This window comes from Rhizobium binae (genome assembly GCF_017357225.1).
Taxonomy (GTDB): Bacteria; Pseudomonadota; Alphaproteobacteria; order Rhizobiales; family Rhizobiaceae; genus Rhizobium; species Rhizobium binae.
Window position 1 is genome coordinate 1,751,901 of record NZ_CP071604.1, and the last position, 110,589, is coordinate 1,862,489.

Genomic DNA, 110,589 nt, shown 5'->3' on the forward strand with positions numbered 1-110,589 from the left:
CTGAACAGCTACGCGCCGCCGGTGACGACCCGCGTCCATGCCGGCAACGGCGCTCTGATGGCTGAATATGCCAAGGAAAAGCGTCTCTTCCTGCCGATCCAGGCCATCCCCGACCGCGTCAAGGCTGCTTTTCTGTCGGCCGAAGACAAGAATTTCTACAACCATCCGGGCGTCGACCTGACCGGCCTCGGCCGGGCAATCCTCGTCAATCTGCAGAATTTCGGTTCCGGCCGCCGCCCGGTCGGCGCCTCCACCATCACCCAGCAGGTGGCCAAGAACTTCCTTTTGAGCTCGGATCAGACGATCGACCGCAAGATCAAGGAAGCAATTCTCTCCTTCCGCATCGAGCAGGCCTACAGCAAAGACAAGATTCTCGAGCTCTACCTGAACGAGATTTTTTTCGGCATGAATTCCTACGGCATCGCTGGCGCCGCGCTCACCTATTTCAACAAGTCCGTTACCGAATTGACCGTTGCCGAAGCCGCCTATCTGGCTTCACTGCCGAAAGGTCCGGCCAATTACCATCCTTTCCGCCATCCGGAAGCAGCGCTCGAGCGCCGCAACTGGGTAATCGACCGCATGGTCGAGAACGGCTATGTCAGCCAGAGCGACGGCGCCGAAGCCAAGAAGCAGCCGCTCGGCGTGACCGCCCGCAGCACGGGTCCGTCGCTCTTTGCTTCCGACTATTTCGCCGAAGCCGTGCGCCGCCAGCTGATCGATCAATATGGCGAGAAGGTCCTCTATGAGGGTGGCCTTTCGGTACGCACCTCGCTCGATCCGCAGCTGCAGCTTGCTGCCCGCAAGGCGCTGCAGGATGGTCTCGTGACTTATGATGAACGCCGCGGTTTCCATGGGCCCATCAAGCAGATCGATGCAGGCGGTGACTGGGGCAAGGCGCTTGCCGATATTCCCGCCATGTCCGACGTGCCGGAATGGCGCCTCGCCGTCGTGCTCGCCGCATCGGATAGCAATGTCGACATCGGGCTGCAGCCGGCCAAGGACGGCAGCGGCAAGGTCGCGACCGACCGCCAACGCGGCACGATAGACGCCAAAAACATGCAATGGGCCTATCGCTCGGCGGACGGCTCCCGCAAGACCGCAAAGTCGCCGGCGGGCGTCCTGAGCCCGGGCGACGTTGTCTATGTCGAGAAGCTTGGCGACGAGGCATCGACTTCGTACCGCCTGCGACAGCCGCCGAAGGTGCAGGGCGGTCTGGTCGCCATGGATCCGAAGACCGGCCGTGTGCTCGCCATGGTTGGCGGCTTCTCCTATTCACAGTCCGAATTCAACCGCGCCACCCAGGCGATGCGCCAGCCGGGCTCCTCCTTCAAGCCCTTCGTCTACGCAGCGGCGATGGACAATGGCTATACGCCCGCCTCCGTCATCATGGACGCGCCGATCGAGATCGTCTCGGGCGGCCAGGTCTGGAAGCCGGAGAACTACGGCGGCGAAGTCGGCGGCCCGTCGACGCTGCGCTCGGGCATCGAGCATTCGCGCAACCTGATGACGGTGCGTCTGGCCAATGATCTCGGCATGAACATCGTTGCGGAATATGCCGAACGCTTCGGCATCTACGATCACATGCTGCCGGTGCTCTCCATGTCGCTCGGCGCCGGCGATACGACGGTGCTGCGCATGGTCTCGGCCTATTCGGTCATCGCCAATGGCGGCAAGCAGATCAAGCCGACCCTGATCGACCGTATCCAGGACCGTTACGGCAAGACGATCTTCAAGCATGAGGAGCGCCTGTGCGAGGGCTGCAATGCCGGCGACTGGCAGAACCAGGAAGAGCCGACTATCGTCGATAACCGCGAAACCGTTCTCGATCCAATGACCGCCTATCAGATCACTTCGATGATGCAGGGCGTCATCCAGCGCGGCACCGCCGCCGGCAAGATCGATCTCGGCGGTCGCGACGTCGCCGGAAAGACCGGCACGACCAATGACGAAAAGGATGCCTGGTTCGTCGGTTTCACGCCGGATCTGGTTGCCGGCCTCTATATGGGCTTCGATACGCCGGCCCCGCTCGGCCGTGGCGGTACGGGCGGCGGTCTCTCCGCTCCGATCTTCAACGAGTTCATGCAGGCCGCCGTCAAGGACACGCCGGAATCGAAATTCGTCATTCCCCCGGGCATGAACCTGATCCCGATCGATCGCAAGACCGGCATGGCCGCCGTCGACGGCGATCCGAACACCATCATCGAGGCCTTCAAGCCCGGCACCGGCCCGGCCGACAGCTTCTCCGTCATAGGCATGGACAGCACCATGGCGCCGGAGGAGATCCTGAAAACCTCGCCGCAGGCCAACCAGGCCGTCCAGACCGGCACACCCGGCCTGTTCTGACCGTCGTCGAATATTGAACGTCCGCCGCGGCTCTTTACATCCGCGGCGGGCGTCTCTATTCACCAGAATCTGAAGAAGACCGTTATAGAAAAGCAGGAAAATGCGAGCCGAAATCGAAAACGTGGTCGATGAAACCAAGCAGGCTATCACCCTGCTGAGGAGGCATCTTTGACTGGGACCAGGCGATAAGACGACTGGACTGGTTGAACAACAAGGCAGAGGATCCCAACCTCTGGAATGACGCCGCCGAAGCGCAGAAGCTGATGCGCGAGCGCCAGCAGCTCGATGATGGCATCAACGGCGTCCGGCAGCTCGAACAGCAGCTGAAAGACAATATCGAGCTGATCGAACTCGGCGAGGAAGAAGGCGACGGAGGAGTCGTCAAAGAGGCCGAGGACGCCTTGAAGGCCTTGAAGGCCGAGGCCTCGCGCCGCCAGGTGGAAGCGATGCTCTCCGGCGAGGCCGACGGCAACGACACCTATCTCGAAGTCCATTCCGGCGCCGGCGGCACCGAAAGCCAGGACTGGGCAAACATGCTGTTGCGCATGTACACCCGCTGGGCCGAACGCCAGCGCTTCAAGGTCGAGCTTCTCGAAGTTCACGACGGCGAAGAGGCGGGCATCAAATCCGCAACCCTGCTCATCAAGGGACACAATGCCTATGGCTGGCTGAAGACGGAATCGGGCGTGCATCGTCTGGTGCGCATCTCGCCTTACGACAGCAATGCGCGTCGCCATACGTCCTTCTCGTCGATCTGGGTCTATCCTGTCGTCGACGACTCGATCAATATCGAGATCAATGAAAGCGATTGCCGCATCGACACCTATCGGTCGTCGGGCGCTGGCGGTCAGCACGTCAACACGACCGACTCGGCCGTGCGCATCACCCATATACCGACCGGGATTGTCGTTGCCTGCCAGCAGGAGCGTTCGCAGCACAAGAACCGCGCCAAGGCCTGGGAAATGCTGCGTGCCCGCATGTACGAAGCCGAGTTGAAGAAGCGGGAAGAGGCTGCCAATGCCGAAGCCGCCTCCAAGACGGACATCGGCTGGGGCCATCAGATTCGCTCCTACGTGCTGCAGCCTTACCAGCTGGTCAAGGACCTGCGCACCGGCGTCGCCAGCACCGCTCCTGATGATGTGCTCGACGGCGACCTGAACGAATTCATGGAAGCAGCCCTGGCCCACCGCATCAGCGGCGCCGCCGACGCCGTCGTCGAGGATGTCGACTGACGGGCAGCTGCGAGATCGAATGACGAGAAAGCCCCGGAGACGGGGCTTTCTTCGTTTAGGCGATGGCGCGGATGTCGCCGTCCTGAAACAGCGCCGCCGACAGATCGGCTGCCTCGTCATGAATGGCTGCGCGCTCGATGTCAGGGGGATCGGTGAAAAGCTCGGCCGCAAAGGCAAAGCCCAATCCCGTGCCCTCCGGTACGAAGACATAATGCCCGAGGCCGCCGCCGAAGATCTTCAGCGCGCTGCGCGCCAGCCGTGCATGCAGCCATGCAGAACATTCTTCGGCCGGTGCCGCCCTGTCGGCATCGCCGACCAGGATAAGAGCGGGTGCCACGACGGTTTTCAGACTTTCATCGCTGAAACCGAAAATGGAGCGACCCGGCGCGCAGAGGAGCGCGGCCTTGATCCTGTCGTCTCGATAGGATCGCGACATGCGGGCCCATGACTGGCGAAACACATCGCTCTCACGCAGCAGCGAGGGGATATGATCGGCAAGGTCGGGAAATTCCATTGGGCCACGCGGACGACCCGGCTTCACCCTTGATGGTTCGAACTGCGAGAACTGGGCGACGGCGCCGAGAAGCAGCGTGACGCCATAGGCTCCGGCCGAAAATCCGGCCGCAAACGCACGGGCAGTATCGATCCGGCCGGCGAGATCGCCGAGCCAGTCGCGACTGCGGTCAAGCATCAGGCTTAGGTCCGGCGCCCGTTCCCAGAGACAGGCAAATCCTTCTGCTCGGTAGGGCTGGATGCCGGTATTGCCGTGATGGTTGGCGCCGAGCGCCACAAATCCGCGCTCGACCAGGCGCCGCGCCAGCCATTCCAGCCCCGCCGCGGATCCGCCGGTGCCGTGCGACAACAGGACGAGGGGATAAGGCCTGCTTGCCGGCCGAATCGGCGCGTCGCGGGCGATTGCTGCCTTGCGAAACCAGCTTCGTTCCTGAATAGGGCTTACTCGCGCGTCATCGGCGGCCGGATACCACAGCGACCAACTGACCGGCCTCGGGCCGGATGCGTCCCAGTCCGGTCTCTGGTCGTCGTAAAGAACGCCGTCGCGAAAGCCGAGTTTCATCTTCTACGCCTGTGCAAACAGCGCTCGGCTGTTCAATTGGTCGCTTTCTCGATGGTGATGTCACCGAATTCGTCGATTAGCACTGTCCAGCCATCCGGCTCGGCCGCCGGGTCGATTTTCAGATAGATGGTGGCGAAAAGGCCGGGCTGCTTGCTGATGCCGCTCGAATTCTCCGGGCGTATATCGGTCACGTAGGGCTTCAGGTCGCTGATCTCCTGCAGCTCGACGGTCGAGGCGATCGCCGGGCCGGTCTCCGTCTGGGCAACCTGCTGAAGATAGACTTTCGAGGTCCGATCCGGCTGACGCACGGCAAAAAGCTTATAATAGCCATGGCGCTTTCCCTGAGGGACGGAAACGCTCCCGGCAGCGGTGGGCGCCCGCTCGATATCAGGTGCGTTGCCGTCGTTCTCCCAGTAGCCGGTGCTGGTCGCGAAAATCACCGAAGCCGGCAGGATGGCGTCCTGAGCGGGAGCGGCGATGGCGGCCGAGCATCCGACGAGGAAAATCGTGGTCATAAATGTCAGGCGCATTGCCATCGTCTCAATCCTTGAACTGCTCGGCGAGAATACGGTCGGACCAGGAGCGGTCGGGATCGGAGAGGATGCGCGCCGTCATATGCTCCGACTGGGCGATGCGGACATGCAGCACCGATTTGACCTCGGTATTGTCGGCCACCGCATTCACCGGCCGCTTCACCGGCTCGAGCACGTCGATATCCACGGTCACCTTGTTCGGAAGCAGAGCCCCCCTCCAGCGCCGCGGCCTGAAAGCGCTGACCGGCGTCATGGCGAGCAGCGGCGCCTCGAGCGGCAGGATCGGGCCATGGGCGGAAAGATTATAGGCCGTCGATCCGGCTGGGGTGGCCACCATCAGCCCGTCGCAGATCAACTCCTCCAGTCGCACGTGCCCGTCGACCACGACTCTGAGATTGGCGGCCTGATAAGACTGGCGGAACAGATAGACCTCATTGATGGCAAGAGCCGTCGAATTGGTGCCGTCGGCATTGGCCGTCGTCATCTTCAGCGGCCGGAAGGCGTTTTCGACGGCGACGCAGATGCGCTCCTGAAGCCGCTCAGTGCTGTAATCGTTCATCAGGAAGCCGACAGATCCGCGATTCATCCCGTAGACCAGCTTGCCGGAGTTCATGGTGCTGTGCAGCGTCTGCAGCATAAACCCGTCGCCGCCGAGCGCGACGATAACGTCCGCCTTGTCCTGCGGCACGTCGCCATAGATGCGAATCAGCTCTTCGCGCGCGGCGAGCGCCTCCATCGACGGCGAGGCGATAAACGAAAGCGTCTGAAATGAACGGCCCATGCAATGCCCTTTGTGAAGCTGCTCTAGCTAAAGGATAAAAGGCCGTTGCGACAAGGCCGTTTTGTACGGCCCGGCGTTTTGGCGCCAAGCCGGACTGTCCGCAGGGATCGGATTTTCCTTTACAGGATCGCAGAATCTGTTAGTTGGGCAGCTATTGCCCTTGTAGCTCAGTTGGTAGAGCACCTGATTTGTAATCAGGGGGTCGCGGGTTCGAACCCTGCCGGGGGCACCATCCCTATTCTCCGCTATGCTGTCGCTCGATGAACCCTGCCTGAAGGGCCGCTTCAGCGGCAGTTCAGCCGCTCTGGGACATTGTCTCCTCATCATCAATGAGGACGCAGCCATGAAGCTCGCACACATTATTCTCACCGCAATAATTGCCGCCGGTGCGGCTTTCGCCGCCGTCGCACCTGCATCCGCCATGCCGGCCGACCGGCCGGCGATGACGGCACAGGGAGATATGGTCCAAATTCGCGACGGCTGGCGAGATAATCGTTGGCTTGATGACGGCGACTGGCATGCCGATCGTGGCTGGCGCGATGGGCGCGATTGGGGCCGCGCCGACTGGCGCGATGATGACCGCCGCTGGCGGCGGTGGCGTGCCGAGCGGTGGCAGGAACGCCGCGAGTGGCGCCGCGATCGCGATATTCCCTTCTGGCTTTATCGCGGCTGAGCGCGATCGCGCATCGCGCCGGCGGTCAACTCAATGAGCGGGCGGTTCCTTGACGCTTGCCTCGATCTTGTCGCCGTTGCCGGTCTGGCCTGCGCCGGACGGCGACAGGACTGCGATGCTGAGGACGGAGGCGACCATGAAGGCGACGACGGCGATCATTATGCGCATGAGCGTTCAATCCTCGTTCGGTTGGGGATTAACGCGCAATCGCCGTCCGCGTTCCTCTCGGCCTATTGCGGCCCCGGCGTCGCGGGGCCTGGCGCGGTCGGCGACAGAGGGTCAGGCTGGTGGACGGGATGCGAGGTATCCACCCAGATGATGCTGAGGATGATTCCCACAAAGGCCGCGATGAACAGCACACCGAAAATAAGCGGTCGAATGGCCATGATGGGATCGCTCCTTCTTGCTTGTGACCGGCCACGACGATCGATCGCCGCCCGATCATAGTGCTCCAGAAGGTCATTCTAAGGCAAAAGTGGATTTCTGCTATTCTAATGCATGTCGCCCGGAACTGTGCAGCAGTTCCGAGATATCGACATAAGACATAGAGCTAATGCGGGTCGCGGCGTATGAGTGAAAGCGGCTTGCCGCCTTCTTCCCGGGACTTGTCGAAATTGCCGTCGGCGCGCATCCGGAAGCCAACTGACGACCCGTCATGACTCATCAGCGTCAGACCGAAACCGTCGATACGCCAGATGGCGAGTTTCAGTCGGGCGACATTGGCGGTGCAGTCTCCGGAGGGTGACAACGGCGCATTGCCGTCCGCATTCGCAGTTCCTTCGAATGTCATGCTGCAAAGCTTTTCGCCCTCCGGTCTTTGCATCACCCATGTCCCGGCAAGGCTGCTGAAAGTCGGCAGGCGATCGATTCCGTCGGGAGCCGAGACCAGCAGGAGCGGCGTTTTGTCTTCGGTCTTCATCGGCGAGCCCTCATTCTCGACGAAACGGGCGATGACCCTGCGCGTTGGATCCATCATGATGAGGCCGCCATTGCCGTCGAAATTCCAGGAAGCGGCTTCGGCAAGCGCCGGCAGCGGCTTGGAACAGCTATCTTGGCCCGAGAGCGAATAACCGCCGATCGCCAGATCGGTTTCGAGCGTCAGCCGGCATCCGGCGCGTCCGTCTTCGGGCGCGACCAGAAAGGTTCCCGCTTGCGCCGTGAGAATATCGGGATCGATGTCCTGCGCGCCGGCCGGACCGCAGGCCAGCAGCGCGGCTGCCGGAATTGTGAGCCGAAGCATGAAACGAATCATGGCAATCCCCCTTTGCCGCGGCCCGTAAGCCGGCCTATGTCTTTAAGTCCAGCCTATGCCTTTAAGTAAAGCCGCGCCGCATAAAGCGCGATCGCCGCCGCGTTCGAAACGTTCAGCGATTTGATCGCGCCCGGCATGTCGAGGCGGGCAAGCGCGGTCACGGTCTCGCGTGTTTTCTGCCGGAGTCCCTTGCCCTCCGAGCCGAGCACCAGTGCCACCTTGTCGCCCGAAAACGTGCCTTCGAGCGGCGCCGGCCCTTCCGAATCGAGGCCGATGGTGGCGAAGCCGAGCTTGTGCAATTCGCCGAGCGCATCGGCGAGATTGGTGAGCTGTATATAAGGGATCAGTTCCAGAGCGCCGGAGGCGGATTTGGCCAGCACGCCGGATTCGGTTGGGCTATGTCTCTGGGTGGTAATCACCGCCCCGGCATTGAAGGCGACCGCCGAGCGCATGATCGCGCCGACATTGTGTGGATCGGTGACCTGGTCGAGCACCAGCAGGAGAGGGCTGTCCTTCAGCGCTTCGAGCCGGCGCATCGGCAGCGGTCGCGTCTCCAGCATGACCCCCTGATGGATCGCCTCGGGGCCGAGCACCTTGTCGATCTCGTGCGGCGAGACGATCTCGAAGGGAATGCTGAGCGTCTCGACGTCGATTTCAAGCCGCGCGAGCGCGTTCTGCGTCACGGAGAGTTTGATCTTCTTGCGCTCGGGATTGTCGAGCGCTGCGCGCACCGTATGCAGGCCATAGAGATAGACCTGGTCGGGCGCCAGCGCCGGCGGCTTCCAATCCTCGGCCCCACGCTTGCGCTTCTGCGGCTGAGGTGTCGGGATCTCGCCGCGTTCGCGCTTGGCGTCACGGTGCGCACGCCTGAGATTGGCGTAATGCGTATCCTTTGCGGATGGGTCTGCTGCGGATTTGCCGCCGGATTTCTTGTCTTTGCTCATGCGGCTTTATATCTATGGCGTTGGCCGCCGCATAGGCTTTCTTTCATATGCCGGCTTTCGGCGGCGAATGAAATTTTTTCGTGTTTTTTCCGTTGTCATCGTGTTGACAGACGGAAATGCTCCGGTCATATACGCGGCGCAGACGACGGGCGGCAACGCTTCGAAGTCTGACGAACTTGGTCTAACGATCCGGACGAAAACTGGAGAGATGCCCGAGTGGTTAAAGGGGACGGACTGTAAATCCGTTGGCTCAGCCTACGTTGGTTCAAATCCAACTCTCTCCACCATTCGTCATTGGATCGGACCATCCCGCGGGTATAGCTCAATGGTAGAGCAGCAGCCTTCCAAGCTGAATACGCGGGTTCGATTCCCGCTACCCGCTCCAGTCTCCCGTACAGTCAGCTGATACCATCGCGGCCACGATCGTTGCGAACCATGTTTGAGGCTCGGCTGGAAGCCCGCCGCTTATTGCCGTTGACGAGGGTGTCGATACCGCCGACTGCGCCTCATCCTCGATGAATCCGTCCGATTTTTCTCTTGGATTCTAGTGATTTTTGGAAGGGCTACGGCGAATCGCCTTGCTGGCGGCGAATTGTCTCCCATATGCGCTGTCACGCCAAGAATGGCGTCTGCAATTAAGTCTTGCGCAATTTCGCTGAAAGCCTTAAACGGCGGCACTAAACCGGTTCGCCGGGGCCACCATTTCGTTCACAGGAAGCATTCAAATGGCAAAGAGTAAGTTTGAGCGCAACAAGCCGCACGTCAACATTGGCACGATCGGCCACGTTGACCACGGCAAGACGTCTCTGACGGCAGCGATCACGAAGTACTTCGGTGAGTTCAAGGCGTACGACCAGATCGACGCGGCTCCGGAAGAGAAGGCGCGCGGCATCACGATCTCGACGGCGCACGTCGAATATGAGACGGCGAACCGCCACTACGCGCACGTCGACTGCCCCGGCCATGCCGACTACGTGAAGAACATGATCACCGGTGCTGCGCAGATGGACGGCGCGATCCTGGTTTGCTCGGCGGCCGACGGCCCGATGCCGCAGACGCGCGAGCATATCCTGCTGGCCCGCCAGGTCGGCGTTCCGGCGATCGTGGTGTTCCTGAACAAGGTCGACCAGGTTGACGACGCCGAACTGCTCGAGCTGGTTGAGCTCGAAGTTCGCGAACTGCTGTCGTCCTACGACTTCCCGGGCGATGACATTCCGGTCATCAAGGGTTCGGCGCTTGCTGCTCTTGAAGATAGCGACAAGAAGATCGGCGAAGACGCGATCCGCGAGCTGATGGCAGCGGTCGACTCCTACATCCCGACGCCTGAGCGTCCGATCGACCAGCCGTTCCTGATGCCGATCGAAGACGTGTTCTCGATCTCCGGCCGCGGCACGGTCGTGACCGGCCGCGTCGAGCGTGGCATTGTCAAGGTTGGCGAAGAAGTCGAGATCGTCGGCATCCGTCCGACCTCGAAGACGACGGTGACCGGCGTTGAAATGTTCCGCAAGCTGCTCGACCAGGGCCAGGCCGGCGACAACATCGGCGCACTGGTTCGCGGTGTGAACCGTGACGGCGTCGAGCGTGGCCAGATCCTGTGCAAGCCGGGTTCGGTCAAGCCGCACAAGAAGTTCATGGCAGAAGCCTACATCCTGACGAAGGAAGAGGGCGGCCGTCATACGCCGTTCTTCACCAACTATCGTCCGCAGTTCTACTTCCGCACGACGGACGTGACCGGCATCGTCACGCTGCCGGAAGGCACGGAAATGGTCATGCCGGGCGACAACGTCACGGTTGCCGTCGAGCTGATCGTTCCGATCGCGATGGAAGAAAAGCTGCGCTTCGCCATCCGCGAAGGCGGCCGCACCGTCGGCGCCGGTATCGTCGCCTCGATCGTCGAGTAATCCTGGGATTACCTGCAATTCAGGAAAAACCCCGCTGGCGACAGCGGGGTTTTTTCGTTTTGATGCCTGATCGACCGATTAACAGGTGTTGTAAAAATATCGTTAAACCGGCCCGTCACAGTATTTTGTTCATCTCACGTTCAGAAACCGGTTTGTGATTGGCTCATTTTAGTTCAGACTCCTCCTTGTAGAGAGGAGAGTTCGCATGATTCCAAAGGCCACATTTGTTGCGACGATATTCGCAATGTATGTTTTCACGATGTTTTTCATCGCTGCGATCCCGCAAGAAGTTGTTCAATCGGCCGGCGTGCAGGTCGACGAGGTCAGCGTCGTCAAGTGACGGCCCTGCAAATCATCGCCAGATTCGGCGGCGATTGGAAAGGAATGATCAGGCGCCTGACGCAGGCGGCCTGATGCGGCGGGGGTAAACTCTCGCACGACGCTCGCTTGCTCTTCGCGCGGAAGCGTCTAACTATGCCTCCGATCTCATGACGCGGAGGATATTCCATGAAAAAGCGGATCCTGTTCACAGGTGGTTCGGGCAAGGCGGGGCGTCATGCCGTGCCATGGCTTGTCAAATCAGGTTACGAAGTGCACAACCTCGATCTCGTGCCCTTGGACAGCCCCGGCGTCACCAATCTCATCGCCGATATCACCGATAGCGGCCAGGTCTTCAACGCCTTGTCGATGCATCGCGATTTGCCTGATCTCGATGCAGGCAGGGGCGTTCAGCCATTCGATGCGGTTGTGCATTTCGCTGCCATCCCCCGCATCTTGATCAAGCCCGACAACGAGACCTTTCGCATCAACACGATGGGCACCTACAATGTCATCGAGGCGGCGGTGAAGCTCGGCATCCGCAAGATCATCGTCGCTTCGAGCGAGACGACCTACGGTGTCTGTTTCGCCGAAGGCCATCGCGACTTCCACCAGTTCCCGCTGGAAGAGGATTACGACGTCAATCCGATGGATTCCTACGGCCTTTCCAAGGTAGTCAACGAAAAGACCGCGCGCGCCTTTGCCGAGCGTTCGGGCTTCGACATCTATGCGCTGCGCATCGGCAACGTCATTGAGCCGCACGAATATGAGAGGTTCCCGACTTATTTCGCCAATCCCGAGATGCGCAAGCGAATCGCCTGGAGTTATATCGACGCCCGCGACCTCGGCCAGATCTGCCATCTCTGCATCGAGAAGGACGGTCTCGGCTATCAGGTCTTCAATGCCGCCAACGATACGGTTTCGGCCAATACGCCGTCGAGGGAGCTGGCGAAGCAATTCTTCCCGAACGTACCCTTCACCCGCGAAATCGGCGAGTTTGAGGGGCTGCTTTCCAACCGCAAGATTCGCGAAGTGCTGGGCTTCAAGGAGGAGCACGACTGGCGGAAATATGTGAAGGTCTGAACGCTCGCAGGCTGCACGATGGAAAGGCCGGTTGCTCGCAAATGAGCAGAACGACTTTGAAAATCGAAAATCGTGCTTGCCAATCCGCCGCTGCCGTCTTAAAGGGAGCGCCATGCATTTCGGCAGCGATTTGCGGGCCTTGGCCCGAGCGCTGAAGGAGAGGCATGAAGGGGTATAGCTCAGTTGGTAGAGCGGCGGTCTCCAAAACCGCAGGTCGGGGGTTCGAGCCCCTCTGCCCCTGCCATCTTTCTCAAAACGGACAGCGCGGCCATGCTCGCGGCATTCCGGCCGGGGATTGATCGGTGGCAACTTATTTCGTTAAACTTCGGTTTCCCTCTTGTGTATTCGGAAATCGGTGTTTATTTAGGGTTCAACAGACACGCGGTGCGTGGGGCTGATAGTTTCAGCTTTACGCGCCGTAATTGCGTGGGCAGTCGATGGCATCCAAATCCAATCCATTCGCGTTTCTGCAGCAGGTTCGCTCCGAGACGTCCAAGGTCACATGGCCGTCGCGCCGCGAGACGATGATCTCGACGGTCATGGTGCTGGTGATGGTGGTTTTCGCCGCGCTGTTTTTCTTCGCCGCTGACCAGCTGATCGGCTGGGTTCTGAGCTTCGTGCTCAATACCGGCAACTGATACGGGTGGAGATGAAAATGGCGGCACGTTGGTACATCGTCCACGCGTATTCCAATTTTGAAAAGAAGGTGGCTGAGGACATCGAGAACAAAGCTCGCCAGAAGGGGCTTGAGCACCTGTTCGAAAAGATCCTCGTGCCGACCGAAAAGGTGGTAGAAGTGCGTCGCGGCCGCAAGGTCGACAGCGAGCGCAAGTTCTTCCCGGGTTATGTGCTTGTCCGCGCCAATCTGACGGATGAAGCCTACCACCTGATCAAGAATACGCCGAAGGTCACCGGCTTCCTCGGCTCCGACAATAAGCCCGTTCCGATTCCTGATTATGAAGCCGAGCGCATTCTCGGTCAGGTCCAGGAAGGCGTCGAGCGGCCGAAGGCGTCGATCACCTTCGAGATCGGCGAACAGGTCCGCGTTTCCGACGGCCCGTTCGCTTCGTTCAATGGCACGGTTCAGGATGTGGACGAAGAGCGTTCGCGCCTGAAGGTTGAAGTGTCGATCTTCGGTCGCGCAACGCCGGTCGAACTGGAATACGCTCAGGTCGAGAAGGTCTGATTGCAAGAGATTGGAAGCTGGTCCTTGCGGCCTGTTTCCCGCGGACCTTGTCCGCATCCGCGTGGAAGGTGAGGGGTCTTAGCCAGACCCTAATGATCCGCACCACGCAACCGCAGCCGCCGGAGAGATCCGGCATTACGGGCCGGGTGACCGGTCGTTCATGAAAGGCAGAGAGATATGGCTAAGAAAGTTGCAGGCCAGCTCAAGCTTCAGGTCAAGGCAGGATCGGCAAACCCGTCCCCGCCGATTGGTCCGGCGCTTGGTCAGCGTGGCATTAACATCATGGAATTCTGCAAGGCGTTCAATGCCGCCACGCAGGAAATGGAAAAGGGTATGCCGATTCCGGTCGTCATCACCTATTACCAGGACAAGTCCTTCACCTTCGCTATGAAGCAGCCTCCGGTCAGCTACTGGCTGAAGAAGGAAGCGAAGATCACGTCCGGTTCCAAGACGCCCGGCAAGGGCGCCAAGGCGGGCTCCCTCACTAAGGCTCAGATCAAGTCGATCGCAGAAGCCAAGATGAAGGATCTGAATGCAGCGGATATCGAAGGTGCAATGGCGATGATCGAGGGCTCTGCCCGCGCCATGGGCCTGGAAGTGGTGGGTTAAGATCATGGCTGGCAAGCGCACTCGCAAGATCAACGAAGGTGTTGATCCCACCAAGCTCTACGCTCTGACCCAGGCCATTGGCATGGTCAAGGAACGGGCTGTCGCCAAGTTCGACGAAACCATCGAAGTCTCGATGAACCTCGGCGTCGACCCGCGTCATGCGGACCAGATGGTTCGCGGCGTCGTCAACCTGCCGAACGGCACGGGCCGCACGGTTCGCGTCGCAGTCTTTGCTCGTGGCGCCAAGGCTGATGAAGCCAAGGCCGCCGGTGCCGATATCGTCGGCGCCGAAGACCTCGTCGAAATCGTCCAGGGCGGCAAGATCGAATTCGATCGCTGCATCGCCACCCCCGACATGATGCCGCTCGTCGGCCGTCTCGGTAAGGTTCTCGGCCCGCGCGGCATGATGCCGAACCCGAAGGTCGGCACCGTCACCATGGACGTCGCCGGAGCCGTCAAGGCTTCCAAGGGCGGCGCTGTCGAGTTCCGCGTCGAGAAGGCTGGTATCGTCCATGCCGGTATCGGCAAGGCCTCTTTCGACGCCAAGGCTCTGGAAGAAAACATCCGCGCCTTCGCCGACGCCGTCATCAAGGCAAAGCCGGCAGGCGCCAAGGGCAACTACGTCAAGCGCGTGGCGATTTCCTCGACCATGGGCCCGGGCGTCAAGATCGAAGTCGGCTCGGTCACCGCAGCACCGACTGCATAAGTTGATTGCCGGACCTCGGTCCGGTCACTGATTTTCCGGCCTCGCAAGAGGCCGGGATATTCCGGAGAAATCCGGAATCCTGTCCGAGATTGCAGGTGGTTTTCCCTTAATCACTTTGCCTGCATGAGACGGGTAAGACCCGAATTCATGAAGTTCGCTTCTAGAAACTCGGTTCGAGCCTTGGATGCCTTGTGCCTTCTCAGCCTTGATTGGCGCGGAAGCGCGGGGGGACAGGATCCTCAAGCGTCGCTTGGGATCTCGCATGATCCCGGGAGGCAAAAGGCAACCCGGCGGGCCCGGTTTCGGTCCCGCCAACTGGAGATAGGCAGTGGAAAGAGCGGAAAAACGCGAATTCGTCACGGAACTGAACGAAGTCTTCAAGGCTTCGGGCTCGGTTGTCGTGGCCCACTATGCTGGTGCCACAGTCGCACAGATGAACGATTTTCGTTCGAAGATGCGTGCAGCTGGCGGTACCGTCAAAGTCGCGAAGAACCGCCTGGCCAAAATTGCCCTTCAGGGTACGGAAGCGGAAGGGATGTCGAATCTCTTCAAGGGTCAGACGCTGATTGCATACAGCAACGATCCGATCACCGCTCCGAAGGTCGTCATGGATTTCGCCAAGACCAACGACAAGATCGTGGTCCTCGGCGGCGCCATGGGAACAACCACGCTCAACGCCGAAGCAGTCAAGTCGCTTGCGACCCTGCCTTCGCTTGATGAGCTGCGTGCGAAGCTGCTGGGCATGATCCAGACACCGGCTACCCGCATCGCTGGGGTTGTTGCCGCACCGGCAAGCCAGCTTGCCCGCGTGTTTTCGGCCTACGCCAAGAAGGACGAAGCCGCTTAAGGCGGTTTTTCGCTGTTTATAATCAACCGGTTCGAACCGAACAAAAGGAACTAGTAAAATGGCTGATCTCGCAAAGATCGTTGAAGACCTCTCCTCGCTGACCGTTCTGGAAGCTGCAGAACTGTCTAAGCTCCTCGAAGAAAAGTGGGGCGTTTCCGCTGCTGCTCCGGTAGCCGTTGCTGCCGCTGCCGGTGGTGCAGGTGCTGCTGCTCCGGTCGAGGAAGAAAAGACCGAGTTCGACGTCATCCTCACGGATGCCGGCGCCAACAAGATCAACGTCATCAAGGAAGTCCGCGCCATCACCGGCCTCGGCCTCAAGGAAGCCAAGGACCTCGTCGAAGGCGCTCCGAAGGCTGTCAAGGAAGGCGTTTCCAAGGCTGAAGCCGCTGACATCAAGAAGAAGCTCGAAGACGCTGGCGCCAAGGCCGACGTTAAGTAAGCTTGAACTGCTTTTGGGAGGTGGCGTTTGCTGCCTCCCATTTGCCGTTTTTCTGAACGAATTACCCAAAAGCCGCGTCAAAACGGCTTTTGGGTAATGGGTTCTTCAAAAGGATAGTCTCGCACCGAGGGCAGCACAGCAATCCGAGCTGGGCGTTTTCGGGAGTCGGACGAGATTGAACTACCCATTGATTGACGGGGTCGACTGGCCATCGGTTCCCGTCCGTTGCAGGCCCGGGTGCAAGATTTTGAAGGAGCGACGATGGCTCAGACCCTTTCGTTCAACGGTCGCAGGCGCGTACGCAAGTTTTTTGGTAAGATCCCCGAAGTCGCAGAAATGCCGAACCTCATCGAGGTCCAGAAGGCGTCCTACGACCAGTTTCTGATGGTGGAAGAGCCGAAGGGCGGGCGGCCCGACGAGGGTCTTCAGGCCGTCTTCAAGTCGGTTTTCCCGATCACAGATTTCTCCGGCGCCTCGATGCTGGAATTCGTATCCTACGAGTTCGAGCCGCCGAAGTTCGACGTCGACGAATGCCGCCAGCGCGACCTGACCTATGCCGCGCCGCTGAAGGTGACGCTGCGCCTCATCGTATTCGATATCGACGAGGATACCGGCGCAAAGTCGATCAAGGACATCAAGGAACAGTCCGTCTACATGGGCGACATGCCGCTCATGACCAACAACGGCACGTTCATCGTCAACGGCACCGAACGCGTCATCGTCTCCCAGATGCACCGTTCGCCGGGCGTCTTTTTCGACCATGACAAGGGCAAGAGCCATTCATCCGGCAAGCTGCTCTTTGCTGCCCGTGTCATTCCCTATCGCGGCTCCTGGCTCGATATCGAATTCGACGCCAAGGACATCGTCTACGCCCGCATCGACCGCCGCCGCAAGATTCCGGTGACGTCGCTGCTGATGGCGCTCGGCATGGACGGCGAGGAAATCCTCGACACCTTCTACACGAAGTCGCTCTACAAGCGCGACGGCGAAGGCTGGCGCATTCCCTTCAAGCCGGAAACGCTGAAGGGCGCCAAGGCGATCACCGAGATGGTCGACGCCGATACCGGCGAAGTCGTCGTCGAAGCCGGCAAGAAGCTCACCCCGCGTCTGCTGCGCCAGCTTTCCGACAAGGGCCTGAAGGCGCTGAAGGCTGGCGACGACGATCTTTACGGCAATTACCTCGCCGAAGACATCGTCAACTACTCGACGGGTGAAATCTATCTCGAGGCCGGCGACGAAATCGACGAGAAGACGCTCGGCATCATCCTGTCGAACGGTTTCGACGAGATCCCGGTTCTCGGCATCGACCACATCAATGTCGGCGCCTACATCCGCAACACGCTGGCGGCTGATAAGAACGAGAACCGTCAGGACGCTCTGTTCGACATCTACCGCGTCATGCGTCCGGGTGAACCGCCGACCATGGAATCGGCCGAAGCGATGTTCAATTCGCTGTTCTTCGATGCGGAGCGTTACGACCTCTCCGCCGTCGGCCGCGTCAAGATGAACATGCGTCTCGACCTGACCGTCGAAGACACCGTCCGCATCCTGCGCAAGGACGACATCCTGGCCGTGGTCAAGATGCTGGTCGAACTGCGCGACGGCAAGGGCGAGATCGACGACATCGACAACCTCGGTAACCGCCGCGTCCGCTCGGTCGGCGAACTGATGGAGAACCAGTACCGTCTCGGCCTGCTGCGCATGGAGCGCGCGATCAAGGAACGCATGTCCTCGATCGAAATCGACACGGTCATGCCGCAGGATCTGATCAACGCCAAGCCCGCTGCCGCAGCCGTGCGTGAATTCTTCGGTTCCTCGCAGCTCTCGCAGTTCATGGACCAGGTCAACCCGCTCTCGGAAATCACCCACAAGCGCCGTCTCTCGGCTCTTGGCCCGGGTGGTCTGACCCGCGAGCGCGCCGGCTTCGAAGTCCGCGACGTCCATCCGACCCACTACGGGCGCATCTGCCCGATTGAAACGCCGGAAGGCCCGAACATCGGTCTGATCAACTCGCTTGCGACCTTTGCCCGCGTCAACAAGTACGGCTTCATCGAAAGCCCGTACCGCCGCATCGTCGACGGCAAGGTGACGAATGACGTGCTCTACCTCTCTGCCATGGAAGAGGCGAAGTACTACGTCGCCCAGGCCAACGCCGAGATGAACCCTGATGGTTCCTTCGTCGACGAATTCGTCGTCTGCCGTCATGCCGGCGAAGTCATGCTTGCGCCGCGCGACAGCATGAACCTGATGGACGTCTCGCCGAAGCAGGTCGTTTCGGTCGCTGCGGCACTCATCCCGTTCCTGGAAAACGACGACGCCAACCGCGCCCTCATGGGCTCGAACATGCAGCGTCAGGCCGTGCCGCTGCTGCGTGCCGAAGCCCCGTTCGTCGGCACCGGCATGGAGCCGATCGTCGCCCGTGACTCCGGTGCCGCCATCGGCGCCCGCCGCGGCGGCGTGGTCGACCAGGTCGACGCGACCCGTATCGTTATCCGCGCCACGGAAGACCTCGAAGCCGGCAAATCCGGCGTCGATATCTACCGTCTGCAGAAGTTCCAGCGTTCGAACCAGAACACCTGCGTCAACCAGCGTCCGCTGGTCACCGTCGGTGACGTCGTCAACCGCGGCGACATTCTCGCCGACGGTCCGTCGACCGATCTCGGCGACCTGGCGCTCGGCCGCAACGCGCTCGTCGCGTTCATGCCCTGGAACGGTTACAACTACGAAGACTCGATCCTGCTCTCCGAGCGCATCGTCGCCGACGACGTGTTCACTTCCATCCACATCGAAGAATTCGAAGTGATGGCGCGCGACACCAAGCTTGGTCCTGAGGAAATCACCCGCGATATTCCGAACGTTTCGGAAGAAGCGCTGAAGAACCTCGACGAAGCCGGCATCGTCTATATCGGCGCCGAAGTTCAGCCGGGCGATATCCTCGTCGGCAAGATCACGCCGAAGGGCGAAAGCCCAATGACGCCGGAAGAAAAGCTTCTGCGCGCCATCTTCGGCGAAAAGGCCTCCGACGTGCGCGACACCTCCATGCGCATGCCGCCCGGCACCTACGGCACGATCGTCGAAGTTCGCGTCTTCAACCGCCATGGCGTCGAGAAGGACGAGCGCGCGATGGCGATCGAGCGCGAAGAGATCGAGCGTCTTGCCAAGGACCGCGACGATGAGCAGGCGATCCTCGACCGTAACGTCTACGGCCGTCTGATCGACATGCTGCGCGGCCAGATCTCGATTGCCGGCCCGAAGGGCTTCAAGAAGGGCACCGAGCTTTCGAACGCCGTCGTATCCGAATACCCCCGCTCGCAGTGGTGGATGTTCGCCGTCGAGGACGAGAAGGTCCAAAGCGAGCTCGAAGCGCTCCGCGGCCAGTACGATGAGTCCAAGTCGCGCCTTGAGCAGCGCTTCATGGACAAGGTCGAAAAGGTCCAGCGCGGCGATGAAATGCCTCCTGGCGTCATGAAGATGGTCAAGGTCTTCGTCGCTGTGAAGCGCAAGATCCAGCCGGGCGACAAGATGGCCGGCCGTCACGGGAACAAGGGCGTGGTCTCGCGCATTGTGCCTGTCGAGGACATGCCGTTCCTTGAAGACGGCACGCATGTCGACGTCGTTCTGAACCCGCTGGGCGTGCCTTCGCGCATGAACGTCGGCCAGATCCTGGAAACGCATCTGGGCTGGGCTTGCGCCGGCATGGGTCGCCAGATCGGCGAATTGATTGAAGTCTACAAGGCGAACGGCAATATCGAGCCGCTACGCAAGACCATCGGCGATGTCGTCGGTGCCGGCCCGAAGGCCGAGCAGGTCCATGAATTCGATGATGAGTCGGTTCTGCGTCTTGCCGACCAGTGGAAGCGCGGCGTCTCGATCGCAACGCCTGTTTTCGACGGTGCCCACGAAGGCGACGTCAACGACATGCTGCGTCTGGCGGGTCTCAAGGACACCGGCCAGTCGACGCTCTATGACGGTCGTACCGGCGAGCAGTTCGACCGCCAGGTCACGGTGGGCTACATCTACATGCTGAAGCTCAACCACCTGGTCGACGACAAGATCCACGCCCGCTCGATCGGTCCTTACTCGCTCGTCACCCAGCAGCCGCTGGGCGGCAAGGCGCAGTTCGGCGGTCAGCGCTTCGGCGAAATGGAAGTCTGGGCGCTCGAAGCCTACGGCGCGGCCTATACGCTGCAGGAAATGCTGACGGTGAAGTCGGATGACGTCGCCGGCCGCACCAAGGTTTACGAAGCCATCGTCCGCGGAGACGATACGTTCGAAGCCGGTATTCCGGAAAGCTTCAACGTTCTCGTCAAGGAAATGCGCTCGCTAGGCCTCAGCGTCGAGCTTGAGAACACCAAGCTTGACGAGGCGCAGGCAACTCAGCTGCCCGACGCGGCCGAGTAAGCATTGATAGGGCGTGCGCTGCCATACGGCGCACGCCGGTCCCGCCGGACGCCGCATCCATGTCGGCCCGGAAGGGAAGTTTCGCCGCATCTTGCGGTTATTCTCGTTTAAGCGAGGGAGGCGGCTCCCGGGAAATTGCCGCTGACCATCGCATTTTGAGGGCGCTTTAGCCCATGAAGGAGACAGGCATGAACCAAGAGGTCATGAATCTTTTCAATCCGCAGGTGCCTGCACAGAATTTCGATTCCATTCGGATTTCGATCGCGTCTCCGGAGAAGATCCTCTCCTGGTCCTACGGTGAGATCAAGAAGCCGGAAACCATCAACTACCGCACGTTCAAGCCGGAACGCGACGGTCTGTTCTGCGCGCGCATCTTCGGGCCGATCAAGGACTACGAATGCCTGTGCGGCAAGTACAAGCGCATGAAATACAAGGGCATCATCTGCGAAAAGTGCGGCGTCGAAGTCACGCTATCGCGCGTTCGCCGTGAGCGCATGGGCCATATCGAGCTCGCCGCTCCCGTCGCCCACATCTGGTTCTTGAAATCGCTGCCGTCACGCATCTCGACGCTGCTCGACATGACGCTGAAGGATGTCGAGCGCGTCCTCTATTTCGAAAACTATATCGTCACCGAGCCGGGCCTGACGGCACTCAAGGAGCACCAGCTTCTCTCGGAAGAAGAGTACATGCTCGCCGTCGACGAATACGGCGAAGACCAGTTCACCGCGATGATCGGCGCCGAGGCGATCTACGAGATGCTGGCCTCGATGAACCTTGAGAAGATCGCCGGCGACCTGCGCTCCGAGCTTGCCGACACGACGTCGGATCTCAAGCAGAAAAAGCTGATGAAGCGCCTGAAGATCGTCGAGAACTTCATGGAGTCCGGCAACCGCCCGGAATGGATGATCATGAAGGTCGTCCCGGTCATTCCGCCGGATCTGCGTCCGCTGGTTCCGCTCGACGGCGGCCGTTTCGCGACGTCGGATCTGAACGATCTCTATCGCCGCGTCATCAACCGTAACAATCGTCTGAAGCGCCTGATCGAGCTTCGCGCGCCGGGCATCATCATCCGCAACGAAAAGCGCATGCTGCAGGAATCGGTTGACGCGCTGTTCGACAACGGCCGCCGCGGCCGTGTTATCACCGGCGCCAACAAGCGTCCGCTGAAGTCGCTCTCCGACATGCTGAAGGGCAAGCAGGGCCGCTTCCGCCAGAACCTGCTCGGCAAGCGCGTCGATTATTCCGGCCGTTCGGTCATCGTCACCGGTCCGGAACTGAAGCTGCACCAGTGCGGTCTGCCGAAGAAGATGGCGCTCGAGCTCTTCAAGCCGTTCATCTATGCCCGTCTCGACGCCAAGGGTTACTCCTCGACCGTCAAGCAGGCCAAGAAGCTGGTCGAAAAGGAAAAGCCAGAAGTCTGGGATATCCTCGACGAGGTCATCCGCGAGCATCCGGTTCTCCTGAACCGCGCGCCGACGCTGCACCGCCTGGGCATCCAGGCCTTCGAACCCACCCTGGTCGAAGGCAAGGCGATCCAGCTGCACCCGCTCGTCTGCACGGCCTTCAACGCCGACTTCGACGGCGACCAGATGGCCGTTCACGTGCCGCTGTCGCTCGAAGCCCAGCTCGAAGCCCGCGTGCTGATGATGTCGACCAACAACATCCTGCACCCGGCCAACGGCGCGCCGATCATCGTTCCCTCGCAGGACATGGTTCTCGGCCTCTATTACCTGTCGATCCTCAACCAGAACGAGCCGGGCGAAGGCATGGCCTTCTCCGATCTCGGCGAGCTGCATCACGCGCTTGAAAACAAGGTCGTGACGCTGCACACCAAGATCCGCGGCCGTTTCAAGTCGATCGGCGAGGACGGCAAGCCCTACTCGAAGATCTATGAGACGACGCCCGGCCGTCTGCTCATCGGCGAACTGCTGCCGAAGAACGGCAAGGTTCCCTTCGATATCTGCAACCAGGAAATGACCAAGAAGAACATCTCCAAGATGATCGACACGGTCTACCGCCATTGCGGCCAGAAGGACACGGTCATCTTCTGCGACCGCATCATGCAGCTCGGCTTCGCCCATGCCTGCCGCGCCGGCATTTCGTTCGGCAAGGACGACATGGTCATTCCGGCCACCAAGGCGAAGATCGTTGCCGACACCGAAAACCTGGTGAAGGAATACGAGCAGCAGTACAATGACGGCCTGATCACCCAGGGCGAGAAGTACAACAAGGTTGTCGACGCCTGGGGCAAGGCGACCGAAAAGGTCGCCGAAGAGATGATGGCCCGCATTAAGGCTGTCGAATTCGATGAGAACACCGGCCGTCAGAAGCCGATGAACTCGATCTACATGATGTCCCACTCCGGCGCCCGCGGTTCTCCGAACCAGATGCGCCAGCTGGGCGGCATGCGCGGCCTCATGGCCAAGCCGTCGGGTGAAATCATCGAGACGCCGATCATCTCGAACTTCAAGGAAGGCCTGACCGTCAACGAGTACTTCAACTCGACGCACGGCGCCCGCAAGGGCCTGGCAGATACGGCTCTGAAGACCGCCAACTCCGGTTACCTGACCCGCCGTCTCGTCGACGTCGCGCAGGATTGCATCGTCACGCATGTCGATTGCGGAACCGAAACCGGTCTGACGATGACGGCGATCGTCGACGCCGGCCAGGTCGTCGCCTCGCTCGGCGCTCGTATCCTCGGTCGCACGGCGCTCGACGACATCGATCATCCGGTCACCGGCGAGCGTATCGTCGATGCCGGCAAGATGATCCTCGAGCCCGATGTCATCGAGATCGAGAAGGCCGGTATCCAGTCGATCCGCATCCGCTCGGCGCTGACCTGCGAAATCCAGACGGGTGTCTGCTCGGTCTGCTACGGCCGCGATCTTGCGCGCGGTACGCCGGTCAACATGGGCGAAGCCGTCGGCGTCATCGCCGCGCAGTCGATCGGTGAGCCGGGAACCCAGCTCACCATGCGTACCTTCCACCTTGGCGGTACGGCAACCGTGGTCGACCAGTCGTTCCTCGAAGCCTCGTACGAAGGTACGGTGCAGATCAAGAACCGTAACGTCCTGCGCAACTCGGAAGGCAGCCTCGTTGCCATGGGCCGCAACATGACCGTCCAGATACTGGACGAGCGTGGCGTCGAGCGCTCCTCGCAGCGTGTCGCCTACGGTTCGAAGCTGCATGTCGACGAAGGCGACAAGGTCAAGCGCGGCCAGCGTCTGGCCGAGTGGGATCCTTACACCCGTCCGATGATGACCGAAGTGGCCGGTACCGTTCAGTTCGAAGACCTCGTCGACGGTCTCTCCGTTCTCGAAGCGACCGACGAATCCACGGGTATCACCAAGCGTCAGGTCATCGACTGGCGTTCGACCCCGCGCGGTTCGGACCTCAAGCCGGCGATCGTCATCAAGGACGCCAGCGGCAATGTCGCCAAGCTGTCGCGTGGCGGTGATGCACGCTTCCTGCTCTCGGTCGACGCCATTCTGTCGGTCGAGCCGGGCACGAAGGTCTCCCAGGGTGACGTTCTCGCCCGTTCGCCTCTCGAAAGCGCCAAGACCAAGGACATCACCGGTGGTCTGCCGCGTGTTGCCGAGCTTTTCGAAGCGCGCCGTCCGAAGGACCACGCCATCATCGCAGAGATCGATGGTACGATCCGCCTCGGCCGCGACTACAAGAACAAGCGTCGCGTCATCATCGAGCCGGCGGAAGACGGTGTCGAACCGGTCGAATATCTGATCCCGAAGGGCAAGCCCTTCCACCTTCAGGACGGCGACTATATCGAAAAGGGTGATTACATCCTCGACGGTAACCCGGCTCCGCACGACATCCTGGCGATCAAGGGCGTAGAGGCACTTGCTTCCTACCTCGTCAACGAAATCCAGGAGGTCTACCGTCTGCAGGGCGTTGTCATCAATGACAAGCACATCGAGGTGATTGTCCGTCAGATGCTGCAGAAGGTGGAAATCACCGATGCGGGTGACTCGACCTATATCGTCGGCGACAATGTCGACCGGATCGAGCTCGAGGACGTCAACGACCACCTGATCGAACAGGGCAAGAAGCCCGCCCATGGCGATCCGGTTCTGCTCGGCATCACCAAGGCGTCTCTGCAGACCCCGTCCTTCATCTCGGCCGCATCCTTCCAGGAGACGACCAAGGTGCTGACGGAAGCGGCGATTGCCGGCAAGACGGACGGCCTGCAGGGTCTGAAGGAAAACGTCATCGTCGGCCGTCTCATCCCGGCCGGTACCGGTGGCACAATGACCCAAATCCGCCGTATCGCCACCTCGCGCGACGAGCTGATCCTCGAAGAGCGTCGCAAGGGCACCGGTGCAGCCGTTGCCACTCCGATGCTGCAGGACATGGCTGAAAAGGCCCCGGCTGCGGAATAATCCGCAGCCGTCGACCACCAACCTGGTGGCACGCGAATTGAAAAAACCGCCCGGAGCGATCCGGGCGGTTTTTCGTCTTTTACCTGCATTCGTAGGTTGGGGAAGGGAAGGTGCTGCTTCCGCTTTATGCTGCCTTTGCGACCCGCAGCGTCAGCGGCGACTCCCTTCAGTTGAAACGGATGATGGCGACCTCGCCGTCGACGGCGCCCTGATAGGCAGAGGCGTGCGGCTCTTCGGCGGGCACCTCGGTCAGCATGCCGATCTGGTCCAGATCGGCCTCGATGAAGCCTTCCTCGGCGAGGGCGTTCAGGGCCTCGCGGACGGCTGTGTCGTCGTCGGGCGCCTTCAGCATGATGTGCAGGTCGATGCCTTCGCTGTCGTCGGACTCGTAGCCTTTGCCGATGATGATGAAGACCATTGGTCCGTCGAAATTATTGTCGTTATCAGGTGTCGTAATCATCGCCTGTCCTTCGGCTCTTTGACGATTCGGTCGCTCGAATCCTGTTGTGAGGGCCGTACGCCGCAATTACTGATTCCTTAACTGCTTTTGCCGCAATGCCCAAGTTTTTATCTTGGTGCACGGCCGTGATTTCGTCTAGAAGGATGAAATCAGGGCGTTAGGCCCGCAGATCAAGGCGATGCGGCGAGTTTATTTCTTAACCGCCCTTGACGGGAGGGGTGGAAACCAGTAGTACCCCGCCCATCAGATCCCATGTGAGGCTTGGCTGTTCGGGGCGACGCGCCCTGAAGTTCACCTCAAACAAGGTTCTAAACGCACGTTGAAGTCATGATGCTGCACGCATGACGCATAATTTCATGCGTCCTCTGCTCTTTGTGGTCCATCTGCGGAAGCGGATCGGGCCATATTTTGCGCATTGAGCCGAAAACATGCGCCATTGCCGGAGACGGCGCGAGTTCAAGCCCGCAAGGGTACTGAGATAAACGTAAGGGATGGTTGAATGCCTACCGTAAACCAGCTGATCCGCAAGCCTCGCCAGGCGAACGTAAAGCGTAATAAGGTTCCCGCTCTCCAGGAGAACCCGCAGAAGCGCGGCGTTTGCACGCGCGTCTACACGACGACGCCGAAGAAGCCGAACTCGGCGCTGCGTAAGGTCGCCAAGATCCGCCTGACCAACGGCTTCGAAGTCATTGGTTACATCCCCGGTGAAGGTCACAACCTTCAGGAACACTCCGTCGTGATGATCCGCGGCGGCCGCGTCAAGGACCTTCCGGGTGTCCGTTACCACATCATCCGCGGCGTTCTCGATACCCAGGGTGTCAAGAACCGCAAGCAGCGCCGCTCCAAGTACGGCGCGAAGCGTCCGAAGTAATTCGGTTTCGAATAGTCCGGCGCTGCGCGAGGTCCTCCGCGTGATGAAGCGCCTTAACGGTTGAAGAGACGAAAAGTATGTCCAGACGTCATAAAGCAGAAAAGCGCGAGATCAATCCGGATCCGAAGTTCGGCGATCTCGTTGTCACCAAGTTCATGAATGCCATCATGCTCGATGGCAAGAAGTCCGTTGCTGAAAACATCGTCTATGGCGCGTTCGACGCCGTTCAGGGTAAGTCCAAGCAGGAGCCGCTTTCGGTTTTCCATTCTGCTCTCGACAATATTGCCCCGCACGTTGAAGTTCGCTCGCGCCGCGTCGGTGGTGCGACCTATCAGGTTCCGGTCGACGTTCGTCCGGAGCGCCGCCAGGCCCTCGCCATTCGCTGGCTGATCGCCGCCGCCCGCAAGCGCAACGAAACGACCATGATCGATCGTCTTTCCGGCGAACTGCTCGATGCGTCCAACAACCGCGGCTCCGCCGTCAAGAAGCGCGAAGACACGCACAAGATGGCTGACGCCAACCGCGCGTTCTCGCACTATCGCTGGTAATTCCGAACGGTATCGAAAGGCAGTCCACAATGGCTCGCGAATATAAGATCGAAGACTACCGCAATTTCGGTATCATGGCGCATATCGACGCCGGCAAGACCACGACCACCGAGCGTATCCTTTACTACACCGGCAAGTCGCACAAGATCGGCGAAGTCCACGACGGCGCAGCCACCATGGACTGGATGGAGCAGGAGCAGGAGCGTGGCATCACGATCACCTCTGCTGCCACCACGACCTTCTGGAAGGGCCGTGACGGCAAGATGCGCCGCTTCAACATCATCGACACTCCCGGCCACGTCGACTTCACCATCGAAGTCGAGCGTTCGCTGCGCGTCCTCGACGGTGCGATTGCTCTTCTCGACGCCAACGCCGGCGTAGAGCCGCAGACGGAAACCGTCTGGCGTCAGGCTGAGAAGTACAATGTTCCGCGCATGATCTTCTGCAACAAGATGGATAAGACCGGCGCCGACTTCTACCGCTCCGTCGAGATGATCAAGACCCGTCTCGGTGCGACTGCTGTCGTCATGCAGCTGCCGATCGGCGCCGAAAGCGATTTCAAGGGCGTTGTCGACCTGGTCGAGATGAACGCTCTGATCTGGCGCGACGAATCGCTCGGCGCCCAGTGGGACGTCGTCGAAATCCCGGAAGACCTGAAGGCCAAGGCTGAAGAATATCGCGAAAAGCTGATCGAGACGGTTGTCGAGATCGACGAAGCTGCGATGGAAGCTTACCTCGAAGGCAACATGCCCGACAACGACAAGATCCGCGAGCTCGTTCGCCGCGGCACGATCGACGTCAAGTTCCATCCGATGTTCTGCGGCACCGCCTTCAAGAACAAGGGCGTTCAGCCGCTGCTCGACGCCGTTGTCGACTACCTGCCGTCGCCGCTCGACATTCCGGCCATCAAGGGCATCGACTTCAAGACCGAAGCCGACATCGAGCGTCATGCAGATGACGCCGAGCCGCTTTCCATGCTGGCGTTCAAGATCATGAACGACCCCTTCGTCGGTTCGCTGACCTTCGCCCGCATCTATTCCGGCAAGCTCGAAAAAGGCTCCTCGGTTCTGAACACGGTCAAGGACAAGCGTGAGCGCGTCGGCCGCATGCTGCAGATGCACTCCAACTCGCGTGAAGACATCGAAGAAGCCTTTGCAGGCGACATCGTTGCTCTCGCCGGCCTCAAGGAAACCACCACTGGCGATACGCTCTGCGATCCGCTGAAGCCGGTTATCCTCGAGCGCATGGAATTCCCTGAGCCGGTTATTCAGATCGCCATCGAGCCGAAGTCCAAGGGCGACCAGGAAAAGATGGGCCTCGCGCTCAATCGCCTGGCTGCCGAAGACCCGTCCTTCCGCGTGAAGACGGATCAGGAATCCGGTCAGACGATCATTGCCGGCATGGGCGAACTGCACCTCGACATCATCGTCGACCGCATGCGCCGCGAGTTCAAGGTTGAAGCAAACGTCGGCGCGCCGCAGGTTGCTTACCGCGAAACCATCACGCGCCAGACCGAAGAAGACTACACGCACAAGAAGCAGACCGGTGGTACCGGCCAGTTCGCGCGCGTCAAGATCATCTTCGAACCGAACCCGGAAGGCGAAGATTTCAAGTTCGAGTCCAAGATCGTCGGTGGTTCTGTTCCGAAGGAATACATCCCGGGCGTTCAAAAGGGCATCGAAAGCGTGCTGTCTTCGGGTCCGCTCGCTGGCTTCCCGATGCTCGGTGTCAAGGCGACGCTCATCGACGGCGCCTTCCACGACGTCGACTCGTCGGTTCTGGCGTTCGAAATCGCTTCCCGCGCCTGTTTCCGTGAAGCAGCGAAGAAGGCTGGCGCTCAGCTCCTCGAGCCGATGATGAAGGTCGAAGTCGTCACTCCGGAAGATTACGTCGGCGACGTTATCGGCGACCTCAACTCCCGCCGTGGCCAGATCCAGGGTCAGGAAAGCCGCGGTATCGCTGTCGTCATCAGCGCCAACGTTCCGCTGGCGAACATGTTCAAGTACGTCGACAACCTGCGCTCCATGTCGCAGGGCCGTGCTCAGTACACGATGACCTTCGATCACTATGCGCCGGTCCCGTCGAACGTCGCAACCGAAATCCAGGCAAAGTATTCCGGTCAGAAGTGACCGGAATACCAATTGACCGATAACAAGAATTAGATCCCCTCGGGGACTAGCAAAACGGAGAGCCGAAAATGGCAAAGAGTAAGTTTGAGCGCAACAAGCCGCACGTCAACATTGGCACGATCGGCCACGTTGACCATGGCAAGACGTCTCTGACGGCAGCGATCACGAAGTACTTCGGTGAGTTCAAGGCGTACGACCAGATCGACGCGGCTCCGGAAGAGAAGGCGCGCGGCATCACGATCTCGACGGCGCACGTCGAATATGAGACGGCGAACCGCCACTACGCGCACGTCGACTGCCCCGGCCATGCCGACTACGTGAAGAACATGATCACCGGTGCTGCGCAGATGGACGGCGCGATCCTGGTTTGCTCGGCGGCCGACGGCCCGATGCCGCAGACGCGCGAGCATATCCTGCTGGCCCGCCAGGTCGGCGTTCCGGCGATCGTGGTATTCCTGAACAAGGTCGACCAGGTTGACGACGCCGAACTGCTCGAGCTGGTTGAGCTCGAAGTTCGCGAACTGCTGTCGTCCTACGACTTCCCGGGCGATGACATTCCGGTCATCAAGGGTTCGGCGCTTGCTGCTCTTGAAGATAGCGACAAGAAGATCGGCGAAGACGCGATCCGCGAACTGATGGCAGCGGTCGACTCCTACATCCCGACGCCTGAGCGTCCGATCGACCAGCCGTTCCTGATGCCGATCGAAGACGTGTTCTCGATCTCCGGCCGCGGCACGGTCGTGACCGGCCGCGTCGAGCGTGGCATTGTCAAGGTTGGCGAAGAAGTCGAGATCGTCGGCATCCGTCCGACCTCGAAGACGACGGTGACCGGCGTTGAAATGTTCCGCAAGCTGCTCGACCAGGGCCAGGCCGGCGACAACATCGGCGCACTGGTTCGCGGTGTGAACCGTGACGGCGTCGAGCGTGGCCAGATCCTGTGCAAGCCGGGTTCGGTCAAGCCGCACAAGAAGTTCATGGCAGAAGCCTACATCCTGACGAAGGAAGAGGGCGGCCGTCATACGCCGTTCTTCACCAACTATCGTCCGCAGTTCTACTTCCGCACGACGGACGTGACCGGCATCGTGACGCTGCCGGAAGGCACGGAAATGGTCATGCCGGGCGACAACGTCACGGTTGCCGTCGAGCTGATCGTTCCGATCGCGATGGAAGAAAAGCTGCGCTTCGCCATCCGCGAAGGCGGCCGCACCGTCGGCGCCGGTATCGTCGCCTCGATCGTCGAGTAATTCCTTCGGCCGCTCCGGCGGAGTGGCCGATTCGATGACATTATTATGAAGCAGGCGGCGCAAGTCGCTTGCTTATTACACAGAAATATAGCAAATGGCGCGCGAGCGCGATTTGCGTACTGCTTCGGATGACGAAGTGGTGACTAAACAACCAATTAAGGTGGGCGAGAAGGCCCTGAAGACTAGATAGGGTTCCGCTTCGGCGCCCTCTCGATCTTTGAAACCGGTGGTCCGCCTTAGGAAGAAAGAACAACCCGTGTCTTGTTCACAGACATGTGGAAAACAAACACAAGGATAACGTCGAATGAACGGCCAAAATATCCGCATTCGCCTGAAGGCGTTCGATCACCGGATTCTCGATGCTTCTACGCGCGAGATCGTGTCGACGGCGAAGCGCACCGGTGCAAGCGTCCGGGGCCCCGTTCCGCTTCCGACCCGCATCGAGAAGTTTACGGTCAACCGGTCCCCGCACATCGACAAGAAGAGCCGCGAACAGTTCGAGATGCGCACGCATAAGCGCCTTCTCGACATCGTAGACCCGACCCCGCAGACGGTGGACGCGCTGATGAAGCTCGATCTCGCCGCCGGTGTCGATGTTGAGATCAAGCTCTGAGCTTGCTCGAGCTGAGTTGGAAGGATTGAACCGATGCGTTCAGGTGTGATTGCACAGAAGGTGGGAATGACCCGCGTCTACAACGACGCCGGCGAGCATGTCCCGGTAACGGTACTGCGTATGGACGGCTGCCAGGTCGTTGCCACGCGCACTGTCGAAAAGAATGGCTATACCGCAGTTCAGCTCGGTGCAGGCCAGGCGAAGGTGAAGAACACGTCGAAGGCGATGCGCGGCAACTTTGCCGTCGCCAACGTCGAGCCGAAGGCCAAGCTCGCAGAATTCCGCGTCTCGGAAGACAATCTGCTCGAGATCGGCACCGAGCTTAAGGCAGGTCACTTTGCAGCCGGTCAGCTCGTCGACGTGACGGGCACGACGATCGGTAAGGGTTTTGCCGGCGCCATGAAGCGCCACGGTTTCGGCGGTCTGCGCGCCACGCACGGTGTGTCGGTTTCGCACCGCTCGCACGGTTCGACCGGCTCGCGCCAGGATCCGGGCAAGGTTTTCAAGAACAAGAAGATGGCTGGTCACATGGGCCAGACGCGCGTCACGACACAGAACCTGGAAGTGGTTTCGACCGACGAAGATCGCGGTCTGATCCTGATCAAAGGTGCTGTTCCCGGTTCCAAGGGTGCCTGGATCATCGTGCGCGACGCCGTCAAGTCGGCCGCGAAGTAAGGGAGCCAGATCAATGGAATTGAACGTCAAGACCCTCGAGGGAAAAGACGCCGGGAAGGTTTCCCTTTCGGACGAAATTTTCGGCCTCGAGCCCCGTGAAGACATTCTCGCCCGCGTCATACGTTGGCAGCTTGCCAAGAAGCAGCAGGGCACGCACAAGGCAAAGGGCCGCGCTGAAGTTTCGCGCACCGGCGCCAAGATGTACAAGCAGAAGGGTACGGGCCGCGCTCGTCACCATTCGGCTCGTGCTCCGCAGTTCCGCGGCGGCGGCAAGGCCCACGGCCCTGTAGTCCGCAGCCACGAGCACGACCTTCCGAAGAAGGTTCGCGCGCTTGGCCTTCGCCACGCCCTTTCGGCCAAGATCAAGGCCGATGACGTCATCGTCATCGATAACCTGGTTGCTGCCGAAGCCAAGACCAAGGTTCTCGCGTCCGCTTTCGAGACGCTCGGCCTGACCAACGCCCTCTTCATCGGCGGCGCAGAGCTTGACGGCAACTTCAAGCTCGCAGCTCAGAACATCCCGAACATCGATGTTCTGCCGATCCAGGGCATCAACGTTTACGACATCGTGCGCCGCGGCAAGCTCGTGCTTTCCAAGGCTGCGGTTGAAGCGCTAGAGGAGCGATTCAAGTGACCGATCTCCGCCACTACGATGTGATCGTCTCCCCGGCGATCACCGAAAAGTCCACGCTGGTATCCGAGAACAACCAGGTTGTTTTCAATGTCGCCAAGCAGGCGACGAAGCCGGAAATCAAGGCTGCGGTCGAGGCGCTGTTCGGCGTCAAGGTCACGGCCGTCAACACTCTGCTGCGCAAGGGCAAGACCAAGCGGTTCCGCGGTTTTGTCGGCAAGCAGAAGGACGTGAAGAAGGCTGTCGTGACGCTGGCTGAAGGCCAGACGATCGACGTCTCCACCGGTCTCTGAGGAATAAGAAAATGGCATTGAAAACATTCAATCCGACGACCCCGAGCCAGCGTCAGCTGGTCATCGTGGACCGCTCCTCGCTCTACAAGGGCAAGCCGGTCAAGGCGCTGACGGAAGGTCTGACCAAGAGCGGCGGTCGTAACAACCTCGGCCGTATCACTGCCCGCTTCATCGGCGGCGGTCACAAGCGCAGCTACCGTCTGGTCGACTTCAAGCGTCGCAAGTTCGATGTCGAAGGCACGGTCGAGCGTATCGAATACGACCCAAACCGCACGGCTTTCATCGCGCTGGTGAGCTATGCCGACGGCGAACAGGCCTACATCATCGCTCCGCAGCGTCTTGCTGCCGGCGACAAGATCATCGCTTCGGAAAAGGCTGTCGACGTCAAGCCCGGCAACACCATGCCGCTGCAGTACATCCCGGTCGGCTCTATCATCCACAACGTGGAAATGAAGCCGGGCAAGGGCGGTCAGATCGCCCGTTCCGCCGGTTCCTACGCGCAGCTCGTCGGTCGTGACCAGGGCATGGCGATCCTTCGCCTTAACTCCGGCGAACAGCGTCTGGTCAGCGGCATCTGCCTCGCTTCGATCGGCGCCGTCTCCAACCCGGACCACGCCAACATCAACGACGGCAAAGCCGGTCGTACCGTCTGGCGCGGGAAGCGTCCGCATAACCGCGGTGTTGTCATGAACCCGGTCGACCATCCGCACGGCGGTGGTGAAGGCCGCACCTCCGGGGGTCGCCATCCGGTGACACCGTGGGGCAAGCCGACCAAGGGCAAGCGCACCCGGTCGAACAAGTCGACCGACAAGATGATCATGCGCTCGCGTCATCAGCGTAAGAAGTAAGAGAGGAAGTCTCCAATGGCTCGTTCAGTATGGAAAGGTCCGTTCGTTGACGGCTATCTTCTCAAGAAGGCTGAGAAGGTTCGTGAAGGCGGACGTGCAGAAGTGATCAAGATCTGGAGCCGTCGCTCCACGATCCTGCCGCAGTTTGTCGGTCTTACCTTCGGCGTCTACAACGGCAGCAAGCATATCCCGGTCAGCGTCAATGAAGACATGGTCGGCCACAAATTCGGTGAATTCTCTCCGACCCGCACCTACTACGGTCACGGCGCGGACAAGAAGGCGAAGAGGAAGTAACAATGGGCAAGGCAAAAGCCGAACGCCGGCTGAAGGACAACGAGGCGCAAGCAGTCGCCCGCACGCTCCGCGTCAGCCCCCAGAAGCTCAACCTGGTTGCTGCGGCTATCCGCGGCAAGAAGGTCGAGCGAGCACTCGCTGAGCTGGAGTTCTCCCGCAAGCGCATCGCGGGCGCCGTCAGGAAGACGCTCGAATCCGCGATCGCCAACGCCGAGAACAACCACGATCTCGACGTCGACGCTCTCGTCGTCGCCGAGGCCTATGTGGGCAAGTCGATCGTCATGAAGCGCTTCCACGCTCGTGGCCGCGGTCGCGCGTCGCGCATCGAAAAGCCCTTCGCGCACCTGACGATTGTCGTTCGTGAAGTGCAGGCAGCAGAGGAGGCCGCATAATGGGTCAGAAAATCAATCCGATCGGTTTCCGTCTCGGCATCAATCGTACCTGGGATAGCCGCTGGTTCGCGGACAATGCCGAGTATGGCCAGCTGCTGCACGAAGACCTGAAAATGCGCAAGTTCGTCATGAGCGAACTGAAGCAGGCCGGGATCTCCAAGGTGGTCATCGAGCGTCCGCACAAGAAGTGCCGCGTCACGATCCACTCGGCTCGTCCGGGCCTGATCATCGGCCGCAAGGGCGCCGACATCGACAAGCTCCGCAAGAAGCTGTCCGATATGACCAACTCGGAAACGCACCTCAACATCGTCGAAGTGCGTAAGCCCGAAGTCGACGCAACGCTGGTCGCTCAGTCGATCGCCCAGCAGCTCGAGCGCCGCGTGGCTTTCCGCCGCGCCATGAAGCGCGCCGTTCAATCCGCGATGCGTCTTGGCGCCGAAGGCATCAAGATCACCTGCGCCGGCCGTCTCGGCGGTGCGGAAATCGCCCGTACGGAATGGTACCGTGAAGGTCGCGTGCCGCTGCACACGCTGCGCGCTGACATCGACTACGGCACGGCAGAAGCAGAAACCGCATTCGGTATCTGCGGCATCAAGGTCTGGATCTTCAAGGGCGAAATCCTTGAGCACGATCCGATGGCTTCCGAACGTCGCGCGCTGGAAGGCGACGCACAGGGTCCGGCAAGCCGCGAACGCGACCGTGGCGATCGTCGCCGCGAACGCGACAACGCGTAATTAGCGCTGGCGAAAGATAAGCTCGGAGAAGTAAGAAAATGTTGCAGCCAAAGCGTACTAAGTACCGCAAGCAGTTCAAGGGCCGCATCAAGGGCGTCGCCAAGGGCGGTTCTGACCTGGCATTCGGCGAATTCGGCCTGAAGGCTCAGGAGCCCAACCGCGTCAACGCACGCGAGATCGAAGCGGCTCGCCGCGCGATCACGCGTTACATGAAGCGCGCCGGCCGTGTATGGATCCGCGTGTTCCCGGACGTTCCGGTAACCGCAAAGCCCACCGAAGTCCGCATGGGTAAGGGTAAGGGCTCCGTTGAGTACTGGGCATGCAAGGTCAAGCCCGGTCGTATGATGTTCGAGATCGACGGCGTCAGCGAAGAGATCGCCCGTGAGGCGCTTCGTCTCGGCTCTGCCAAGCTCTCGGTCAAGACGCGCTTCGTACAGCGCATTGCAGAGTAAGGATTGAGCTCATGAAAGCCTCAGATGTTCGCGCGTTGACCGCCGACCAACTCAAGGACGAGCTTGCCAAGCTGAAGAAGGAGCAGTTCAACCTGCGCTTCCAGAAGGCGACCGGCCAGCTCGAAAAGTCCTCGCGCATCAACGAAGTCCGCAAGGACATCGCCCGCGTGAAAACCATTGCCCGCCAGAAGGCGGCAGAAGTTAAGGCCTAAAGGAAGAAAAATATGCCGAAGCGCATCCTGCAGGGCGTCGTCGTTGGCGACAAGAACGAGAAGACGGTAGTGGTTCGTGTCGAACGTCGTTTTGCTCACCCGCTGCTCCAGAAGACCGTTCGTCGTTCCAAGAAGTACAAGGCCCACGACGAAAACAACCAGTACAAGATCGGCGATACCGTATCCATCGAGGAATGCGCGCCAATCTCCAAGGACAAGCGCTGGACGGTGATCGCCGCCCAGGGCAAGTAAACAGAATTTTGCGCGAGGCCTTGCGTCTCGCCGAAATATCTGTATGAAGCAGCGTCGGAACGCTCGAATGCCGGGCGTTCTTTTGCTTTGAGCGCACGGAAGGTCCCGTTCGGGAAACCACCCTGGCACGATCGATCCCGCGCTATTCAGCTATTGCCGTGTCTGTGCTGCCGTTCGGCAGGTCGGCCGGCAGAAAATTTTCATAAGCCGGAGTAGGGGGCTAGCCCAACCATTCCGGTAAACCAAGAAGGCGACCTGATATGATTCAGATGCAAACAAACCTCGACGTCGCGGATAATTCCGGCGCACGTCGTGTCATGTGCATCAAGGTGCTGGGCGGCTCGAAGCGCAAGTATGCCTCGATCGGCGACGTCATCGTCGTTTCGATCAAGGAAGCGATCCCGCGCGGCCGCGTGAAGAAGGGTGACGTGATGAAGGCGGTTGTCGTTCGCACCGCCAAGGACATCCGTCGTCCGGATGGCTCGGTCATCCGCTTCGACACCAACGCAGCAGTCCTCATCGACAACAAGAAAGAGCCGATCGGCACCCGTATCTTCGGACCGGTTCCGCGCGAACTTCGCGCCAAGAACCACATGAAGATCATCTCGCTGGCTCCCGAAGTACTGTAAGGAGCGGAAGCGATGCAGAAGATTCGTAAAGGCGACAAGGTCGTCATGCTCGCTGGCAAGGACAAGGGCCGCACCGGCGAAGTCGTTCAGGTTATGCCGAAGGAAGATCGTGCGGTCGTCCGTGGCGTCAACGTCGTGAAGCGCCACCAGCGCCAGACGCAGACCCAGGAAGCCGGCATTATCAACAAGGAAGCCCCGGTTCACCTGTCCAACATTGCAATCGTCGACAAGGACGGCAAGCCGACCCGCGTCGGTTTCAAGGTCGTTGACGGCAAGAAGGTCCGCGTGGCCAAGCGTTCTGGAGAAGTGATCGATGGCTGAGGCAAAGTACGAGCCGCGGCTCAAGAAGGAATATGTCGAGCGCATCCGCAAGGCGATGCAGGAGAAGTTCTCCTACGCCAACGAGATGATGATTCCGAAGCTCGACAAGATCGTCATCAACATGGGCGTCGGTGAAGCGACCGCTGACTCTAAGAAGCCGACGGTTGCTGCCGCCGACCTCGCAGCGATCGCCGGTCAGAAGCCGGTCATCACCCGCGCACGCAACTCTATCGCAGGCTTCAAGGTCCGCGAAAACATGCCGATCGGCGCAAAGGTCACCCTGCGCGGCGCCCGCATGTACGAGTTCCTGGATCGTCTGGTCAACATCGCGCTCCCGCGCGTTCGCGACTTCCGCGGCCTGAACCCGAAGAGCTTTGACGGCCGTGGCAACTTCGCCATGGGCATCAAGGAGCACATTGTGTTCCCTGAGATCAACTACGACAAGGTTGATCAGATGTGGGGCATGGACATCATCGTTTGCACGACGGCGACGACCGACGACGAAGCACGGGCTCTCCTGAAGGAGTTCAGCTTCCCGTTCCGTCAATAACCGTAACGACGAGCGTAGAAAAGGAACCTGACATGGCGAAGACAAGCGCAGTTGAAAAGAACAAGCGCCGCCGTACTACGGTCGCCAACCAGGCCGCTAAGCGGGCTGCGTTGAAGGCGATCATCATGAACCAGGCTCTTCCGATCGAAGAGCGGTTCAAGGCCTCGATCAAGCTGGCATCCCTGCCGCGCGATGGATCGAAGACCCGCATTCGCAACCGTTGCGAAGTGTCGGGCCGTCCGCGCGCATATTACCGCAAACTGCGCATGTCGCGTATTGCGCTGCGTGAACTCGGCAATCTCGGCAAGGTGCCGGGCATCGTCAAGTCGAGCTGGTAAGGAGCAGGTTAGATGACAATGACTGATCCGTTGGGCGATATGCTCACCCGTATCCGTAACGGCGCTTCCCGCCGCAAGTCGTCGGTCTCGACGCCTGCGTCCAAGCTCCGTGCACGTGTTCTCGATGTCCTGCAGTCCGAAGGCTACATCCGTGGCTATTCCGTCGTCGATTTCGGCAACGGCAAGTCGGAGCTCAACATCGAGCTGAAGTACTATGAAGGCGCATCGGTGATCCGCGAGATCGGCCGTGTGTCCAAGCCGGGCCGCCGGGTTTATGTCTCGGTCAAGTCCATTCCGCAGGTCGCGAACGGCCTCGGCATCACCATCCTTTCGACTCCGAAGGGCGTGATGGCCGATCACCAGGCTCGCGAACAGAACGTTGGTGGCGAGGTTCTCTGCTCGGTCTTCTAAGATCGGGCAGGGTCTCCATAGCGAACAGACAGGATTGAAACATGTCTCGTATCGGTAAGAAGCCCGTTCAGGTGCCTGCTGGGATCACGGCTACGGTCGAAGGCCAGAAGGTTACTGCAAAGGGCCCGAAGGGCGAGCTGTTCTTCGTCGCGAATGACGAAATCAGCCTCAAGCTCGAAAACAACGCGGTCGTCGTGACGCCGCTGAACCAGTCCAAGAATGCACGGTCGAAGTGGGGCATGTCCCGCACGATGATCGAAGGCATCTTCAAGGGCGTCAAGGAAGGTTTCGAGCGCAAGCTTGAAATCAACGGCGTCGGTTACCGCGCCGCCATGCAGGGCAAGAACCTGCAGCTGGCCCTCGGTTTCAGCCACGACGTGGTCTACGAACCGCCGGTCGGTATCTCGATCGCTGTGCCGAAGCCGACGGAAATCGTCGTCAGCGGCATCAACAAGCAGCAGGTCGGCCAGGTTGCCGCCGAAATCCGCGAATATCGCGGTCCCGAGCCCTACAAGGGCAAGGGCGTTAAGTATGCCGACGAGCGGATCGTCCGCAAAGAAGGCAAGAAGAAGTAAGGATCACGCGAAATGGCTAGCAGGAAAGAAGCACTTGCACGTCGTGCCAACCGCGTGCGCCGTCATATCAAGTCGGTGGCCAATGGCCGTCCGCGCCTGTCGGTTCATCGCTCATCGAAGAACATCTATGCCCAGATCATCGACGATGTGGCCGGCAAGACGCTTGCGTCCGCCTCCACCCTCGATAAGGATCTGCGCGGTTCTCTGAAGACCGGTGCCGATACCGCCGCCGCTGCTGCAGTGGGCAAGCTCGTCGCCGAGCGCGCCTCCAAGGCCGGCGTGTCGGAGGTCGTGTTCGACCGTGGCGCCTTCATTTATCATGGTCGCATCAAGGCTCTCGCCGAAGCGGCCCGCGAAGGCGGTCTCACCTTCTGATCAGTTTCCGGCCGGACGCTTTTGCGCCGGCCGGATTTTCGCCGGACCGCAAGGCACTCCTCGAGAAAGGGAAGGCTGATGCGGTCCTCATTTGTTTGCCGATTGCACCCGGAAAAGAAAAAGGAAGAGGACAATGGCACAGGAAAGAAGGCCGCAGCGGGAAGACCGCCAGAGCCGTGAAGAGCGCGATAGCGAATTCGTCGACAAGCTTGTCGCGATCAACCGCGTCGCCAAGGTCGTCAAGGGCGGCCGTCGTTTTGGTTTCGCAGCACTCGTCGTCGTCGGCGACCAGAAGGGCCGCGTCGGCTTCGGCCATGGCAAGGCACGCGAAGTGCCGGAAGCCATCCGCAAGGCAACCGAAGCTGCCAAGCGCGAACTGATCTTCGTACCGCTGCGTGACGGCCGTACGCTGCATCACGACGTTCATGGCCGCCACGGCGCCGGCAAGGTTCTGCTGCGCTCGGCCAAGGTCGGTACCGGCATCATCGCCGGCGGTCCGATGCGCGCCGTTTTCGAAACGCTCGGCATGCACGACGTCGTCGCCAAGTCGACCGGTTCGTCGAACCCCTACAACATGGTTCGCGCCACCTTCGACGCTCTGAAGCACCAGGTTCACCCGAAGGACATCGCAGCTCAGCGCGGCATCAAGTATGCAACGCTGCAGGCTCGTCGTAGCGCCTCCGGCAACGCCTCTGAAGAATAAGAGGAGCTGACCAATGGCCAAGGCTACCAAGAAGGCTGAAGCGAAGACTGTCACGATCGAACAGATCGGCAGCCCGATTCGCCGTCCGGACGTCCAGCAGCGCACGCTGATCGGTCTCGGACTGAACAAGATGCACCGTCGCCGCACGCTGGAGGATACTCCTTCGGTTCGTGGCATGATCCGTGCTGTCCAGCATCTCGTTCGCGTCGTCGACGAGAAGTGAGACGGAGGAAACGCTCATGAAACTCAATGAAATCAAGGACAACGAAGGCTCGACCCACAGCCGCAAGCGCCTCGGCCGCGGCATCGGCTCGGGCTCGGGCAAGACCGGTGGTCGCGGTGTGAAGGGTCAGAAGTCCCGTTCCGGCGTCGCCATCAACGGCTTCGAAGGCGGCCAGATGCCGATCTACCGTCGCCTGCCGAAGCGCGGCTTCAATAACATCTTCGCTTCCGACTTCGTCGTCGTGTCGCTCGCCCGTATCCAGGCCGCGATCGACGCCGGCAAGCTCGATGCGAAGGCCACGGTTGACGCAGCCTCCCTCAAGGCTGCCGGCGTCATCCGCCGTGCCAAGGACGGTGTGCGCGTTCTCGCCGACGGCGAACTCAAGGCCAAGATCACCATCGTCGTCGCGGGCGCTTCCAAGCCTGCCGTCGAGAAGATCGAAAAGGCCGGCGGCAGCGTGACGCTGCTCTCGGCTCCTGTTGCAGCCGAATAATAATCTGATGATATGTCGCCCGGGGTGCTTCACACCGGGCGATTTTGCTCCCATATGTGGGCCTCACAAAATGTTGGCTGGCGCGCTCGCGTCACGCCGGTAAGACTGGAAAACAAGGGTGAGGCATGGGGTTGCACTGCAATCCGTTCCAAGCCCGGTTTTGAATAATTTTCATACTGATTCCGGGGCCGGCCTGTCCCCCAGAGACGGCCGGAATTGGTAGCGCGGAGAATCGCATGGCTTCTGCAGCGGAACAATTGGCATCCAACCTCAATTTTTCGACCTTTGCCAAAGCCGAGGATTTGAAGAAGCGCCTGTGGTTCACACTGGCAGCTCTCCTCGTCTACAGGCTCGGCACCCATATTCCGCTCCCGGGTCTCAATCCCGAAGCCTATGCCCAGGCTTTCCGCGGCCAGGCAGGCGGCATTCTCGGCCTTTTCAACATGTTCTCGGGCGGCGCCGTTCAGCGCATGGCGATTTTCGCGCTCGGCATCATGCCCTATATCTCCGCTTCGATCATCGTGCAGCTGATGACCTCGGTCGTGCCGGCGCTCGAAAACCTGAAGAAGGAAGGCGAGCAGGGCCGCAAGATCATCAACCAGTATACCCGCTACGGCACGGTGATTCTCGGTGCGCTGCAGGCCTACGGCATTGCCGCCGGTCTTGAGAGCGGCCAGGGCCTCGTCGTCGAGCCGGGCTGGTTCTTCCGTGTATCCACCGTCCTGACGCTGCTGGGCGGCACGATGTTCCTGATGTGGCTCGGCGAGCAGATCACCTCGCGCGGCATCGGCAACGGCATTTCGCTGATCATCTTCGCCGGCATCGCCGCCGGACTCCCCACGGCGCTTGCAGGCACGCTGGAACTCGGCCGCACCGGTGCGCTGTCGACTCCGCTCATCCTGCTCGTCATTATCGTTGCGATCGGCGTCATCGGCGTCATCGTCTTCGTGGAGCGTGCGCAGCGCCGGCTGCTGATTCAATATCCGAAGCGCCAGGTCGGCAACCGCATGTTCCAGGGCGACACCTCGCATCTGCCGCTCAAGCTCAACACCTCGGGCGTTATCCCGGCGATTTTCGCGTCGTCGCTGTTGCTGCTGCCGGCAACGATTGCCGGCTTTGCCAGAACCACTGCAATGCCGGCCTGGGCGACGTCGATCGTTGCGGCGCTCGGCCATGGCCAGCCGCTCTACATGGTGCTCTATGCGGCACTGATCGCCTTCTTCGCCTTCTTCTACACGGCCATCGTCTTCAATCCGAAGGACACGGCCGACAATCTGAAGAAGCATGGCGGCTTCATTCCCGGCATCCGTCCGGGTGAGCGCACCGCCGAATATATCGACTACGTGCTGACCCGCATCACGATGATCGGCGCGATCTATCTCGTCTTCGTCTGCATCCTTCCGGAGATTTTGGTGTCGCAAACCGGCATTCCATTATCCCTTGGTGGGACTTCGCTTTTGATCGTGGTTAGCGTAACTCTTGATACGGTTGCACAGATCCAGGGTCACCTGATCGCGCAGCAATACGAAGGCCTGATCAAGAAATCGAAGTTGCGTGGAGGAAAGAGGGGGCGATGAGACTTATCCTTTTGGGGCCGCCGGGCGCGGGCAAGGGAACCCAGGCCCAGCGGATCGTGGAAAAGCACGGCATTCCGCAGCTTTCCACGGGAGAAATGCTGCGTGCAGCGGTCAATGCCGGCACGGAAGTCGGCAAGCGCGCCAAGGCGGTGATGGACGCCGGCAAGCTGGTCTCGGATGAGATCGTCATTGCCATCGTCTCGGAGCGAATCGATCAGCCCGATTGCGCCAACGGCTTCATTCTCGACGGCTTCCCCCGGACGCTGGTCCAGGCGGACGCCACCGAGGCGATGCTGAAGGCCAAGGGTCTCGATCTTTCCGTCGTAGTGGAATTCCGAGTCGATGATGCAGAACTGGTCCGTCGTGTTGCCGGTCGCTACTCCTGTGCACAGTGCGGCAGCGTCTATCACGACACCGACAAGGTTCCGGCCAGTGAAGGCGTTTGCGACAAGTGCGGTTCAACCCACTTCAAGCGCCGTCCGGACGACACTCCGGAAACCATGACGGCGCGGTTGCAGGTCTATTACAAGGAAACCTCACCGCTGATCGGCTACTACCATGCCAAGGGCAAGCTCAAGTCCGTCGACGGCATGGCGGAGATCGATCAGGTGACAGCCGAGGTCGAAGCCATTCTTTGCAAGCTTTAAGGCTTTGAAAATAAAACTTGGCGGAACGGTTGCTTTTCAGCAGTGATTCCGCTAAACACCGCGCCAACTCGCGACATTCCATGCGATCGGCGCGGATTTCCCAGGGAAGTCCGGGTTCGGTCGTTTTGACATGTTGCGGACCTAAATTTGAACGGGCGGTTCCAAAGACCGCATAACGAAGCCCACTTGCCGGATGGCAACTGGAATGCAAGGAGAACAGGCGTGGCACGTATCGCTGGCGTCAACATCCCGACTGCAAAGCGCGTTGTCATCGCGCTGACCTACATTCACGGGATCGGTCCGAAATTCGCACAGGAAATCGTCGAGAAGGTCGGTATCCCGGCTGAACGCCGAGTGCATCAGCTGACGGACGCCGAAGTCCTTCAGATCCGCGAAGCCATCGACCGCGACTATCAGGTCGAGGGCGATCTTCGTCGCGATACCGCGATGAACATCAAGCGTCTGATGGATCTCGGCTGCTACCGCGGCCTGCGTCATCGTCGCGGCCTTCCGGTCCGTGGTCAGCGTACGCACACCAATGCCCGCACCCGCAAGGGTCCGGCAAAGGCAATCGCTGGCAAGAAGAAGTAATCTCCGGGAAACCGGGACGAGGGGGCTGGCGGTCTGCGCCGGCCTCTTTTGAGTTTGGAGCGGGACCATATAGGCGCCGTTCCGGTGTAGCCGCTGGCATTACGGCGGTGAAGAGATCAACGAAAGGAATAACATGGCTAAGGAAGCCGTCCGCGTTCGCCGTCGCGAGCGCAAGAATATCTCGTCGGGTGTCGCTCACGTCAACTCGACCTTCAACAACACGATGATCACCATCACCGATGCGCAGGGCAATGCGATCGCCTGGTCGTCGGCTGGCGCCAAGGGCTTCAAGGGCTCGCGCAAGTCGACCCCGTTCGCTGCCCAGATCGCTGCCGAAGACTGCGCCAAGAAGGCCCAGGAGCACGGCATGAAGTCGCTGGAAGTCGAAGTCTGCGGTCCGGGTTCGGGTCGTGAATCGGCTCTGCGCGCGCTCCAGGCTGCGGGTTTCATGATCACGTCCATCCGCGACGTGACCCCGATCCCGCACAATGGCTGCCGTCCGCGCAAGAAGCGCCGCGTCTGATCATCGCTCTCGTCACCGGTGAGCGCCTTCGCGCTCCCGGTGGTTTTCAAGCTCGGTTGCCACGATTGGATGGTGGCAACGAACGGAAGGCAAACTCATGATTCAGAAGAACTGGCAGGAACTGATCAAGCCGAACAAGGTGGAGTTCTCCTCGAGCTCGCGCACCAGGGCGACGCTCGTTGCCGAACCGTTGGAGCGCGGTTTCGGCCTCACCCTCGGCAACGCACTGCGCCGCGTTCTGCTCTCCTCGCTGCGCGGTGCCGCCGTCACGGCGGTGCAGATCGACGGCGTGCTGCATGAATTCTCCTCGATTCCGGGCGTTCGCGAAGACGTCACGGACATCGTGCTCAACATCAAGGAAATCGCCATCAAGATGGATGGCGACGACGCGAAGCGCATGGTCGTGCGTAAGCAGGGCCCGGGCGTTGTCACGGCTGGCGACATCCAGACGGTCGGAGATATCGAAATCCTCAACCCCGAGCATGTGATCTGCACGCTCGACGAGGGCGCCGAAATCCGCATGGAATTCACCGTCAACAACGGCAAGGGCTACGTTCCGGCCGAGCGCAATCGTGCGGAAGATGCTCCGATCGGTCTCATCCCGGTCGACAGCCTTTATTCGCCGGTCAAGAAGGTGTCCTACAAGGTTGAGAATACCCGCGAAGGACAGGTTCTCGACTACGACAAGCTGAACATGACCATCGAAACCGATGGCTCGATCACCGGCGAAGACGCCGTCGCATTCGCGGCGCGCATCCTCCAGGATCAGCTTGGCGTCTTCGTCAACTTTGACGAGCCGCAGAAGGAAACCGAAGAAGAAGCAGTCACCGAACTCGCTTTCAACCCGGCTCTCCTCAAGAAGGTGGACGAACTCGAGCTGTCGGTCCGTTCGGCAAACTGCCTGAAGAACGACAATATCGTCTACATCGGCGACCTCATTCAGAAGACCGAAGCAGAAATGCTCCGCACACCGAATTTTGGTCGCAAGTCGCTGAACGAAATCAAGGAAGTTCTCGCTTCCATGGGCCTGCACCTCGGCATGGAAGTGCCGGCCTGGCCGCCCGAGAACATCGAAGATCTCGCCAAGCGTTACGAAGACCAATACTGAGAAAACAAAAGGCAGGCTCTATCGGCTGCCTTTCCCCGTCAAACAGCAGGCATATCGCCTGCATGTGCCAGGAAACGGCAGGCCCGGTAACGAAGTAAGGGCCCTGCATTAAAGGAGAATAGCAATGCGCCACGCAAAGGCCGGCCGCAAGCTGAACAGAACCGCAAGCCACCGCAAGGCGATGTTCGCCAACATGGCGGCTTCGCTGATCACCCACGAGCAGATCGTCACGACTCTGCCGAAGGCCAAGGAAATCCGTCCGATCGTCGAAAAGCTCGTGACGCTCGGCAAGCGCGGCGACCTGCACGCCCGCCGTCAGGCGATCTCGCAGATCCGCGATGCCGCCGTCGTTTCGAAGCTGTTCGACACGATCGCAACGCGTTACGCCACCCGCAACGGCGGCTACCTGCGCATCATGAAGGCCGGCTTCCGCCAGGGCGACAATGCCGCCATGGCCGTTGTCGAATTTGTCGACCGCGACACCTACGCCAAGGGCGCAGCCGACAAGGCCCGCGTTGCTGCCGAAGAGCAGGCCGTCGCCGCTTAATCTTCCGCTCCGTCGGAAATGGAACAGCCGGGCTGCGAAGCCCGGCTGTTTTTGTTTGTGCATCGGCTGGCGACGGAGGAGGGGCGGCACTTGGCAACGGCTGGCAACGTTTGGATGTGAAAGGACAGGTTCAATTGCCCGAAATCGTCCGGTCTCACTCTCGTGCGCAGTTCCGGCGTCTCGCGGCTCTGCTTCTCGTCATCGCCCTCGGTCTGGCGATCCGGCGGTTTGGTTATGCGCTCGATCTACCCTTCGTCATCGTCAAATACGGTGGCTCGGCGCTCTGGGGCGCGATGGTCTACCTGCTGTTGGCGCTGGGGATCGCAAGACTGCAGCCGGTGGCAACCGCCGTCATGGCCCTGATCGTTGCGGTCTGCGTGGAACTGTTCCGCCTGTATCACACGCCTTGGCTCGACGCGTTTCGGCTGACTGCCGCAGGCGCGCTGCTGCTCGGCCGCATCTTCTCGCTGTGGAACATTCTCGCCTACGCAATGGGAATAGCCGCGGCCTGCCTGTTCGATCCCGCGCGCCGGTGATCCCTTACGAAGCCGACGCCATCGCGCGATTGCGCATCCTGCCTTGGGCCTTTTTCCGGCTGCGGGCGATTGGTCGCCAGGAGCGGTAGAGGATGAGGGCGATGATCAGCCCGACGTAAATATATTGTTCGAGATCGAGGATCTTGGTCGAGAGGGCAAAATGCAGCGCTCCGCTGGCTGCGATGATGTAAACGAGGCGGTGCAACCAGTTCCAGTTCGAGCCGAGGCGGCGGATCGAGAAATTATTGGATGTCCCTGCCAGCGGAATGAGCATCGCCAAGGCCGCCATGCCGAACATGATGAACGGGCGCTTCAGCACGTCGTTGACGACCGCTTGGATATCCATCGCCTGGTCGAGCACCATATAGACGGTGAAATGCATCAGCGCGTAGTAGAATGTCAAAAGGCCGAGCGCACGGCGGTAGCGCAGGTAATTCCAGCCGAACAGCTCGCGGGCGGGCGAGACGGCAAGGGTCGCGATCAGGAAGCGGATCGTCCAGATGCCGAGGAAGAGCTCGAAGGTCTTGACCGGATCGGCGCCGAGCTGATCGGTCGCGCCGAGATAGAAAGTCCAGGCGGCCGGCAGAAGGCCTGCCACATACAGCAGCCAGACGGAAGCGGGCTGCCAGCGTTTCGGGATGGCGAGGGAGAGTTCCGCCATCAGAAATTCGCCTTCAGATCCATGCCGGCATAAAGGCTCGCCACCTCGTCGGCATAACCGTTGAAGGGCAGGGTGGGATGCCGGCTGGCACCGAAGAAGCCGCTTTCGCCGATGCGCCTCTCGCTTGCCTGGCTCCAGCGCGGGTGGTCGACGGCAGGGTTGACATTGGCGTAGAAGCCGTATTCCTGCGGATTGGTCACCTGCCAGGTATTCTTCGGCTGCTGGTCGGTGAGGGTGATCCTGACGATCGACTTGATGCCCTTGAAGCCGTATTTCCACGGCACGACGAGGCGGATCGGCGCGCCGTTCTGGTTCGGCAGCGTTTCGCCATAGAGCCCGACGGCAAGCAGCGTCAGCGGATGGCGTGCTTCGTCGAGCCGCAGACCCTCGACATAAGGCCAGTCGAGCGACTGGAAGAAACCCTTCTGCCCCGGCATTTCCTCCGGGCGCACGACGGTTTCGAAGGCGACATATTTGGCGCTGCCGAGCGGCTCGACCTTGTCGAGCAGCGATGCCAGCGGAAAGCCGTCCCAAGGAATGACCATCGACCAGGCCTCGACGCAGCGCATCCGATAGGTGCGTTCCTCGATCGGGAATTCCTTGACTAGCGCCTCGAGGTCGAAGGTGCCCGGTTTGTTGACCATGCCGTCGACCTTGATCGTCCAGGGCAGCGGCTTGAAAGCGCCGGAATTTGCCGCGGGATCGCCTTTGTCGAGGCCGAATTCATAGAAATTGTTGTAGGTGGTGACGTCCTTGAGCGGCGTCGGCTTCTCATCGACCTTATACTTGCTTTCGGCGGCGGAGAGGGCGGCCGCGCCCGCCTTGTCGGCGCCGTAAAGCGCCATGGCGCCGAGAGCCGCCGCGCCCAGGAATTCACGCCGGCGCAGATAGACTTGGCGCGGCGTGATCTCCGACGACGCGATCTTCGGGGGGCGATAGCTTGGCATGTCGAAAACCTCCAGGGCGGATTTCTTCAATATAAGTCTTAAACGAACCGCCCGCATGTTCGGATCAATGTCTATGCCTTGAATCTCGCCGAGGGGAAGCCAATTTTTTGTGTTCGGCTGTGATGGAAATAGTCTGTAACCAAACCTCGTGCCGAACCGTATATCATCGATGGTGCTCAAGGCGCTGTTCCCGGCAGCGTACCGGATTTGACCTTGCCGGTAGTGACAGCCCCCGTCGATTGGATTAGGACAATTCCAAAAGGCAGCGTTCGCCCGGCCCGCAGGCTTCATGCCGCTTCGCTTTGCCTGATCATTTCCGACACGTCGAGGAAGACACCGATGCCAGCTTACCGTTCCAGAACCACGACCCACGGCCGCAACATGGCAGGCGCGCGCGGCCTTTGGCGCGCCACGGGCATGAAGGATTCGGATTTCGGCAAGCCGATCATTGCGGTGGTGAATTCCTTCACCCAGTTCGTGCCCGGCCACGTGCATCTGAAGGATCTCGGCCAGCTCGTCGCCCGCGAAATCGAGGCGGCCGGCGGTGTCGCCAAGGAATTCAACACCATCGCTGTCGATGACGGCATCGCCATGGGCCATGACGGCATGCTCTATTCGCTGCCCTCGCGCGAGCTCATTGCCGACAGCGTCGAATACATGGTCAATGCCCATTGCGCCGACGCGATGGTCTGCATTTCCAACTGCGATAAAATCACCCCCGGCATGCTGATGGCGTCGCTGCGCCTCAATATCCCGACAGTCTTCGTCTCCGGCGGCCCGATGGAAGCCGGCAAGGTTGTCCTGCACGGCAAGACCCATGCGCTCGATCTCGTCGACGCCATGGTCGCGGCTGCCGACGACAAGATCTCCGATGAAGACGTCAAGGTCATCGAGCGTTCCGCCTGTCCGACCTGTGGTTCCTGCTCCGGCATGTTCACCGCAAACTCCATGAACTGCCTCACCGAGGCGCTCGGCCTGTCGCTGCCCGGCAATGGCTCGACGCTCGCCACTCACGCCGACCGCAAGCGCCTCTTTGTCGAGGCCGGTCACCTGATCGTCGATCTCGCCCGCCGCTATTATGAGCAGGACGACGTCAAGGCGCTGCCGCGTACCATCGCCTCCAAGCAGGCCTTCGAAAACGCCATGGCGCTCGATATCGCCATGGGCGGTTCGACCAACACCGTCCTGCACATCCTGGCTGCCGCCCATGAAGGTGAGGTCGATTTCACCATGGCCGATATCGATGCGCTGTCGCGCCGCGTGCCGTGCCTGTCGAAGGTCGCACCCGCCAAGAGCGACGTGCATATGGAAGACGTCCACCGCGCCGGCGGCATCATGTCGATCCTCGGCGAGCTCGACAAGGGCGGGCTGCTGAACCGCGATTGCCCGACTGTCCACGCCGAGACGCTGGGCGACGCAATAGAGCGTTGGGACATTACCCGCACCAACAGCGACACTGTGCGCAATTTCTATCGCGCTGCTCCCGGCGGCATCCCGACCCAGGTCGCCTTCAGCCAGGAAGCCCGCTGGGACGAGCTCGACACCGATCGCCAGAACGGCGTCATTCGCTCGGCCGAACATCCTTTCTCCAAGGACGGCGGCCTTGCCGTGCTCAAGGGAAATCTTGCAATCGACGGCTGCATCGTCAAAACCGCCGGCGTCGATGAATCGATCCTGAAATTCTCCGGTCCGGCTCGCGTGTTCGAAAGCCAGGACGCATCGGTCAAGGCGATCCTCGCCAATGAAATCAAGGCCGGCGACGTCGTCGTCATCCGCTATGAAGGCCCGAAGGGCGGCCCCGGCATGCAGGAGATGCTCTATCCGACGAGCTATCTAAAGTCGAAGGGCCTCGGCAAGGCCTGTGCGCTGATCACCGACGGCCGCTTCTCCGGCGGCACATCAGGCCTCTCGATCGGCCATGTTTCGCCGGAAGCGGCCAATGGCGGCACGATCGGCCTAGTGCGCGAAGGCGACATGATTGACATCGACATCCCGAACCGCACCATCAGCCTGCGCGTCAGCGAAACCGAACTTGCCGACCGCCGCGCCGAGCAGGATGGCAAGGGCTGGCACCCGACGGAAGTGCGCAAGCGCAACGTCACCACGGCGCTGAAGGCCTATGCTGCCTTCGCGACGAGCGCCGACCGCGGCGCTGTGCGCGATCTGAACGCCCGCTAACTGGTCGAACCCGCTGATTAACAGTCAGCTGCTCTACTGACTGGTCGCTTTCAAAGCGGCCGGTTGATGTTTTTGTAGGTCTCGCCGAGCTGCGTCAACCGCTCCTCATAGGCGGCCTTGAGGCAGTCGGCATCGGCCCCGCATTCCTGCCGCTTCTTCAGCCAAGCCGTCTGTTCGTCCTGCAATGTTCCGCGCGAGCCCATGGCCAGCAGCCCGGAGAGCAGCTCGAAAGTCGTGACCATCCGGACATCGGCGTCGTTGAGTGCGCGGTTGTCGCAAATTGCTTTTTCATCCGGCTTCAATTCTTTCGCATCGCAATCGAAGCTTGCCGCCTTCGCCATCCCCGATACGAGGAAAAGGATCATAAGGCCAAGGACCGTCGTCGTCGCTTTTTTCGTCATCATTTCTCTGTTCCTGTTGCCGCCCATCAAGCGAGCTTGCGCAATGCCAGAGCCAGGAAGATGATGCAGGCGAGCCAGACGGCAAGGATGAAGATCAATCCGCCTCGCCCCGAGGGACGCTCGATGCGTCTTGCGGCTTCCTCGCGAAGCTCGCTCATGACAGCTGCCGGAATGAGCCGTATTGCCAGCAGAATGCCGAGCGGCACGATGACGAGATCATCGAGATAGCCGAGTACGGGAATGAAATCGGGAATGAGATCGACCGGCGAGAGTGCATAGGCCGCAACGGTGCCAGCCACCACCTTCGCATACCACGGCACACGGGTGTCACGTGCGGCGAGCCACAGCGCGACGATGTCACGCTTCAGTGACTTCGCCCAGATTTTGGCTTTTGATATCAGTCGCATGGCCGGTCTTCCTGAATCGAATTGGCAAAGGCTTCAAGCGAAATCTCTTGGGCGCCGGCTGGCTCGTTCTTCCATCCTTCCGCCCTCTTTCCTTTCTAGCGTCGGGCGCTAAAACGTTGCTCAAGAGGATTCAAAAAGGGATACCCATGCAAGGCCTGTTCAAGCACGCCTCCGTCTCGCTGCTCGCTGTGACGCTCCTTCTGCCGGCTGCCGCCCATGCGCAGACCACGAAAACCGTGCCCGAGAGCCAGATGCAGATGCAGCTCTCCTTCGCGCCGCTGGTGAAGCAGACATCTGGCGCCGTCGTCAATGTCTATGCGGAAAAGATCGTTCAGCGTCAGTCGCCTTTTGCTGGCGATCCCTTCTTTGAGCAGTTTTTTGGCCAGCAGATGCCGAACCGGTCGGAGAAGCAGACTTCGCTCGGCTCGGGCGTCATCGTCGAGGCAAACGGCACTGTCGTGACCAATAATCACGTCGTCGAGGGCGCTGACGACATCAAGGTGGCGCTGCCGGATGGCCGTGAATTCCCCTGCAAGGTGGTGCTGCGCGATGACCGCGTCGACCTCGCCGTGCTGAAAATAAACAGCGAAGCGAACTTTCCGACACTGCCGATCGGCAATTCCGATTCCGTCGAAGTTGGCGATCTCGTGCTGGCGATCGGCAACCCGTTCGGTGTCGGCCAGACGGTGACGAGCGGCATAGTTTCGGCGCTTGCGCGTAATCAGGTCGTCAGGAACGAGTTCGGATTCTTCATCCAGACCGACGCCTCGATCAACCCGGGCAATTCGGGTGGCGCGCTGATGAACCTGAAAGGCGAGCTGATCGGTATCAACACGGCGATCTTCTCGCGCGGCGGCGGTTCGAACGGCATCGGCTTTGCCATTCCCGCCAACCTCGTCAAGGTCTTCCTCGCTTCGGCCGATGCGGGTGTCAAATCCTTCGAACGGCCCTATGTCGGCGCGAGCTTCGATGCCGTGACCTCCGAAGTCGCAGAGGCCCTCGGGCTCGACAGGGTCCGCGGCGCGCTCGTCGTCAAGGTTTCGGAGGGCGGGCCGGCCGCCAAGGCCGGACTGAAGGCGGGCCAAATCGTCACCGCTGTCAACGGTATTTCTGTTGAACATCCGGATGCATTGCTCTATCGCCTGACGACGGCTGGCCTCGGCAAGTCGGTCAATCTGACAGTCATCGAAAACGGGCGCGAGGAGCAGCTGTCGCTGGCACTCGACCGTGCGCCGGAAACCTCGCCGCGCGACCAGCGCGTGATCGGCGGACGCACCCCCTTTACCGGCGCCGTTGTCGAAAACCTGTCGCCGCGTGTCGCCGACGAACTTCGCATGCCCTCGGAATCGACCGGCGTCGTTGTCGCGAATGTCAAGGAGGACTCGCCGGCCGCCCGTCTCGGCTTCGAGCCCAAGGATATCATCGTCTCGATCAACGGCACGGAAGTGAAATCCACCAAAGAACTGGCCGAAATTGCCAGCAGCGAGCCCGGCCTTTGGCGGGTGGAGATCGAGCGCGACGGGCAGCGCATCCGGCAGTTCTTTCGATGAGCAATGATCTCTTCGCGCCGCGTGTTCCGGAAGAGGTCGCCGCCAGGCGGCCGCTTGCCGACCGGCTGCGGCCGAAGACGCTTGCCGAGGTCACCGGGCAGGAACATCTGACCGGTGAGAATGGCGTCCTGAAGCGGATGATCGAAAGCGGTTCGCTCGGCTCGATGATCTTCTGGGGTCCGCCCGGCACCGGCAAGACGACGGTGGCGCGGCTGCTGTCCGGCGAGGCGGGGCTGGCTTTTGAGCAGATATCGGCGATCTTTTCCGGCGTGGCCGACCTCAAGAAGGTATTCGAGACAGCCCGCCTGCGCCGCATGGACGGCCGTCAGACGCTGCTCTTCGTCGACGAGATCCATCGTTTCAACCGCGCCCAGCAGGACAGTTTCCTGCCTGTCATGGAGGATGGCACCGTCATCCTCGTCGGCGCCACCACCGAAAACCCGTCCTTCGAGCTCAACGCCGCTCTTCTATCGCGCGCTCGCGTGCTGACCTTCAAGGCGCATGACGAGCAGAGCCTGGAGGAGTTGCTGAAGCGCGCCGAAGCCAGCGAGCAGAAGCCGCTGCCGCTGACGGAGGAAGCCCGCGCCAGCTTGATCCGCATGGCCGACGGCGACGGCCGCGCGGTGCTGACACTTGCCGAAGAGGTCTGGCGCGCCGCGCGCGAGGGCGAGAGCTTCGACACCGAAGGCCTGACCCGCATCGTCCAGCGCCGCGCCCCCGTCTACGACAAGGCGCAGGATGGCCACTACAATCTGATTTCGGCACTGCATAAATCCGTGCGCGGCTCGGATCCCGATGCCGCCCTCTATTATCTCGCCCGTATGTTCGATGCCGGCGAGGATCCGCTCTATCTCGGCCGGCGGCTGGTGCGCATGGCGGTGGAGGATATCGGCCTTGCCGATCCGCAGGCGCTGGTGATCTGCAACGCCGCCAAGGACGCCTATGATTATCTCGGCTCGCCGGAAGGGGAACTGGCGCTAGCCCAGGCCTGCGTCTATCTCGCCACCGCGCCGAAATCCAATGCCGTCTACACCGCCTTCAAAGCTGCAAGCCAGGCCGCCAAGCAGAACGGCTCACTGCTGCCGCCGAAGCATATCCTCAACGCGCCGACCAAGCTGATGAAAGGCGAGGGGTATGGCGAAGGTTATCGCTATGACCATGACGAGCCGGACGCCTTTTCCGGCCAAGACTATTTCCCGGAGAAAATGGGCCGCCAGACCTTCTATGACCCGCCGGAGCGTGGCTTCGAGCGCGACATCCGCAAGCGGCTAGAATGGTGGGCGAAGCTTCGCAAGGAACGCAATCCGCGCTGACGCCGCTGTGGTTGTTCGGTTGGCGAACGTTGCTCAGCCGCCAAGAGCGATGGCGATTGCGACCAGTAGCAATCCGAGACAGGTCATCGTCATGCCTGCCTGAATAGGTCTGCCACCGGAAGATTTCGCCCACGCATATCCCGTCACAAACAGCAGCATGATCAGAAACAGATTGCTGACCCTCAAGGCAAGGTGCGCATCCTCGATAAGAAAGAATGGGATAACTGCCGGAATGGCGGTAGCCGAGACCAGGAGGAAGACGGCAATTGCTGCGGACAGATCGCCTTTCGATAACGATACCTTCACTGGATCGGCCCGGCGTGCGAGCGTCAACAATGATCGATAGAGCGCGTCCGTGTCGGCGGACCTCGCAGAGAACGGCGCTTCATTGATCGGGAATTCGTTCGCGAGCACCGTGAGCGCCTCAGACTCGTTTTCGGCGGCTTTGACTTGCCGAAAAAGGCGCAGCCGCCTGCTCTTATAAAACGTGGTCCCTAGAATGAACAACATGGCGTCAATGATTCCCCAGGCGACATTGCATCCGATCGTCGCCACGATCAACTCGTGGACATTTAAACCTTCTTCTTCAAAAACAAGCCTGGAACCGACCGTCCAGGTCAGCGCCATGATCAATCCGAAAAGGACTTCGCCGAGCGCATCACCTGGATCAATGATTTTGGTGATGCGACCGATCGGGTTCGAAGTCATGGGCTACTCCCACGTGATGAAAATCCTGCAGCGCCGCGCGTCCTCGAGCCGATTTGCAGCTTGGCCTGAAAAATTGTGATCGACGCAGCCGCCTAAATCATTGATCGCGATCAAGAGTAGGATGATTGGCCATATTCTGACCGGCCCTTTTCCGATAGGGCGCTGTCTGCGCCTGCGCGACGTTTCCGCGAGAGAAGGCCCGGTGCTACCGCGGCGTCTTCTGGTTGGCCGGCGCGGCGATTACCTTTACGGCGGATTCCGCCAGCCCGTGATGACCTTCCATGTCGACGACGACGTGCCAGTGACCGCTTTCGGGAACGGCGAGCTTGACCGGCGATTTGCGCGCCACGCCGCCGATATATTTGAAGTCGAGAACTTCGGTGAAGCGCTGGAAATTCGGCGCGGTCATCAGGCGCACATTGTTCACCGCATTCAACGACACCTCGACGATCGTTCCGGCGCGTTGTTCCTTAAGGTCGTAATGGGTGAAGCGGAAATTCGGTTTCGGCATTGGTCTCGTGGCGTCTTAAGTCTATGCGCCAGAATTTTACCAGCATGCCAGTTAAAGAAGGGTTGGAAATAGCCCATGAACGCATGTCTTCCTGCTCCCGCCGGGTGAAGTGGCGGGAGCTCGGCAGAATCTAGTGGATTTTCGCGTTGCCACGCGCAAAGGGCGTGAATTCCAGCGCCAAGCCCTCGGCCGCCCTGTGGATGTCGGCCGAGGGGCAGTTGCATTCCCCTGCGGCGAAATGAAGGGCGGCCGCCTCATTGATGAAAAAGCCGCCGACGAGGCCATCGCGGTCGTGGACGATCCACCGGCCGCTTCTGTCACGCCCGACAGTAAAGCGAGCGGAAGGCGAGGGCGTTGCGGCGGGAAGAATGCGGCGTTGCTGTGCGTTTGCCATTTTGGTGATCCTTGGGTCCTGATGCTTCAGCGGGAGATGAAGTTGAAGGTCATCTGCACCAGTCCGGCAAAGGCCATCGCCGTTAAAAGGCGGGGCGCGACGGCGGCAAGACCGGAGAATATCGGATGGGAGGGATCGGCGGCGACTGCTCTGATGCGGCTCCGTTGCAGCGGGTCGATTTTGGCACTCGGTTCAGTCAGGCGTGACATCGGTTTTGTCCTTTCGAAGCCTCGCTCAACCGCCGCTTGATGGTGCGGCGGTGTCACGCTTCTGAAGATAAGGCCGGGCGGATAGGGTTTCCATTTGGCGCTGGAGAAGAAAATATTAAAATCTGATAGGGATAACGCCAAACCAGTGCTGCTTTCGTCGAGGAAAGGCGCAAGCGCCTGGCCGATTGCGAACCGCACCTCCGGCTCGGCAGCGACAAGCGGAGGCGAAGCTCGGCCTCTGTTCCGCGGATCAGCCGTAGCCCATGTTTTATCCTGGCTGGATCGGATTCCGGCCCAAGCGCGGCAAACATTGGCAGCAGCCGGTGGTGCAGCGAAAGTGCCGCTGAAAGGTTTCCGGCCCGAGCGGCCTGCTGCATCGATGTGAAGCGCCGCGGCATCACGTTGGCGCCCGGCGAGATCATGCCGTCGCCACCCGCGACGGTGAAAGCTAGCGCGGAAGGATCGTGACCGGAAAAGAATCGAAAGCGTTGGCGCAGGAACGGCGAGAGGCAGGCGAAGCGGGCGATATCGCCCGTGGCGTCGAGGATGCCGAGAATCCCTGGGATGGCCGCCAGCTTGCCGAGCGTTTCCACCGAAAGATCGCTCGCAGTCCGCGCCGGCGCATTGTCGACGAGAACAGGCAGTCCGCCTGCTTCAGCCACTTGCTCGAAGTGATGGAGGATGCCGTTTTGCCCCGGCTTGGAATAATAAGGCACAGTCACGAGCGCCGCGGCGGCGCCGAGCGTTTCCGCCAGCCGGATAAGCATGATCGTGCTTTCGGTGGAATTGGTGCCGGTGGCGGCGATGACGGGCACGCGGCCGGCCGCGCGGACGCTGAGATCGATCACCTCTGCGCGCTCCGGCGGCGAAAGCGTCGGGCCTTCTCCCGTTACGGAGCAGACGGCAAGCCCGTCGACACCGCTGAGGATTTGCCATTCCACAAGCGCCCGAAGCGCCGGTCTGTCGAGGTCGCCATTGCAGAACGGCGTGACGAGGGCGGCGATCGCACCGGCAAGGCGCGGCATTCTCGCCGTTTCCATAGCCAGCCTCAGAGCGCGCCGAGAACGACGTAAAGTTCGACACAGGCGAGCACGACGCCGAAGACCATCAGCGCCTGAGCGGTACGCCTCTCGCGCACCTGCCGACTGCCGCGCTTGATCTTGTACGGGCGAAGAGGTTGGAAGCCGGAGGACATGACATTTCTCATGGCATTTTGACCTTTGCAGTGATGGCAATAGCGTACTGCCGTCTGCGATAGGAAATCCATTCGGGCCAAGGAGCGAAGATATAGGAATGGCATAAAGGCCGACGCAGGAAATTTCGGAGCGTGGTGTCGGAAAGGGATAGCCGCCGCCGTCCTTGCGGTATCGAACCCGAAAAGGAGCACGGAAAATGTCAAAGATGACGCTGATTTCGATGATCGCAACGGCTGCCGCATTCCTTGCCGCGTCCGATATATCAGGCGCCGGAAGTGCCGCGCCGATGATCGAGGAGAAGAAGGCCGCGCCGGTTGTCAGGAAGGGAAGTCTGCCGGTCAACGGCATCGACTATTATTACGAGATCCGCGGCGAGGGCGAGCCGCTGCTGCTGCTCCACGGCGGCCTCGGGCAGATCGAGATGTTCGCGCCCGTCATGCCGATCTTTTCCGATCACCGACAGATCATCGCTGTTGATCTGCAGGGCCATGGCCGTACTCCGCTCGGCAAGCGGCCGATCGAACTGCCGGCGATCGGCGCCGACCTTGCGATCCTGGTAAAGGAGCTCGGCTACGACAAGGTCGACGTCTTCGGTTATTCCTTCGGCGGCGGGGTGGCGCTGAACATGGCGGCGAATGCGCCCGACCGCGTGCGCCGCCTGGTGATACTCTCGGCGCCCTATGCGCAAAACGGTTTCTTTCCCGAGATGCTGCCGCAGCAGGCGGCCGTCGGCGCTGGGATGGCCGAGATGATGAAGGCCACGCCGATGTTCCTCTCCTACAAGGCGGTGGCGCCCGACGTTTCGGAGTTTCCCAAGCTGCTCGATGCCATGGGCGCACTGATGCGCGAACCCATCGACTATAGCGACGCGGTCGCGAAGCTCACCATGCCTGTTATGTTGATCTATGGTGATGCCGACATGATCCGCCCCGAGCACATGATCGACTTCTACCACAAGCATGGCGGCGGCCTGCGCGATGCGGGCTGGATGCGTGAGAACATGTCGAAGAACCGGCTGGCGATCCTGCCTGATCTGACCCACTACGAAACCTTCGCTTCGCCCGTCATGGCGACTATGGCGATGACCTTCCTCGACGGCGGCGATAAGCCACCGAACTGGGCCGAGCAGGTTGGAAAATAGGCGAGGTGCCGAGCTCCCGGCCACGATTCCCTCTGCCGCATCAGGGTCGAATCCTGATGTGGCGGAGTATCGTTGCAAGATCAGCGGCCGCGCTGATTTTCCCTGTCGAGCTGTTTCACCAACGCCAGGATCGTTTCAGAAACCGGGGTCGGAACCGCGGTCAGGCGTCCAAGTGCCACCACCATGCCAACCAGCGGCGTGATTTCAAGCGCTTTGCCGCCGATCAAATCCTGCAGCATCGATGTCCGAACGCCGCCGATGTGACGCGATTGTTCCAGCCGCTGCTCGACGGTCATGCTGAAATGCGCGCCGAGCGCATCGCCGACATCGCGCACCTCCTTCATGACTTTGCTGACCATGTCCATCAGCGCCGGGTCCGCCATGATGTCCGTCATCACTGCCCGCGTCAGGGCGCTGATCGGGTTGAAGGCGGCGTTGCCCATCAACTTGCTCCAGATTTCGTTGCGGATCTCCGGCGTGGTTGTGATGCTGAGACCGGCGTCGGTCAGCGCGGCCGCTATGGCCGCAAGATCGACGGACATTTCGCCGGACGGCTCGCCAAGCACGAAGCGGCCTTTGTGGGAAAGCTGGATCTCACCCGGCCTGATCACTTCCGCGCCCTGATAGGCAACGCAGCCAATCACGCGCTCCGGCCCGATCAACCGCCAAAGCCTGCCGCCGGAATCGAGTTCGTCGAATTGCAGCTCCGCACGGCCGCCCCTGGCATCGCGATGAAAATACCACCAGGGAATGCCGTTGAGGATCATGACGACGCGGGTGCCCTGTTTGAGAAGGCCCGCAATACCCTCGGCGGCGGGCGCCAGTTGATGCCCCTTGAGGCCCGTGATGATGAGATCCTGCGGCGGCAGCGTCTTCGCATCGTCGGTTGCCGTCAGTTGGACGTTAAGCGGCGTCTCCGCATCGGCTTCGTGCAGCCTCAGTCCGTTGCTGCGAATGGCATCGAGATGCGCCCCACGCGCGACGACGGAGACGTCGATACCGTTGTCGGCCCCGCTGGCGAGCTTCGCAGCGATGGTGCCCCCAAGGGCGCCGGCGCCATAAATGCATATGGTCTTGATGGACATGCTTTGCCTCTCACGGGTCACGGTCTCACCTACATCTAGGCTATCCGCGGCCGGAGGCGAATGCCAATTTGCCGCAAGGCATTCTTTCCCGCGTCAAGATGTGCCGCCGCCGCATTCGGAAATGTGGATGCGTCGTCGGCATCGGTTTTGGCGCCTCAGGACACAGCCGTCGTTTCGCTTGCAAAATCCGTAGAGAGGGCGAGCTCCCGCCAGGCGGCCAGTTCCTTTTCGACGCTCGCATGCTGCGCCTCGATCATCGCTACCGTATCGCTGCCGAACGGCATGCGCAGCGGCGGGTTGGCCGAGCTGACCATCGTCATGATGCCGGCAGCGAGCTTGGCAGGGTTGCCGGGCTGGGCATGGTTGGCGTCGGCGGCGAAATTGCGCATGTTGCCGGCCGGCGTGCCTTCGTAGTCGGCAATGGAGGCCGGGCTTACCGCCAGCGACGTGTCGGAAAGAAAGTCCGTCCGGAAGAAGCCGGGTTCGATAATTGTCACCTTGATGCCGAAGGGCTCGAGCTCGGCGGCCAGCGATTCCGAGAGCCCTTCGACGGCGAATTTCGTCGAGCCGTAGACACCCCAGCCGGGATAGCCGAAATAACCGCCGATCGAGGAGAAGTTCAGGACATGGCCGGAGCGCTGGCGGCGCATATGGGGCAGCACGGCGCGTGTCACCTTCAGGAGACCAAAGACGTTCGTGGCATAGAGTTTTTCGATCTCTTCGGCGGTGGCCTCCTCGACAGCACCGAGCAGCCCGTAGCCGGCATTGTTGGCGAGAACATCGATGCGGCCGAAGCGGGCGATGCCGGCAGCCGCAGCCTCTTTCGCCTGCGCCTCATTGGAAACGTCGAGGGCGACCGCAAACAGGTTGGGATGATTGCCGAACTGCTCGGTCACCGTCTTCGGGTTGCGGGCGGTGGCAATGACGGCATCGCCAGCTGCCAGCGCTTCCTTGGTCATCAGCGCGCCGAAGCCACGGGATGCACCCGTGATGAACCAGATTTTCATGACGAATTCCTTTGTGACTAATGGATCGTGTTGGCGTCGCATCTCTGTGCTGACGGGGATGAATTTGACCGAAAAACTGCTGATGTATAAGATTTATTATTCTTGAATCTATGATGAGTACAATTCAGCAATGCGCGCCACCGAACTCTCCGAACTTGCGGCCTTCGCGGCGTTGGCGCGCCACAAGAGCTTCCGCAAGGCGGGGGAGGAACGGGGCGTTACCGCCTCTGCCGTCAGCCATGCCGTGCTCAATCTCGAGGACCGGATCGGCGTCCGGCTGCTCAACCGCACGACACGCAGTGTCTCGCTGACCGAAGCCGGCGAACTCCTGGTCTCCCATCTCGATCCGGCCTTCGGGGAAATGGCGGCGGCGCTCGATGCGTTGAACCGTTACCGCGACACGCCCTTCGGCAAGGTGAGGATCAACGTGCCGAATTCGATCGGCACCTTCGTCATCGGCCGCATCATTGCGCCGTTGCTCCAGCGCAATCCGAACTTGCAGCTGGAAATCAACGCGACCGACAGGCTCGTCGATATCGTCGAGGAGGGCTTCGATGCCGGCATCCGTTTCGGCGAGCGTGTCACCGAGGGCATGATCGCGCTACGCATCAAGCCGCGCATTCGCCTGGTCGTAGTCGGTTCGCCTGCCTATTTCGAGACCCGGCCCAAACCGGCGACGCCGCACGAGCTCAAGCGCCATCTCTGCATCCAGAACATGTTTCCATCGGGCGCGCGTTATGCCTGGGAATTCGAGAAGGATGGCCAGACCGTCAGCTTTCAGCCGACCGGACCGCTGTCGCTCGACGATCACGAGCTCATGACGCAGGCAGCGCTCGGCGGTGTCGGTCTTGCCTATATCTGGGAGCCCCGCGTCGAAAAGGCCATTGCTGGCGGCGAGCTGATCCAGGTACTCGACGACTGGTGCCAGCCGGAGGAGCCGCTTTATCTCTATTATCCCAGCCGCCGCCACATGTCGGCTGGCTTCAGGGCGGTCATCGACGCTATCAGGGCCGAGTAAGGATGCCTTATTCCTATCCGCGCATGCTGGCGATCGTCTGAAGCGCCTCGAAATAAATCGTCAGGTCGCGGGCGGGATCCGCCGGCAGCGCGATCGCACGGCACACCTTGCCTCCCGCCGCCTCGATCCCTCCGTCGATCATCAGGTTGTCGGCCATGCCGTGATTTTCAATTGCGATGCCGTCCGGTCCGCGCGGGCGTCCGCTCGTCTCATCGATCGGCTGTCCCGCATACCAGGTCGAGCGAACACGCAAGCCGTAGTCGTCGGGATGATTGGTATAGGCGAAGACCGATTTGCCGAGTGCAATCATGAAGCCGATCTCGTAGACCGTACCCGGATCGGCGCTGACACCTCGAAACGGCGTGATATTGGCCAGGCAGATCTCGGCTTGGCGCATGGCGACATCGTTGCGCGCGTAGATCTCTGCGGACGTCCGCTTCACCGGCGTCTGGTTTTCGTCGCTGCCGGGACCGGTTGGTTCGAAACCGAACTGGCGCGCCAATCGGCGTTTTTCGGCCATGATGGGCATGGCGTCGGGAAGAAAGACTTCCGGGCCGGCAAGATAAATCGTGGTCATCGGTATCCTTGATGCCGGCGCGAGTGAGGCGCCGGGGTTGGGCAGGGCACCTTATTTCCGACGGAAGCGCGGCAATTGGCAAGCCGCGCCGGCCGGAATGGTCGTTTTTCTTTTCGGCCATCGGCTGATGCGGGCGCATGAAAAAGCGCGAGATTCATGCCCGACACCCTTTTGACTCCGGTAGGCGAAGCGGCCAAAGATACGACCATCGCCAGCATCATCGGGAGAGGTTTGATGAAGGGTCGGACTTTGCCAAATCAAAGAGCGCCCAAGCGGCTCGGCTACCTTTTTCCCGCCTTGGCGGCGCTGCTGCTATCGGTGTCGGCAGCGCCGGCACAGGACATCGGGCCGCAAAGCCAGGGCTCGCATGCGCAGGTCGAAAAACTGCTCGGTCTCTGGAAACAGCATTTTGCCGGCGCCGACAGCCTGCAGGAGCGTCGGACGGCTTTCGAGCGGCTGATGCAGACGATGCCTGGACCGACGCGCATCCAGGTCCGGCAGGTCGATGCCGATGGCGTCGATGCCGAGCTGATGTGGCCCGCCCGACTTCATCACCCGATCGGCGAGAGGGTGATCCTCTATATCCATGGCGGCGGCTTTTCCGGCGGCTCTATCCGCACGCACGGCCTGTTCGCCGGCTCGCTCGCCAAGGCCGCATCGAGCGACGTGCTGCTGATCAATTATCGTTTGATGCCGGAAAATGGCTATCCCGCCCAGATCAACGACGCTGTGACGGCTTACCGCTGGCTTCTCGACAACGGCTATCGCAACGACAATGTCGTCGTGGCAGGCGATGGTGCCGGCGGCAACATCGCGCTCGAGACGGTGCTGCGGGAAATACAGGCAGGAAAGGCGCTGCCGGCGGCCGTCATTGCGCTCAGCCCCATCACCGATCTTGCCGCGACGGGCGGATCGATGACATCGAATGCCGACAGCGATCCGCTGGTAGGCAAAGACGGGATGGAGACTTTGCGCAAGGCCTATCTCGGCCGAAAGTCCCCCACCGATCCCCAGGTATCGCCGCTCTATGCCGATCTGACCGGTTTTCCGCCGCTATTGCTGCAGGTGGGCTCCGGCGAGGCCCTGCTGGACGATACGCTGCGTCTTGCCGACAAGGCGCGTCAGGCGGGTGTGAACGTCACCACCGAAGTGTGGCCGGGCATGCCGCATCAGTGGCAGTTGTTTCCCGCTCTGCTCGACGACGCCGACCGCTCCAGCCAGACTATCGCCGAGTTTGCAATCCGGCATTTTGCGGACAAGCCGCAGGAGTAGGGGTCCACGCCCTCATTGCGATGTGCCGCGCGATGGGGAAGGCGCAAGGGGCCTCTCGACCTCCCGGCCGACGCTCAGCGCCTTTCGCACATTTGGCTCCAGCCGTTCCATATAGGCGTGGTCGGGTGCAGCGCCGAGCGCATCGAGCATTTTCGAGAAGAAACAGCGGGCCGCTGCCGCGGCCGTGACGTCGAAGATTTCGGCATCGCTCAGCCCGTGTTTCTTCAACCCGTCGACATCCTGCTGCGTGACCGATGTCGCATCGCGCGCCACCTTGGCGGCAAAAGTCATGATCGCGCGTTCGCCGGCGTCGATCGGTGCCTTTTCCGTCTCGTTGACGACGGCCGTCAGCCCGTCGCTGGTAAACCCCTCGCGCAGCAGCACAGAGCCGTGCGCCAGCATGCAATAGGAGGATTTCAGTTCCTTGGCCGCCGCCAGCGTTACCAGTTCGTAGCGCCTGAGGCTCATATGGCTGCGAATGCTCGAAAGGAGCGCCGCCCAGCACTCCATCACCTCAGGCCGGTGGCCGAAAGCGCGATACATGTTCGGCAGATACCCATAACTGGCCTCCGCCGACGCATACATCGAGGTCGTCTTCTCGCTGGCGGATGCATTGGGGGTTTGAATGAAAGCCATGGCATGGTCCTCCTCTATTGCGAGAAGGATAGGGTAGATATGCGGGACAGCAATCCTGTGCCGCCAGTTCGAGCCTACCGTCAGCCTAGATAATTCGATGGTGCAGGGGGCTGCTTAAGATGCCTGGGTGATCGCGCTATCATTGTTCGTCGGAACGTTGTCGTATCTCTTGATCGGAAGGGTGATGGTGAACGTCGATCCACACCCTCTTGCGCTTTGCACTTCTATCGAGCCCTGGTGCAGTTCGACGATCTGCTTCACCAGGTTGAGGCCAATGCCGGTTCCGGCAATCCCGGTCGAAGTCCGGGCGCGGAAATAGCGCTGAAACAGCCGAGGCACGTCTTCGGCATCGATCCCCACTCCTTCGTCGCTGATCGAAACCTTGACGTTGCCGGTTTCCTTCCATCCCGCAATCCGAATCTCTGAGGTTCCGGGTGCGTATTTCACGGCATTGGAGAGCAGGTTGGTAAAGACCTGCGTCAATGTGCGGGGATCGGCATCGATAAATTCCGGCAGCCCGTCTACGTCGAGCATGAAGCTGTGCGTCTTCGAGATCGTCGATTGCTGCTCGCAGCAGCTTCGGATCAATGATCTCAGCGCGCAGACGCCGTAGGTGATATCGATCGCGCCGGTGTCGAGGCGTTCGGCTGAGAGGATACTCTCCATGAGATCGACGATCCGGCTTACCGATGCACGGATCTGTTCGGCTTTGTCGGACAGAAATTCGGGTTCTACCGTGCCTCCTTTTCGCAGCAGCCGTTGGGCGGCGGCGTCGATAATTGCGAGCGGCGTGCGGAATTCATGCGATGCCATCGCCACGAACTGCCGTTGCAATTCGTTGATATTTCTTTCCTGCGCGAGCATTCGCTCCAGCTCACGCGCCTGCCGCTCGACCTCAGCCGTGCGGTTGCGCACCGTAACTTCGAGCTGATCGTGGTGGCGGCGCAGTTCTTCAGCGAGCCGCACGGTCTTGGTGACGTCCTCATGGGTCGCCACATATCCACCGTTCTGCATTGGATTGTGAGTGATTTTGATGATGCGGCCGTCGGTGAGCGCGATGTTCTGGCTGGCCGGCGCACCGAGTGCCGTCGCTTCGAAGACGACGTCAAAATAGCTGGCGGTGTCGGCGGGCCCATTTCCCTGCTCGGCCCGATAGGCCAGGATATCTGCGAGCCGCGTTCCCGGTTGTGTCAGTCGATCCGGCAGATTGTACATCCGCGCGTAGGACGCGTTGCACAATATCAGGCTCTTGGTTGAATCAAACATGCACAGCCCATGCGGCATGTTGCTAAGGGCTGCATCGAACCGGTGATGTTGCTCGGCCAGGCTGTCCTCGACGCGAATGAGTGTCGAGATGTCTTCATAGCTCAGGATCCAGCTTCCCTCTCTCGAGGGCGCGCAGGTCAGCGAGATCATCCGTCCGTCCGGCAATGCGAACTGGGAGGCGTGCGGCTTGCCTGTCGGCGAGCGCAAACATGCCGCTGCATGACAGTCCGAGGTGCCCGGCAATCCGTCGATATCCATTCCCTTCCTTAGGGCGCCCTCCGGAAGGCCGAGAACGTCCAGCGCGCGGGAGTTGAAGGCTGTAACCGTATTGGCAGAATCAAGCAGAACAATGCCCTGCGGCAGGTTTTCCAGAATGGATTCGAACGAATGCGGCATCATCCGGCCCTGCTTCAGATCTGGCGCGTTTGCGCATATCCATAGCATTCGTCAGAAACAATAAAGTTTCGCTAATGTTCGTCGATAGGAGCCCTCGACGAAGACCAGGCCTTCAGCCGAGCCCCCCAGATCCGCTTGCCCGTAAAAGGCGGTATTCCAAGTCCCCTCCGGTTCGGAATTTAGATCGATCCAAATTTCAATCATCGGAATTATAGAAAAGCATAACGCAAAAGGCACAAAAATGGCGAAATCTTTTAAATTTCTCTTGACATCATTGGAACGTTCCAAATAACTAAGGTTCAAGCGGCACGATTGGAGAGGGCATGACAAGAGCGCGGGTAACAGTCATCGACATTGCGAAGGCCGCCGGCGTTTCGAAGTCGACGGTGTCGCTGGTGCTTCAGGGTTCTTCTCTGGTCAACGAGGGGACGCGCTCCAAGGTCAATGCCGTGATGCGAGAGCTCGGCTATGTCTATAATCGCGGCGCGGCGAACCTCCGCCAGGCCGGGGCTAAGTCGAGGATCATCGGCGTCGTCGTCAACGATCTGACCAACAGTTTCTTTGCTGAGTTGGCGGTCGGCGTCGACATGGTCGTCCAGTCGGCCGGCTTCGTGCAGTTCCTGTCGAACACCGGCGAGAGCATCGACCGGCAGCGTGAGGTTGTTGCGTCGATGCGCGAGCACGGCATTTCGGGGCTCATTGTATCGCCGGCGCGCGCCACCGATGCCGCAGATTTCAAGCCGTTGGTTGCGGCGGGCATACCGGTTGTGGTCGTCGTTCGAAACCTGCCTGGCGCCAAGGTCTCTTCCATCGTCTCGGACAATCAGGCCGGCATGATGTCGGCGGTCAAGCACCTGGCGGGGCTGGGTCACAGGCGCATCGCCTTTCTCGGAGGCTTTCCCGACACGGCAGTCTTCGACGACCGCCTTGCCGGCTACCGAAGCGGGGTAGAAGCGGCCGGGCTCGGCTACCGCGAGGAGCTCGTCGTCTCGTCCGCGCCTTCGCGGGCCGGTGGGGTCGAGGCGATCGGAAAGGCGATTGCTCTTCCCGATAGACCGACGGCAGCCGTCTGCTTCAATGACGCCGTCGCCTTCGGTGTTTGCGATGGGCTGCGCGCGCGCCGTCTGGAGCCGGGCGCCGATTTCGCCGTCGTCGGTTTTGACGATGTTATCGAAGCGCAGGCGGCGGTTCCGGCGCTGACGACCGTCTCGGTCGATCCACAGGGCATAGGGCGGCGCGGAGCGCAAATGCTCCTAAAGCAGATCAATGCAGGCAAGGCCGAGGCGGAGACGGTGACGACCGCCGTTCGGCTGGTCGTCCGCGAGAGCTGCGGCGCCGCAAGAGCGTGAAAACCAGACAGGATACCGAGTGACGCCCATGAAGAAACAGATCACCCCAGCCGAAGCGGCCGCGCTCATCCCGGATGGCGCCGTCGTGACGGTATCGTCCTCGAGCGGTCTCGGTTGCCCGGATCTCATGCTGAAGGCGATCGGCGAACGTTTCGATGCGACCGGCCATCCCCGCGACCTCACCACCCTGCATCCGATCGCCGCCGGTGATATGAGCGGCATCAAGGGCGTCGATTATATCGCCAGGAAGGGCCTCCTCAGGCGCATCATCGGTGGGTCTTATCCATCCGGGCCGTCATCGTCCGAGCCGCCGCTGATCTGGCAGATGATCACCAATAACGAGATCCCGGCCTACAACATTCCCTCCGGCATTCTGTTCGACATCCATCGCGAAGCCGCCGCCAAGCGGCCGGGCGTGCTGACCAAGATCGGCGTCGACACGTTCGTCGACCCCCGGCGGCAGGGCTGCGCGATGAACGAGCTGGCGTCGGAACAACAGGTGGTCAAGCGCGTCAGCTTCGAGGGTGACGACTGGCTGTTCTTTCCAGCGATCATCCCTGAGGTCGCGATCGTCCGCGCCACCACCGCCGACGAGCGCGGCAATCTGACATATGAACATGAAGGAGCCTATCTCGGCGGCCTCGATCAGGCGCTTGCTGCCCGCAACAATGGCGGCATCGTCATCGCCCAGGTCAAGCGGATCACCAAGGAAGGCTCGCTGAAACCGCATGACGTCCGGGTGCCGGGAATGCTGGTCGACTATATCGTCGTCGATCCCGAGCAAAAGCAGACGACGCAGACGGGGTATGACCCGGCGATTTCGGGCGAGATTTTCCGGCCGCTCGACAGCTTCCACATTCCTGAATTCAATGTGCAGAAGGTCATCGCGCGCCGTGTCGCGCAGGAGCTGCAGGCCGGAAGCTGCGTCAATCTCGGCTTCGGCATCTCGGCCAACGTACCGCGTATTCTGCTGGAGGAGGGGCTCCACGGCGCCGTCACCTGGGTCATCGAACAGGGCGCGGTCGGGGGCGTGCCGCTGCTCGATTTCGCCTTCGGCTGCGCGTCCAATGCGGACGCCTACATGCCATCTCCCTACCAGTTCACCTATTTCCAGGGTGCGGGTTTCGATGCGTCGCTGCTGTCGTTCCTTGAAATCGGCAAAGACGGTTCGGTCAATGTTTCCAAGCTCTCCTTCCGGCCGCATGTGACGGCCGGCGCTGGCGGCTTCGTCGACATCACGGCGCGGGCAAAGAAGATCGTCTTCTCCGGCATGTTCAATGCTGGCGCAAAGCTTTCGATCGCCGATGGGGTACTCCTCATCGAAAAGGAAGGTAAGTTGAAGAAGCTGGTGAACGAGGTCGAACACGTCACCTTCAGCGGTAGACGGGCGATCGAGCAGGGGCAGGACATCACCTATGTCACCGAACGGTGCGTGATGAAGCTGACTCCTGATGGCATCGTTCTGACCGAGATTGCGCCCGGCGTCGATCTTCAGTCCCACATATTGGACCAGTCGGAATTTCCGCTGATTGTCGCGCCCGGCCTGAAGATCATGGACGCCGCGCTGTTCGGCGAGGCGAATATCGGTCTGTCGCTGCCGACAAAAAATGCGCGGACACTGGAGGGCAACTTCCATGGCTAGCGGAACGGTCAGAGTTGACGTCGATAGGCATGTTGCGACCTTGACGATTTCTCGTCCGGAGAAGCTGAACGCGCTCGATCTCGATATGCTGAAAGCGCTGGCCGAGGCGGCGGATGCGGTAGAGACGAATGCGGATATTCGCGCTGCCGTTCTCACCGGCGAGGGTAAGGGCTTTTCCGCCGGAGGCGACATCAAGGCCTGGGGCGGGATGTTGCCTCAGGAGTTCGGTCACGCCTGGGTAAGGCATGGTCATCGTATCTTCGAAAGACTGGCAACCCTCAGGGTGCCGCTCGTCGCGGCGCTGAACGGCCACGCCCTCGGAGGCGGGCTCGAACTGGCGGGCGTTGCCGACATTCGCATTGCCGAGGAACACATCAAGATCGGCCTGCCGGAGACCGGCCTCGGCATGGTGCCGGGCTGGTCCGGCACCCAGCGTCTAGTGCGCCGGTTCGGCGCGCAGGTCGTGCGTCGCATGGCGCTCGGCGGCGAGATATTCACCGCCGAGGAAGCCCGCCTGCTCGGTATGGTCGACGCGGTCGTTCCGACAGGAAACTCGGTCGCCGCCGCCAGGGAATATGCCGGGCGGATCGCGGCGAGGGGACCGGCGGCCCTCGAGATCGCCAAATTGATGATCGCATCGGCGAACGGCGAAGACAACGGAACGGCGGTCGAAGCCTTGGGCTCGATCCTCGCTGCCAAGACCGGCGATCTGAAGGAGGGCGTCGCATCGTTCAGCGAGAAGCGCCCGGCAACGTTCAAGGGAGAATGGTAATGACGGTTCTCGTCAACCCCACGGCGCTCAGCGATCACAAGGCGCGCGATTTCAAGATGCTGATCGACGGCAAATGGCAGGCCGGCGCCTCCGATCCGATCGAACGCATCGCGCCGAGCCATGGCGTCGTGGTCAGCCGGTTTTCGACCGGCCGCCGGAAGGATGCCGAGCGCGCGATTGCTGCGGCGCGCAAGGCCTTCGATGACGGGCCCTGGCCACGCATGACGGCGTCCGAACGCTCCGCCATCCTGCTCAGGGCTGCCGATCTGATCGCGGCACGTTCCGAAGAACTGGCATTTCTCGATGCCATCGAAGCAGGCAAGCCTATCACCCAGGTGCGGGCAGAAATCGCCGGTTCGGTCGACATCTGGCGCTATGCGGCGGCTCTCGCACGCGACCTCCACGGTGAAAGCTACAACACGCTCGGCGACGGCACGCTCGGCGTCGTCCTGCGCGAAGCGATCGGCGTGGTCTCGATCATCACACCCTGGAACTTTCCGTTCCTGATCGTCGGCCAGAAGCTGCCCTTCGCTCTCGCCGCAGGCTGCACGGCCGTCGTCAAGCCTTCGGAATTGACGTCGGGATCGACGCTCGTGCTCGGAGAGATCCTGCAGCAGGCGGGCGTTCCGGATGGCGTCGTCAATATTGTCACCGGTACGGGACCTGAAGTCGGCGCGGTCATGACCTCCCATCCCGACGTCGACATGGTCTCCTTCACCGGCTCGACCGGTATCGGAAAACTGACGATGTCGAATGCCGCGCAGACGCTGAAGAAGGTTTCGCTGGAGCTGGGCGGCAAGAATCCGCAGATCGTTTTCCCCGACGCCGACCTCGACGCCTTTATCGATGCCGCCGTCTTCGGCGCCTATTTCAATGCCGGCGAGTGCTGCAACGCCGGCTCGCGGCTGATCCTGCATAAGTCGATCGCGACGGACGTCGTCAGGCGCGTCGCCGAGCTGGCGAAGGGTGTGAAGGTCGGCGATCCCCTTGATCCCTCGACGCAGGTCGGCGCGATCATCACGCCGCAGCATCTGGAAAAGATCTCGGGCTATGTTGCCGGCGCCAGGAGCAGCGGCGCCCGCGTCGCCCATGGCGGCGACACGCTCGACCTCGGCATGGGGCAGTTCATGTCGCCGACGATCCTCGAAGCGGTCACCCCCGATATGGCGGTGGCGCGCGAGGAAGTCTTTGGCCCGGTGCTGTCGGTTCTGACATTCGAGACGACTGCCGAAGCGGTCAGCATTGCCAATTCCATCGACTACGGCCTGTCGGCCGGTGTCTGGAGCCGTGATTTCGACACCTGCCTGACGATTGGCCGGTCGGTGCGGGCGGGCACGGTCTGGATGAACACCTTCATGGACGGCGCCTCGGAGCTTCCCTTCGGCGGTTACAAGCAGAGCGGCCTTGGCCGCGAGCTCGGACGCCACGCGGTCGAAGACTACACCGAGACCAAGACGCTGAACATGCATATCGGCAAGCGCACCAACTGGTGGATGCCACAGAAGGAAAAGCTGGCCTGACGCATCGGCCCGAAAATCGGAATCGATTTTCGGAAAGCACGATGCGTCGATTCAAAGTGTTACAGCGTCCTTTGCGCGCCGGAAAGGCGCGCGGCGCGGTAAGCGGCAAAGGAACTACGCCCGGGGAGGGCGGGTAATTGATGCGGGAATGGTCCTGCATCTTCCAAGAGGGAACTGGGAGGTTCTTCGATGAACAAGTTTTTGACCACGACCGCAATGATCGCATTGGCTCTGGCGGGCGCTCATGCCTCCGCCCACGCAGCCGACGTCAAGGAAGTGCAGATGCTGCACTGGTGGACGTCTGGCGGCGAGGCTGCGGCTTTGAACGTGTTGAAGGAGGATCTTGCGAAGGAAGGTTTTGCCTGGAAGGACGTTCCGGTTGCCGGCGGCGGCGGTGATGCGGCGATGACGGCGCTGAAGGCGATGGTGGCGGCGGGCACTTATCCGACGGCCTCGCAGATGCTGGGTTACACCGTGCTCGATTATGCCCAGGCCGGCGTCATGGGCGACCTGACGGAGACGGCCAAGAAGGAAGGCTGGGACAAGTCGGTGCCGGCGGCCTTGCAGAAGTTCTCGGTCTATGACGGCAAGTGGGTCGCAGCTCCCGTCAATGTCCACTCGGTCAACTGGCTGTGGATCAACAAGGCGGTGATGGACAAGATCGGCGGCAGCCAGCCGAAGAGCTTCGACGATCTGATGGCGCTGCTCGACAAGGCGAAGGCGGCCGGTGTCATTCCCTTGGCGCTCGGCGGCCAGAACTGGCAGGAAGCGACGATGTTCGATTCCATCGTGCTGTCGACCGGCGGCCCGGAATTCTACAAGAAGGCCTTCAACGACCTCGACGAGGAAGCGCTGAAGTCGGACACGATGAAGAAGTCCTTCGACAACCTGGCGAAGATCGTCCAATACGTCGATCCGAACTTCTCCGGCCGCGACTGGAACCTGGCGACCGCCATGGTCATCAAGGGCGATGCGCTGGTGCAGGTGATGGGTGACTGGGCCAAGGGCGAATTCGTCGCCGCCAAGAAGACCCCGGACAAGGACTTCCTGTGCTACCGCTTCCCCGGCACCGACGGCAGCGTCATCTACAACTCCGACATGTTCGGCATGTTCAACGTCCCCGACGACCGCAAGGCAGCGCAGGTGGCGCTGGCAACGGCAACGCTGTCGAAGAGCTTCCAGTCGGCCTTCAACGTCGTCAAGGGTTCGGTGCCGGCCCGTACCGACGTCCCCGACACCGACTTCGACGCCTGCGGCAAGAAGGGCATCGCCGACCTGAAGGCGGCCAATGAGGGCGGCACGCTGTTTGGTTCGCTCGCCCAGGGTTATGGCGCGCCTCCGGCGATTGCCAATGCCTATAAGGACGTCGTCTCGAAGTTCGTCCACGGCCAGATCAAAAGCTCCGACGAAGCCGTCAAGCAGCTCGTCCAGGCGATCGACGACGCCCGCTGAGGCTGTCGATGACAAATGCTTCCCCGCGCGTTCTCGCGGGGAAGCTTCAAGCTCCGCGCCGACCATGCGCGGATCATCATGCGGGCTCGATCATGCCGGGCCGATGATGCAGGAGGGAGACGATATCCATGAGCACAGTTGCCACCACCGATCCGGTTCTGACCCCCGGGCAAGCGACGCCGATCTCGCTGCGGGGCCGGCTGCAGGATGCGCTGCCGAAGATCGTGCTGGCGCCGAGCTTCGTCATCACCCTGGTCTTCGTCTACGGCTTCATCGTCTGGACGGCCTATCTGTCCTTTACCAATTCCAAGACCTTCCCGTCCTATGCGCTGACGGGGCCACGCGCCTATCAGCGGCTGTGGCGCTGGACCTTCGAGAGCGATCCGCCATCCTCCTGGTACACCTCGATCACCAACATGGCGATCTTCGGCTTCCTCTATGTCGGCATCTGCCTGGCACTCGGCCTGCTGCTCGCCATCCTGCTCGACCAGAAGATCCGCGGCGAGGGGCTGCTCAGGCCGATCTTCCTCTATCCGATGGCGCTTTCCTTCATCGTCACAGGCGTTGCCTGGAAGTGGTTCCTCGATCCCGGCCTCGGGCTCGAGCAGACGCTGCACCACTTCGGCTGGACGAGCTTCCACTTCGACTGGATCAAGAACAAGGACTTCGTCATCTATACCGTCGTCATCGCCGGCGTCTGGCAGGCGTCGGGCTTCGTCATGGCGATGTTCCTGGCGGGTCTGCGCGGCATCGACGGCGAGATCATGAAGGCGGCGCAGATCGACGGCGCCTCGCCCTTGCAGCTTTATCGCCGCATCGTCATTCCGCTCTTACGGCCGATCTTTCTCTCCGCCTTCATCGTGCTCGCCCATATGGCGATCAAGTCCTACGACCTGGTGGTGGCGCTGACCTCAGGCGGGCCGGGCGGCTCGGCCTGGCTGCCGTCCAACTTCATGTATGAATACACCTTCAAGCGCAATGAGATGGCCGTCGGCTCGGCCAGCGCCATCATCATGCTGATGACGATCTCGGCGATCATCGTTCCCTATCTCTATTCCGAACTGAAGGAGAAGGCGCGATGAGCATCTCGGCTTCCTCTCCCTCCCATTCCAACAACACCCGCTGGATCGGCCGGCTGGTCATCTACGGCCTGCTGGTGATCTTCGCCATCCTCTACCTGATGCCGCTCTTCGTCATGCTCGTGACCTCGTTCAAGACGATGGACGAGATCCAGGGCGGCAACATGCTGGCGCTGCCTGAGGCCCCGACCTTCGATCCCTGGATCAAGGCCTGGGGCGAGGCCTGCGTCGGGCTGACCTGCGCCGGCATCAAGGGCTACTTCTGGAACTCGATCAAGATGGTGGTGCCGGCGGTGGCCATCTCCACCATCATGGGAGCGCTGAACGGCTATATCCTGACCAAGTGGCGCTTTCCCGGCCATACGCTGGTGTTCGGGCTGATGCTGTTTGCCTGCTTCATCCCGTTCCAGTCGGTGCTGCTGCCGATGGCGACCATCCTCGGCTCGCTCGGCCGCTTCGGCGTCACCCTGCAGAACGCCACCGGCTTTTCCTTCGGCTTCGGCAATTCGACGGTCAACCTGGTCTTCGTCCATGTCGTCTATGGCTTGGGCTTCACGACGCTGTTCTTCCGCAATTTCTACGAGGCCTTCCCGACCGAGCTGGTCCGGGCCGCCCAGGTCGACGGCGCCAGCTTCTTCCAGATCTTCCGCCGCATCATGCTGCCGAACTCGCTGCCGATCATCGTCGTCACCGTCATCTACCAGTTCACCAACATCTGGAACGACTTCCTGTTTGCCTCGGCCTATGCCGGCACCGGCGACTCCATGCCGATGACGGTGGCGCTCAACAATGTCGTCAACACCTCGACCGGGGTGGTCGAATACAATGTCAACATGGCGGCGGCGATGATCGCGGCCGTGCCGACGCTCATCGTCTATATCCTCGCCGGCCGCTACTTCGTGCGCGGTCTGATGGCGGGCGCAGTCAAAGGGTAAGTCATGGCCTTCCTCGAAATCTCCGGTCTTAGAAAACGCTTCGGCGCCGTCGACATCCTCAAGGGCATCGATCTCGAACTCGAAAAGGGCGGCTTCCTGGTGCTGGTCGGCCCGTCCGGCTGCGGCAAGTCGACCCTGCTCAACACCATTGCCGGGCTGGAGACGATCACCTCCGGCGATATCCGGATCGACGGCCGCGCCATCAACGGTCTGCACCCGTCCAAGCGCGACATCGCCATGGTGTTCCAGTCCTATGCGCTCTATCCGAACATGACGGTGGCGGGCAACATTGCCTTCGGCATGGAGATCCGCGGCGTGCCGAAGGAGGAGCGGGCCAAGGCGATCAAGCAGGTCTCCGACATGCTGCAGATCGGCCATCTGCTCGACCGCAAGCCAAGCCAGTTGTCGGGCGGCCAGCGCCAGCGCGTCGCCATGGGCCGGGCTCTGGTGCGCAATCCGCAGGTCTTCCTGTTCGACGAGCCCTTGTCCAATCTCGACGCCAAGCTGCGCGTCGACATGCGCACCGAGATCAAGCGGCTGCACCAGCGCATGGGCACCACCTTCGTCTATGTTACCCACGACCAGATCGAGGCGATGACGCTGGCGACCAAGATCGCCGTGCTCAAGGACGGGGTGCTGCAGCAGTTCGGCACGCCGGCCGAGATCTATAACAGCCCCGCCAATCTCTTCGTCGCCGACTTCATGGGATCGCCGGCGATGAACCTGCTTGCCGCCACCGTCGAGAATGGCGCCTCAGGGCTTGCCGTGTCGCTGGAGCGGCCGAACGGCGCGCCGCTGCGATTGCCGGTCGTTGCCGGCGCCAACGGTCTCTCCGCCTATGCCGGCAGGCAGGTGATCTTCGGCATCCGCCCCGAGGCCTTGACCGACCCTGACGGTGCCGACCGCAAGGCGCGCTCGCTGACCGAGGACGATTGCCTGATCGAGGTCGTCGAGCCGGCCGGCTCCGACACCTTCGCCGTCACCAAGCTCGGCGGCAAATCCGTCGTCGCCCGCCTGCGCGCCGATGCCGGCATCGCTCCAGGCCAGAACACACGCCTCGCCTTCAATCTCGACAAGGCCGTCTTCTTCGATCCCGACAGCCAGATGCGCATCGCGTGATGACCAGAGGCTAGGATGAGCAGTTCACCAGACATCGTCATCATCGGCTCAGGCGTCGGCGGCGCCACCGTCGCTGCCGGCCTGGCCGCGACCGGCGCTGACATACTGATCCTCGAAGCAGGCGACCACATTCCGGATCTTCCGGTCAATCGCGACCAGCGCGCCATCTTCCAGCGGGGGCATTTCCGCCCGAAAGAGATCTGGTACGAGGCGAACGGCAAGGGCTTCAATCCCGGCAACTATTACAATGTCGGCGGCAATTCAAAATTCTACGGCGCCGTCTTGTCGCGCTACCGCAAGCAAGATTTCGGCGTCATCAAACACCGCGAAGGCGTGTCGCCGGCCTGGCCCTTTCCTTATGAGGAGCTGGAGCCCTGGTACTCGAAGGCGGAGCGGATGTATCAGGTCCGCGGCAGTCTCGGCGACGATCCGACCGAACCCTATCACTCGACTGCCTACGAATTCCCGCCTGTGCCCGACGAGGCGCCGATCGCCGATGTCAGGGCCCGCCTCAAGGCGAAAGGCCTGCATCCGTTCTCCCTGCCGCTCGGTCTCGATCTTGACGCCTGGCTGTCCAAGGCGCGCACGCCTTGGGATGCCCATCCGAATGCCCGCGACGGCAAGATGGATGCCGAGACGGCAGCGCTTGCGGTGGCGCTGAGACATAAGAACGTGCGGCTCGAAACCAATGCGCGGGTGACACGGCTCGACACCGGAGCCGGGAGCCGGATCGACCGGGTCACCTATATCAGGGACGGTGAGGTGCTGACTGTCTCGCCTGAGATCGTCATCCTCTCGGCCGGGGCGGTCCAATCGGCGGCACTTTTGCTGCGGTCGAAAAACGACCGCTTCCCCAAGGGCCTCGCCAACTCTTCCGATCAGGTGGGCCGCAACTTCATGAACCACAACGCCTCAGCTGTGATCGGTGTTTCGCCGCGGTTCAGGAACACCGCCGTCTACCAGAAGACTTTTGCCTTCAACGATTTCTATCTTTCCGACGGGGAGGGCGGTCCGCCGCTCGGCAATGTGCAGCTCTTGGGGCGCATCTCCGAGAGGGTCCTGAAGGGCTCTCTGCCGCAGGCTCCGGAATGGCTTCTGCGATTCATCACCGGCCACGCCATCGACTTCTATGCGATGAGCGAAGACGTGCCCAATCCCGAAAGCCGCGTCATGGTCGATGGAGATCGGATTATTCTGCAATGGCAGCGAACCAACTGGGACGCCCATCTGGCGCTTGTCGCCAAGCTCGAGGCGATCCTGAAATCGATCGGGTTTCCGATCGTGCTGTCGCGGCCGTTCGACAAGCGCACACCGTCCCATCAGTGCGGGACGATCAGGATGGGCACCGACCCTGCGACGGCACCGCTCGATCCCTATTGCCGGTCCTACGATCATGAAAACCTCTTCGTCGTCGACGCCGGCTTCCTGCCCACGTCGGCTGCGGTCAATCCGGCGCTGACCGTCGCCAGTCAGGCGCTGAGAGTTGCAGATCACATCGCATCGAAGGACTTGCAGACACGGGCGGATCCGTTGGCGGATGCCGGCCTCATATAGGACAGAGTAAATGGGATTCGATTATATCATCACCGGTGCCGGTCCTGCAGGCTGCGTCCTGGCAAGCCGGCTCAGCGAAGATCCCGATGTCAAAGTACTGCTTCTCGAAGCGGGCGGAGGCGATTGGAATCCTCTTTTTCACATGCCCGCCGGTTTTGCCAAGATGACCAAGGGTGTGGCCAGCTGGGGATGGCAGACCGTTCCGCAGAAGCACATGAAGGGCAGGGTGCTTCGCTACACCCAGGCGAAGGTCATCGGCGGCGGCTCCTCCATCAACGCTCAGCTCTACACGCGCGGAAACGCGGCCGACTACGATCTCTGGGCCAATGAAGACGGCTGCGAGGGCTGGGACTATCGCTCGATCCTTCCCTATTTCAAACGGGCGGAGGACAACCAGCGCTTCGCCGACGACTACCACGCCTATGGCGGTCCGCTGGGGGTCTCGATGCCGGCTGCGCCTCTGCCGATCTGCGACGCCTATATCCGCGCAGGGCAGGAGCTCGGCATTCCCTATAATCACGATTTCAACGGCCGCCAGCAGGCCGGCGTCGGATTTTACCAGCTTACCCAGCGCAACCGCCGCCGATCCTCGGCCTCTCTTGCCTATCTCTCGCCGATCAGGGACAGGAAGAACCTGACCGTCCGGACGGGTGCGCGCGTCGCGCGGATCATCGTCGAAGGAGGCCGAGCGACTGGCGTCGAGATCGCGACCGCGCGCGGCTTGGAAATCGCCCGCGCCGAACGTGAGGTCCTGGTGTCGTCAGGCGCGATCGGATCGCCGAAGCTGCTTCTGCAGTCCGGCATCGGGCCGGCCGATCACCTCAAATCGGTGGGCGTCAAGGTGAAGCACGATCTGCCCGGAGTCGGCGGCAACCTCCAGGATCATCTGGATCTTTTCGTCATCGCCGAATGTACCGGCGATCATACCTATGACGGCGTCGCGAAGCTGCATCGCACGCTCTGGGCCGGGGTTCAATATGTCCTGTTCCGCACCGGCCCGGTCGCCTCGTCACTCTTCGAGACCGGTGGATTCTGGTATGCCGATCCTGAAGCGCGGTCTCCCGATATCCAGTTCCATCTCGGCTTGGGATCAGGCATCGAAGCCGGCGTCGAGCGGCTGAAGAATGCAGGCGTGACGCTCAACTCCGCCTATCTGCATCCGCGCTCGCGAGGGACGGTGCGTCTGTCATCCGCCGACCCGGCTGCGGCACCCTTGATCGATCCCAACTACTGGTCCGATCCGCACGACAGGAAGATGTCGCTGGAGGGGCTCAAGATCGCCCGCGAGATCATGCAGCAGGCGGCGCTGAAGCCCTATGTCATGGCCGAAAGGCTTCCTGGGCCGAAGGTCATGACCGACGAGCAGCTTTTCGACTATGGCTGCGCCAACGCCAAGACCGATCATCATCCCGTCGGCGCCTGCAAGATGGGAACTGGGCCGGAGGCCGTTGTTGGGCTCGATCTCAAGGTGCACGGGTTGGAAGGCCTCAGGGTCTGCGACTCCTCAGTCATGCCCCGCGTGCCGTCATGCAATACCAATGCGCCTACGATCATGGTCGGCGAAAAGGGTTCAGATCTCATCCGAGGCCTGCCGCCGCTGCCTTCCGCCATCTTCGCCTACGAACGCAACGATACGAGGCCGAGAGCCCGTGCGGAAATCCAGTAGGCCCTTTCGAGAGGAGTAACGACAATGTCTGAAGTGAGGGTTGCAGTGCTTGGCGCCTCGGGCTGGATGGGAAAGGTCCACACCATGGCCTATCAGACCTTTCCACACTTCTTCGGCGTGTCGGATGGAACGGCGCGGATCGTGACGCTTGTCGACGGCAATCCGAGCGTCGCCGAGAATCTTGCCAACCGGGCGCCCGGTGCAAGGATCCTTCAGGATTGGCATCCGGCCGTTGCCGATCCCGACGTCGACCTGATCGATATCTGCCTGCCTGACCATCTTCATTATCCCGTGGCCAAGGCGGCCTTGCTCGCCGGCAAGCATGTCTATTGCGAGAAGCCCTTGGCAAATACCGCTGACGAGGCGCGGGAGCTTGCCGACATCGCCAGAGAAAAAGGCGTGATTACGCGTGTCGGGCATGCGTTTCCCCGAAACCCCGTCCATGATCTGGCGAAAGACATCATCGATTCAGGTGAAATCGGCGAGATCAAGCTGTTTCGCGGCTGCCAGCACGTCGACATGTATGGCGATCCCATGGCCCCCTTCATGTGGCGCGCCGATGGCAAGCTGGCGCCGACGGGGATTGTCGGCGACACCGGCTCGCATATCTTCAGCTTCATGGATTTCCTGGTCGGCCGCGTCAGTTCCCTGATTGCCGACAATCTCATCGTTACGCCGCGCCGGCCCGTCGTCGAGGGCCTTGCCTATGGCGAGGAGGTAAAACTGACAGGCAACGAATCCTGGGCCGACATCACTAACCCGGACGCGACGAACCTGTTGTGCCGGTTTGCCAACGGCGCCGGCGGCATCGTCGATTTCAGCCGCGTCGCGACCGGCCGAAAATTCATGCAGACCTACGAAATCTACGGAACGAAAGGCAGCATCGCCTATACTTACGATGAGATAAACCGGCTGCGTTTTTATTCCAATGACGACCGGACGGGGCGGCGGGGTTTTCGCGAGATCGACGTGGGGCCGGAAAACCCCACCTTCCGCGCTTTCCTGCCTCTGCCGAATTTCGGCATCGGCTATAATGAAAGCAAGATCATCGAGGTCGCTGAGGTGATCCGCTCGATCGTCTCAAACAAACCGATGTGGCCGACATTCGATACCGGGCACCACATCTGCCAGATCGTCGATGCGTGCATGGAGTCTTCCCGGCAGAAGCGCTGGGTCGACATCCCGTTCGGATAACGCCGATGACCATAGACGTCCCGCAGGAAATTCTCGATGCGCTGACCGATGTCGATATGCCCAGGCTTCCGCCTGAGGCCGGTCCCTCGGCAATGGCCCGGCTCGCCGGTGTCGAAGTGCCGATGTATCGAGCCGGCTGTGTCGTCGTCGGATCCGGCGCGGCGGGTCTGCGTGCGGCTGTGGAAATGAAGCGGCGCGGCGATGATGTCGTCATCGTCAGTCAAAGCGCCTGGGGCGGAACCTCGGCCTGTTCCGGTTCGGACAAGCAGACCCTGCACACGGCGAACACGGCGGATCAGGGCGACAATTACAAAGCGATGGCCCGCGCCATCCGCAGCGGCGGCGCCATGGACGAGGACACCGCCTATGTCGAGGCCGTGGGCTCGTCGCGGATGATGGCATCGCTGCAATTCATTGGCTTGCCGCTGCCGCAGGATTCGCTTGGCGGAACGCTGCGATATCAGACCGATCATGACGAAGTCGGCCGCGCCACCAGCTGCGGCCCGCGCACCTCGCGCCTGATGGTCAAGGTGCTGGCCGAGGAGGTGCTCCGTCTCGGTGTGGCGTTCTACAACCAGACCACCGCCGTCAAAATCCTCACCGAGGGTGAGGGAGCGGATCGCCATGTCGTCGGCATCTTGGCCATGCGCGCCGGCAATCGCACGCAGGAGAACCCGCTCGGCATTACGCTGTTCCTCAGCGGCGTGATCGTGCTCGCGGCCGGCGGGCCGGGCGAGCTCTATCGCGACAGCGTCTATCCCAATGGCTGCTTCGGCTCCCTCGGGCTGGCGCTCGAGGCAGGCGTCGAGCTCGTCAACCTGACCGAAAGCCAGTTCGGCATCGGAACGCGCCGGGAAGGATTTCCGTGGAATCTCTCCGGCACCTATGTCCAGGCTGTGCCGCATATCTATTCGGTCGATGCGAGAGGCGTCGAACACCATTTCCTGGCAGACTATTACCGCAGTACGCAGGAGCTGGCGTCGAACATCTTCCGCAAGGGGTATCAATGGCCATTTCACGCGACGCGCATGCTCGATTTCGGCTCGAGCCTGGTGGATCTTGCCATTTACCGTGAAACCGCCGCCGGCCGGCGCGTCTTCATGGACTTCAACCGCAATCCGTTACCCATGCCCGGCGACCTGCCGTTCAGCCTGGAGCGACTGGATGAAGACGTTCGCCTGTATCTCGGCAAGGCCGGTGCCGATCAGGAAATGCCGATCGACCGGTTGAAGCACATGAACCCGCTCGCGATCGAGCTTTATCGCCGCTACAAGATCGACATTGCCGCAGAGCCGCTGGAATTCGCGGTCAACAATCAGCACATGAACGGCGGCATCATGGTCGACATCTGGGGCCGCAGCAACCTTCCAGGCTGTTACGCGGTCGGCGAAGCCGCGGGCACTCATGGGGTAACAAGGCCTGGTGGAGCGGCGCTGAATGCCGGACAGGTCTTCGGCACCAGGGTGGCCGAACACATCGGCGCCAGCGGCAGGGGAAAACGGGCCGCCCCCGAGAGCATACCGGGGGCCGCGGAGGCGGGTATCGCCGATCTCCTTGCCGCCCTGCGAGCTGAAAGCCCGCTCAGCGTCAAAGCCATCCGCTCGGCAGTACAGGCGCGAATGAGCGACAAAGCCGGCATCATCTGCGATCAGGAGAGCGTCGGCCAGGCCTTGATCGAGGCCCGCAAACTGAATGCCGAAATTCGCGCCAGCGGCGTCGCTTATGGTCGTGCGGCGGAAGCGGTCCGAGGAGTGCAATGGCGGCACATGGCGATCGCTTCGGAAGCAGTGCTCAGCGCGCTCGACTTCTTCATTCGCAATGGCGGCGGCAGCCGCGGAGCACGCGCGATCTGCGATGCCGACGGCGAATCCCTTCCGCTGGCAAGCTCTGGTCCGTTGCAGGACTATCGCTTCCGGAGGGAGCGCGAAGCCCATCGCAACGAGCAGATCGTCGTTCGCCTCGACGCCGATGAGATCAGGCTTTCGACCCGGCCGAACCGCAATCTGGATGAACGCGTGAAATCCTTTTTCGAGCGGGACTGGCCCGACTGGCTGACGGGCCGCATCTATGATCTCGGCGCCGGCGAATAGGACGATGCCATAATCGCAATCAGTCGGGATTGGCAACCGGTGGTGGGACACGGACGCGCTCGGTATCGTCGGAGCCTTCAGCCACGGCTTCCTCGCTTTTGCACACGCGCCTTGGCGGATCCTTTCCTTCGCCCGGCCTCGGCGACAGCTGGTCGTCGGCCGGTATTTCGTCGGTGTTGAGATAGTTCTTGCTTTGGTCCATGGCGGTCACTTCCATTTGGAGAGGGGCCGATGTGGTCCTTCTGGTTGGCCGCGGCTGTCTCCGGATCGGAGTCCACCAGCACAAGCCGCCCGCCTCGCGGCTGCTGTCCATGCCGGCGGGCGGCTGCGCTGGTGGACAATCTCCTTCACAGGCTAGCTAACTCCGGTCGGCATCGCCGGTTCCCTGGCTCGGCTGCGATCGATGCCACCGCGGCTTACACGGCTTCAGCTCCGGGAACGTCGAGTTCGATCACGACGGGCGCATGGTCGCTGGTATGCTCCCAGCCGCGTGGATTTCGCCGGACGGCTGCCGATCGAAGCCACGGAGCAACCGTCGGGCTGAGCAGCAGGTGGTCGATCCGCAGCCCGGCGTCGCGCTCGAAACTGTGCCGCCAGTATTTCCAGAAGGTGTAGATGCGCTCTCCCGGATGCAGATGCCTGACGGCATCCGTCCAGCCCTGGGCCACGAGTCGAGCATAGGCCTTGCGCACTTCCGGCCGGAAAAGCGCGTCGTCTCGCCAGCGTTCCGGCTTGTAGACGTCGATCTCCGTCGGCATGACGTTGAAATCACCGGCCAGGATCGACGGCACCTCGATCTCGAGGAGTGAGGCGGCGTAGGCGTGCAGGCGGCGGAACCAGCGAAGCTTGTACTCGAACTTGGCGCTGGGAAAGGGATTGCCGTTCGGCAGATACAGGCATCCGATCAGCATGCCATCGACGGCAGCTTCGACATAGCGGCTGTGGGTGTCATCGGGATCGCCGGGCAGACCGCGCCGGGTCAGGATCGGCGTCTTGCCCTTTGCCAGTATGGCGACCCCGTTCCAGGATCTCTGTCCGTGCCAGACGGCGCCGTAGCCGGCCCGTTCGATCGCCTTTCGCGGAAAGCTGCCGTCATCGGTCTTCAGCTCCTGAAGGCATGCGACATCAGGGGCATCCTCTTTCAGCCAGCGCAGCAGAATGTCCAGGCGCCCATTGATTCCGTTGACGTTATAGGTTGCGATTTTCATGGAACCTCCTACCGAGGCGATCCCGCTCTAATCTATAAACGCTCCCGTGTTGTCTCCTCTGGAAGCCCGTGCCCGCAATCGGCCCAACCAAGGCGGCTCTCGACGCCGTAATGCCCGGCCGGTCGAATCCGTTCGGGGTTGTCGAGCGACCCGGCGGTCACGCGGATGAGCGCATCGCCGTCATATTGGAGATAGAGCGGTGTCCCGCAATTGCCGCAGAAACCGCGCGTGGCGATGGGCGAGGACCGATAGACGGCGGGGGAGCCGGCGGTCCAGAGGAGATCTTCGACCTTGGCCTGGAGGAGCACGGCGAAAGGACCGCCGGTTGCCTTCTTGCACATATCGCAATGGCAATATCCCGAATGCGGCGGATCGCCGGCGAATTCGTATCGGCAGGATCCGCAAAGGCAGCCGCCGGTCCACTGGCTTGCCATGACGAATCTCTCAACGCGTCGCGCCGAAGACAAAAGCGATGCCGGCGACGATCGCTGCGGCCGTCAGCGGCTGCCGTCTTATCCGATCCTCGATCTCCTGGACGAAACTCTTCGCTTCCGCTTTCGCCAGGCGTGCTGTTCCGGATGCAAGCTCCGAAGCGGACTCTGCGATGCGGCCGGCTTCTTTCTGAAGTGCACGCAGTTCCTCGTGGTCTCGCCCACTCGAGCGCAGGACCTGGTCGACCATAGGATATTCTTGGTCAACCGCTGTGGGATCAGGCTCGCGCTTTACGCGCTCAGCCGCCTCCACATCGCTACGACCGGCGGGTATCGAGGTATGGGTGATCGAAACCGGATCGGACGCCGGAAACGTATCTTCAATCGCTTTGTCGAGTTCGCCCTTTCGGGCCTGCTTTCGTTGCTCCGCCTGTTCTTTGCGCAGGGACTGGACCGCAGGTGATTCGCTGGAATTTGGCATCGGGGGCTTCCTCTGTTGCACTTTGATAATCAAAGCGATGACGAAGAAAGAAGTTCCAGAAAAACGCGTCAGCGCCTCAGGCAGTAACGTCTCGGCAAGGGAAGTTGAATTATACCCCCTACACCGTTTGTGATGACATCGCTCGCATATGGGCTCATTCAACCGTAGGCCAGTTTGCCGGACCAAAGTCCTGCCTGTCTTGGTACCTTTGGTCCGGTTGCATTTAACCTTCGGAAAAGCGAAAATTCGCGCGCGTACAGCAAGCGTAGAATTGGGAAGAACGGATGGACGAGGCGACGGCATGACAATCTCTATGACAATCTCGAAGCGTAATTTTTTGAGATTGGGTGGTTGTGCGGCCTTCGCTCTGGTTGCTGCCGCATCACCTCTGACTGTTGGTTTTGACGGCTCCCTGCCGAAGCTGGCGCTCAAGCATGCGCAGGCAAAAGACGGCAATAACGGGAACGGCAACGGCAACAGCGGCGGCGGCAGCGGCAATGGCGGCGGAAACGGCGGCGGCGGCAATGGCGGTGGCAACGGCGGAGGCAATAGTGGCGGCAACGGCAATGGGGGCGGAAGCAGCCATAGTGGTTCCGGCAACAGTGCGGGCGGAAACTCCAGCAAATCCTCTTCCACTTCAGCCGCCTCGTCGACAGGAGTGGGCGCGAAGGCGACTGAAGACTCCGACGGATCGATCAACGTTCGCCACGCAAACGGCATCACCGAAAGCCTGCGCAGCGGCCGCTATGTCATGAAGGACGCGAAAGGCAGGACGATCATCAGCCGTCAGGCGACAGCCAACGACGCCCGCCGGCTGAGCCGCTTCCTTCGCTAGAGCAAGATGCCGAAAAGTGTGGGTGCTTTCCGGAGGACACATACTAACTCTTTAAATGAGAACGGGATGATTTTCGGCCGACCCCGGCCGAAATCCCACTTTAGCGCGGTCCGACCCGGCGCTACCGCCGTTCGCGCCATTGCAGGGCCGCTTCGGTCCTGTTTGAGACGCCGAGTTTGCTCAGAATCTGAGTCATATGGTGCTTTACGGTCTTTTCCTGCAGGTTGAGGCGCAAGCCGATATGCTTGTTGGAAAGGCCTTGAGCGACGAGATTCATCACCTCGCGCTCCCGTGGCGTCAGGCTGTTCTTGTCGGAGGCTGCGTCATGCAGCGAATTCTCCATGACCTTTGTCGACATCGTCGGAGAGATATATCGCGCTCCGCTGAGGACGGTCTGGATCGCTTCGGCAAGACCTCGGGAGCCGACACCCTTGAGAACATAGCCCATCGCGCCCTGTTGCAGGGCTCCCAGCAGCGTGTCCACCTCCTCAGATACCGTCAACATCAGCACTTTCGTTGTCGGGCTCCGCGCGAGGACGTTGCCGATCGCCGCCAATCCGCCGCCGGGCATCGAGACGTCGAGAAGCATGACGTCGGGACGGTTGTTCGAAGCGATCATGGCGGCGTCTTCGCTGCTGGCGCCTTCGCCAATTACCACGAAGTCGCTCATCTCCGACAAGCTGCGCGTTACGCCCTCGCGAAAGAGCGGGTGGTCGTCCACGACGCCGACGGTGATTGCAGTCATCTCTCTAGTCTCCAACTTCCATAGGCTCGAAGGTCATGGTCACCGTCGTCCCTGCTTCGCCTGTCTTGATTTCGAAGGATCCCCCCAGGCTGTCGATGCGCTCGCGAAGTCCTGCCAGGCCGAGGCTTGCCGGCCTCACTTCCGCCGGGTCGAAACCATTGCCACGATCGCTGACCTCGACATGAACATGACCGTTGTCCGACACGGCTTTTACGGTCTGCTGAACGCCGCCGCCGTGGCGATAGGCGTTATTCAGGGCTTCCTGAATGAAGCGATAGATACAGATCTTTACGGCAGTTGCGAGTTCGGGTCCATCCTCGTTGATGATCGTTTCGACAAGGGTTTCGGTTTTGTGCTGATGCGCTTCGACGACCCGCAGCACGATCTCGGTGATCGTGGATTTTTCGATCTGCGGGAGCACCAGTCCGTTGCAGATGTTGCGGATCTCCGTCATCGCCTCGGCCAGGCTCGAGCGTATCCAGGCAAGTTCCTTTTCCCGGGCTTCGGGCCTGGTAGACGCGTTGATCAAGAGGTCGCTGTCGAGTCGCAGTGAAGCATAGGCGATGTGCTGTGCCGGCCCGTCGTGCAGATCGGCGCCGATGCTGCGCAGATATGTTTCGTTCAGTGCCGCCACCCGTTGCGAGGCGCGCTGCAGCCGCCGCTGAAGCCCGCGATTTTCGGCGAGCAGCGCAGACAATTCCGTAACCCGTTCTTTGAGATCCTTGCGCTGCGCTTCGATCGTGCGGCTGCCACGAAACACCAGGGCGGAGAGAACGAGGAAGAAGACGCCAGTGAGAGCTGCGACCGCCCCCCAGCTCCGCAGTCTCGCATGCGCCAGGCTGTCGGCCAGACTTTCTGCCGTCTCGTAGAATTCGAGCACGGCGACCGCCTGGCCGGACCATGGCTGCAGAACCGGATTGTAGATTTCCATCAAGGGTTTGCCGAGCGCGCGCTCGACGCCGCTTTCCGGGTCATTGGGGATCTCGTAGCGCGCAATGAGCGACCCGGCGAATGCCTTCTGCAGCTTGTCGCTTACGGGAAACTTCTGGCCCACCAGTTCCTTCTCGTTCGAATAGAGAATGGTGCCGTCGCTTCGCCACAGCTTGAACGAGATAAGGCGCCTCCCGAGCGCGCCCTGGCCAAGCGTCTCGTCCAGTGCCTGAGCGCTGCCTTCATCGAGCAGCGATTCCGTTTGCATGTCGGGGAGCAGCGGCGCCACGACGCTGTCAACGTAAAGCGCCGTCGCCGCGCCGGAATTATGAATGACGGCTTCCTCGATCAGATGGGTCACGAGAAGACCGACCAGAAACATGACGGCGATCGAGACCAGGCCGCCCGCGATGAAAAATTGCGAGGCGAGTGAGCGGGCATTCCAGCGGCGAAGCCAATTCATTTTGATACCGGCAAGTGACTTTGCCGACTAACCTACAGCGTCTTCAGAGTTTTTCCAGACAGGATCAGGGCAGATTCCTAGTATCGAAGACCTCAGCGCCTCTGACGCTCTCGGTCAACCGGAGGCTGTCGCCTGACATGGCTGCACCGAAGACATAGAGGAGGCCGGCCAGAACGACGACAAGCGCGATGACGGTGACGTTCCACGCGTCATTCCCATGGGATCTGTTAGTGCGGCTCATGTGGGATCTCCTTCCGTGTCTTTCAAACGACGCCGTCGGCCCCCCCGTTCCATGCCGGGGACTTCGGTCGAAGAGGTGTGGGACCATGGTCCGACCACCGTGGACAACGGCTGATTCAGCCATATTTCCTATTCGACGGAGTTGGTTTGGAGACGTATGAGTGACAATCTCCGCGGACATCGAAGGCGGCGCAGACGCCGTATTTGCCACACCTCCGGCGCCGTTCGGGGAAGGCGTCGCCGACTTTTACCAAGCCCTTTTCGTGCCGCTTCTCTTCGAACCCTATGCGTCGGAGATGGCGATTGTCGCCGAACGGTTTAACCCCGTTAGCGTGCTCGAAGTCGCGGCGGGGACCGGCGCCTTGACACGCGCTCTGCGCGCGAGGCTCGATCCGACGGCTGAGATCGTCGCCACCGATCTCAGCCAAGCAATGATCGACGTCGGCGCCCCGTCCTTGACGTTGTCGCGGACCCACTGGATGCATGCGGACGCGCAAAATTTGCCCTTCGCCCACGCAATGTTCGATCTCGTCATCTGTCAGTTCGGCGTCATGTTCTTTCCGGACAAGCCCAAGGCCTATGGCGAGGCGAAACGAGTTTTGCGGAGCGGCGGCCGTTTCCTGTTTTCGACATGGGATTCGCTTTCGGTCAACGACTTCGCAAGATGTGTGAACGAAAGTGTGGCACGGCTATTTCCGTCGGACCCTCCGGACTTCCTGGAACGTTTGCCATACTCCTATTTTGACCCCTGTACGATCAAGTCAGAGGTTTCCTCGGCGGGATTCGAGGCGGTTTCCTGCGATCGGGTGAAGCTGACCTCGGTCGCAGCCACCGCCCACCACGTTGCGGCGGCATTCTGCCAGGGCTCGCCGCTCAGAGGAGAGATCGAATCGCGGGCGCCGGAGCGGATGTCCGAGATCGTTGATGAGGTGGCGCAGCAGGTCGCGTCGCGCCACGGCGCGAGCCCTTCCGGAGGCATGAGCGCGTTCATCGTCACCGGCTGCGTCCCGTAACTGTTCACGCCGCAGATCGACATGCAGAGCGGGCGTCTGATCGACGCGGAAGCTGTGATTAAGGGATCATCAAGTAGTGCGTAGGGGAGGGTTCGTGCATCGCGCCGATGACGTGCTGTTCGATCTCGACGCAGGTTTCGTCATATTCCCGCACCAGCTTTAAATTGAACCTTCGTCTTCGCAGCCGATCACGCGCTTCGACTGCCATCTGGTAGGCCTCGAAAAGCTCGAGCTGCCACGGCTCGCGCGCATCCATGATCAGCGTCCGCATTTGCGGCAGACGCATGGCCAGGCGCCTGCGTCCAGCTTCCCGGCGGCTGGATCGTATCATCTCCCTCGGTCTCCTGCCCAAGCTCGCGATGAATCCAAGAATAGCGCCGCCAACGAATATTGAAATCCAGACTAAGGGCCGGGATCCCTCAGACCGAGGTCCGGGGCCTGGAACGACCTCGTTGCCAGCAAGTTGGTTTGACAGCGGCAAGCAGGCCGCATTGAAAGGCAAGGAGGAAAAGATGCTCATCAAACTTATTGCAGGCGCGGCAACTGCTATGACCCTGATGTCAGGTGTCGCATTCGCCCAGTCCTCGACCGTCAATGGTGCGGCTGGTGGCGCAATCACCGGAGCTATCGTTGGTGGTCCGGCCGGTGCTGCCATCGGCGGCGTTGCCGGTGCAGTCGTCGGCACGGCGATCGATCCGCCGCCCGAAAAGGTCGTCACCTATGTCCGCGAGGCTCCGGCACCGTCGGCACGCGTCGTTGTGAAGGAAAAGGTGGTCGTCGGCCAACCCCTGCCGGAAACGGTCGTCGTGACCCCCGTTCCGGACGATCCGACATATGCCTACGCGGTGGTCAATGACGAGCGCGTCATCGTCGAACCCTCATCCCGCAAGGTGATTCAGGTGATCAAGTAACCTGATCGTTCATGTGGCTCTGCCGCGTCTTCCAAATCATCTTCAGACAGCCGCACGATGGACGGCAGCGTCATCGTGCGGCCGCCGAGTCGAGGAGAGGGAACATGATTTATCCCGAAGAGAAATCCGCTGGTCTCGCCGTGCCACTGATCGCCATCCTCTTGGCGATCGTAGGCATTCTCGCCGTGCTGGTCGCCACCGGCGGTCACAGTAGCGCCGCGGCGCGCGTCTGGGTTTCCCCGGCACAACAGCAGGAGGCGGGCTGATGAATGGCATTGCGACGGTCGCCTTCGGCATCGTCAGCTCGATTGGCGCCTGTATGGCCGCGGCATCCGTTGCCTCGCATGTGGTGGCGGATTCCGAGCCGCGCGCGTTCACGGACCTTGCCGCCCCCGATCTGTGGACGACGAGACCGGTGAAAGTCGATCCCCATCGGCAGCATTATGAGCGAATTCCGCCTGTCTATTCCAGCTATGTCACCGAGGCTCTGGCGACCGAAGTGCTAAGGATGGTCTCACAACCCGCTCGTCCGTCGACAGAACTGCAGGCACCGCAGCCAGAATTCTCCGCCGAGCACCTTGCCTGGTGCGCCAAGCGCTACCGTTCCTTCGATCCGGCGACCAACAGCTACCGATCGTACAAGGGCGAGATCCGCGAATGCTCCTCGCCGTTCCAGCAGACTATCGCCGCAAGCCCTGAGGTCGGCGGCACGAAAGTCAATGCCCAGGCGGCTGCCCGATGCGCCGCCCGCTTCAGATCGTACCGACCGGAAGACAACAGCTACCAACCCTGGGGCGGACCGCGGCGAAGCTGCGAAATGTCGGATCTGGTCGCGACGAGCAATTAACGATGGCCGGGCAGCGCGTACAAAATGGTACCGTGCTGGCTGGCCAGACTAAAGTCCGTGTTGTAATCGCACCGGTTGTGATATCCGGTTGCATTTGAGGGCGGAGAGCGGGGATGGCGACGACGCTGATAGCAGAAATCCACCAGGCGCAGACACGGCTTCCGTTCTTGAGCAGGGCGGAGCGCGGATCTCTTATCGTTCGCATTCTTCGCGAGTTGAAGATGCTCCGTCGCGAAGTTCTAGGGAATGTGCCGGCCGATCGCTGCGTTTGGATCGACAAACTGATCGCGTCGGTTTCTTCGACGGTATCGGAAATCGTCACGATGCCCGACGCCGAGTTCAACCGCGTCTTGAACGAGTTCGAAAAGCTCATGGCAACGCTGCATAACATTTCGCATCCGCAGAAGCCGTCGAAGACGGTTCATTAGCGTCGTTAAGGCGACGTACGGCCGCGCCGGAAACCGATTCCGGCGCGGAAGCGTTTTCCGCCTATGACCGAAACAAAATCGCCCGCTGACCAGGACGAGATGTCGCCCCGTGACGATGAGCCGAAGCCAGGCGCAGAGGTTTCATTCCCTTACGACAGGATGACTGTCGAGCAGTTCCGAAACCGCTTCCCGCGTGCCCGCTGGAACGACGTGCGCAAGGCCTGGTTCGTTCCGGGCCGAACCGCGTCCCGTCGCATCGGCCGATGGCTTGCCGAGCTGGAGGCCGAAGCCGACGCGCATGCGGATGCGAAGGGGCGCGATGCCTTCGCCTTCGATCCCATTGACAGTCCATATCTGGAACTCGGCAAGGCCGGCTTTCGAATCCGCACGCCCTATTCAAAAACAGTCGTCGACGAACTGCGCGAGGTGCCGTTCTCGCGATGGGACGGCGATCTTCGAATATGGCACGTGCCCTTTCGATCCTATGAGGAGCTGAGACGCAGATGGGCCGCCATTGAAGCGGCGGCTCGCAGAAACGAACCGGAGGAGAGGCGACGGCGTGCCGACGAGCAGAAGGGAACCGAACGGGAGATGCGCAGCAGGCTTAGCGCAGCAGAACGCAAGCGCCGCCGTTACCCGCTTCCGACCCACGACCTGCCGCCGACAGGGCGTCCGCTGGCCACCTCGTATGGTATCGTCGTCTTCACTTATATCACCGGCGAACTGGTCGATCCGGCTCTCGTCGCGGATTTCTATCCTGGGGTCACGGAGGATTATCTCTGGGGGTACTGGCGGGTGCCGACATTCGACGAACTTGTACGTACCTGGCCTGCGAAAACGCCTCCCCCTCTGGATGCCAAATGGTGGCAGCCGACGATCGAAGAACTGAGGCCCGCCCGCCGCGCCGCAAGATCACGCGAAGCCAGGAAGCAAGCGAAGGCGTCGTGACCGGAGGCTGCCACCGGTCCTGCGGACTTGTTGCAGATGCTCCGTCGACGATGCCCGGCTGGCGTGGGAACAAATTCCCACGTCGGCCATTTGTTGTCCATGAAAACAGACCTGCCGATGACGCTGCTCGCTCTGATCCTCTCCGTTGGCGGTGCCCACGCGGGGGAGCTTCACCCCGAAATGATCAACGCCGCTTCCATTGCCGACATCGGTAAAGGAAGGCTGTCGCCCGCAGATCCGAACCCGGCGATCGTCCGGCTTCAGGTCCTGCTCGACCGGGCGGGTTCGTCTCCCGGCGTGATCGACGGCCTATCCGGGGAGAACGTCAACAAGGCCGTGGCCGGCTTCGAGGCGATGAACAAGCTTCCTGTCGACGGCAGGCCGGATCCCGAGGTCGTTTCCCGCCTGGAAGACAATGCCCCCATCGTCATAAGCTACGTCGTCTCGCCGGAGGACGCCACCGGTCTCGTCGAGACGATCCCCGAGGATTACGGCGAGAAGGCAAAGATGCAGAGGCTCGGCTATACCAGTGTTGCGGAGAAGTTGTCCGAACGCTTTCACATGAGTCTCGACCTGTTGAGCGCGCTCAACCCGGCTTCGCAGTTTGCCCCTGGAGACACGGTGTGGGTCGTCGACCCCGGCCCCGCAAGGGCAGGCAAGGTCAAGAAGATCGAGGCCGACAAGAAGATAGGCCAGGTGCTGGCCTATACAGAGGACGGATCTTTGCTGGCCGTCTATCCGGCGACGATCGGAAGCAAAGACAATCCGTCACCCTCGGGAAAGCACAAGGTCAAGGGCGTCGCGAGAATGCCGGTCTACCGGTATGACCCGAAGCTCAACTTCAAGCAGGGAAAGAACGACGAGGTCCTCACCATTCCGAAAGGTCCGAACGGGCCGGTCGGCAGCGTCTGGATCGACCTGACCGAGCCGACCTATGGAATCCATGGCACACCGGAGCCCAAACTGATCGACAAGGTCGGCTCGCATGGCTGCGTGCGGCTGACGAACTGGGACGCCGAAGAACTGGCCGGCATGGTCAAGCCGGGCGTCCTGGTCGATTTCGTCAATCGCAGTCCGGCCGCTCCGAAGTGAGAGCGGCATTTGGCACACCGACTCTTTCCCTCGAATAGCGGTTACGAGGCCTTGGCTTCGAAGGCCGGAGCGAAGTCACCCAGCGTTTTCGCCTTGAGGATCATGCCGCCGATATCCTGCTCCACGATCGCTTCAAGATCGGCAAAACTGTCGATGACGTAGTAGATCGGCTGGAGGATGTCGATGCGGTAGGGGGTCCTGAGAACGCTCATCAGATCGAACGGCCGGAATTCGCACGCCGTCCCTTCGGTTGCCGCCTTGGCTTCGCTCGGCGACGAGACGATGCCGGCGCCGAAGCAGCGGCGGCCCTGAGCCGTGTTAATCAGGCCGAATTCGACGGTGAACCAGAAAATCCGGAACAGATGCCAGGAATAGCCCTTGCCGAGGCGCACGGCGGTTTCGCCGAAATGCCGGACGAAATTGGCATAGCTCTGGTTGGTCAGCAGTGGGCAATGGCCGAACACTTCGTGGAACAGATCTGGCTCCTCGATATAGTCGATATGTTCGCGGCGGCGCAGGAAAGTGGCGAGCGGGAACTTGCCTTGAGAGAGAAGCTCATAAAAGCGTGAGGGCGGGATGAGCGCCGGCACGCCTTCTACGCCGAAGCCGGTGGTTTCGTGCAGGCGTCTGTCCACATCGAGAAGCTGAGGCACTTTCTCCGGCTTCAAGCCCAGCAGTTTGACGCCATCCAGATATTCCTGGCAGGCCGTGTCGGCCAATATCTTCATCTGACGCCGGTAGAGTTCGCCCCAGATCGCATCTTCCTCGGGCGTGTAGTCATAGAGGCCGTCGGGGCCTGGCAGTTTGGCGGTGTAGCTGCTTTCCTTGGTCATTGGCTGATCCTCCCCAGGTATGACGACGTCGCTGTCATTATCCTCCAGCTTTGCCGGATTTTCTTTTCTTTCGTGCTGGCTCTTGCCATTATGATGGGAAATATTCCCAAATATGGGGCTTAAAATGAAAGAAACTGGGAGCTTTCGCCGAACTCTGCTGCAACTCATCCAGGCTGACGGCAGCCTGTCGCTGGCTGACCTGGCGGCGAAGGCCGGCATGTCGCAGAGTTCGGCTTGGCGGAAGATCCAGGAACTGGAAGCCGATGGTGTCATCCGCAAACGCGTGACGCTGCTCGATCCCGGCAAACTCGACCTCAAGCTCTGCGTGATCGCGCATGTCACGCTGGAGGATCACCACGAAGAGGCGGTCGCCTCTTTCGCTTCGGTAGTGCTGGAGCGGCCAGAGATCATGGAGTGCTACGCCTTGTCGGGCGCGTTTGATTACATGCTGAAAATCCGGGCGAGGGACGTCGAAAGCTACGAAGCCTTCATGACGCGCTACCTCATGCGCAACCCGCATGTGCGCACCGTGGTCTCGAGCTTCGTACTGCGCGAGTTGAAATTCTCGACTGAACTGCCGCTCTGACGTTTGTCGCGAGACGATTACCCTCAGTCAGCGTGTGCCGTCGCCGTGCCAACTCCCCGGCACCGGAAAACCTTCGAAAGTCTTCAGCGTGTCGAGCACGATCGACGTCTTCACGTGCTGCACCGAGTCGTGCGGCAAGAGAACGTCGTTGACGAATTTGGAGAGGTCGGCGAGCCCGCGTGTCGCCACCTTCAGGTGGTAGTCCATTTCGCCGGTCAGCGCATACGCTTCGAGAACCTCCGGCAGCCCATTGATCAATTGGGAAAACCGCCGGGCATTGTCCCTGTTGTGGGTCGCAAGCGTCACGGAAATGACCACCAGCATATCCAGCCCGAGTTTTTCCCGATCGAGGTAGGCGCGGTAGCTGCGGATATAGCCCTCGGCTTCCAGCCGCGCGCGCCGGCGCGAGCATTGAGAGGGTGAAAGCGCAATGCGATCGCCCAGTTCGTTGTTCGTCAGCCTGCCGTCTTTCTGAAGTTCCTTGAGCAGGCGCAGATCCGTTTTGTCGAGCTGTTCATTCATTGCGCAACACCTCAAAAATACTCACAAACTGTGCATAATATCTTCTGATGGTATAAAGAATGCAAGAACGTTGCGCGCATTTTGGTCCACACTGTGCACAGTCAAGCTCCAATCTTCAGGAGGAGAAAATGGGCCCTTTCCCACATGATGCGCCGCCGTCGGAAATCACCGCCGACAATCCGGCCGGCACCGACGGCTTCGAATTCGTCGAGTTCGCTCATCCCGAACCAGAAAAGCTCAGCGAGCTCTTCACACGCATGGGCTACGCTGCCGTCGCCAGGCATAAGACCAAAGACATCACGGTCTGGCGCCAGGGCGACATCAACTATATCGTCAATGCCGAGCCCGGCAGTCACGCCGCCCGCTTCGTCGAAAAGCACGGTCCCTGCGCCCCCTCGATGGCCTGGCGTGTCGTCGACGCCAAACACGCTTTCGACCATGCGGTCTCGAAAGGCGCCGTTCCCTATGAAGGCGATGACAAGATGCTGGACGTCCCGGCAATTGTTGGCATTGGCGGCTCGCTGCTTTATTTCGTCGAGACCTATGGCGCCAAGGGATCGGCCTACGACTCCGAATTCGATTGGCTGGGCGAGCCTAATCCGCGCCCGGAAGGGATCGGCTTCTACTATCTCGACCACCTCACGCACAATGTCTTCCGCGGCAACATGGACAAGTGGTGGGATTTCTACCGCGAGCTGTTCAATTTCAAGCAGATTCACTTCTTCGATATTGACGGCCGCATCACCGGTCTGGTCAGCCGCGCCATCACCTCGCCCTGCGGCAAGATCCGCATCCCGCTGAATGAATCGAAGGACGACACCAGCCAGATCGAGGAATATCTGAAGAAGTACCGGGGCGAGGGCATCCAGCACATCGCCGTCGGCACCGAGGATATTTATAGGGCCACGGACCGGCTTGCCGACAACGGCCTGCGCTTCATGCCGGGACCGCCGGAGACCTATTACGACATGTCCTATGAACGTGTGAATGGCCACAGTGAACCCATCGAGCGCATGAAGAAGCACGGCATACTCATCGACGGCGAAGGTGTGGTGAATGGCGGCATGACGAAGATCCTGCTGCAGATCTTCTCGAAAACCGTCATCGGCCCGATCTTCTTCGAATTCATTCAGCGCAAGGGTGACGAGGGTTTCGGCGAAGGCAATTTCCGCGCTCTTTTCGAGTCGATCGAGGCCGATCAGATCAAGCGTGGTGTCATCGGGACCGCAGCGGAGTAAACTCTGCTGCCCCCGCGTGTCTGAAGGCACGCGGACGCCGGAGTTTTCGGGACTTGAGTTTTGGGGGAGGAGTTGAGCAATGGACCAGACATCGATCCAGGCTTCCAGCGGTGAAACGGCGGCGGCCGACCAACTGAAATATATGCCGGGCTTCGGCAACGACTTCGAAACCGAGTCGCTTCCCGGCGCACTGCCGCAGGGCCAGAACAGCCCGCAGAAATGCAATTACGGCCTCTATGCCGAGCAGCTTTCCGGCTCGCCGTTTACCGCCCCGCGCGGGACCAACGAAAGATCTTGGCTTTACCGCATTCGCCCGAGCGTGCGCCACACGCGCCGCTTCTCCAACGCTTCCTATCCGCTCTGGAAGACCGCGCCCTGCCTCGACGAGCATTCGCTGCCTCTCGGTCAGCTTCGCTGGGACCCTATCCCTGCGCCGACCGAAAGACTGAATTTTCTGGAAGGCGTACGGACGATTACGACGGCAGGCGACGCCACGACCCAGGTGGGCATGTCGGCGCACGCCTATGTCTTCAACGAGGACATGGTCGATGACTATTTCTTCAATGCCGATGGCGAACTGCTGATCGTGCCGCAGCTCGGCGCCATCCGGGTGTTCACGGAAATGGGCATCATGGATGTCGAGCCATCGGAAATATGCCTCGTCCCCCGCGGCATGATGTTCAAGATCCTCACCTCAGGCACGCAGATGGCCTGGCGTGGTTATATATGCGAGAACTACGGCGCCAAATTCACGCTGCCGGAGCGGGGCCCGATCGGCGCCAACTGCCTGGCAAACCCGCGCGATTTCAAGACGCCTGTCGCCGCCTACGAGGACAAGGAGAAGCCCTGCCGCGTGCGTGTGAAGTGGTGCGGAAAATTCTATGTCACCGAAATCGGCCATTCGCCGCTCGATGTCGTGGCCTGGCACGGCAATTATGCCCCGTTCAAATACGATCTCAGGACATTTTCTCCGGTCGGCGCCATCCTCTTTGACCATCCCGATCCGTCGATCTTTTCGGTGCTGACCGCGCCGACGGAAGATGCGGGTACGGCGAATGTCGATTTCGTGATCTTTCCGCCGCGCTGGCTGGTGGCCGAGCATACCTTCCGTCCGCCCTGGTATCACCGCAACATCATGAGTGAGTTCATGGGGCTGATCCATGGTCAGTATGACGCCAAGGAGGAGGGCTTCGTGCCGGGCGGCATGAGCCTGCACAACATGATGCTGCCGCACGGCCCGGATGCGCTCGCCTTCGAAAAGGCAGCCAATGCCGAGCTCAAACCGGTGAAGCTCGATCACACCATTGCTTTCATGTTCGAGACCCGATACCCGCAGCAGCTGACGAAATACGCCGCCGAGTTGGAAACGCTGCAGGAGGATTACCTTGAATGTTGGGACGGGTTGGAACGCAAGTTCGACGGGACGCCAGGCATCAAGTGATAACCTCGAGCCAAGATCGCCCACGTTTTCTCCGGCACCGGATTTGAGAGATGAAGCTTGCAACGTTAAGAGATTCCACCCGGGACGGCCGCCTCGTCGTCGTTTCCCGCGACCTGACCCGCTGCTCGGAAGTCGGTCATATCGCCCGCACGCTGCAGGCAGCACTCGACGACTGGGAGCATGTGGCGCCGAGACTTGCGGGGATTGCCGAAGGCATCGAGACCGGCGCCCAGCCGACGACGCGGTTTCACGAACACGACGCCGCATCGCCTTTGCCGCGCGCCTATCAATGGGCCGACGGCTCGGCCTACGTCAACCATGTGGAGCTGGTGCGCAAGGCGCGCGGCGCCGAAATGCCGGCAAGCTTCTGGACCGATCCGCTGATGTATCAAGGCGGCTCGGATGGTTTCCTCGCGCCGCGAGATCCGATCCTCGCGGCGGATGAGGCCTATGGGATCGACATGGAGGGAGAGGTTGCCGTTATCACCGGCGACGTTACCATGGGAGCCAGCCCCGAGGCTGCGCGCGGCGCCATCCAGCTGCTGATGCTCGTCAACGACGTGTCGCTGCGCGGCCTGATCCCCGAGGAGCTTGCCAAGGGCTTCGGTTTCTTCCAGTCCAAGCCGGCCTCGGCCTTTTCTCCGGTCGCGGTGACGCCGGACGAGCTCGGCGACGCCTGGGATGGCGGCAAGCTGCATCTGCCGCTGCTCGTCAGCCTGAACGGCAAGCCTTTCGGCAAGGCCAATGCCGGGATCGACATGACCTTCGATTTCGGCCAGCTGATCGCCCATGCCGCCAAAACCCGTCGTCTCAGCGCCGGAACGATCATCGGCTCGGGAACGGTTTCCAACAAGCGGGAGGGCGGCCCGGGCCGGCCGATCGAAGACGGTGGTGACGGCTATTCCTGCATCGCCGAAATCCGGATGATCGAGACGATCGAAACCGGCTCGCCGAAAACCCCCTTCATGCAGTTCGGCGACCAGGTCCGCATCGAGATGAAGGATCGTGCCGGCCATTCGATCTTCGGCGCGATCGAGCAGACCGTCGAACGCTATGGAGGAGAGGGGGCGCAATGAGCGAGGTCGTTCTCTATGACTATTGGCGATCGTCGGCGAGCTATCGCGTCCGCATCGCGCTCAACCTGCTGGAGATCGATTACAGGACGGTGCCGGTCAATCTCTTGGAGGCAGCCCACAGAAGGCCGGACTATCTCACGCTCAACCCGCAGGGGCTGGTGCCGACGCTCGTGATCGACGGACAAATTCTCACCCAGTCGCTGGCCATCATCGAATACCTGGCCGAGCTTCGGCCGGAATGCGGATTGCTGCCATCCGATATTGCCGATCGCCGAAAGGTGCGGGCGCTTGCCTATGCGGTTGCCATGGACATCCATCCGATCTGTAATCTGCATGTCGTGGCGCATCTGATCGAAGTGACCGAGAGGCCCTACGCCCGCGAGGAGTGGATGAAGCATTTCATCGCCGACGGACTTGGCAAACTCGAAGCCATGATCGGCGAAGCCGGCGGAACCTTCAGTTTCGGCGATACACCGACGATGGCGGATCTCTGCCTGGTCCCACAGGTCTACAATGCCCGTCGCTGGGGCGTCGATATCACGGATTTCAAGCGCATCATTGCGATCGATGCCAGGTGCGCCGAACTGCCGGCCTTCCGGGCGGCGCATCCCGACCGCGTGAATTCGTGACGTCACCGGTGGGGACAACGCATCAGCCTGAGGCCGGGCGGCCGGCTGGCGAGCCTACGCGTCCCGCCACTATCGCAGCCTGGCCCAACCGCTTGCCCGTTTCATCGACGAGCTGCCAGACGGTCACCTTCTCGATCCAGAAACGACGGCCCGATTTCGCGATCCTGAGGCCGCGGCCATTCTCGACAAAACCATCGCGGGTCACGCTATCCAGCAGCCGCTGACGCTCGGCGCGGTCTGGCTGCTCGGCCGAGAGCCGCGACGGCAGCGTGATGAATTCGTCCCAGTTGTATTCGAAGCAGCTTTGCGCGGTCCTGTTCGCGTAGATGAAGCGCGGATCGGGCTCGGCATTATGGGCGAGGACCGCGTAAGGCGCATGGTCGCAAAGCCAGCCCGGCCCCTGACCGTCCCGGACAAGACGCCGGCCGACGATGCGCTGGTAGCTACAGTCAGAAGCGAGAAGAAATCGGGATCGCTCCTCAGGTCAAGGGTGTGATTGTCATAGGTAGAAGTCACGACGTGTCTCGCGGGTCAGATGCTTCGGCGCAGCCGTGGTGGTGCAGCTTGCCTTAATGAGGGCGAGGCGATCATCCAAGGGGACTGTCGCAAAGCGAAAGCAATGGATTAACAGCCGTCCAGTGCCGTGATCTTTGAGACCAGCGTCTTGCCAAACGCGTAGGTGGTTTGGACATCGGCGCGGCCCTGGCAACGGCCGCCATCACTGGTGACGTATTCGTAGGAAGCCCGGACATTATCATCACCGCGCAGTGCCGTGCCGGTGAGCTTGAGCGGCTGCGACATCGCGCCGAAGAAGGCGTGGATCGACCCTTCGTTGAACGAACCCTTGCCACGCTTTTCCGGAATGACCAGCGCCGAGGCGGTTTCACCATCGGCTGCTGCGAGCGCAGAGTAGAAAGCCGTCACCGTGCGCATGGGATCGTGCGGAAACGTCTTGCCCCCCTCGGACGCCGGATCGGGAAAGAGGCCTACGCCGATCTCGCCTTAAATCCGCTATGACATTTCTTCGCGCGGGTCTCGATCTGATATACCGCGAATGTCGACATCCTTTTTAACGTGATACGACAGAGCATGTCAGAAGACGAGCATCCTGAGGAAAACAGCGTCCTGTCTGGATCTGACGAACCTGAGAAGCCGCCCGAGCGCTACCAACTCGGTCTTTGCCTTTCGGGCGGCGGCTATCGAGCCATGCTCTTCCATGCGGGATCGCTTGCCCGGCTGAACGAGGCCGGTCTTCTGGCGAAGCTCGATATGATCTCCTCGGTATCGGGCGGATCCATCGCATCCGGCCTGCTCGCCTATGTCTGGCCACGGCTGGTCTTTCAGAACGGGGTCGCCGTCAATTTCAGGGTCGAATATCTGGATCGCATTCTGGCCTTCAGCCAGGTCTTTGCGGATGGGCCCAGCTTCCTGAAAGGCGTGTTCAACCCCTTCTCGAGTGCGGCAGAAGAAGCCGCCAACCTCTACGAACGATACCTGTTCGGCGGAAAGTCACCAAGCTTGCAGGACCTGCCGGAATCGCCCTGGTTCGTCTTCTGCGCCAGCAATCTCAGCACCGGTTCGCTCTTCCGGATGTCCAACCGCTATGTCGCGGATTACCGGATCGGCGTGTCGTTTCACCCGGCATTGTCGCTCGCGACCGCGGTTGCCGCCTCCGCCGCATTCCCACCCGTGCTGTCGCCGCTGCGATTGGACCTGACGCAGTTTTCCTGGAAAAAGGAAAAGCTCGATGACACCGTCGGCGAACCGGTCGCTCCGGGCCGCGCAATATTGAGCGACGGCGGCGTCTACGACAATCACGGCATCGAGCCGGCGCTGAAACGCTGCGACTGTCTGCTTGTCAGCGATGCCGGCGCGCCCTGGCGCTCATCGACTGGCGGATACTGGAACTATCTGATCCAGCTCAAGCGCGTTCTCGATACGACGGACAATCAAGTGCGGTCGTTGCGGCGTCGAGACCTGATCGGCGGCTTCAAGGCTGCAAAACAGGCGGATAGGCTGGGCCTCGACGATCTCGCGAAATCGGTGTTGCGTGCAAGGACCCATGGCGTCTACTGGTCGATCGACAGCAAGGACGCCGAACTCAAGCCATACGCCTCTTACACGCTGCCGCCATCATCGGTCGTTCCCTCTGAGGTCGGCACCTATCTCCATTTCCTCGGCGTGAAGGAGACCGAGCATCTGACGAACTGGGGGCACTACGTCTGTGACGCGATGCTCAACCGGTTCTATCAATCGCACTTGGCGCCATCGTCCGGGCCGCCGCTGGCCGCCGGCGCCGTGAAGCCGTCCTGGACGGCGAGGGCGAGCAAGCGCCTATTCGACATTCTGCCCTTGTGACAAGGGCCGGAGGTACCGGCCAAGGAGTGCTCGAAGGCGGAACCCTGACCGGGTGAGGGAAGCGGCTGCCGGGCGTGTAGCATCCACCATATAGGGAAGAGATGCCCGCAATGGGATTACCTTGTTGAGCCGATCCCAATTCGTTGACGAAAACGGGTTCTCCGGCCAGGTCGGCGCTGTCGAACCATTCTGCCGTGGAAGGCCCGTTCCGGACCGGCGCGGGAAATCGGGACCGTGCACCATGTCCACCAAATTCAACACCGGAAAGTGGCCTTATTATCCCAATGATCGTGGGGTTACGAAACGCTCGAGATAACCGGCGCCCGTCGTAATCTCGTCCCATCCGTCGAGATCGAGGTCGATGACGGCAAGTCCCGCCGTCGGGAACTTCTCCCGCATGCGTCCCACGGCATCAGCATCGCCGTCCGCCACGATAAGCGAGGCCGCATTCTCCATGCCGGGATTGTGGCCGACGATGAGCAGCGTGCGGATGCCAGGTTGGACGGCCCGGATCACATCGAGAATGCGCTCGGCCGGCACCTCGTAGATATCCGCCGCCTCGTGTTCGACCTTTTTCGAAAAGGCCCTGCGGACGAGCTTCCAGGTTTCCTGCGCCCGGCGGGCGGGCGAGACGAGGGCGAGATCGGGGATCAGTTTTTCGCGCACCATATAGGTGCCGATGACGCATGCCCCCTTGCGCCCGCGATCCGCCAATGGCCGTTCACGGTCGGCCACACCGTCGGGCCAAGCGGATTTGGCATGGCGCAGAAGGATGAGGCGGTGTTTCGGCAGCATGGGTTTCGGTGTCATTTTATCGCGAGGCCGATGTCGTCGGTTAGAGCTTGGTTGCGCGTTGACTCCTGGAGCATGAAGGGCCTCCGATACAGCTCGCAAACTAGGCGGATGTCACTGGGGGGCAGTCGTTTCGTCCCACCTTTGCGAAACTTGAGCATCCCGCGGATTTCGGCGTGACGGTGTTCAATCGAGCCTGGAACGGGTCTTGTCCGAAATCGAATTAAGTTCGACCTCGCAGACGAAACTCTGGACGTCGCCCTGAGTTCCGATCCGGCAGGAGAACCGCAGCAGGTCTTCGAGCAGGCATCAACCTGTTTCGATACGCCAGATCGCAGGCTGATGCACGGGGCTATTTGCTGCGAATTCGCAAAACGGGCACCTTCCGGGCACTTTTAGCGCCCGGACGGCTTGGCCATTTCTTCTGTCGGAAATGGCCAATTTCAGAGGCTTCTGGCCAGAACTAGTTTCGATTTCTCAACAGATACTTGTGCGATGACATTGACTTTGCCAGTCATTAACGGAGAATATTGAGTAAAATCAACGCACGCTTCGACACTAAGTTTGCTGCCTTTGTCGAGCCTTAATGTCAAAGCGGCCGACGTTCCGCAGGCGCGCAGGAAGCCTTGAACTCTGTTTAGCATTGGCATTTGATGTCAGATGGTCGGGGTGTGCCCAAACAGGCCGAGTGCCGAGGTAGTGCCGGAGTATTATTTTCCCACAGCCAGTGTGCGCCGCCTCAAGGGCGACGCCCTATTTACCCGCGCATTCGTGCGACGTACGCGGTGACTGCGGCATCAAGGCCGGCGCGAGCAAAGAACTTCACGCGGACCGCCTCTGGTGGAAAGACAGGCTTCAAGCCTGCAACAATTTTTCGAAGCTGCGGTAGAGTGAAGTCGAATGCCGCCTTTGCCTGAAAAAAACTGACATAGCGAGCTTCGAAAGCCGCTGCGTCTGCCTCCGTTATAAAGCGCTGAGGTCGCCGTTGAGTGACGTTGCGAGCGATGACTGTTGATTTGCGCTGAGAGTTGACCCGGGATTTGCACTGAGAAGTGACCCGCCTTTTAGGTATCGTTCGTGTCGGTCTTGGTGGTCAAGCTCTTGCGTTTCTCCTTTGCCGTTTTGGGTTCATGTGCGGAACTGTTTTTGAAGCGGAAGCTGTCATTGCCAGTTTCCAGGATATGGCAATGATGGGTGAGCCGGTCGAGCAGCGCGGTTGTCATCTTTGCATCGCCGAACACGCTGGCCCATTCGCTGAAGCTGAGATTGGTCGTGATGATAACGCTGGTGCGCTCATAAAGCTTGCTCAGCAGATGGAAGAGCAGCGCGCCACCTGAAGCGCTGAACGGCAGGTATCCCAGCTCGTCGAGGATCACGAGATCGGAGTGAACGAGGCGATTGGCGATCTGCCCGGAGCGACCTTGTGCCTTTTCCTGTTCCAGTGCGTTGACCAGTTCGACGGTCGAGAAGAACCGAACCCGCTTGTGGTGATGCTCGATGGCCTGGACACCGATCGCCGTGGCAATGTGCGTCTTGCCCGTGCCGGGGCCGCCAACCAGGACAATGTTGTTGGCGTCATCGAGGAATTCGCAGCGGTGGAGCTGTTGCACTAGCGCCTCGTTGATCTCGCTGCTGGCGAAGTCGAAGCCGTTCAGATCGCGGTATGCAGGAAAGCGTGCGATCTTGAGCTGGTAGGCCGTCGATCGCACCTCTCGTTCAGCCGTTTCCGCTTTCAGAAGCTGTGACAGGATCGGAATGGCAGCTTCAAACGCCGGCGCTCCCTGTTCTGTCAGCTCTCCGACGGCTTGAGCCATGCCGTGCATCTTCAATTGCCGTAGCATGATGACAATGGCACCGCTTGCTGGGTTATGACGCATGACGAACCTCCGTCTTTCTCAAGGTGTCGTAGCGTTCGACATTGGCCTTAGGCTCATTGGTGAGCACCAGTGCCTGGGGTGCGTCGAGCGTCGGCGGCGTGAAGGATTTGCCATCGACAAGGCGATGCAGCAGATTCAACACGTGAGTCTTGGTCGGAACCCCGGACTTCAGCGCCATGTCGACGGCCGACAGGACTGCTTGCTCATCGTGCTGAAGAACAAGCGCCAGAATATCGACCATCTCCCTGTCTCCACCCGGCTTCTTGAGCAGGTATTGCTGCAGGTTCTTGAATGCGTCCGGTAGCTCGGCGAACGGAGCACCATTGCGAAGAGCGCCGGGTTTGCGCTGTACGACAGCCAGATAGTGCCGCCAGTCGTAGATGGTCTGTCCCGGGCGGTCATGGGAACGATCGATGACGCGGTGATGCTCGCAGACGATCTGACCTTCCGCTGCTATAACGACACGATCCGGATAGACCCGAAGGCTTACCGGCCGATTAGCGAAAGAGGCCGGGACGCTGTAGCGGTTGCGCTCAAGATGCACGAGGCAGGTCGGCGTGACACGCTTTGTGTATTCGACAAAGCCATCGAACGGCCTGGAAACAGGCATGAGAGCCAGAGCCTCCTCAGCCCAGATGTCGGCAATGGTGCCGCGTACCTGACCATGTGGTGTCTTTGCCCAGAACTCCTTGCACCGAAGCTCAAGCCAATCATTCAAGGCTTCCAATGATGGAAAGCGCGGGATCGGTTGAAAGAAGCGATGACGCGCATCCTGAACGTTCTTCTCGACTTGCCCCTTCTCCCAACCTGAAGCCGGATTGCAAAACTCGGGCTCGAACAGGTAGTGGCTGGCCATCGCCATGAAGCGGACATTGACGTCACGCTCTTTTCCACGGCCAACCTTGTCGATCGCTGTGCGCATGTTGTCGTAGATGCCACGGCCAGGAATTCCACCGAAGACGCGGAACGCATGATTGTGCGCATCGAACAGCATCTCGTGGGTTTGCAGCAGATAGGCCCGGACAATAAAGGCACGGCTGTAGCTCAGCTTTGTATGTGCCACCTGCAGCTTGGTGCGTTCATTGCCAATGATGGCCCAATCCTCAGACCAGTCGAACTGGAACGCCTCACCCGGTTCAAATGCCAGGGGGACAAACGTGCCACGTCCTGTCGTCTGGAGTTCTCTCTGTCGGTCCGATTTCCATTCTCGAGCAAAGGCTGCAACGCGGCAGTAGGAACCATTATAGCCGAGGCTCACCAGATCAGAATGCAATTGCTTCATTGTCCGCTTCTGCTTGCGGCTCTTTTTCGATTCAGTCTTCAGCCACGCTGATAGCCGATCCGCGAATGGATCAAGCTTGCTCGGCCGCTCCGGGACATTGAACTTGGGTTCAACGCCGCCGGCACGCAGATATTTGCGGATGGTATTCCGGGATAAGCCCGTCCTGCGGCATATCTCCCGGATCGATAGCTGATCCCGAAAATGCCAGCGCCGGATTACGCTCAGTAACGCCATGTCGATCACTCCAGAGCCCCCGCTGAAACCACAGGGGATGATTGAAACATGGGTCAATTCTCAGTGATATTTTCCCGCAGTCCCGGGTCAACTCTCAGCGCAAATCAACAGTCAATGAAACGGTGGCAACGGCACGAACCCCCTGACCGCCCAAATCACCGCGCCCGAGGCATCATGAAGCGGGTCACGATGCTAGGCTCGTTATGGCGGAAGACCTCAATGAGGCAGGAGTCACTCCGGTAGCGACCCCGGAGTGCTGGGCCATGCTTCGGCTAGCCTGCGCTGACAGCCTTCTTCAGAAAGGCAAACATTTCCGGGCCGTGTGGTGCACTTTCATAGCCCGGCCCGGGACCGAACTCGTCGTCCTCCTCGTCGGGCAGAGGCTTCAGATACAGGTCGAAGAATTCCTCGCCCGAGTAGCCGATCCATTCGGCATCCTCGAGAAGCATTTCCGCTCTTCCCGGATCAGAGTCTACCAAGGCGATTGCCTTCTGCCGGATCGACGGCATCCCGGAAAAATGGAACTTAACTAAGGATTGGGAGCGCGGTCTACCTGCTCTGCCCGCTTCGCAAAGATTGAGTACCAGTCGAAATGCCGTTTCCTGGTCGAGTGAGCGCCCAATGATCCGCTCGTGGCCAGGGTTCCATCTTTCGAATGCAGCCGATGCGAACGTCTCAGCCCGATCGTGGTCGTAAGTTGCGGAGACCAACATCGATTTGGCCCGCCCCAGATGCGGATGGTCCGCGCCGAGCGCTCTCAAGAATGCCTCGGTTGCCAGCATCTTTCGAATGCAGGCGTCGAGCGTTAACCGAAGCCTGCCCGTTCCGTCGTTCAGCACCCAGTAGAAGATCTCTCGGAGAGCGAACTCGCGTTCCTCGTCGTCCAGCGAGAACTCGTTGATTATTGCGGCGAGGGCGGCATCGACTGAGTCATTGGATTTCTGACTGTGCCGACCCAGTATCGCCGGATCCTGCGCGATGATCTCAATCAACCACGAGCTTGATGGCGGTAAGGTCCGCCGTTCCAGCAGGGTCAGTGACAGGTATTTCTGTAGCTGACTGTTCTGCTCGTTAGCCACCCAGCGCAGGAAGATCTCGGCATTGCGCTTGAAGCGAGGGCTGCCGAACTCGTGGTTTGCAACGATGGCATTTATCACTTCCCAATGGGCGGCCGGGTCGCAGAGACTTAGCTCGTCACGCGTCGTATGCTCGTGCCCATAGGGCAGCGCTGCCGGGTACATGTCGACGTTGGTCATCTTGTGAAGGATTTCCGCGAGACCGTGCATTGCACTGATGAACCTGACCGAAAGGATTCGAGCGTGACCGTTCGCGATCATCCGTCGGGCTTCGTCTTCACCGATCATGCAGCCGGACGCATGCGCCGCTTGATTTCTTGCCTCGTATAGATGCTTGAGATAGCGCTGCTGCTCGATGTCGAGCTTTCCCCAGTTGTCTGTCAGATTGAGCACGTCGTTCTCGTAAGAGCCTTGGTGCTTGCGGACCGATTCGAGCTTCTGCGCGAGAGTCCTGGCAGTGCCATCGAATTGGGCGAAATCTGCAGCCTTGTGCCGAATGTCATCGAAGACCGCACAAGCCATCATCACAACCGAAGCGCGGAAGGCGCGGGCGTTGAAGCAGTTAACTGCTTCCGTGAAATAGGAGCGGGATTCCTCGTTGTGAACCTCAAGGAGCATCTTCTCGAGGTCGAACGGGATGAAGTTGTCAGTGTCAGTGGGGATGTGTGGTTGCATGATGACCTGCCTTTCTGCCACACGTGGTAGCCCGGCTGGCATGAATCTTGGCTTAGCGAGTTCGGTTAAAAGGTTACAAAGATTCAGACTTCCCCAACGTCATCTCCGGCGGACTTCATACGAATTCGAACACGAGACGGCGACCTGAGGACTGGCGTTCGCGCTCCCGCTGAATTAGGCACCATCGACGAACAAGGAGGGAAGCATGGCGATCGACAATGCACGCTAGGCGGAGATCAAGGGGAAGTCAATTTTTCCCGAAGCGAGATCGGTCGCGTCTTTCAAGTACCTTACGCAGATCATTGGCCTCGACGAAATCGACAAGGCGCAGTTCGAAGGATTCGATGACGTTTCCGCGTTCGGCTCCAAACGATCGGTCGTGTCGACAATCTACCATGAGCTTACCCATTGGTCCGACCTGCTTGGAACGATATGGGGCCGCCGTAATGGAGAGGCAGTTCTGGAAGATGGTTGCGCTGCATGATGCCGATCGCAGGCTCATGCTGCCTGGGTACTATCGCGTTCAGGAAGGTCACGGCGATTTGGGTTCGCCAAGAAACTGCAGGGTAGATTTCAGTGGAGGAATCGAATTCGATGCGAACGGGATACCGAACCCGGAACGTCCAATTCTCTTCGTCCGATTTTATGGAAGCGGCACGTTTTTCATAAGGCAGCCCCTTGTTGTTGGGGCGCTGCTCGAGACAACCGCAGTGTGGTCGGAATTGAAGTCGGGCATTGAGGTTGCCGCCACGCTTGAAAGCGGAGCCGCAACTGTGGAGAACACCTTCATCGATAACGAGTTGCGCGGTCTGCTGGAAGATCCAACTCTGACTATCTATACCGCACCTGCCCGAATGGTCTCACATTTTGCCGACATCTCGGACTACCGTGCAGTCTACGAACTTGCCGCCAGCTTGGCGTTTGTCTGCCTAAATCTCCGCGAGCGGGATTATTCGAGGCTCCGCGTTCCCGCCCTCATGAACGTCTGGGGGAAACGGAACGACGCGTCCCGAAAAAACATGGACCCGGCCTACGCATTCGCAGCGATTTGCGTCCATGGAGGGCGGAAGGCTGCGGGGCAAGCTTTCGAAGATTGGCTTGACTTAGGTCTGGCCAGAGCCGGGTTGCCAAAGGCCGCAGCAATCCGACAGGCTGCGGTCGATGCGATGCGGGGAGAAGCGCACTTGCCGCCATCGCTGTGGGCTCTGCAGGGAAAGTACCTTAGAGAAGCAGGAATAATCGTTGCTGAGGCAAGATCCCGATTATCGGACCCGGCCTTGACTATGTCGCTGGCGGTCGCAGAAAACCTTCCACTTCCCCCCCTGGTCGACAGCAATCTCGAAGTCGGCCGACTTCCTTATAGCTCATTCGAATATGATGAATGGGATCCGAACGAGATGTTTGATGTGGAGTATGAGCTTATAGACGCCGTGGAAAACATGCTTTCTGCATGCCGTTGACTTGTTCATGCTCAGCATATCGCTTCGCAGCATCAGCACCCATTTTTCGCGTGGATCCCCGATATGTAATCCCGGCCGCCACGGTTTACGGTCGTGACGGTCGCGGAACCGTCGCAGGCCCGCTTGCCGTCGCTGAAGTGGTAACGCACTGAAAAGCGGTTGTCGCTAACTCTGGAAACGTCAATCAGCGTGATCGGCTCGGAAAGGGATCCATAAAAGCTCGATAGCGCCTTTGGACTGAAGGCCCCTTTGCGTGTCTTTTCAGGAACAACATAGGACGATGCGAGCGCGCCATCCCCAGAGTGCAAGGCGGCGTAAAACGCCTCAATGGTGGTCGCCGCCGTTCCGTAGCTGGCTGTGATGTCCCGAGCCGACGAAACGGACTTCACCCATACAAGCAAGGGTCGGTGATGATGTCCGGTCATGGCTGGCATTGGATCGGTCACATCGACGTAGACATCCGCGTCACGGAATTTCGCCATGTCCTTCGCGGTCGAGTCCGTTGGCACCAGCTGGACTTCGTCGAACATGTTGCTCGGGTCGGCAAATTCATCTCCCACGATGCAAATCGGATGGTCGAGCTTCAGCACATATCCTGGCTCAGGCGTGTCGCCCTTCTGCACGTCCTCGAAATTTGGCGGCCCGGCGAATATCCGATGGGTCAGATGGCCAATGAGAGACGATGGCTCCTTTTTTGAGACGTCGTAACAGGCCGAGTGGGCGGCCGATGCAAATAAAGTGGCGGCTGCAGCCGTCGAAAACCAGATCGGTAGTTTCATGCATCCCTCTCGTTACGCCTGCGAACTCGCCATTCGTACGCCTTCTCCTCGCGCGACTGAATGTAGTCTACAAGCATGTCCACATGATCGAGTGCCAGAAAAAGATCGTCGGCACTAACCTCGACGCGGCGACCGAACCAGGACACTGGATCCTCGGGGTCGTGCTCTGTGGTATCGCCGCCGACGAAGTACAGGCGCCTGTGAGATCGGATCGACTCCTCGTCATAAAACGCGTCGAAACCGGAATAGTCATTCATGTGCTGGGTGATGTTCCTGACAAGAACCACCTGTTCGATGATTGCGAAATCAGCCGGACAATCGCTCCAATCCGTGTCGAGAACCTCGCCAAGCATCACCTTGTAGGCGGGCACGAAACCCTTCTTGAACAGCTTACGCTTCTCTTTGTCCGTCGGTCTGAAGCCGAATTCCTGTTGGAAGTTTGCGAATGTGATCTTGAGCGAGTTCGACAGCATGGAAAGGCAAGAATAACCGACGACGTTCAACGCCATGTCTGCTTCCAACCATTCCTCGAGGTACGCAGGCTCGCCGCTCTCGATATCGAAGTGCGGAGGCGGCTCGTTATACGGCTCGCGCTCCTCATCGATTGCCTTGCGGGTCTCAATGAACGGCTTGCTGGCCTCGCGGTAATACCTGCGTATGAAGTCTGTTCTATGCTTCGAAAAATACTGAACGTCCATGGGGCTCCCGACCGTGCGGAAATGGGTAACTGACTCCCCGCAGCGACAACACCTTACGTTGCAGCTCCTGCGAAGAAAAGCGAGAGCATTGGGTGGGCGGTCGGGTTGATACCCAGCGTGGGCTACTAGGGACAATGCCCAAAAATAGAGTGTAAAAACATCGCTCTGGTCAAGAGCTCCGTTGCCCGACCGAACCACAGCGATATAGATTCCTTGCCTGTTCGAAACGGTGAGACGGCGAGATGGCGCCATTCAAATATCAGTCCCGCGCGCGTGAGTTCAACGAGGCCTACACGAAGCAGGTAGCGGACGATCTCGAGCGCGTTCGGGAGGGCATGATTGCACCACGCAACATGCAACGCTTTTCACACGGGCAAAGGTGGCGAACAAAGCCTGTCGTGCTTGGTGATGAGACGGGGGAGCTCACCGTGCATTCCTTCGGTATCGAGTCGCCTTTCGAGGACATAGTCAGCCACGACTTAGTGCGATTCGTCCTTGCACGGCGAAAGCTGGCATCGGGCCTGTCAGATGAACTCGCCAGAACGCTTTACCAGGCGATCAGTCAATCCACTGAAAGGTCCGGAAACATTGCTACGGCAACGCCGGATCAAGCGCCCGTCGAATCTTATCTGGACGCCATGGAGAAGATCGAGTTCGCGATCGAGGAGAGCGGGGAGGTCAGCCTGCCTACCACGTACATGGATCCTCAAAGATGGGCGGAAATAGTAGCGCAGCTTAACGATCCGAGTTCGGAACACCACGCGAGGTGGGAGCGTATCAAGGCCGAAAAGAGCCTTCGCGCACGACAGCGGGAGAGCGAGCGCCTGGCCAAGTTTCCGGCGGCTTGGGCCGAGGAATACATATGCGAATAGTCATAGCGGTTGGCTGCGACACATATGAGAAGCCTCCACTGGATGCGCTTTCCGGGGCGGAGAATGATGCCAAAGCAGTGTTCGATCATCTTGTCACAGACGGCTTTGGTGATAGCAGCGCGAAGGATTCAAGGCTTCTTCTGTCACCATCGATGGACGATGTGCGATCAGCCGTCGCAGCCATTCTGTTTTCGGGCAAACCCATCGAGGAGCTGACGTTCTTCTTTGCCGGGCACGGCGGGGTCAAGGACGGCACCTATTTTCTCTGCCTGAGGGATACCGACGTCGACCGGATGTCCGTAAACGCGCTCTCAATGACGCAGCTGTTTGCATGGATCACTGAGGCGAAAATCGGACACACCAACATTATCATCGACGCATGCCAATCCGGCGGCGTTGTCCATGACATCGGGGTTCTACTTAACCCCAGCGTCATAGGCAAGACCGGGTCGATGGCAGTATCGATCCTCGCAGCTTCGAGTTCTAACGAGGCGGCTGGCGAGTCGGACGGAGCTGGCCATTGTACGAGCGCGCTGATGAGCTGCTTGAAGGGGACAACGATCGTACAGACGACGCGCCCGTCACTTGACCTGGTCGAGGTGGGACAGGTGGTTTCGCGAGCCATGCAGGGCAAGCAGCAGACGCCAGTGTGTTGGGGAATAAATCTTTTCGGCGTATCCCGCCTCGCTAAGAACCCGAGGTTTTCCGGAGACATCAACGCGATACCCGAGACTTTTCCAGGTTTCGCGGCCGATGCTGCTGGCAACGAACACATCCGTGCCGCGTCAGACGCGATCTGGGCCCAATATCTCGCTTTATCGAACGAGTT

Annotated in this window: 120 protein-coding genes, 4 tRNA genes and 2 pseudogenes (2 of these 126 running past the window's edge); 85 read left to right on the forward strand and 41 right to left on the reverse strand. The window is 60.6% G+C overall.

Going from position 1 to position 110,589, the window contains the following annotated elements:
• Together J2J99_RS08430 and prfB are read left to right on the forward strand one after the other, a co-directional pair.
• Positions 1-2,343, forward strand: the 3' portion of a protein-coding gene (locus J2J99_RS08430) for a penicillin-binding protein 1A (protein WP_168294688.1). It extends 117 nt beyond the left edge of the window; the window shows 2,343 of its 2,460 coding nt (coding positions 118-2,460); its start codon lies beyond the left edge, outside the window; its stop codon occupies positions 2,341-2,343.
• Positions 2,344-2,443: 100 nt separating this feature from the next.
• A protein-coding gene (prfB, locus tag J2J99_RS08435; protein ID WP_168294689.1) for a peptide chain release factor 2 occupies positions 2,444-3,575 on the forward strand; the annotation gives its coding sequence in 2 pieces (ribosomal slippage) (positions 2,444-2,512 and positions 2,514-3,575; 1,131 coding nt in all).
• Positions 3,576-3,630: 55 nt separating this feature from the next.
• Here prfB and J2J99_RS08440 read toward each other — a convergent pair.
• From J2J99_RS08440 to J2J99_RS08450, 3 genes are read right to left on the reverse strand one after another with little or no spacing between them, the layout of a single operon-like run.
• A complete protein-coding gene (locus J2J99_RS08440; RefSeq protein ID WP_168294690.1) occupies positions 3,631-4,650 on the reverse strand; it encodes an alpha/beta hydrolase family protein in 1,020 nt (339 codons plus the stop codon).
• Between the two features lie 32 nt (positions 4,651-4,682).
• Positions 4,683-5,186: a hypothetical protein gene (locus J2J99_RS08445; RefSeq protein ID WP_168294691.1), complete on the reverse strand. Its 504-nt coding sequence runs from the start codon at positions 5,184-5,186 to the stop codon at positions 4,683-4,685.
• A gap of 4 nt (positions 5,187-5,190) precedes the next feature.
• Positions 5,191-5,964, reverse strand: a complete 774-nt coding sequence (locus J2J99_RS08450; RefSeq protein ID WP_004674871.1) for an NAD kinase — start codon at positions 5,962-5,964, stop codon at positions 5,191-5,193.
• A gap of 156 nt (positions 5,965-6,120) precedes the next feature.
• Here J2J99_RS08450 and J2J99_RS08455 point away from each other — a divergent pair.
• Positions 6,121-6,196, forward strand: a tRNA-Thr gene (locus J2J99_RS08455).
• A 111-nt stretch (positions 6,197-6,307) separates the two neighbouring features.
• Positions 6,308-6,637, forward strand: a complete 330-nt coding sequence (locus J2J99_RS08460) for a hypothetical protein (RefSeq protein WP_168294716.1) — start codon at positions 6,308-6,310, stop codon at positions 6,635-6,637.
• Between the two features lie 30 nt (positions 6,638-6,667).
• Here J2J99_RS08460 and J2J99_RS08465 read toward each other — a convergent pair whose 3' ends face one another.
• The 4 genes from J2J99_RS08465 to rlmB all read right to left on the reverse strand — a co-directional run bounded on the left by J2J99_RS08465 (position 6,668) and on the right by rlmB (position 8,833).
• The gene (locus tag J2J99_RS08465; RefSeq protein ID WP_168294692.1) at positions 6,668-6,805 is read right to left on the reverse strand and encodes a hypothetical protein; all 138 of its coding nucleotides are present in this window, start codon (positions 6,803-6,805) and stop codon (positions 6,668-6,670) included.
• A 62-nt stretch (positions 6,806-6,867) separates the two neighbouring features.
• Complete coding sequence (locus J2J99_RS08470) at positions 6,868-7,023, reverse strand: hypothetical protein (protein WP_168294693.1); 156 nt, start codon at positions 7,021-7,023, stop codon at positions 6,868-6,870.
• Positions 7,024-7,187: 164 nt separating this feature from the next.
• Positions 7,188-7,889, reverse strand: a complete 702-nt coding sequence (locus tag J2J99_RS08475; RefSeq protein ID WP_168294694.1) for an AprI/Inh family metalloprotease inhibitor — start codon at positions 7,887-7,889, stop codon at positions 7,188-7,190.
• A gap of 53 nt (positions 7,890-7,942) precedes the next feature.
• Entirely contained in the window at positions 7,943-8,833 is an 891-nt protein-coding gene (gene rlmB / locus J2J99_RS08480) for a 23S rRNA (guanosine(2251)-2'-O)-methyltransferase RlmB (protein ID WP_168294695.1), read from the reverse strand.
• Positions 8,834-9,035: 202 nt separating this feature from the next.
• Here rlmB and J2J99_RS08485 point away from each other — a divergent pair.
• From J2J99_RS08485 to rpoC, 14 genes are all read left to right on the forward strand, one after another.
• Positions 9,036-9,120, forward strand: a tRNA-Tyr gene (locus J2J99_RS08485).
• Positions 9,121-9,144: 24 nt separating this feature from the next.
• Positions 9,145-9,218 (forward strand) — tRNA-Gly (locus J2J99_RS08490).
• Positions 9,219-9,558: 340 nt separating this feature from the next.
• On the forward strand, positions 9,559-10,734 hold the full coding sequence (gene tuf / locus J2J99_RS08495) for an elongation factor Tu (protein WP_207600958.1): 1,176 nt from the start codon (positions 9,559-9,561) through the stop codon (positions 10,732-10,734).
• Between the two features lie 205 nt (positions 10,735-10,939).
• Positions 10,940-11,074: a hypothetical protein gene (locus J2J99_RS34455; RefSeq protein WP_004669062.1), complete on the forward strand. Its 135-nt coding sequence runs from the start codon at positions 10,940-10,942 to the stop codon at positions 11,072-11,074.
• A 167-nt stretch (positions 11,075-11,241) separates the two neighbouring features.
• Positions 11,242-12,135: an NAD-dependent epimerase/dehydratase family protein gene (locus J2J99_RS08500; RefSeq protein ID WP_168302224.1), complete on the forward strand. Its 894-nt coding sequence runs from the start codon at positions 11,242-11,244 to the stop codon at positions 12,133-12,135.
• A gap of 168 nt (positions 12,136-12,303) precedes the next feature.
• A tRNA-Trp gene (locus tag J2J99_RS08505) sits at positions 12,304-12,379 on the forward strand.
• A gap of 193 nt (positions 12,380-12,572) precedes the next feature.
• Positions 12,573-12,773, forward strand: coding sequence for a preprotein translocase subunit SecE (gene secE / locus J2J99_RS08510; RefSeq protein WP_003573826.1), 201 nt, complete (start codon positions 12,573-12,575; stop codon positions 12,771-12,773).
• 17 nt (positions 12,774-12,790) lie between these two features.
• Positions 12,791-13,321 carry a transcription termination/antitermination protein NusG gene (gene nusG / locus J2J99_RS08515; RefSeq protein ID WP_004669067.1) on the forward strand — a complete coding sequence of 177 codons (531 nt, stop codon included), beginning with the start codon at positions 12,791-12,793 and terminating at the stop codon, positions 13,319-13,321.
• A 177-nt stretch (positions 13,322-13,498) separates the two neighbouring features.
• Positions 13,499-13,930: a 50S ribosomal protein L11 gene (rplK, locus tag J2J99_RS08520; RefSeq protein ID WP_003547518.1), complete on the forward strand. Its 432-nt coding sequence runs from the start codon at positions 13,499-13,501 to the stop codon at positions 13,928-13,930.
• Between the two features lie 4 nt (positions 13,931-13,934).
• Complete coding sequence (gene rplA / locus J2J99_RS08525; protein WP_168302223.1) at positions 13,935-14,636, forward strand: 50S ribosomal protein L1; 702 nt, start codon at positions 13,935-13,937, stop codon at positions 14,634-14,636.
• Between the two features lie 328 nt (positions 14,637-14,964).
• Positions 14,965-15,483: a 50S ribosomal protein L10 gene (gene rplJ / locus J2J99_RS08530; protein ID WP_168302222.1), complete on the forward strand. Its 519-nt coding sequence runs from the start codon at positions 14,965-14,967 to the stop codon at positions 15,481-15,483.
• Between the two features lie 58 nt (positions 15,484-15,541).
• The gene (rplL, locus tag J2J99_RS08535) at positions 15,542-15,922 is read left to right on the forward strand and encodes a 50S ribosomal protein L7/L12 (protein ID WP_168302221.1); all 381 of its coding nucleotides are present in this window, start codon (positions 15,542-15,544) and stop codon (positions 15,920-15,922) included.
• A 261-nt stretch (positions 15,923-16,183) separates the two neighbouring features.
• Positions 16,184-20,323: a DNA-directed RNA polymerase subunit beta gene (rpoB, locus tag J2J99_RS08540; RefSeq protein WP_168302220.1), complete on the forward strand. Its 4,140-nt coding sequence runs from the start codon at positions 16,184-16,186 to the stop codon at positions 20,321-20,323.
• Positions 20,324-20,511: 188 nt separating this feature from the next.
• Positions 20,512-24,720 carry a DNA-directed RNA polymerase subunit beta' gene (gene rpoC / locus J2J99_RS08545; protein WP_168302219.1) on the forward strand — a complete coding sequence of 1,403 codons (4,209 nt, stop codon included), beginning with the start codon at positions 20,512-20,514 and terminating at the stop codon, positions 24,718-24,720.
• 166 nt (positions 24,721-24,886) lie between these two features.
• Here rpoC and J2J99_RS08550 read toward each other — a convergent pair whose 3' ends face one another.
• Complete coding sequence (locus J2J99_RS08550; protein WP_003587200.1) at positions 24,887-25,180, reverse strand: hypothetical protein; 294 nt, start codon at positions 25,178-25,180, stop codon at positions 24,887-24,889.
• Between the two features lie 499 nt (positions 25,181-25,679).
• Between J2J99_RS08550 and rpsL the strand changes: the two genes are divergently transcribed.
• From rpsL to J2J99_RS08710, 32 genes are all read left to right on the forward strand, one after another.
• Positions 25,680-26,051 carry a 30S ribosomal protein S12 gene (gene rpsL / locus J2J99_RS08555; RefSeq protein ID WP_003547537.1) on the forward strand — a complete coding sequence of 124 codons (372 nt, stop codon included), beginning with the start codon at positions 25,680-25,682 and terminating at the stop codon, positions 26,049-26,051.
• 77 nt (positions 26,052-26,128) lie between these two features.
• Positions 26,129-26,599 carry a 30S ribosomal protein S7 gene (rpsG, locus tag J2J99_RS08560; RefSeq protein WP_004669085.1) on the forward strand — a complete coding sequence of 157 codons (471 nt, stop codon included), beginning with the start codon at positions 26,129-26,131 and terminating at the stop codon, positions 26,597-26,599.
• 29 nt (positions 26,600-26,628) lie between these two features.
• Positions 26,629-28,728, forward strand: coding sequence for an elongation factor G (gene fusA, locus J2J99_RS08565; RefSeq protein ID WP_064682261.1), 2,100 nt, complete (start codon positions 26,629-26,631; stop codon positions 28,726-28,728).
• 68 nt (positions 28,729-28,796) lie between these two features.
• Positions 28,797-29,972: an elongation factor Tu gene (gene tuf / locus J2J99_RS08570; RefSeq protein ID WP_207600958.1), complete on the forward strand. Its 1,176-nt coding sequence runs from the start codon at positions 28,797-28,799 to the stop codon at positions 29,970-29,972.
• Positions 29,973-30,276: 304 nt separating this feature from the next.
• The gene (rpsJ, locus tag J2J99_RS08575) at positions 30,277-30,585 is read left to right on the forward strand and encodes a 30S ribosomal protein S10 (protein ID WP_003547547.1); all 309 of its coding nucleotides are present in this window, start codon (positions 30,277-30,279) and stop codon (positions 30,583-30,585) included.
• A 33-nt stretch (positions 30,586-30,618) separates the two neighbouring features.
• The gene (gene rplC, locus J2J99_RS08580; RefSeq protein WP_004674916.1) at positions 30,619-31,260 is read left to right on the forward strand and encodes a 50S ribosomal protein L3; all 642 of its coding nucleotides are present in this window, start codon (positions 30,619-30,621) and stop codon (positions 31,258-31,260) included.
• 13 nt (positions 31,261-31,273) lie between these two features.
• On the forward strand, positions 31,274-31,894 hold the full coding sequence (gene rplD, locus J2J99_RS08585; RefSeq protein ID WP_037138168.1) for a 50S ribosomal protein L4: 621 nt from the start codon (positions 31,274-31,276) through the stop codon (positions 31,892-31,894).
• Complete coding sequence (locus J2J99_RS08590; protein WP_003547550.1) at positions 31,891-32,184, forward strand: 50S ribosomal protein L23; 294 nt, start codon at positions 31,891-31,893, stop codon at positions 32,182-32,184. The genes rplD and J2J99_RS08590 overlap by 4 nt, the downstream gene beginning before the upstream one ends.
• 11 nt (positions 32,185-32,195) lie before the next feature.
• Entirely contained in the window at positions 32,196-33,032 is an 837-nt protein-coding gene (gene rplB / locus J2J99_RS08595; protein ID WP_168301512.1) for a 50S ribosomal protein L2, read from the forward strand.
• A gap of 15 nt (positions 33,033-33,047) precedes the next feature.
• On the forward strand, positions 33,048-33,326 hold the full coding sequence (gene rpsS, locus J2J99_RS08600) for a 30S ribosomal protein S19 (protein ID WP_003573797.1): 279 nt from the start codon (positions 33,048-33,050) through the stop codon (positions 33,324-33,326).
• A gap of 2 nt (positions 33,327-33,328) precedes the next feature.
• Entirely contained in the window at positions 33,329-33,718 is a 390-nt protein-coding gene (gene rplV / locus J2J99_RS08605; protein ID WP_064801907.1) for a 50S ribosomal protein L22, read from the forward strand.
• Positions 33,718-34,452, forward strand: coding sequence for a 30S ribosomal protein S3 (gene rpsC / locus J2J99_RS08610; protein WP_003573793.1), 735 nt, complete (start codon positions 33,718-33,720; stop codon positions 34,450-34,452). The genes rplV and rpsC overlap by 1 nt, the downstream gene beginning before the upstream one ends.
• A gap of 38 nt (positions 34,453-34,490) precedes the next feature.
• Positions 34,491-34,904 (forward strand): 50S ribosomal protein L16, encoded by a 414-nt coding sequence (rplP, locus tag J2J99_RS08615; RefSeq protein ID WP_003573792.1) that lies wholly within the window; start codon positions 34,491-34,493, stop codon positions 34,902-34,904.
• A gap of 11 nt (positions 34,905-34,915) precedes the next feature.
• On the forward strand, positions 34,916-35,116 hold the full coding sequence (gene rpmC, locus J2J99_RS08620) for a 50S ribosomal protein L29 (RefSeq protein ID WP_004674925.1): 201 nt from the start codon (positions 34,916-34,918) through the stop codon (positions 35,114-35,116).
• 12 nt (positions 35,117-35,128) lie between these two features.
• On the forward strand, positions 35,129-35,368 hold the full coding sequence (gene rpsQ / locus J2J99_RS08625; RefSeq protein ID WP_004674926.1) for a 30S ribosomal protein S17: 240 nt from the start codon (positions 35,129-35,131) through the stop codon (positions 35,366-35,368).
• Positions 35,369-35,628: 260 nt separating this feature from the next.
• Complete coding sequence (gene rplN, locus J2J99_RS08630) at positions 35,629-35,997, forward strand: 50S ribosomal protein L14 (protein ID WP_003573790.1); 369 nt, start codon at positions 35,629-35,631, stop codon at positions 35,995-35,997.
• A gap of 12 nt (positions 35,998-36,009) precedes the next feature.
• Positions 36,010-36,318 (forward strand): 50S ribosomal protein L24, encoded by a 309-nt coding sequence (rplX, locus tag J2J99_RS08635; RefSeq protein ID WP_004674929.1) that lies wholly within the window; start codon positions 36,010-36,012, stop codon positions 36,316-36,318.
• Positions 36,311-36,868, forward strand: coding sequence for a 50S ribosomal protein L5 (gene rplE, locus J2J99_RS08640; RefSeq protein WP_004674930.1), 558 nt, complete (start codon positions 36,311-36,313; stop codon positions 36,866-36,868). Before rplX ends, rplE begins: the two co-directional genes overlap by 8 nt.
• Positions 36,869-36,900: 32 nt before the next feature.
• Positions 36,901-37,206, forward strand: coding sequence for a 30S ribosomal protein S14 (gene rpsN / locus J2J99_RS08645; RefSeq protein ID WP_003573787.1), 306 nt, complete (start codon positions 36,901-36,903; stop codon positions 37,204-37,206).
• 12 nt (positions 37,207-37,218) lie between these two features.
• Complete coding sequence (gene rpsH, locus J2J99_RS08650) at positions 37,219-37,617, forward strand: 30S ribosomal protein S8 (protein WP_004674934.1); 399 nt, start codon at positions 37,219-37,221, stop codon at positions 37,615-37,617.
• Positions 37,618-37,658: 41 nt separating this feature from the next.
• Complete coding sequence (gene rplF, locus J2J99_RS08655) at positions 37,659-38,192, forward strand: 50S ribosomal protein L6 (RefSeq protein WP_168301513.1); 534 nt, start codon at positions 37,659-37,661, stop codon at positions 38,190-38,192.
• Between the two features lie 12 nt (positions 38,193-38,204).
• Positions 38,205-38,567, forward strand: a complete 363-nt coding sequence (gene rplR / locus J2J99_RS08660; protein WP_064682265.1) for a 50S ribosomal protein L18 — start codon at positions 38,205-38,207, stop codon at positions 38,565-38,567.
• Between the two features lie 133 nt (positions 38,568-38,700).
• Complete coding sequence (gene rpsE / locus J2J99_RS08665; protein WP_003573784.1) at positions 38,701-39,270, forward strand: 30S ribosomal protein S5; 570 nt, start codon at positions 38,701-38,703, stop codon at positions 39,268-39,270.
• 13 nt (positions 39,271-39,283) lie between these two features.
• Positions 39,284-39,493: a 50S ribosomal protein L30 gene (gene rpmD, locus J2J99_RS08670; protein ID WP_003547566.1), complete on the forward strand. Its 210-nt coding sequence runs from the start codon at positions 39,284-39,286 to the stop codon at positions 39,491-39,493.
• 16 nt (positions 39,494-39,509) lie between these two features.
• Entirely contained in the window at positions 39,510-39,986 is a 477-nt protein-coding gene (gene rplO, locus J2J99_RS08675) for a 50S ribosomal protein L15 (protein WP_168301514.1), read from the forward strand.
• Between the two features lie 236 nt (positions 39,987-40,222).
• A complete protein-coding gene (gene secY / locus J2J99_RS08680; RefSeq protein ID WP_168301515.1) occupies positions 40,223-41,563 on the forward strand; it encodes a preprotein translocase subunit SecY in 1,341 nt (446 codons plus the stop codon).
• Positions 41,560-42,210, forward strand: coding sequence for an adenylate kinase (locus J2J99_RS08685; protein WP_168301516.1), 651 nt, complete (start codon positions 41,560-41,562; stop codon positions 42,208-42,210). Before secY ends, J2J99_RS08685 begins: the two co-directional genes overlap by 4 nt.
• A 222-nt stretch (positions 42,211-42,432) precedes the next feature.
• The gene (gene rpsM / locus J2J99_RS08690; protein ID WP_003573772.1) at positions 42,433-42,801 is read left to right on the forward strand and encodes a 30S ribosomal protein S13; all 369 of its coding nucleotides are present in this window, start codon (positions 42,433-42,435) and stop codon (positions 42,799-42,801) included.
• Positions 42,802-42,934: 133 nt separating this feature from the next.
• Complete coding sequence (gene rpsK, locus J2J99_RS08695; protein ID WP_003547577.1) at positions 42,935-43,324, forward strand: 30S ribosomal protein S11; 390 nt, start codon at positions 42,935-42,937, stop codon at positions 43,322-43,324.
• Between the two features lie 97 nt (positions 43,325-43,421).
• The gene (locus J2J99_RS08700) at positions 43,422-44,432 is read left to right on the forward strand and encodes a DNA-directed RNA polymerase subunit alpha (protein WP_003547579.1); all 1,011 of its coding nucleotides are present in this window, start codon (positions 43,422-43,424) and stop codon (positions 44,430-44,432) included.
• A gap of 124 nt (positions 44,433-44,556) precedes the next feature.
• Complete coding sequence (gene rplQ, locus J2J99_RS08705) at positions 44,557-44,979, forward strand: 50S ribosomal protein L17 (RefSeq protein ID WP_168301517.1); 423 nt, start codon at positions 44,557-44,559, stop codon at positions 44,977-44,979.
• A gap of 134 nt (positions 44,980-45,113) precedes the next feature.
• Positions 45,114-45,515, forward strand: coding sequence for a ribosomal maturation YjgA family protein (locus tag J2J99_RS08710; protein WP_168301518.1), 402 nt, complete (start codon positions 45,114-45,116; stop codon positions 45,513-45,515).
• Positions 45,516-45,519: 4 nt separating this feature from the next.
• Here J2J99_RS08710 and msrQ read toward each other — a convergent pair whose 3' ends face one another.
• Positions 45,520-46,176, reverse strand: coding sequence for a protein-methionine-sulfoxide reductase heme-binding subunit MsrQ (msrQ, locus tag J2J99_RS08715; protein WP_168301519.1), 657 nt, complete (start codon positions 46,174-46,176; stop codon positions 45,520-45,522).
• Complete coding sequence (msrP, locus tag J2J99_RS08720) at positions 46,176-47,123, reverse strand: protein-methionine-sulfoxide reductase catalytic subunit MsrP (RefSeq protein ID WP_168301520.1); 948 nt, start codon at positions 47,121-47,123, stop codon at positions 46,176-46,178. The genes msrQ and msrP overlap by 1 nt, the downstream gene beginning before the upstream one ends.
• Before the next feature lie 339 nt (positions 47,124-47,462).
• On the opposite strand from msrP, the gene ilvD reads away from it, so the two are divergent.
• The gene (ilvD, locus tag J2J99_RS08725; RefSeq protein ID WP_168301521.1) at positions 47,463-49,301 is read left to right on the forward strand and encodes a dihydroxy-acid dehydratase; all 1,839 of its coding nucleotides are present in this window, start codon (positions 47,463-47,465) and stop codon (positions 49,299-49,301) included.
• 50 nt (positions 49,302-49,351) lie between these two features.
• Here ilvD and J2J99_RS08730 read toward each other — a convergent pair whose 3' ends face one another.
• Together J2J99_RS08730 and J2J99_RS08735 are read right to left on the reverse strand one after the other, a co-directional pair.
• On the reverse strand, positions 49,352-49,705 hold the full coding sequence (locus J2J99_RS08730; RefSeq protein ID WP_168301522.1) for a lysozyme inhibitor LprI family protein: 354 nt from the start codon (positions 49,703-49,705) through the stop codon (positions 49,352-49,354).
• A 23-nt stretch (positions 49,706-49,728) separates the two neighbouring features.
• Entirely contained in the window at positions 49,729-50,109 is a 381-nt protein-coding gene (locus J2J99_RS08735) for a YkvA family protein (protein ID WP_168301523.1), read from the reverse strand.
• Between the two features lie 146 nt (positions 50,110-50,255).
• On the opposite strand from J2J99_RS08735, the gene J2J99_RS08740 reads away from it, so the two are divergent.
• Positions 50,256-51,659, forward strand: coding sequence for a DegQ family serine endoprotease (locus J2J99_RS08740; RefSeq protein WP_168301524.1), 1,404 nt, complete (start codon positions 50,256-50,258; stop codon positions 51,657-51,659).
• Positions 51,656-52,972, forward strand: coding sequence for a replication-associated recombination protein A (locus tag J2J99_RS08745; protein WP_168301525.1), 1,317 nt, complete (start codon positions 51,656-51,658; stop codon positions 52,970-52,972). Before J2J99_RS08740 ends, J2J99_RS08745 begins: the two co-directional genes overlap by 4 nt.
• Positions 52,973-53,005: 33 nt before the next feature.
• On the opposite strand, the gene J2J99_RS08750 is transcribed toward J2J99_RS08745, so the two are convergent.
• From J2J99_RS08750 to J2J99_RS08775, 6 genes and pseudogenes are all read right to left on the reverse strand, one after another.
• Positions 53,006-53,680, reverse strand: coding sequence for a VIT1/CCC1 transporter family protein (locus J2J99_RS08750; RefSeq protein ID WP_168301526.1), 675 nt, complete (start codon positions 53,678-53,680; stop codon positions 53,006-53,008).
• A 205-nt stretch (positions 53,681-53,885) separates the two neighbouring features.
• A complete protein-coding gene (locus J2J99_RS08755) occupies positions 53,886-54,191 on the reverse strand; it encodes a DUF1883 domain-containing protein (RefSeq protein WP_012483492.1) in 306 nt (101 codons plus the stop codon).
• A gap of 130 nt (positions 54,192-54,321) precedes the next feature.
• A complete protein-coding gene (locus tag J2J99_RS08760) occupies positions 54,322-54,585 on the reverse strand; it encodes a hypothetical protein (RefSeq protein WP_168301527.1) in 264 nt (87 codons plus the stop codon).
• A gap of 26 nt (positions 54,586-54,611) precedes the next feature.
• On the reverse strand, positions 54,612-54,794 hold the full coding sequence (locus tag J2J99_RS08765; protein WP_168301541.1) for a hypothetical protein: 183 nt from the start codon (positions 54,792-54,794) through the stop codon (positions 54,612-54,614).
• 126 nt (positions 54,795-54,920) lie between these two features.
• A pseudogene (dapA, locus tag J2J99_RS08770) lies at positions 54,921-55,834 on the reverse strand (4-hydroxy-tetrahydrodipicolinate synthase); the annotation flags it as partial.
• An 8-nt stretch (positions 55,835-55,842) separates the two neighbouring features.
• On the reverse strand, positions 55,843-55,989 hold the full coding sequence (locus tag J2J99_RS08775) for a hypothetical protein (protein WP_168301528.1): 147 nt from the start codon (positions 55,987-55,989) through the stop codon (positions 55,843-55,845).
• Positions 55,990-56,186: 197 nt separating this feature from the next.
• On the opposite strand from J2J99_RS08775, the gene J2J99_RS08780 reads away from it, so the two are divergent.
• Positions 56,187-57,131, forward strand: coding sequence for an alpha/beta fold hydrolase (locus J2J99_RS08780; RefSeq protein ID WP_168301529.1), 945 nt, complete (start codon positions 56,187-56,189; stop codon positions 57,129-57,131).
• An 80-nt stretch (positions 57,132-57,211) separates the two neighbouring features.
• Here J2J99_RS08780 and J2J99_RS08785 read toward each other — a convergent pair whose 3' ends face one another.
• Both J2J99_RS08785 and J2J99_RS08790 read right to left on the reverse strand, forming a co-directional pair.
• Positions 57,212-58,216 (reverse strand): ketopantoate reductase family protein, encoded by a 1,005-nt coding sequence (locus J2J99_RS08785; RefSeq protein ID WP_168301530.1) that lies wholly within the window; start codon positions 58,214-58,216, stop codon positions 57,212-57,214.
• Between the two features lie 155 nt (positions 58,217-58,371).
• Positions 58,372-59,223 (reverse strand): oxidoreductase, encoded by an 852-nt coding sequence (locus J2J99_RS08790; RefSeq protein WP_168301531.1) that lies wholly within the window; start codon positions 59,221-59,223, stop codon positions 58,372-58,374.
• A 130-nt stretch (positions 59,224-59,353) separates the two neighbouring features.
• Here J2J99_RS08790 and J2J99_RS08795 point away from each other — a divergent pair, with 130 nt between their 5' ends.
• A complete protein-coding gene (locus J2J99_RS08795; RefSeq protein ID WP_168301532.1) occupies positions 59,354-60,241 on the forward strand; it encodes a LysR family transcriptional regulator in 888 nt (295 codons plus the stop codon).
• Between the two features lie 13 nt (positions 60,242-60,254).
• On the opposite strand, the gene J2J99_RS08800 is transcribed toward J2J99_RS08795, so the two are convergent.
• A complete protein-coding gene (locus J2J99_RS08800) occupies positions 60,255-60,818 on the reverse strand; it encodes a nucleoside 2-deoxyribosyltransferase (protein WP_168301533.1) in 564 nt (187 codons plus the stop codon).
• A 297-nt stretch (positions 60,819-61,115) separates the two neighbouring features.
• On the opposite strand from J2J99_RS08800, the gene J2J99_RS08805 reads away from it, so the two are divergent.
• Entirely contained in the window at positions 61,116-62,090 is a 975-nt protein-coding gene (locus J2J99_RS08805; RefSeq protein WP_205919191.1) for an alpha/beta hydrolase, read from the forward strand.
• Positions 62,091-62,102: 12 nt separating this feature from the next.
• On the opposite strand, the gene J2J99_RS08810 is transcribed toward J2J99_RS08805, so the two are convergent.
• Positions 62,103-62,726, reverse strand: coding sequence for a carboxymuconolactone decarboxylase family protein (locus tag J2J99_RS08810; protein ID WP_168301535.1), 624 nt, complete (start codon positions 62,724-62,726; stop codon positions 62,103-62,105).
• Positions 62,727-62,840: 114 nt separating this feature from the next.
• On the reverse strand, positions 62,841-64,391 hold the full coding sequence (locus J2J99_RS08815; RefSeq protein ID WP_168301536.1) for a sensor histidine kinase: 1,551 nt from the start codon (positions 64,389-64,391) through the stop codon (positions 62,841-62,843).
• A 320-nt stretch (positions 64,392-64,711) separates the two neighbouring features.
• Here J2J99_RS08815 and J2J99_RS08820 point away from each other — a divergent pair, with 320 nt between their 5' ends.
• The 12 genes from J2J99_RS08820 to J2J99_RS08875 all read left to right on the forward strand — a co-directional run bounded on the left by J2J99_RS08820 (position 64,712) and on the right by J2J99_RS08875 (position 80,760).
• Complete coding sequence (locus J2J99_RS08820) at positions 64,712-65,737, forward strand: LacI family DNA-binding transcriptional regulator (protein WP_168301537.1); 1,026 nt, start codon at positions 64,712-64,714, stop codon at positions 65,735-65,737.
• 28 nt (positions 65,738-65,765) lie between these two features.
• Positions 65,766-67,379, forward strand: coding sequence for an acyl CoA:acetate/3-ketoacid CoA transferase (locus J2J99_RS08825; RefSeq protein ID WP_168301538.1), 1,614 nt, complete (start codon positions 65,766-65,768; stop codon positions 67,377-67,379).
• Entirely contained in the window at positions 67,372-68,151 is a 780-nt protein-coding gene (locus tag J2J99_RS08830) for an enoyl-CoA hydratase/isomerase family protein (RefSeq protein ID WP_168301539.1), read from the forward strand. The genes J2J99_RS08825 and J2J99_RS08830 overlap by 8 nt, the downstream gene beginning before the upstream one ends.
• On the forward strand, positions 68,151-69,671 hold the full coding sequence (locus tag J2J99_RS08835; RefSeq protein WP_168301540.1) for an aldehyde dehydrogenase family protein: 1,521 nt from the start codon (positions 68,151-68,153) through the stop codon (positions 69,669-69,671). The genes J2J99_RS08830 and J2J99_RS08835 overlap by 1 nt, the downstream gene beginning before the upstream one ends.
• Positions 69,672-69,860: 189 nt before the next feature.
• Positions 69,861-71,123 carry an ABC transporter substrate-binding protein gene (locus tag J2J99_RS08840; protein WP_207600959.1) on the forward strand — a complete coding sequence of 421 codons (1,263 nt, stop codon included), beginning with the start codon at positions 69,861-69,863 and terminating at the stop codon, positions 71,121-71,123.
• Between the two features lie 128 nt (positions 71,124-71,251).
• On the forward strand, positions 71,252-72,205 hold the full coding sequence (locus J2J99_RS08845; RefSeq protein ID WP_168301480.1) for a carbohydrate ABC transporter permease: 954 nt from the start codon (positions 71,252-71,254) through the stop codon (positions 72,203-72,205).
• The gene (locus J2J99_RS08850) at positions 72,202-73,137 is read left to right on the forward strand and encodes a carbohydrate ABC transporter permease (RefSeq protein WP_168301479.1); all 936 of its coding nucleotides are present in this window, start codon (positions 72,202-72,204) and stop codon (positions 73,135-73,137) included. Before J2J99_RS08845 ends, J2J99_RS08850 begins: the two co-directional genes overlap by 4 nt.
• A 3-nt stretch (positions 73,138-73,140) precedes the next feature.
• The gene (locus tag J2J99_RS08855) at positions 73,141-74,256 is read left to right on the forward strand and encodes an ABC transporter ATP-binding protein (RefSeq protein WP_207600937.1); all 1,116 of its coding nucleotides are present in this window, start codon (positions 73,141-73,143) and stop codon (positions 74,254-74,256) included.
• 15 nt (positions 74,257-74,271) lie between these two features.
• Complete coding sequence (locus tag J2J99_RS08860; RefSeq protein WP_168302061.1) at positions 74,272-75,810, forward strand: GMC oxidoreductase; 1,539 nt, start codon at positions 74,272-74,274, stop codon at positions 75,808-75,810.
• Between the two features lie 10 nt (positions 75,811-75,820).
• The gene (locus tag J2J99_RS08865) at positions 75,821-77,476 is read left to right on the forward strand and encodes a GMC family oxidoreductase (RefSeq protein ID WP_168302062.1); all 1,656 of its coding nucleotides are present in this window, start codon (positions 75,821-75,823) and stop codon (positions 77,474-77,476) included.
• A gap of 24 nt (positions 77,477-77,500) precedes the next feature.
• Entirely contained in the window at positions 77,501-78,670 is a 1,170-nt protein-coding gene (locus J2J99_RS08870) for a Gfo/Idh/MocA family protein (protein ID WP_168302063.1), read from the forward strand.
• Between the two features lie 5 nt (positions 78,671-78,675).
• A complete protein-coding gene (locus tag J2J99_RS08875; RefSeq protein ID WP_168302064.1) occupies positions 78,676-80,760 on the forward strand; it encodes an FAD-dependent oxidoreductase in 2,085 nt (694 codons plus the stop codon).
• Positions 80,761-80,779: 19 nt separating this feature from the next.
• Here J2J99_RS08875 and J2J99_RS08880 read toward each other — a convergent pair whose 3' ends face one another.
• The 4 genes from J2J99_RS08880 to J2J99_RS08895 form a co-directional block, all read right to left on the reverse strand.
• Positions 80,780-80,962 (reverse strand): hypothetical protein, encoded by a 183-nt coding sequence (locus tag J2J99_RS08880; protein ID WP_168302065.1) that lies wholly within the window; start codon positions 80,960-80,962, stop codon positions 80,780-80,782.
• Positions 80,963-81,176: 214 nt separating this feature from the next.
• Positions 81,177-81,968 (reverse strand): exodeoxyribonuclease III, encoded by a 792-nt coding sequence (xth, locus tag J2J99_RS08885; RefSeq protein ID WP_168302066.1) that lies wholly within the window; start codon positions 81,966-81,968, stop codon positions 81,177-81,179.
• A gap of 32 nt (positions 81,969-82,000) precedes the next feature.
• On the reverse strand, positions 82,001-82,402 hold the full coding sequence (locus J2J99_RS08890) for a GFA family protein (RefSeq protein WP_168302067.1): 402 nt from the start codon (positions 82,400-82,402) through the stop codon (positions 82,001-82,003).
• Positions 82,403-82,412: 10 nt separating this feature from the next.
• A complete protein-coding gene (locus J2J99_RS08895; protein WP_168302089.1) occupies positions 82,413-82,880 on the reverse strand; it encodes a hypothetical protein in 468 nt (155 codons plus the stop codon).
• 313 nt (positions 82,881-83,193) lie between these two features.
• On the opposite strand from J2J99_RS08895, the gene J2J99_RS08900 reads away from it, so the two are divergent.
• Positions 83,194-83,715: a hypothetical protein gene (locus tag J2J99_RS08900; RefSeq protein WP_168302068.1), complete on the forward strand. Its 522-nt coding sequence runs from the start codon at positions 83,194-83,196 to the stop codon at positions 83,713-83,715.
• Between the two features lie 121 nt (positions 83,716-83,836).
• Here the strand turns inward: J2J99_RS08900 and J2J99_RS08905 are convergent, their stop codons facing one another.
• From J2J99_RS08905 to J2J99_RS08915, 3 genes are all read right to left on the reverse strand, one after another.
• The gene (locus J2J99_RS08905; protein ID WP_168302069.1) at positions 83,837-84,460 is read right to left on the reverse strand and encodes a response regulator; all 624 of its coding nucleotides are present in this window, start codon (positions 84,458-84,460) and stop codon (positions 83,837-83,839) included.
• Positions 84,461-84,464: 4 nt separating this feature from the next.
• Positions 84,465-85,853 carry a sensor histidine kinase gene (locus J2J99_RS08910; RefSeq protein ID WP_168302070.1) on the reverse strand — a complete coding sequence of 463 codons (1,389 nt, stop codon included), beginning with the start codon at positions 85,851-85,853 and terminating at the stop codon, positions 84,465-84,467.
• A gap of 64 nt (positions 85,854-85,917) precedes the next feature.
• Positions 85,918-86,094, reverse strand: a complete 177-nt coding sequence (locus J2J99_RS08915; RefSeq protein ID WP_168302071.1) for a hypothetical protein — start codon at positions 86,092-86,094, stop codon at positions 85,918-85,920.
• A gap of 160 nt (positions 86,095-86,254) precedes the next feature.
• Between J2J99_RS08915 and J2J99_RS08920 the strand changes: the two genes are divergently transcribed.
• Positions 86,255-87,106, forward strand: a complete 852-nt coding sequence (locus tag J2J99_RS08920) for a class I SAM-dependent methyltransferase (RefSeq protein ID WP_168302072.1) — start codon at positions 86,255-86,257, stop codon at positions 87,104-87,106.
• A 58-nt stretch (positions 87,107-87,164) separates the two neighbouring features.
• On the opposite strand, the gene J2J99_RS08925 is transcribed toward J2J99_RS08920, so the two are convergent.
• The gene (locus J2J99_RS08925) at positions 87,165-87,437 is read right to left on the reverse strand and encodes a hypothetical protein (protein WP_168302073.1); all 273 of its coding nucleotides are present in this window, start codon (positions 87,435-87,437) and stop codon (positions 87,165-87,167) included.
• A gap of 181 nt (positions 87,438-87,618) precedes the next feature.
• Here J2J99_RS08925 and J2J99_RS08930 point away from each other — a divergent pair, with 181 nt between their 5' ends.
• The 6 genes from J2J99_RS08930 to J2J99_RS08955 all read left to right on the forward strand — a co-directional run bounded on the left by J2J99_RS08930 (position 87,619) and on the right by J2J99_RS08955 (position 91,332).
• On the forward strand, positions 87,619-88,017 hold the full coding sequence (locus J2J99_RS08930; protein WP_168302074.1) for a DUF1236 domain-containing protein: 399 nt from the start codon (positions 87,619-87,621) through the stop codon (positions 88,015-88,017).
• A gap of 104 nt (positions 88,018-88,121) precedes the next feature.
• Positions 88,122-88,283: a hypothetical protein gene (locus tag J2J99_RS08935; RefSeq protein ID WP_168302075.1), complete on the forward strand. Its 162-nt coding sequence runs from the start codon at positions 88,122-88,124 to the stop codon at positions 88,281-88,283.
• Complete coding sequence (locus tag J2J99_RS08940) at positions 88,283-88,864, forward strand: BA14K family protein (RefSeq protein ID WP_168302076.1); 582 nt, start codon at positions 88,283-88,285, stop codon at positions 88,862-88,864. The genes J2J99_RS08935 and J2J99_RS08940 overlap by 1 nt, the downstream gene beginning before the upstream one ends.
• A 113-nt stretch (positions 88,865-88,977) precedes the next feature.
• Positions 88,978-89,292: a hypothetical protein gene (locus tag J2J99_RS08945; protein ID WP_168302077.1), complete on the forward strand. Its 315-nt coding sequence runs from the start codon at positions 88,978-88,980 to the stop codon at positions 89,290-89,292.
• A gap of 63 nt (positions 89,293-89,355) precedes the next feature.
• On the forward strand, positions 89,356-90,240 hold the full coding sequence (locus J2J99_RS08950; protein ID WP_168302078.1) for a hypothetical protein: 885 nt from the start codon (positions 89,356-89,358) through the stop codon (positions 90,238-90,240).
• Between the two features lie 99 nt (positions 90,241-90,339).
• A complete protein-coding gene (locus J2J99_RS08955; RefSeq protein WP_168302079.1) occupies positions 90,340-91,332 on the forward strand; it encodes a L,D-transpeptidase family protein in 993 nt (330 codons plus the stop codon).
• 41 nt (positions 91,333-91,373) lie between these two features.
• Here the strand turns inward: J2J99_RS08955 and J2J99_RS08960 are convergent, their stop codons facing one another.
• A complete protein-coding gene (locus J2J99_RS08960) occupies positions 91,374-92,165 on the reverse strand; it encodes a phenylalanine 4-monooxygenase (protein WP_168302080.1) in 792 nt (263 codons plus the stop codon).
• Between the two features lie 124 nt (positions 92,166-92,289).
• On the opposite strand from J2J99_RS08960, the gene J2J99_RS08965 reads away from it, so the two are divergent.
• Positions 92,290-92,751 (forward strand): Lrp/AsnC family transcriptional regulator, encoded by a 462-nt coding sequence (locus J2J99_RS08965; protein WP_168302081.1) that lies wholly within the window; start codon positions 92,290-92,292, stop codon positions 92,749-92,751.
• A gap of 27 nt (positions 92,752-92,778) precedes the next feature.
• Here the strand turns inward: J2J99_RS08965 and J2J99_RS08970 are convergent, their stop codons facing one another.
• Positions 92,779-93,273, reverse strand: a complete 495-nt coding sequence (locus tag J2J99_RS08970) for an Lrp/AsnC family transcriptional regulator (RefSeq protein ID WP_168302082.1) — start codon at positions 93,271-93,273, stop codon at positions 92,779-92,781.
• A gap of 128 nt (positions 93,274-93,401) precedes the next feature.
• Between J2J99_RS08970 and hppD the strand changes: the two genes are divergently transcribed.
• The 4 genes from hppD to maiA all read left to right on the forward strand — a co-directional run bounded on the left by hppD (position 93,402) and on the right by maiA (position 97,657).
• Entirely contained in the window at positions 93,402-94,511 is a 1,110-nt protein-coding gene (gene hppD, locus J2J99_RS08975) for a 4-hydroxyphenylpyruvate dioxygenase (RefSeq protein WP_168302083.1), read from the forward strand.
• A 79-nt stretch (positions 94,512-94,590) separates the two neighbouring features.
• On the forward strand, positions 94,591-95,952 hold the full coding sequence (gene hmgA, locus J2J99_RS08980; RefSeq protein WP_168302084.1) for a homogentisate 1,2-dioxygenase: 1,362 nt from the start codon (positions 94,591-94,593) through the stop codon (positions 95,950-95,952).
• Between the two features lie 50 nt (positions 95,953-96,002).
• Positions 96,003-97,028, forward strand: coding sequence for a fumarylacetoacetate hydrolase family protein (locus J2J99_RS08985; protein ID WP_168302085.1), 1,026 nt, complete (start codon positions 96,003-96,005; stop codon positions 97,026-97,028).
• Complete coding sequence (gene maiA, locus J2J99_RS08990) at positions 97,025-97,657, forward strand: maleylacetoacetate isomerase (protein ID WP_168302086.1); 633 nt, start codon at positions 97,025-97,027, stop codon at positions 97,655-97,657. Before J2J99_RS08985 ends, maiA begins: the two co-directional genes overlap by 4 nt.
• 22 nt (positions 97,658-97,679) lie before the next feature.
• Here the strand turns inward: maiA and J2J99_RS08995 are convergent.
• Positions 97,680-98,173: pseudogene (locus J2J99_RS08995) on the reverse strand (MEKHLA domain-containing protein).
• 108 nt (positions 98,174-98,281) lie between these two features.
• A complete protein-coding gene (locus J2J99_RS09000; RefSeq protein ID WP_246735462.1) occupies positions 98,282-98,590 on the reverse strand; it encodes a hypothetical protein in 309 nt (102 codons plus the stop codon).
• Positions 98,591-98,746: 156 nt separating this feature from the next.
• Between J2J99_RS09000 and J2J99_RS09005 the strand changes: the two genes are divergently transcribed.
• Positions 98,747-100,015, forward strand: a complete 1,269-nt coding sequence (locus J2J99_RS09005; RefSeq protein WP_168302087.1) for a patatin-like phospholipase family protein — start codon at positions 98,747-98,749, stop codon at positions 100,013-100,015.
• A gap of 276 nt (positions 100,016-100,291) precedes the next feature.
• Here the strand turns inward: J2J99_RS09005 and J2J99_RS09010 are convergent, their stop codons facing one another.
• The 4 genes from J2J99_RS09010 to J2J99_RS09025 all read right to left on the reverse strand — a co-directional run bounded on the left by J2J99_RS09010 (position 100,292) and on the right by J2J99_RS09025 (position 105,951).
• Entirely contained in the window at positions 100,292-100,825 is a 534-nt protein-coding gene (locus J2J99_RS09010) for a SixA phosphatase family protein (protein WP_168302088.1), read from the reverse strand.
• Positions 100,826-101,871: 1,046 nt separating this feature from the next.
• Positions 101,872-102,684: an IS21-like element helper ATPase IstB gene (gene istB / locus J2J99_RS09015; protein ID WP_168302456.1), complete on the reverse strand. Its 813-nt coding sequence runs from the start codon at positions 102,682-102,684 to the stop codon at positions 101,872-101,874.
• Complete coding sequence (istA, locus tag J2J99_RS09020; protein WP_168302455.1) at positions 102,674-104,200, reverse strand: IS21 family transposase; 1,527 nt, start codon at positions 104,198-104,200, stop codon at positions 102,674-102,676. The genes istB and istA overlap by 11 nt, the downstream gene beginning before the upstream one ends.
• A 272-nt stretch (positions 104,201-104,472) precedes the next feature.
• Positions 104,473-105,951 carry a hypothetical protein gene (locus tag J2J99_RS09025; RefSeq protein WP_168294943.1) on the reverse strand — a complete coding sequence of 493 codons (1,479 nt, stop codon included), beginning with the start codon at positions 105,949-105,951 and terminating at the stop codon, positions 104,473-104,475.
• A gap of 446 nt (positions 105,952-106,397) precedes the next feature.
• On the opposite strand from J2J99_RS09025, the gene J2J99_RS09030 reads away from it, so the two are divergent.
• A complete protein-coding gene (locus tag J2J99_RS09030) occupies positions 106,398-107,411 on the forward strand; it encodes a hypothetical protein (protein WP_168294942.1) in 1,014 nt (337 codons plus the stop codon).
• Positions 107,412-107,443: 32 nt separating this feature from the next.
• Here the strand turns inward: J2J99_RS09030 and J2J99_RS09035 are convergent, their stop codons facing one another.
• On the reverse strand, positions 107,444-108,190 hold the full coding sequence (locus J2J99_RS09035; RefSeq protein WP_168294941.1) for a hypothetical protein: 747 nt from the start codon (positions 108,188-108,190) through the stop codon (positions 107,444-107,446).
• Positions 108,187-108,888, reverse strand: coding sequence for a hypothetical protein (locus J2J99_RS09040; protein WP_168294940.1), 702 nt, complete (start codon positions 108,886-108,888; stop codon positions 108,187-108,189). The genes J2J99_RS09035 and J2J99_RS09040 overlap by 4 nt, the downstream gene beginning before the upstream one ends.
• Positions 108,889-109,130: 242 nt before the next feature.
• Between J2J99_RS09040 and J2J99_RS09045 the strand changes: the two genes are divergently transcribed.
• Entirely contained in the window at positions 109,131-109,760 is a 630-nt protein-coding gene (locus J2J99_RS09045) for a hypothetical protein (protein ID WP_168294939.1), read from the forward strand.
• Positions 109,751-110,589: the 5' end (the start) of a caspase family protein gene (locus J2J99_RS09050; protein ID WP_168294938.1), read on the forward strand. Its footprint extends 1,099 nt past the window's final position; the window shows 839 of its 1,938 coding nt (coding positions 1-839); it begins with the start codon at positions 109,751-109,753; the stop codon falls past the right edge of the window. Before J2J99_RS09045 ends, J2J99_RS09050 begins: the two co-directional genes overlap by 10 nt.

Excerpts from the sequence above, each read along its gene's own strand:
- J2J99_RS08440 (WP_168294690.1), bottom strand. The coding sequence starts at position 4,650 with ATGAAACTCGGCTTTCGCGACGGCGTTCTTTACGACGACCAGAGACCG.
- J2J99_RS08445 (WP_168294691.1), bottom strand. The coding sequence starts at position 5,186 with ATGGCAATGCGCCTGACATTTATGACCACGATTTTCCTCGTCGGATGC.
- J2J99_RS08450 (WP_004674871.1), bottom strand. The coding sequence starts at position 5,964 with ATGGGCCGTTCATTTCAGACGCTTTCGTTTATCGCCTCGCCGTCGATG.
- J2J99_RS08460 (WP_168294716.1), top strand. The coding sequence starts at position 6,308 with ATGAAGCTCGCACACATTATTCTCACCGCAATAATTGCCGCCGGTGCG.
- J2J99_RS08465 (WP_168294692.1), bottom strand. The coding sequence starts at position 6,805 with ATGCGCATAATGATCGCCGTCGTCGCCTTCATGGTCGCCTCCGTCCTC.
- J2J99_RS08470 (WP_168294693.1), bottom strand. The coding sequence starts at position 7,023 with ATGGCCATTCGACCGCTTATTTTCGGTGTGCTGTTCATCGCGGCCTTT.
- J2J99_RS08475 (WP_168294694.1), bottom strand. The coding sequence starts at position 7,889 with ATGATTCGTTTCATGCTTCGGCTCACAATTCCGGCAGCCGCGCTGCTG.
- rlmB (WP_168294695.1), bottom strand. The coding sequence starts at position 8,833 with ATGAGCAAAGACAAGAAATCCGGCGGCAAATCCGCAGCAGACCCATCC.
- tuf (WP_207600958.1), top strand. The coding sequence starts at position 9,559 with ATGGCAAAGAGTAAGTTTGAGCGCAACAAGCCGCACGTCAACATTGGC.
- J2J99_RS34455 (WP_004669062.1), top strand. The coding sequence starts at position 10,940 with ATGATTCCAAAGGCCACATTTGTTGCGACGATATTCGCAATGTATGTT.
- J2J99_RS08500 (WP_168302224.1), top strand. The coding sequence starts at position 11,242 with ATGAAAAAGCGGATCCTGTTCACAGGTGGTTCGGGCAAGGCGGGGCGT.
- secE (WP_003573826.1), top strand. The coding sequence starts at position 12,573 with ATGGCATCCAAATCCAATCCATTCGCGTTTCTGCAGCAGGTTCGCTCC.
- nusG (WP_004669067.1), top strand. The coding sequence starts at position 12,791 with ATGGCGGCACGTTGGTACATCGTCCACGCGTATTCCAATTTTGAAAAG.
- rplK (WP_003547518.1), top strand. The coding sequence starts at position 13,499 with ATGGCTAAGAAAGTTGCAGGCCAGCTCAAGCTTCAGGTCAAGGCAGGA.
- rplA (WP_168302223.1), top strand. The coding sequence starts at position 13,935 with ATGGCTGGCAAGCGCACTCGCAAGATCAACGAAGGTGTTGATCCCACC.
- rplL (WP_168302221.1), top strand. The coding sequence starts at position 15,542 with ATGGCTGATCTCGCAAAGATCGTTGAAGACCTCTCCTCGCTGACCGTT.
- rpoB (WP_168302220.1), top strand. The coding sequence starts at position 16,184 with ATGGCTCAGACCCTTTCGTTCAACGGTCGCAGGCGCGTACGCAAGTTT.
- rpoC (WP_168302219.1), top strand. The coding sequence starts at position 20,512 with ATGAACCAAGAGGTCATGAATCTTTTCAATCCGCAGGTGCCTGCACAG.
- J2J99_RS08550 (WP_003587200.1), bottom strand. The coding sequence starts at position 25,180 with ATGATTACGACACCTGATAACGACAATAATTTCGACGGACCAATGGTC.
- rpsL (WP_003547537.1), top strand. The coding sequence starts at position 25,680 with ATGCCTACCGTAAACCAGCTGATCCGCAAGCCTCGCCAGGCGAACGTA.
- rpsG (WP_004669085.1), top strand. The coding sequence starts at position 26,129 with ATGTCCAGACGTCATAAAGCAGAAAAGCGCGAGATCAATCCGGATCCG.
- fusA (WP_064682261.1), top strand. The coding sequence starts at position 26,629 with ATGGCTCGCGAATATAAGATCGAAGACTACCGCAATTTCGGTATCATG.
- tuf (WP_207600958.1), top strand. The coding sequence starts at position 28,797 with ATGGCAAAGAGTAAGTTTGAGCGCAACAAGCCGCACGTCAACATTGGC.
- rpsJ (WP_003547547.1), top strand. The coding sequence starts at position 30,277 with ATGAACGGCCAAAATATCCGCATTCGCCTGAAGGCGTTCGATCACCGG.
- rplC (WP_004674916.1), top strand. The coding sequence starts at position 30,619 with ATGCGTTCAGGTGTGATTGCACAGAAGGTGGGAATGACCCGCGTCTAC.
- rplD (WP_037138168.1), top strand. The coding sequence starts at position 31,274 with ATGGAATTGAACGTCAAGACCCTCGAGGGAAAAGACGCCGGGAAGGTT.
- rplB (WP_168301512.1), top strand. The coding sequence starts at position 32,196 with ATGGCATTGAAAACATTCAATCCGACGACCCCGAGCCAGCGTCAGCTG.
- rpsS (WP_003573797.1), top strand. The coding sequence starts at position 33,048 with ATGGCTCGTTCAGTATGGAAAGGTCCGTTCGTTGACGGCTATCTTCTC.
- rplV (WP_064801907.1), top strand. The coding sequence starts at position 33,329 with ATGGGCAAGGCAAAAGCCGAACGCCGGCTGAAGGACAACGAGGCGCAA.
- rpsC (WP_003573793.1), top strand. The coding sequence starts at position 33,718 with ATGGGTCAGAAAATCAATCCGATCGGTTTCCGTCTCGGCATCAATCGT.
- rplP (WP_003573792.1), top strand. The coding sequence starts at position 34,491 with ATGTTGCAGCCAAAGCGTACTAAGTACCGCAAGCAGTTCAAGGGCCGC.
- rpmC (WP_004674925.1), top strand. The coding sequence starts at position 34,916 with ATGAAAGCCTCAGATGTTCGCGCGTTGACCGCCGACCAACTCAAGGAC.
- rpsQ (WP_004674926.1), top strand. The coding sequence starts at position 35,129 with ATGCCGAAGCGCATCCTGCAGGGCGTCGTCGTTGGCGACAAGAACGAG.
- rplN (WP_003573790.1), top strand. The coding sequence starts at position 35,629 with ATGATTCAGATGCAAACAAACCTCGACGTCGCGGATAATTCCGGCGCA.
- rplX (WP_004674929.1), top strand. The coding sequence starts at position 36,010 with ATGCAGAAGATTCGTAAAGGCGACAAGGTCGTCATGCTCGCTGGCAAG.
- rplE (WP_004674930.1), top strand. The coding sequence starts at position 36,311 with ATGGCTGAGGCAAAGTACGAGCCGCGGCTCAAGAAGGAATATGTCGAG.
- rpsN (WP_003573787.1), top strand. The coding sequence starts at position 36,901 with ATGGCGAAGACAAGCGCAGTTGAAAAGAACAAGCGCCGCCGTACTACG.
- rpsH (WP_004674934.1), top strand. The coding sequence starts at position 37,219 with ATGACAATGACTGATCCGTTGGGCGATATGCTCACCCGTATCCGTAAC.
- rplF (WP_168301513.1), top strand. The coding sequence starts at position 37,659 with ATGTCTCGTATCGGTAAGAAGCCCGTTCAGGTGCCTGCTGGGATCACG.
- rplR (WP_064682265.1), top strand. The coding sequence starts at position 38,205 with ATGGCTAGCAGGAAAGAAGCACTTGCACGTCGTGCCAACCGCGTGCGC.
- rpsE (WP_003573784.1), top strand. The coding sequence starts at position 38,701 with ATGGCACAGGAAAGAAGGCCGCAGCGGGAAGACCGCCAGAGCCGTGAA.
- rpmD (WP_003547566.1), top strand. The coding sequence starts at position 39,284 with ATGGCCAAGGCTACCAAGAAGGCTGAAGCGAAGACTGTCACGATCGAA.
- rplO (WP_168301514.1), top strand. The coding sequence starts at position 39,510 with ATGAAACTCAATGAAATCAAGGACAACGAAGGCTCGACCCACAGCCGC.
- secY (WP_168301515.1), top strand. The coding sequence starts at position 40,223 with ATGGCTTCTGCAGCGGAACAATTGGCATCCAACCTCAATTTTTCGACC.
- J2J99_RS08685 (WP_168301516.1), top strand. The coding sequence starts at position 41,560 with ATGAGACTTATCCTTTTGGGGCCGCCGGGCGCGGGCAAGGGAACCCAG.
- rpsK (WP_003547577.1), top strand. The coding sequence starts at position 42,935 with ATGGCTAAGGAAGCCGTCCGCGTTCGCCGTCGCGAGCGCAAGAATATC.
- J2J99_RS08700 (WP_003547579.1), top strand. The coding sequence starts at position 43,422 with ATGATTCAGAAGAACTGGCAGGAACTGATCAAGCCGAACAAGGTGGAG.
- rplQ (WP_168301517.1), top strand. The coding sequence starts at position 44,557 with ATGCGCCACGCAAAGGCCGGCCGCAAGCTGAACAGAACCGCAAGCCAC.
- msrQ (WP_168301519.1), bottom strand. The coding sequence starts at position 46,176 with ATGGCGGAACTCTCCCTCGCCATCCCGAAACGCTGGCAGCCCGCTTCC.
- msrP (WP_168301520.1), bottom strand. The coding sequence starts at position 47,123 with ATGCCAAGCTATCGCCCCCCGAAGATCGCGTCGTCGGAGATCACGCCG.
- ilvD (WP_168301521.1), top strand. The coding sequence starts at position 47,463 with ATGCCAGCTTACCGTTCCAGAACCACGACCCACGGCCGCAACATGGCA.
- J2J99_RS08730 (WP_168301522.1), bottom strand. The coding sequence starts at position 49,705 with ATGATGACGAAAAAAGCGACGACGACGGTCCTTGGCCTTATGATCCTT.
- J2J99_RS08735 (WP_168301523.1), bottom strand. The coding sequence starts at position 50,109 with ATGCGACTGATATCAAAAGCCAAAATCTGGGCGAAGTCACTGAAGCGT.
- J2J99_RS08740 (WP_168301524.1), top strand. The coding sequence starts at position 50,256 with ATGCAAGGCCTGTTCAAGCACGCCTCCGTCTCGCTGCTCGCTGTGACG.
- J2J99_RS08745 (WP_168301525.1), top strand. The coding sequence starts at position 51,656 with ATGAGCAATGATCTCTTCGCGCCGCGTGTTCCGGAAGAGGTCGCCGCC.
- J2J99_RS08750 (WP_168301526.1), bottom strand. The coding sequence starts at position 53,680 with ATGACTTCGAACCCGATCGGTCGCATCACCAAAATCATTGATCCAGGT.
- J2J99_RS08755 (WP_012483492.1), bottom strand. The coding sequence starts at position 54,191 with ATGCCGAAACCGAATTTCCGCTTCACCCATTACGACCTTAAGGAACAA.
- J2J99_RS08760 (WP_168301527.1), bottom strand. The coding sequence starts at position 54,585 with ATGGCAAACGCACAGCAACGCCGCATTCTTCCCGCCGCAACGCCCTCG.
- J2J99_RS08765 (WP_168301541.1), bottom strand. The coding sequence starts at position 54,794 with ATGTCACGCCTGACTGAACCGAGTGCCAAAATCGACCCGCTGCAACGG.
- J2J99_RS08775 (WP_168301528.1), bottom strand. The coding sequence starts at position 55,989 with ATGTCCTCCGGCTTCCAACCTCTTCGCCCGTACAAGATCAAGCGCGGC.
- J2J99_RS08780 (WP_168301529.1), top strand. The coding sequence starts at position 56,187 with ATGTCAAAGATGACGCTGATTTCGATGATCGCAACGGCTGCCGCATTC.
- J2J99_RS08785 (WP_168301530.1), bottom strand. The coding sequence starts at position 58,216 with ATGTCCATCAAGACCATATGCATTTATGGCGCCGGCGCCCTTGGGGGC.
- J2J99_RS08790 (WP_168301531.1), bottom strand. The coding sequence starts at position 59,223 with ATGAAAATCTGGTTCATCACGGGTGCATCCCGTGGCTTCGGCGCGCTG.
- J2J99_RS08795 (WP_168301532.1), top strand. The coding sequence starts at position 59,354 with ATGCGCGCCACCGAACTCTCCGAACTTGCGGCCTTCGCGGCGTTGGCG.
- J2J99_RS08800 (WP_168301533.1), bottom strand. The coding sequence starts at position 60,818 with ATGACCACGATTTATCTTGCCGGCCCGGAAGTCTTTCTTCCCGACGCC.
- J2J99_RS08810 (WP_168301535.1), bottom strand. The coding sequence starts at position 62,726 with ATGGCTTTCATTCAAACCCCCAATGCATCCGCCAGCGAGAAGACGACC.
- J2J99_RS08815 (WP_168301536.1), bottom strand. The coding sequence starts at position 64,391 with ATGATGCCGCATTCGTTCGAATCCATTCTGGAAAACCTGCCGCAGGGC.
- J2J99_RS08820 (WP_168301537.1), top strand. The coding sequence starts at position 64,712 with ATGACAAGAGCGCGGGTAACAGTCATCGACATTGCGAAGGCCGCCGGC.
- J2J99_RS08825 (WP_168301538.1), top strand. The coding sequence starts at position 65,766 with ATGAAGAAACAGATCACCCCAGCCGAAGCGGCCGCGCTCATCCCGGAT.
- J2J99_RS08830 (WP_168301539.1), top strand. The coding sequence starts at position 67,372 with ATGGCTAGCGGAACGGTCAGAGTTGACGTCGATAGGCATGTTGCGACC.
- J2J99_RS08835 (WP_168301540.1), top strand. The coding sequence starts at position 68,151 with ATGACGGTTCTCGTCAACCCCACGGCGCTCAGCGATCACAAGGCGCGC.
- J2J99_RS08840 (WP_207600959.1), top strand. The coding sequence starts at position 69,861 with ATGAACAAGTTTTTGACCACGACCGCAATGATCGCATTGGCTCTGGCG.
- J2J99_RS08845 (WP_168301480.1), top strand. The coding sequence starts at position 71,252 with ATGAGCACAGTTGCCACCACCGATCCGGTTCTGACCCCCGGGCAAGCG.
- J2J99_RS08850 (WP_168301479.1), top strand. The coding sequence starts at position 72,202 with ATGAGCATCTCGGCTTCCTCTCCCTCCCATTCCAACAACACCCGCTGG.
- J2J99_RS08855 (WP_207600937.1), top strand. The coding sequence starts at position 73,141 with ATGGCCTTCCTCGAAATCTCCGGTCTTAGAAAACGCTTCGGCGCCGTC.
- J2J99_RS08860 (WP_168302061.1), top strand. The coding sequence starts at position 74,272 with ATGAGCAGTTCACCAGACATCGTCATCATCGGCTCAGGCGTCGGCGGC.
- J2J99_RS08865 (WP_168302062.1), top strand. The coding sequence starts at position 75,821 with ATGGGATTCGATTATATCATCACCGGTGCCGGTCCTGCAGGCTGCGTC.
- J2J99_RS08870 (WP_168302063.1), top strand. The coding sequence starts at position 77,501 with ATGTCTGAAGTGAGGGTTGCAGTGCTTGGCGCCTCGGGCTGGATGGGA.
- J2J99_RS08875 (WP_168302064.1), top strand. The coding sequence starts at position 78,676 with ATGACCATAGACGTCCCGCAGGAAATTCTCGATGCGCTGACCGATGTC.
- J2J99_RS08880 (WP_168302065.1), bottom strand. The coding sequence starts at position 80,962 with ATGGACCAAAGCAAGAACTATCTCAACACCGACGAAATACCGGCCGAC.
- xth (WP_168302066.1), bottom strand. The coding sequence starts at position 81,968 with ATGAAAATCGCAACCTATAACGTCAACGGAATCAATGGGCGCCTGGAC.
- J2J99_RS08890 (WP_168302067.1), bottom strand. The coding sequence starts at position 82,402 with ATGGCAAGCCAGTGGACCGGCGGCTGCCTTTGCGGATCCTGCCGATAC.
- J2J99_RS08895 (WP_168302089.1), bottom strand. The coding sequence starts at position 82,880 with ATGCCAAATTCCAGCGAATCACCTGCGGTCCAGTCCCTGCGCAAAGAA.
- J2J99_RS08900 (WP_168302068.1), top strand. The coding sequence starts at position 83,194 with ATGACAATCTCGAAGCGTAATTTTTTGAGATTGGGTGGTTGTGCGGCC.
- J2J99_RS08905 (WP_168302069.1), bottom strand. The coding sequence starts at position 84,460 with ATGACTGCAATCACCGTCGGCGTCGTGGACGACCACCCGCTCTTTCGC.
- J2J99_RS08910 (WP_168302070.1), bottom strand. The coding sequence starts at position 85,853 with ATGAATTGGCTTCGCCGCTGGAATGCCCGCTCACTCGCCTCGCAATTT.
- J2J99_RS08915 (WP_168302071.1), bottom strand. The coding sequence starts at position 86,094 with ATGAGCCGCACTAACAGATCCCATGGGAATGACGCGTGGAACGTCACC.
- J2J99_RS08925 (WP_168302073.1), bottom strand. The coding sequence starts at position 87,437 with ATGATACGATCCAGCCGCCGGGAAGCTGGACGCAGGCGCCTGGCCATG.
- J2J99_RS08930 (WP_168302074.1), top strand. The coding sequence starts at position 87,619 with ATGCTCATCAAACTTATTGCAGGCGCGGCAACTGCTATGACCCTGATG.
- J2J99_RS08935 (WP_168302075.1), top strand. The coding sequence starts at position 88,122 with ATGATTTATCCCGAAGAGAAATCCGCTGGTCTCGCCGTGCCACTGATC.
- J2J99_RS08940 (WP_168302076.1), top strand. The coding sequence starts at position 88,283 with ATGAATGGCATTGCGACGGTCGCCTTCGGCATCGTCAGCTCGATTGGC.
- J2J99_RS08945 (WP_168302077.1), top strand. The coding sequence starts at position 88,978 with ATGGCGACGACGCTGATAGCAGAAATCCACCAGGCGCAGACACGGCTT.
- J2J99_RS08950 (WP_168302078.1), top strand. The coding sequence starts at position 89,356 with ATGACCGAAACAAAATCGCCCGCTGACCAGGACGAGATGTCGCCCCGT.
- J2J99_RS08955 (WP_168302079.1), top strand. The coding sequence starts at position 90,340 with ATGAAAACAGACCTGCCGATGACGCTGCTCGCTCTGATCCTCTCCGTT.
- J2J99_RS08960 (WP_168302080.1), bottom strand. The coding sequence starts at position 92,165 with ATGACCAAGGAAAGCAGCTACACCGCCAAACTGCCAGGCCCCGACGGC.
- J2J99_RS08965 (WP_168302081.1), top strand. The coding sequence starts at position 92,290 with ATGAAAGAAACTGGGAGCTTTCGCCGAACTCTGCTGCAACTCATCCAG.
- J2J99_RS08970 (WP_168302082.1), bottom strand. The coding sequence starts at position 93,273 with ATGAATGAACAGCTCGACAAAACGGATCTGCGCCTGCTCAAGGAACTT.
- hppD (WP_168302083.1), top strand. The coding sequence starts at position 93,402 with ATGGGCCCTTTCCCACATGATGCGCCGCCGTCGGAAATCACCGCCGAC.
- hmgA (WP_168302084.1), top strand. The coding sequence starts at position 94,591 with ATGGACCAGACATCGATCCAGGCTTCCAGCGGTGAAACGGCGGCGGCC.
- J2J99_RS08985 (WP_168302085.1), top strand. The coding sequence starts at position 96,003 with ATGAAGCTTGCAACGTTAAGAGATTCCACCCGGGACGGCCGCCTCGTC.
- maiA (WP_168302086.1), top strand. The coding sequence starts at position 97,025 with ATGAGCGAGGTCGTTCTCTATGACTATTGGCGATCGTCGGCGAGCTAT.
- J2J99_RS09000 (WP_246735462.1), bottom strand. The coding sequence starts at position 98,590 with ATGCGCACGGTGACGGCTTTCTACTCTGCGCTCGCAGCAGCCGATGGT.
- J2J99_RS09005 (WP_168302087.1), top strand. The coding sequence starts at position 98,747 with ATGTCAGAAGACGAGCATCCTGAGGAAAACAGCGTCCTGTCTGGATCT.
- J2J99_RS09010 (WP_168302088.1), bottom strand. The coding sequence starts at position 100,825 with ATGACACCGAAACCCATGCTGCCGAAACACCGCCTCATCCTTCTGCGC.
- istB (WP_168302456.1), bottom strand. The coding sequence starts at position 102,684 with ATGCGTCATAACCCAGCAAGCGGTGCCATTGTCATCATGCTACGGCAA.
- istA (WP_168302455.1), bottom strand. The coding sequence starts at position 104,200 with ATGGCGTTACTGAGCGTAATCCGGCGCTGGCATTTTCGGGATCAGCTA.
- J2J99_RS09025 (WP_168294943.1), bottom strand. The coding sequence starts at position 105,951 with ATGCAACCACACATCCCCACTGACACTGACAACTTCATCCCGTTCGAC.
- J2J99_RS09030 (WP_168294942.1), top strand. The coding sequence starts at position 106,398 with ATGGAGAGGCAGTTCTGGAAGATGGTTGCGCTGCATGATGCCGATCGC.
- J2J99_RS09035 (WP_168294941.1), bottom strand. The coding sequence starts at position 108,190 with ATGAAACTACCGATCTGGTTTTCGACGGCTGCAGCCGCCACTTTATTT.
- J2J99_RS09040 (WP_168294940.1), bottom strand. The coding sequence starts at position 108,888 with ATGGACGTTCAGTATTTTTCGAAGCATAGAACAGACTTCATACGCAGG.
- J2J99_RS09045 (WP_168294939.1), top strand. The coding sequence starts at position 109,131 with ATGGCGCCATTCAAATATCAGTCCCGCGCGCGTGAGTTCAACGAGGCC.